Consider the following 85,621-nt stretch of genomic DNA (forward strand, 5'->3'; position numbering starts at 1 on the left):
ATTGGACGCCGATACCAACAAACGCATTGGCACACGCTCAATATCGCTGCCATTTTTGAACGTTTTCTCATTGACCACTGTCAGCAATGTATTCAGAATGGCGGGGCCCGCCTTCCAGATTTCATCTAAAAATACGACTTGTGCGGTTGGCAAATACCCTTTAGTTAAGCGAACATAACGACCGTTATCTTTGAGTTCTTGAATACTCAGTGGCCCAAAAACTTCTTCAGGTGTTGAGAATCGAGTCATCAGGTATTCAAAGTAACTGCTATTATCGAACGCTTGGATAAGTCGCTTGGCAATTAAGCTTTTTGCAATGCCAGGTGGGCCTAAAAGAAAAACACTTTCACCAGCAAGTGCCGCAAGGAGGCAGAGCTTGATGGTATGTTCGCGTTCATAAACGCCATCCGTTAACGCTTTAGCCAACTTGTTGATGCGTTCTGAGAGAAGCGCTTTTTCGGCATTTGAGGCAAATAAGTTTTGTGTCATACGTTCTCCGGCTGCTGAACTGGTATTGCGTTAACATTTTTATACACTTGTTATAACTTTGTTACAAATGTATTTTGTTGAATTCCCCTTATAGCAGATGCTTACCCCCTTCTTTAGCCAGCAATCAAAGTTTCCATTTATGAGATACAGCTCACTGAAAGTGCAAACGCTTTCGTCGTGTTGCAACATTTTTTGCTTTTGTTTCCCACCATTTGTGGTTAATGTCGAAAAACGTCAAAATGCGGTAACAGCTAGGGTTAATAACTGCATGAGCAAAATAATTCATAAATGGAAGCAAATTTCTCTGATTGAAGAAGAGGTTATGCTTCCTACAGGACAGGCAATTACGCACACCACAATCCATCATCCGGGCGCTGCGGTGATTCTCCCTATTACAACGGAAAGTGAGGTAGTTCTTGTCCATCAATTTCGCCCTTCACTTAATAAATGGCTTTTGGAGCTTCCTGCTGGTACAAGAGAAGGCAATGAAGACCCTCTCTGCTGCGCGAAAAGAGAACTAGAAGAAGAAACGGGCTATAGTGCAGAAAAATTCACTTCTCTCGGCCAAGTCACTCCCCTTGCCGGATTTTGTGATGAGATACAGTACCTATTTGTTGCTGAGAAGCTCAGCCAAACCAACCGTTACGAATGTGATGAAGATGAAGTGATTGAGGTTGTTACCTTGTCACTCCAACAACTCGAAGACAAGATTATTGATGGCACAATTACCGATGCCAAAACGATCGCTTGTTTAAGCAAAGCGCGCCTTTGCGGATATATTTAGGACTTTGACCAAGGAGACATTCATGGATTTTCGATCAGATACCGTTACACAGCCTACCCAAGCCATGCGAGAGGCCATGTTTAAGGCCCCCGTTGGGGATGATGTTTATGGTGATGACCCTACGGTCAATGAGCTTGAGGAGTTTGCCGCAGAGCTTGCAGGATTCGAGGCGGCTTTGTTTACCACTTCAGGCACGCAAGCCAATCTGCTCGGCCTAATGGCGCATTGTGAACGCGGAGATGAATATCTGTGTGGGCAGCAAGCACATAACTACAAGTACGAAGCTGGCGGCGCAGCAGTACTTGGATCAATTCAACCTCAACCAGTCGAAAATAACCCAGATGGCACACTCCCATTTGATAAACTGGCAGCGGCGATTAAGCCAGATGATTGTCACTTTGCTCGTACCAAGCTGCTCAGCTTAGAAAACACGATTAATGGTAAAGTATTACCTCTGTCTTATTTAGCAGAAGCACGTGACTTCGTGAATAAACATAACTTGCAGATGCATCTAGATGGCGCTCGCGTTTTTAATGCAGCCGCTGCGCTTGATGTTCCGGTAAAAGAAATCGGTCAGTATTTTGATTCAATGACGATTTGTCTGTCGAAAGGGTTGGCTGCCCCTGTTGGTTCGTTACTGCTTGGTAGCAAAGAGTACATCGCAAAAGCACGTCGCTTAAGAAAGATGGTCGGCGGTGGTATGCGTCAAGCGGGTATTCTTGCCGCAGCAGGCAAACTCGCCCTTACCGAACAAGTGGAACAGCTAAAACAAGATCATATCAACGCAAAAAATTTAGCAGAAGGTTTAGCAGAACTGCCTGGTTTTTCAGTCAACCCTGAATTTGTTCAAACGAATATCGTATTCGCGAAGCTTGATCCTCAAGTGGACATAGTAAATATCGCTGCGAAACTAAAGGAACAAAATATCACGATAACACCTGGAAACCCCATTCGTTTCGTGACTCATAAAGACATTTCAGCGCAAGATATCGACAATTTCTTATCAAGCATTAAATCTCTGCTTTAGTTTGATTTTGATCATTGAGCTTCCCCTAAGGGGAAGCTTTATTGTATCGATATGACTTTTTAGCGAATAGACAATCTTCATGTTCAGATTTGTACTTCTAACCTCTCTTATTTTCTCTTCCGCTAGCCATGCCGCGCCTTTTGGTGATGCTGATAAAGGTAAAAGCGTCTATTGTCATGGTGCCACAGGCGTCGCAGGAAATAATGCCTACCCAAATCTTGCAGGTCAAAATGCCCAGTATCTATACGATGCGATGAAGTCTTACCAAGCAGGCGAACGTAAAGGGCCGCTTGCCGAAATGATGGGCGCACAATTAAGAATGTTAAATGATGAGGATCTTCGTGATGTCGCTGCATTTTATGCAGAACAGACGCAAGACAAATGATTTGTTTATCTCGGCTCACAACAAGAGCTTGTGAGCCCTCGACCCGAGCCAAAACATTTAACCAAACTTTGCTTGTAAAATAATCACAATGACTTAACTTCAAATATTTGATGAATTTATAGTTCAATATTTCCATTAATATTGACTTTTTATTCTGGTTTATTGATATTTCATGCTTCATTGAATTTAACGTGAAGTAAGTTATGTCTCACACACATGCGCAACCAACGGACTCGGTTGCTACACCCAAATCATGGCAGATGCCAGATACCCTCATTTTGATCTTCATTGTTGGTATTCTCGCTGCGATTCTTACCTACTTAATTCCTGCTGGCCATTTTGACAGTCAGCAAGTGACTTATATGGTCGATGGTGCAGAAAAAACTCGCACGGTTATCGATCCATCTTCTTTCTCTTATGCAACCGACGAAAACGGTGAATTGGTTTACAACAAGGTTGGCCTGTTTGCTTCTGGTGGTGGCATTGGTTTAATGAACTTCCCATTCGAAGGGCTAGTTTCAGGCTCTAAATGGGGCAGCGCGATCGGCGTGATTATGTTCATGTTGGTTATCGGTGGTGCTTTCGGCGTTGTAATGCGAACAGGCACCATCGACAACGGTATCTTGCGCCTTATCGATAAGACCAAAGGTAACGAAGCGCTATTCATTCCAGTGCTATTTTTGCTGTTCTCTCTGGGCGGTGCGGTATTTGGTATGGGTGAAGAAGCCGTAGCATTTGCGATTATTATCGCTCCGCTTATGGTTCGCCTTGGTTACGATGGTATCACTACGGTAATGGTGACCTACGTGGCGACTCAAATTGGTTTCGCAACATCTTGGATGAACCCTTTCTCTGTTGCTATTGCACAAGGTATTGCGGGAGTACCTGTTTTATCCGGCATGACAATGCGCATGGGGTTATGGGCTGGCTTTACGTTAATCGGTATCGCCTTCACCATGATCTACGCCGCTCGCGTGAAGTCAAACCCAGAACTTTCTTACAGTCACCGCACAGACAAATACTTCCGTCAGCAAGATCTTGGCAATCAAGATTCTCGTTGGAATATCGGCGATACACTCGTTATTCTTACGGTTATTGCAACCACAGTATGGGTTGTTTGGGGCGTGGTCGCTAACGCATGGTACATCCCAGAAATCGCTTCTCAATTCTTCACTATGGGCTTTGTTGTCGCGATCATCGGTACGATTTTTCGCTTAAACGGTATGACGCTCAACTGCGCAGCCGATGCGTTTAAGGAGGGGGCGGCTATTATGCTTGCTCCTGCTCTATTGGTTGGTTGTGCGAAAGGTGTGTTACTTATCCTAGGTGGCGGTACGGCTGATGAAGCGAGTGTACTGAATTCTATTCTGAACAGTGCTGGCGGCGTGATCAGTGGGCTTCCTGACGTAGCTGCGGCATGGTTAATGTATGTATTCCAATCTATCTTCAACTTCTTCGTTACTTCCGGATCTGGACAAGCGGCACTGACGATGCCTTTATTAGCACCATTGGCGGATATTGCAGGTGTCACGCGCCAAGTTGCCGTTTTGTCATTCCAACTTGGAGATGGCTTTACCAACGTTATCGTCCCTACTTCCGCATCCTTGATGGCAACGCTTGGTGTTTGCCGCATCGACTGGGGTGATTGGGCAAAATTCTGCTGGCGATTTATCCTATTACTCTTTACCCTGTCGAGTGTCGTCGTTATCGCAGCTCATATGATGGGGTTTGCGTAAAACGAAATCAATTGGCACTAAGGCGAGACACGTTCTCGCCTTATTAATACTCTTCGTATGGCGACGTTAAGGTTTTAGATTGGCTTATGGTTTTGGAGTGGTAACTTTAATGGCAACACAACTTCTCGATGACATGATTCAAGGTCATCAAGTGATTCAATCTCTCAATGTAGCAGACCTAGGTCCGGGTGAGCATAAGTTTTGGTTCCGCATCGCGACCAACGCGCTCTCTCAGTGGCAACATCTTCCTGTTTTGGTATTCAAAGGTGAAAAACCTGGCAAGAAAATCATGATCACCGCAGGGGTTCATGGTGATGAATATAATGGTGTGTTAGCAGCGCAGAAGACCGCTAGAGAGCTCATTGGCACTGAAGTCGCTGGTACTGTCACTATTGTTCCAACCATTAACATGCCAGGTATGCTAAACCACAGCCGCGATTTCTATTCCGCAGACCCGGATGCGTCTCCTGCAAACTTAAACCGTTTTTTCCCTGGTGACCAAAACGGCAATGAGGCACAACGCTACTTATATGCATTGTGGAATGATCTGCTCAAGCCAAATGCTGATTTAGCCATTGACCTTCACACTCAAACCAGTGGTGCGGCCTATCCACTATACGTGTTTGCAGACTTCCGAATTGAGCAATCATTAGAAATGGCTCGTCTCATTAATCCTGATGCGATTTTAAATGATCCTGGAGATGCTGGCGTCCTTGAAACAGTTTGGAATAACCATGGTGTCCCAAGCATTACGGTTGAAGTGGGTATGGGGCGCTACACAGAGCAAAAACTCATTAGTCGAACCGTATCAGGCATTTTTAATGTGTTGAAGCAGCATAACGTCGTAGAAGGTGAGATAGAGCCTATCACTTCATGCTTGGAAGGAAACGAGATAGTCAGTGTGAAAGCGACACATGGCGGCTTTGTACTACCTCATGTTGGTTTGATGGATTTTGTCGAGCAAGGCCAACTGGTTGCGATTCAATACGACAGCTTTGGCACTGAAGTTGAGCGCTACACCGCCCCTACAAGTGGTACAGTGCTCAGCCACAATGTGGAATCTATTCGGGCGCCTGGCTCTCTGATCGTTCGTTTGATTAAGTAAACCATAACCGTTTGTCGATAGATCTACCTTTCGATGCTCACTCAAATTTATATAAGCCCCATCACGAGTAATCACAAATGATGGGGCTATATTTTTTTTACATGAGGTTACAAGGTAACAAAAATATTCCAAGCAAAACTCAAAACCGCTAGACAGAAACTTCGCTTCTGTTGATTTTAGAAGTCACATTGATGAACTTAAAACTGTCGTCCACTCTCTTGATCAACGAGAATTAGCTTATCTAACGCGAAACCTTTCTCTTTAGCAAGCTGCTTAAAACGCTCCAGGATTTTCTCATCAACGTTGGGGGTTCTAGACAATAGCCACAAGTAATCGTGGTTGTAACCGGAGACAAACGCATAGTCGTAGTTTTCACCTAGCTCAAACACAATGTAAGAAGAATAGATTGGCCCAAAAAAGGAGACTTTTAAGTGCCCAACCGTTTCGTCTTCAACAAAATAAGCTTTACCTTCAGCTTCGGACCACTGTTGATCTTCTTCTGAATATCCGCGGTTTGTCACCTTAACCCCACCATCCTCGCGAAGCCGATACTCGGCCGTAACGTTGGATAGACCACGCTCAAACGAATGATCGAGCCGTGCGATTTCGTACCACTTGCCTAGATAAGGCTCTAAATCAAAATTGTTAACTGGCTCCACCCCATCAGGTTTAGAGGTACAGCCAAATAAAGTAACAAGTGATAAAAGTAATAATGTTTTTAGCGATTTCATACAACACCTAAATTTGATTTAGTGATTGATTTTACTGTAGAAGGTAGCAAATCGATCACTAAGTCGCACTACTGTCCCAAAGGTACGTAGCTACACATCACAGTTCTTCATTATCAATAGCATTGCTGAACACCAAAACCTCGTTATGTCAGCAATTCCCTAACAATATTGTTCTATGTTTTACTTACAAGTTGGTCATACTTGTATATTTTGTCAGCATTTAACCGTATGCATATAGAAACTTTGCACAATATAGACATACGCTGTCATATCCCCCTCCTATAATACGTCGCGATATAGACAGAGGTTATTGTTATGAAATTAAAAACAGTGTCAGTTTGTGCACTTTTGGTATTGCTTGCAGGTTGCCAGCAGGAAAACCCAAGCCAAGCGACACAATTAACAACCTCGGCAGATGTATGTAATACACAAGGAAACATGCCAGGTGGGTGGAATGAGTTTAATGCTACCCCTGATGCACAAAAGGCAATGGCTTTTGTTTTGAAAAGAATGGACACAATAGCGTCGTTCAAACAAATACTGAACGTTCACGCGCAAATCGTTAGCGGCGTCAACTATGCCATTGAGTTTGAATTGGATGATGGCTCTATTTGGAATACAGTTGTTTATCGCAACCTAGATGGTGAGTATGCGATTACCCAGTCGCCAAAAGAAGGCCACTTTTGCGAACAGTAGCGATTAAGTAAGAAAGCCCCTAGATAGGGGCTTTGGGTTTTGTGATAGCAACTGAATTAGACAGCGAAGCTACATTGAGATTTGACCGATACTGTCGAACCGACTCTTGATGGTTCAACATCAATCCTCTGCGCCATTTGTTCTTTTAACTCAGAAACGTGAGAAATAACACCGATCATGCGTCCAGTCTGTTGTAAATCCACTAGCGTTTGAATCGCGAGATCCAAAGATTCTGGGTCTAAACTACCGAACCCCTCATCAATGAATAAAGTGTCTAAGCGGATACCACCACTATAGGATTGCACAACATCCGACAAGCCAAGCGCCAAAGCAAGCGCTGCCATAAACGATTCACCACCGGAAAGTGTCGCAACATCACGTGTTTTTCCTGTGTAACCATCTTCAACCATTAAATCTAAGCCGCGACCCGCAGCGCCTTTGAAGCCCTCTGTTTTTCGAGCAAGAATATAGCGCCCTTTACTCATGAGGCTTAAACGTTGAGAGGCCTGAATCAACACATCATCCAACAGTACACCAAGAACAAAGCGATGCAGGCTAACCCTGCTGCCTGTTTTACCGCTGGCAACGTCGTATAACGTACCAAACACTTTGTATTCTTCTTCTAACTTGCTATTTTTCTCATGCAGCGTAGCAATATCTTTACGAACTTTTTCAATTCGCTCAAAGGTTGAGCGCGTGGTATCGAGCTGATTCCTTACTTCAATATACTGCGCCTGCAGAGTGGTTAAGCTGTCGGTAAGCGAATCCAAGTCCGGTCTTTCAAGCGCTTTCAATGCATGGTTTAAATCATGTAGTGTTTGTTCAAGCTTGGTTTGTGTCTGTTTGAAGTTGTCTATTTCTTTCTGCCACGCTTGAAGCTCATCATCTGTCACTCTGCTATTTAGATAACTGCTTTCATCCTCAAATTTACTCGCCTGTAATGCCTCATTCCACGCTAATTCTGCTTGGCAAAGCTTTTGTTCTGACTCAGATAGCCACTGCTTGTTCGTCACTAACTGACTTTCAGCATTCGATTGCGCTAATACCGCTTGCTGCAAAGCGTTTTGCGCCTTTTCTAAACCTGTATTCAAGGTCAGAATTTGCTCTTTTGTGAGCGAAATGTCACGCTCAAGCGCATCAACGGAACTGTATTTCGGATCAATGGAAGCTTGTAATTGAGTCAATTGTTCTTGGTTTGCTTGAACGGTTGATTCATTTGCCGCCATTTGATTCTGCAGCTCATGAATTTTATTTTCACCCACTAAGCAGCGTTGATTAAGCTGTTCAACGTTCTTTTCTAGCTTTTCAATATCAATAGATTGTAGACGTAGAAGTTGATCATTAAGCGCCTGCAACTCAGTTTGAACCGTCGAGATCCCAGATGCTGCATGCTCACCAAGCTCTTCTTTCAACTGGTCGATTTGATTCTGATGCTGAATAATGACAACGTTATGTTGTTCTTGCTGATTACTTAGCTGGTTCAGTGAGGTTTGAGCTTCTCTTTCTTTCACTCTGGCAGCCTGAACTTGCTCTTTTGTAACGACTTCTTCAACAAACGTTGCAGGGTTAGGATGCGCTTGGCTGCCACATACCGGACATGCTTCACCTGCCTTTAGTCGCTGCGCTAATACTGCCGCTTGAGCATTATGCCACTTAAGCTCTATCGTATCAGCGGCGTGTTGACACTGCATATAGCGCTGACTGGCTTCCTGTAATGACTGCTGCTTGCTTACGGTTAACGCCGTGAGTTTAGAGAGCTCCAAAGTAAGACCATGCAGCTTTTGTAGATCCTGTAGTAGTCGTTGTTTTTGTTTTATTTCCGCATCGATGCTTCCAACAAGCGCAACATCTACTCGGGCTTGCTCTAGATCTTTCTGGCCCTGTTGCGCCTGAAACGCTAACTTGTCTTTCAGCTCTATGTACTGTTTTAACGTTGCTTCAAATTGTTGTTTTTGTTGATGACCAGCCGTTATTTTTCTTTCCAAGTTAGCTTTTTCAACCAACTTGTCTTTCATGCTTTCAAGTTGATACTGCAGTTGCGTTAACTGTGGGACTTTTGCCGCGGCTTCTTTTGCACTTTGCTGCAAGTTTTCTTTTTCTTTCGTAACAGCATTGGCTTTATCAAGACTCTCTTTCAAGGCAACTATTTTTTGTCTGAGCTCTTGAGTTTGAGTTTTTGCATTTTGTAATGAGACGTAGGGTAATTCTATCTTATTGGCATTTTTAGCATTTTCTAATTGCTGTTGACGAACTTTTATCGAGTCTGAGTGTTCTAGATGCAGCTTGAGTGCGTTTTCTGCTTGCTCTCGTTTCGAAAACTCTCCATTAATAGTTTCCGCTTTTTGTAATTCAGATTTAGCAACATTTAGCTTATCTAACGAAGCTTGTTCATTCTTTCTATCGACCTCTAGCTGCTCAGCTGCTTGTTCAAGCTGGTGTAATAATTCCTGCTCTGAACTCACTCCAGCAACTTGTAAAGCGCCTCGAATTTGATTATCAAATTCATCTTTCGCTTTACTGATTGCGCTCGCTTTATCCTTGAGGGCGTACTCAATTTTTTTATATATGTCCGTTTGAAAGAGCTGGCCAAAAATTTCTTCGCGCTCTTTAGAACTAGCAAGCAACAGCTCTCGGAACTTTCCTTGAGGCAATACCATTACTTGGCGAAATTGCGTTTCATTCAAACCAATAATATTGCTCACTTCAGTTTTAACCTGAGTCGTCTTGCTAGTGATGAGCTTTTCGGTCTCGCCGAGTTCATAAAGAGCCGCAGTGTGCTTTTTTACCGTCATCCCTTCACCACGCGCTTTGGGCGCTTCCTGCTCTGGAGATCGCACAACTCGGTATTGTTTGCCATGTAACGAAAATTCTAGAGCGACTTCGGTTGGTAAGTCTTGCGCCGATAAGTCACATCGCATCTGGATGCCTTGCCGCTCATTACCGGTAGTTTCACCGTAAAGGGCAAAGCAAATGGCATCTAAGATCGACGTTTTACCTGAGCCTGTAGGACCATTAATCAAAAACAGAGGGTTACGGCCAAGCTTTTCAAAGTCAATGACTTCGGTTTTTGCAAACGGACCAAAGGCTTGCATGGTAAGTTTGATTGGTTTCATCTTTGGTCCCTATTGCTGTGATAATTGCTTAATAATGTCAGTAACGGCTTGTTCTTGCTCTTGGGATAATTGACTATCTTGCGCCTCAATAAAAAAGTCTCTGAACATATCAATTTCGCTTCGTGCCAACTTTGCTTGCGCCATTTCCTGCTCTACCCCAATTAACATGCCCGGTTTCTCAAGATGTAAAACGTTTGGATAAACCGAACGAAGCTTTTCCATTGGATTTAAAATCGCATGTTTATCCATCAAACGAACTAACAAATAATCTTCATTTTTAGGATCAGTCTTGCCCTGCTCTATGACTTTATCTAGCTCTCCCTCAACAATGCGCATTTCATGAGGGGCAATTAGCTCAATATGTTTAGCAGAGACAAATCCTTTCTTGTCTAGTTCGACTAACGTGAAGCCTTTCTTCTGGTTCTGTTCACCAAAACTATACTTCATAAGTGAACCAGAATAACGGATATGCTCTGCGCCTTTCTTTTGAGGTTGATGTAAATGACCAAGTGCGACGTAGTCGAAATCTAAGAAATGCTCATGACTTACGCGGTCAGAGCCACCAATAGATAGTGGTCGTTCAGAGTCAGACTCAATAGCACCATCAACAAAACAGTGGCTAACGAGAACACGCCTTTGCTCTGAAATGAAATGCTCTCTTATTTGCTCTACAAGCAGTTGATGTGCCTCATCATGAGTTGATACCGAGGTTTTGTAGGCAAATCTGACCTGTTCAGGGTCGTTATAAGGCATGCCATAAAACGCTACCTCACCCGCAGAGTCCGTTTTTATGATGATGGGAGTTAGCATATCTTCAAAGTTACTAACAATATGAAGGCCTGCATTTTTCATTTGCTCTGAGCCAAAACCTAATCTTTCTGCACCATCATGGTTGCCAGATATCAATATCATCGGTGTTTTCAGTTCAGTACAAATACGCTTCACGACTCGATTTAGCAGTTCTATTGCAACCGTTGGTGGCACCGAACGGTCATAAATATCTCCCGCCACTACAACGGCATCAACGGGATTGTGTTCAATATAGTTAATCAGTTGTTCGAGTACTGCTTGTTGGTCTTCGAGTAGTGATACATTGTGGAATTGTCGACCAAGATGCCAATCTGAGGTGTGGATAAACTTCATTCGAATTCACTTTCCGCCAAATCTTTAAGCTAGGTTTGCTCTTGCAAGAATCCGAATTTCAGCCGTGTAAACATCAGAGTATTACGCGACTGGCTGAATCTGGCACAAACCAAAGCTCAATATATTTAATTTGGGTTAGGATATCTTGAGTCGAACAGCTTTTCATGTAGTTTATGTTCTATGGTTCACTATTTCACCGGAAAGCGAGAAGAACGTTGTATAAACACCTTTTAAGCAACATTAAGCGATGGTCTCGAATAAAAAAACCGTCACATTTAAACCATTAAAAACCAACGTTTAGAAGGGACAAACTAGCTCAAGAACTACTCGTTATGCCAATTGTATAGAACTCCCACCGTATAACCATCTGGCTCGATATCAGCTTGCAAAACGTGGAAGTCTGAGTTGAGGCTGCTTCTTTGATGCTCCTCAATCATTAACACTTTTAAAACACCTCCGCATGCGCCCAGCCCTCCTAGTTTAACATCAATAAATTGATACTGAGTTTGATCGGTCACCCAAGGAGACAAGAATTGCATAGCATTTAACCATCGAGGCTTATCTCCATCAATGGATAAATGCAACTCACTAAGTGAGTGATCACACCCTACTCCAAGTTGTTTAAACACTTTATCGACAGCAATGCTTTGTTGTTTGGTATCTAAATCAATTCGAACATCATCAGTAACAAGGCCGGACTGTTGAAAAAAGCACTTCGTCAAAATGATCGAGTTTTGAGATTTGGCATGCTCTTCTGCATCGCGAGCAATTTCTATAGCCAGTATCCAAGTTGCTTGTGTTTCGTTAACTTCACGGTTTATCCGATTTAGCGCCATCAAGAACGCCGCTTGACCATAAGGATAAAAATAAATTTCTCTATTGGCAGAGTTACCAAGGATAAGAGAAAACTCGTTTATCAATGCCTTAAGCAAGCTTTTATCTACCGAAGACGGTAAAAGAACGCAGATATTCCCTTTGATATCACTTTGCTCCAGTATCTCGCGCTTAGAGCGCACAAGATTTAATATCTGCTCATACAGTGATTGATCAGGATAGGATCTTGGTGTTTCTGCGGGCAATCTAAAACATTCGTTAGCTATCTCACGAACAGTGTATGGCCTGCCATTAATAGCAAGAAGATGAGTTTGAAATGCGAGTGGCATCTAGCCTCCGATTAAAACCGTAGGCATGCCAGACAGAATTTTACCACCATGAGACGTTGAATCCCCGACCCTTGCAGCTGGCTTACCGTTGATTGTAACGCTAGAAGAGCCTGCTGAGATGCTATCCGGAGGACCTATACATATAAGCTTATCTCCCTGCCTAGCCGCTGGAATGCCGCCAATTGTCACGTTTGGCGAGCCAACTACGACGGGGCCACCTACATGAGGAATTTTTCCTGTTTTTTTAGGACAAAGATGAAAGCTGCCCAATATCGCGGCTGGTTTACCCACTTTAAATCACCTTAGTTCAATGAAATTTGCCCAGCTTTAAGAGCGATAGCAGAACCGTTAATAGATATTTTATTGCCTTTGATGTTGATTTCTCCGGAACTAGACATCTGAATCGAAGCGCCACCGACTTTGATCTCGATACTCTTTCCTGCATTAAAAGACAACACTTCACCCGTTTCATTAGAAAAGTTTTTACCTACTTTCAAGGTCGCATTCTTGCCAATCTCTTGATTGACATCGTTCGTCACTTTTTCGGTTTTACTGTTTTCAACGGCAATATCAACACAGTCTTCAACTAGCATTTGGAAAAGTTTTTCGGCATGAAGATAGATGTGTTCTTCACCGGGTTTGTCATCAAAGCGCAACTCATTAAAATTAGATGTGCCTTTTTGTACAGAACGCGATTTATAACCACTTTGAGAGCTTTGCTCTGGTAACGTGTAGGGAGGGAGTTGACTACCATTGTACAGTGACCCCGTAACAATTGGCTGGTCAGGATCGCCATTGACAAACTCGACGATGACCTCTTGTCCTACTCTAGGATGAAACACCGAGCCCCATCCGTTACCCGCGATATTTTGCGCAACACGAATCCAACATGAGCTGTTTACATCGTATTTACCAACACGATCCCAGTGAAACTGAACTTTAATACGACCGTGTTTGTCTATGTAAATTTCGCCATCTTTGTTTCCCGTTACCACTGCGGTTTGCAAACCTTTCATCTGAGGTTTCGGATAGTTCACTGAAGGGCGAAGGATTGTTTTTGAGTCAACACAACTAAATGATACTTTAACACCTTGCGCAGCAGTGCCACCTTGACCAGTCTGATTATAAACAGCCGCAGATAAAAAAACGGAGGACAGTACGTATTCTTTGCCGACTCGAGACTTATCTTCATGCTTTTTAAACTTAAAGCACTTTCCCACACTGAACGTTCGACACGTTGCCTCGCCACGGCACAGATATGCGTTTTGCTGTAGTGCTTCTATAGCGTGCGTGTTTCTAAGTGCGTATTGGTCATCACTTTCCGTTTCACCCATGTATTCAAAATACTCGCTTTCAGGCACGGTAAAAAAATCACTTTCACCCTTGGCAGTATTTTTAGGATTAGACGAAGGCTTAAGCATGTTATAGCCAGACTTTTGGCTTGCTTTAGTCGTCAAAACTTGGGTTTCATGCCAAGAAGAAATATGGCTAGACTTAGCCGTACCTGTATCAAAATCGACTAAAAACTCTGTACCCGGCTTATAGAAACTGATGTCGTCAAAAATCTTAAGCGTGTGGACAGACTTAGTGTGTGTGAAACAGAACGATAGCCCTTCTTCTGACAATAAGCGTCGGACAAATTCAAGGTCTGACTCTTCATATTGCACTTTGTATGTGTATTTAGGGTACGACTTAGTTAACTCAAAACTAAAGGCGACACTATGCTCCGAGAGTACTTCGGATATAATTTCTTTTATATCTTTATGCTGAAATATTCTGCAATTTTTTCTATAATCGGCGAAACGTAATTTAGGCTCTATTAATAACTCTATATTTTTATAATTCTCACCATTATGAGCATTAGAAACTCGTTGCCCTTCCAATCTTGCAGCAGATACATAACCATGTATATAACGAGGTTTTGAAGAAACATCCTCACTATTTTCAAGGATAATTGTTACTTCTTTACCAATTATTTCGTTTAACTCACTTCGTTGATCATTAAAGTAAGCTTTAGCACGCAATGAAAAAAGTTCTGAGATCTCTTCTCTATACTCAAATGAGTTTAGTATGATGGCATCTTTTCCGAATGGAGAGGAAATTCGGATGAAATTGTTATCTTGAGTTGCTCTTTTCATTAAATACTTCTTTCAAAAAATGCGGGGGAATATCCCCCCGCATAAAAATTACATTTGTTGACCTTTAACACCGCTGTAGCCGTAAACCAATGGCGCAGAAGTGTTGTTTTTATCGTCAGTAGGAGTCACTGTCATCATCATTTCAGTGTAAGAAATAGTGATGGTTTCAACTGGACGATCATCCTGAATAGAAACTGAGTAGTTAGAAATCATCGCATCAGTCAGTTCGATCTTCATGATTTCTTCAACTTTCTCACCCTGCTTAGTAATATGGAAAACCGCAGGTTTACCTTTACCAATTGTCGCTTCTTTAAATAAGTCAGGAGAAGAACGGTCTTGAAGTTTAGTGATAGTCAAATCATATAGACGAGTAGCGCTCGCTTCACGGTCCATCGCTGTACCAGTGTATGATGAGATCTCACGACCTACACTCCAATCTACAGATAGTAGTGTAATCAAATCTTTATATTGCTCGGCAGTTGCCTCACCCTTAATATCTGCGTATTTAAGATACGTATTAGACTGCATGCTAATCTCCTATAGCATTATTAATTGACATATATCGTAGTAATTTAATTATCTGACGCTTGATGATAATTAGTGATTAATGTATCAAAAACTTCATTTTAAATACGCCCTGTTATATCTTTAAATAAGACTTAATTTAAGCGTTTTTTATAAAAAATAATAGTTAATATGAACCAACTCCCAATTATTATTGAGAGTGTAAAGGATGTTAAACTATTGAGACATCAAGTCCACTAGTTGTACCTTTAACAATAACTTCATCAAACGTCTTATCATTAAGAATTGCATGCAATATTTCATGAGAAATCTTGGGAAGTAATGTGTTTTCTATGGTTGTCTGTACCACACGTGCACCGCTCCCTGACTCATTACTATTGTCTACAATATCATTAATTAGTTCTTCATCAAAAAATAGGTCAGCGCCGTAATTTTTACGAATGCGATTCGTAACTTCGGCTAATTTTAATTTTGTTATTTCTATCAATATTTCTCTTGATAGAGGCAAATAAGGTAATACATTAACACGTCCTAAAAATGCAGGTTTAAAGTCAACCAACAAATCGTCACGCAAAGCATCTTTTAGTGCTGAAGGTTCTGGATACAAATCAGGATCAGAATACAAAGACATCGTCGTTTCGGTCCCTGTATTCGCGGTCATAATAATAATAGTGTTTTTAAAATCTATATCGCGACCTTCACCATCTTTAATTGAGCCTTTATCGAATACCTGATAAAAAATATCTTGAACTCCAGGGTGCGCTTTTTCCATTTCATCCAAAAGAATCACACTATAAGGTTTGCGTCTGACGGCTTCAGTAAGTACGCCACCTTCGCCATACCCAACATAACCTGGAGGCGAGCCTAATAATAAGGAAACTTTGTGCTCTTCTTTAAACTCGGACATATTGATAGTTGTGACATTCTCTTCACTGCCGTACACTTTCTCTGCAATAGCTAAAGCAGACTCAGTTTTACCCACTCCACTTGGTCCCGTGAGAAGAAATACACCATTTGGTCGTGTCTCATCCGTGAGCTGTGCACTGGCAGTTTTTATCACTTCAGACATGACTTCCAAAGCGTGATCCTGTCCGACAACTCGTTTACACAAACTATCTTTCAAACTCAGTACAGCTTGGATTTCATCATCCTGAAGTTTGCCCAGTGGTATCCCGGTCCAATCTGAAATTACTTCTGCAATAAGCGCTTCATTGACATGCGAAAATACTAATGGCTGCGAGTTAGCGGAGAGGCTACTTTCGAGCTCCTGTAACTTGTCCTTAGCAGTCTCAGAGCCCTCCTTGATTATTTGAGCTCTAAGTGACTTAGCTTCACTTACCCACTCTTTTTCTTTCTCCCACAGCATCTCTAGTTCAACTATTTCACTAGATAGAACATCAATCTCTTTTCTGACATCTTGCAACTGCATATCAAGAGGTGCACCTAGCTGACTTTCTTGGCTTAGGTGCTCATACTCAGCTTGCTTAGCTTTTAGTTTATTCCTTTTCGCATCTAGACCTCCCGGTGTAGACGATTGACTTAACGCGACTCGCGAGCAGGCTGTGTCTAAAACAGACACAGCCTTATCTGGCAGTTGTCGGCCATTAATGTATCGAGCTGAGAGTTGAACGGCAGCATTGAGGGCCTGGCTAGTGATGTGGACGTCATGGTGTTGTGCCATTACGTCAAGTAAACCACGTAACATCTCGATCGCTAGCTCCGGCGCTGGCTCGTCGACCTTCACTACTTGAAAGCGTCTGGTAAGAGCCGCGTCTTTTTCAAAATACTTTTTATATTCTGCCCAAGTTGTTGCTGCGATCGTCCTGAGTTCACCTCTCGCTAACGCTGGCTTTAGAATATTCGCTGCATCACCTTGTCCTGCTTGTCCCCCACCACCAATCAGACCATGTGCTTCATCGATAAACAAAATAATGGGTTGTGGTGCGTCGTTAACTTCTTTCACAAGGTTTTTAAGTCTGTTTTCAAACTCACCTTTCATGCCAGCACCAGCTTGCAATAACGCCAGATCCAAAGACTTAATCGCTACATTTTGTAGAGCAGGAGGTACATCGCCATCAATAATCTTTTGCGCCAAACCTTCAACAACGGCTGTTTTTCCAACGCCAGCTTCACCAGTTAGAATCGGGTTGTTTTGTCGACGTCTTAATAAGATGTCGATCATTAAACGGATTTCATTGTCTCTACCAATAACCGGATCTATCTTACCTTCCCTAGCCTGCTCAGTAAGATCTGTTGTAAATTGATTCAGCGCAGAATTCGCGTTTGATTTCCCTAGGTCATTCGATCCTGATTGACGCGTATTACTTTCTTTAAAGTTCAATAACCGAGATGGTTCTATCTTGTTTAACTCAGGGCTAATCGAACCAGCCATGTTGACTAACGTATCATCAGACAAGTAGGCAAATAAAAGATGAATGCAATCCAACTGCTCCTGATTGAACTCAATCGTTGCCGATAGCAAAGCATTTTGCATCACAGTCACTGTGTGAGCTGAAAGACCTGGGACCGATTGACATCCCGTTTTGTATTTTTCAAGTGTCTTTTGAAGATCAGTTTCAACCTTGATTTTATCGACATCAAATTCGTCGAAAACTTCTGAATAAATATCGGCAGGATGTTGAATAATCGTCATTAACCAGTGAGACATTTCAATACTGTGATGGGTTCGAGAGCTTGCCATCGCAGCTGCTTGTTCAAGTGTTTCCTTAGCCTGAGGAGACAATCTTTCGACCAACGCTGAAAGTGAGAGTGAAGCCATTATGTTTCCTTTAAATAGTAATTGTTATGGTTCGATCTTTTGTGCGTTTATGTTTTTTAAGTACAGAACCAACACCTAACTGACCATGTTTTTTTGATAAACAAACTTGAGGTAATAAACTATGTTTGGTGGTGAGCTGCCATTTCACTTGCTTATGCTTACCAATAAATTCATAAGCCGCACGTTTAATAATTTCTACATTTGGATGGTTAGGCAGTAATTTACTAACCAGATCTTTGTGCTTTGGCAGAAACTCGATCGTTGTTCCTGCGTTTATATTCCAAGCTTTCGAGCCTAAGGATGCTCCGGAACCAAGTTGAGCAAACTGCCCTTCTGGCATAGTTCGAGATGAAAGACGTGTTTGCTCTTCTTTTGCAAGATGTAGCCACTGCCCTTGAAACTCATGAATCTTTACTTGGCATCCAGATAAACATTCAAGAACACTTTTTAGTCCAGCTTTGCTTCTCGTCGGTGAAGCAAAAACACCACCATAATGCAGGGACAACGAACTACCCTGGCCAGTTAATGCCGACTTACAATCTTCTAAAGGTGAACGTAATCCCTGTGCATGAGCACGAGACTGAACGGTCAATTGACTCAGTTGCCAGCATCGATAGTAAAGAGACAGTAAACGATGGTTAAAAATATCGTAGAAGTCCACCATTGCCGTATCGCCTTCTTTTTGACGATGCAAAGCTAACTCGCTGTAGTGCTGAGGAAGCACCCCCTGCTCACCCGTTAGGCCTATTAAATTGGTTTCAAGTGCTAGCTTGTGGCTATCAATATGTTTTAGATCGCAAAGCTGCGCATTTTCAAAACCTAATGATGGATTGACCTTTAAGTTTAGTTTTTCATGCTTCGGTAGAGCATCTGTCCCTATTTGTGCCTCGGCTTGCAAGATCTCGTGTTCGATAAGGTGAATTGCTTCAAACAACGGATGTTGCTTTAGATCTCGATAAAATTGCTCCGCGATCATAGCAACACCTTATCGCCAGTTAATGCAGGCCATAAGTGGAAGGGCTTTCCCGTTGACTTAAGTCTTATTTCTAGCTGCGTAAAAATGTTAATTTCAGCATATTGTGCAAAGTAAACGGATAGCACACTACCTAGGAGGAAGATTTGCTCTTTAGGTAAAATTTGATCAGAAACCGTCAAAATGATTTTTATACCGTGCGCAAAACCAACTTTACCTTTCTGACTGACTCTGCCGGTAGTCGGCTCGAACTCTAACTTCGATAAAGCATCAATTACCGCTTTCGTTTCTGCGGTCCCAGAAAATGCATAGAGATTCAGAGTTTGCTTCAAAGTTGTTAATCCATCTTCTTCGGTAAAGTGGTTTAAAGTTAGAAGCTTAGTTAACTGCCATCGTGTACTTTCATCCATTTCTGGCCGGAGGGTTTCTGATATAGAAACTAAACAACGAACTGACTCGAAGTTGTCATTTACTTCCGGCAAAGAGACTTTTGGAAGACCACCTCCAAATGGAAGCTTCTGCGCTAAATTACGATTGCAGCACTCAGCTTCAACGTACATTAACCAGTTTTCTCGGCTCTCCGGACTGAACAATTGATGCCTTTTATCAACAAAAGAAATGTAAGTTTCCCTACCCGGCTCATCGTATCCACCAGCCCAATTTTTATCCTCACGTCTCATCAACCAATAAATTTCACTGGCGTTCATATAATGCGTGTGCTCACCAGCGTGATAACATGGCAGGTTGTGATACGTTTTGTTCCAGTTTCTCAACGTTACGTCAGAAATAGAGACAACCTCATTACTCTCGGCTTCCTGGTATTGCGGTGATAAGTGGTAATCGTACTCGGTTGGTAGAATACGCTTGGGCTCCATAACACTTTTAAATAAGTTGACGACTGGCACACAACCAACCATCAAGCTCTCTTCATCCACTTGCTTAGGAAGCCAATCATCATTGGTATCAAAGTAAAAATACAGTTCAGCTTGCTCTCCAAGAGCTAGCTCTGATAATCCGAGTTCAGTGATATCAAAGAACATGAACTTCTCAGGAAAGTGCAGATACTCAACAAGTAATCTTGCTCCCGAAAAGCTTCTCTTACTGTATGGAACAACCTTCTCATCTTCTGAAAATCCCACTTCAATAAGATGCCTTTTCGTTAAAGACCGAACTTCTTTGCCACCCGCAACGACAGATAAACCAATTAGATTTTGAAATAGCATTTGGTAAAGTTTAAACGTCAACTGAGATTGCCCGTTTAAATAAAAGCGCAACCGTTCTAATCCCATTTCACTCAGAGATGTCTCTTCATCTTGGGCGGTGAGCTGGATTTTCAGAACTGAATGAGCATGGCTTTCCCATTGGGAGCCCACCGATTTAAGCGGTGCGTTTTTGAAAGCGCCAGAGGTCACATCAACAGGGTACATTCTGACCGGATAACAGGTTCTAAACTCGCATTCGTGGTATCCAGGAGCACCGATAACGACTCGCTCACCTTCTTCTACGTCAAAAAAAGAGGAAGTGGAGCTAGAGCAGTTCATCTTAATGACGGACATTGATGGAATTGGTGCGTGAAAATCCGGATATAACTGCCCCATCAAAGATTCAGTAAACTGAGGATAACTATTGTCTAAACTTTGCCTAATCCTTGCCGTTAGAAATGCACAACCTTCTAGCAATCTTTCTACATGTGGATCGTCAACCTGCTCCTCACTGATACGGAGTCTCGCGGCGATCTTAGGATACTGCTCCCCAAACTCTTGTCCTTTGTGACGTAAATAAGCTAACTCGCGATTATAGTATTTGAGAAACTCTTCACTCATTTCGCTCTACTCAGTTTCATACCTAAATTTACCGGCTCTACTTCAGAATTGAATCGCACTTCATGAATGCTGTTATCAATTAAGCAAGTGGCGCTGATTTGTAACCTCAACACCCTATCAATAGCGTTTTTCTCGTCCGAAATCTGGACATAAGGATTCCTTAACCTAGGCTCGAACTCTTTAATTGCATCATGAACAATGTCACAAAGCTGATTCTGCCCCTCTTGGCTGCTATAAGGCATAGAGGAAAAGTCTGGCAGACCATAATTCAATATTGAATAGCGAACCTCTAAAAGATCATCAGGAATGTTTTTCCATCCGATACGACTATTTAACATAGACTCCAGATCTCTAAGCAAGCTGTTCAACATCTGTTGTTGGCTCGTAGGGAAGTCTTTTTCATCTCTAGTTGAAGGATCACTATCCATCAATTTGTCGAGCAGAGAAACGGTTAAAGACATGTTATTGTTACGCTATTTGTTTCGACTCTAACAATGTAGTCAAGTCACAGATTGGGAGGGCTGAATCACCAACTAGCCAACATTTTTGGCCTAAACCCACGAAGGATTCTTGCTCACCAAGCTGTTTCCAATCTGTTTCTCGACCTAGCTTTTGTGCGTCAGTTTCTGAGTCAACATAGGTCAATGGCATATGGCCTTCTCCTTCGCCAAGTCCGTCAATATCAAACTCTACAGGTCGCCAAATACTTTCTAATAAAGAGGTAGGTGCTTTTATTTCTAGTGCTTGAATGCTAGAAATTGGAACAAGAAAATAGTTACCCGCGGTGGAAAAAAGTTCAATGTAACCACCTAAACGATCATCAATATCCCTAGCATCTTCATAGTTTGTACCGTTTATGTTAAAGCCTTTAATAGTACGCTGCTCTTCAATGCTATGCGCTAAGTGTGACGCTTCTGCATAGTCTTGATTTTTGAGAGCGAGGTTAAAGCGAACAAGCTCTTTAGTGAATTCCTCGTCACCTAATACCTTGGCACTAGCCGCACCGTCGATAAAATCTTTTCTAGCCTGGGCCGATTTCACTAAATGTCGCAACTGACTTGCACCAGGTAGATACTCAGGAAACAATTTGATCGATTGCATAAGTTGCTCATCCGCACGCTCGAAGTCTCCATCAATGCAAAGCAGCTCAATGAACGAGCTTCTCAAGCTTGCATCTTTAGGCGCCGCTTTAATTTCATCAATTAATAGCTCTAGAGCTTGTTGCAATTGGCCTTGGGACAAAGCATTTTTCCATTGGGTCATTGTTATTTCCTTACACCAAGTGCTCTGGTGATAATTCAGTAATTAATTTAATGCTAGATACCATTTGATCGAGCTGGAAGTGCGGTCGCAAATGGATAACAGAGTAATAGTGTCCTGGAGTTTCTCTTTTCTCTCGAACCGTAATTTTCGCTTCATTTAAGGGGTACTTCGCCCTAAGTTCATCAGATGCTTCATCCGACGCGGTAGTGTACTGATGCAACCATCGTTGAAAGTCCCGCTCTAGGCTTTCTGCATCTTGATACCCACCAATCTTGTCACGCCCCATAACCTTGAGATAATGTGCGACTCGCGACACACACAACGTGTATTGCAACATCGACGTGAGCTTTGCATTCGTTGAAATGTGTTTTTCTGCATATTGCTTAGGCTTGTAGAGAGATACATTCGAGGTCATCCCTACCATATCGGTTTCAGGTACAGGAGAAATAGAAATGAAACCGCATTCAGACAACTCTTGTTCTTTTCTCTCAGAGATCTTTAAGTTTAAAGGGCATCTTTCACGGTCATTCTTGCCATTAACGCGCATTTTGTTCCTAGTAGGAGCGACGATAATACCCTGACTATAATCCCCTTGCTTAATGCCTCGCATGTGCGTAAACCACCCATGCTCCTGAAACGCTCTAATTGATACGGCCGCAAAACAATACGCGCTACTCCCCCATAGCAAATCGCGATTAGAGTCGTAGACATGCTCTTGAAAGTCGAACTGATCGTTGCGTGAACCATCACTTTTATATGGCTGACGGAATAAAACATTCGGCGCAGTCAGGCCAATAAATTTGGTATCATCGTTGTCTCTCAAACTGCGCCATTTTGCGTAATCTGCCTGTTCAAATTGGGCCGCAATATCTCTTATCGCAGAGAGCTGTGAAAAACTGTCAACACCAAACATCTCCGGCGATGCTGACATAATGAACGGGCTGAATGCTGCCGCTGCAGACTGAGAGATCTTGCTGAGCACAGACAGATCTCTATCAAAATAATTTTTACTCGCATCACAACGAAGTTGATAATCGCCAACTACCACGCCAAAGGGTTCTCCCCCGGCCATGCCATATTCATTTTGATAGAGCAGCTTAAATAGTGCTGATTGGTCAAACTCGATGGCTTTTAGTGCATCTTTACTAACTTCATTCCATGTTGCCGCCAACACCTTGACTTTGACGGAGTCTGATGAGCGAGTGTCGACCTGTTCGCATAAATACCTCACGCCGATCCAACCTCTTTCGAGTTGTTGAAACTCAGGATGATGTATTATTTCGTTTAATTGAGATTCTAATAGCTCATCAATTCGGTTTATCGTGTTCATCACACTATGACGAAAACTGTCCAAATCTCTTGAACGCGTACCTTCTAGCCAAATTCGAGCTGCCTCTACAAGATCAGAAGATTCATTGAATCGAGTCAACCACGGGCTATCAAGCTCAGCATAGCCCCCTGTGCTGAATTCATGCTTTAGCTTGCTGGGATCGCGAAAGTTAAGTGACACTGCTATTTCCATCTAGAACATAACGATTTGGTATGGCTGGCCTTACGACCAGCCAATTCATTTCTTATCCACCCGACTGAGGGATCTTTGCAACAAGTCGCAAAGATGTCGTCAATTCTTCCATTTGCAACCAAGGCTTAAGCCATGCTACAGCATTGTAAGAACCTGGTGCGCCAGGGATTTCCTTAACCTGGACACGAGCATCTGCTAGAGGGTATTTCGCTCGGATCTCTTGACCACCACCCTCTGAAGCATTTACATAGCCTAGAATCCAGCGGTTCAACCAAGACTCAACGTCTTCTGCTTCCATAAAGCTACCGATTTTATCTCGAGCCATTACCTTCAAATAATGCGCAAAACGAGATGTCGCCATCATGTAAGGTAGACGTGCTGAAATCGCCGCATTAGCCGTTGCTTCTGGAGATTCGTGGTTCGCCGGTTTTTGACAGGTTTGCGCACCAAAGAACACCGCATAGTTGGTGTTTTTGTAGTGACAAAGCGGTAAGAAACCAAGTTTACCCAGCTCTGCCTCACGTCGGTCGGTAATACCAATCTCTGTTGGACACTTCATATCAGGATCGCCATCATCACTCATGAAGAAATGTGTTGGCAAATTATCCACTCGACCACCACCTTCTGCACCACGGATAGCTGTACAGAATCCATATTTTGAGAAGGCGTCTGTTAACTTAACACCAAGAACATACGAAGAGTTCATCCAACAGTAGTCATTATGCTCAGCATTGACAGCAATACCTGACACTGGATCTACTTCGAACTCTTCAAATCCAAATTCCTCAACTGGAGCAGTGGCTTGTCCGTATGGCAAACGAGCCAGAACTTTCGGCATAGTCAGGCTAACAAAACGTGAATCAGCACTCTCACGGAACGAACGCCATTGAGCGTATTCCAGCGACTCAAAGACCTTATCTAGATCGCGTGGTTTTGACAGTTCAGTCCACTCATCAAAACCAAATAGTGCTGGTGAGGCCGCGGACAAGAATGGGGAGAAGCCTGAAGCGGCTACATTTGACATTAGGCGCAGCGACTCAATATCCTCTGGGTGGTTGGTAAACTCATAGTCACCAATTAATGCACCATAAGGTTCACCACCTGCACTGCCAAACTCAGACTCGTAAACTTTCTTAAAGATCTGGCTTTGGTCAAATTCAACCGCTTTACTCAAGTCTTTATGTAACTCTTTCTTGGTCATACTCATCATGCGAATTTTCAGAGTAGAGCTCGTCTCTGAGTTCATCACTAGATAATTTAAACCACGCCAAGAACCTTCAAGTTTCTGTAATTCAGGATGATGCATTACTTCAGACAACTGATCAGAAATCTGTTTATCAAGTAAATTAATTGCTTCACGAAAAGTTACCGTTAGGTTTTTGTTCCAAGTAACCGTCCCTTTCATCGCTTCTTCAGTGAGCGTTTTAATTAGCTCTTCAGCACGAGAGGCTTCTGTCTGCTTAGTTGCACCAATAGCTTGATCTAAAAATGAAGTTGTTTGTTCATTAACAGTTGGATCTAACTGCTTTTCAGCTTCAGTCGTCATTATTCAGCTCCTTCAGTACTGTCTGACTTCGCTTTCTTGCCAAGATCTAACTCGCCCGCAAGTTTTGCCAGATTGTCTGTGTTGTTCAAAACATCCTCTAAGATGTTTTCAAGCTCTTCAGAACGGTCAACTTTTGTCATCAAATCACGCAGTTTATTACGCGTTTCCATCAGTTGGCGCAGTGGATCAACTTGATTTACGATCGCAGCGGGCTCAAAGTCTTGCATTGATTTAAAGTTCAAATCCACCTCAAACTGTGAATCGTCGTTCGCAAGCTTGTTCGCAACTTTGAACTTAACCGATGGGTTCATCTTTTTGAGCACATCATCGAAGTTGTCTCGATCGATCTGAATAAAACGGCGGTCTTTCAAAGGCTTCAACGCTTCAGTGTTTTGACCAGCGAAGTCACCCATTACACCTACAACAAAAGGTAGCTCTTTCTTAAGAGTTGTACCTTCAGTTTCAACATCATAGGTAATGTGGACACGAGGCTTCCGTACTCGTGACAGTTTCGAGTGGATACTCGTCATACCATTCTCCCTTTATTAATTTTCATTTTGTTCTGCTATGCCAACCAAACGGAAGTAGCTTTTCTTTGCATCTCCGTCGGAGATAAGTTCCGCCAGTAACTCCGGCAGAGGCATTCCACACCAACGAATGATCTGTTCGATGGAGTAAGAAACTGGTGAGTGAGGCTCACTCTCTCTGAAGAAATCAGCCACTTGCTGCAATTGTCTAATCGCCTGCTCTCGTGATTTCATGTTTGTCGCTAATAGTGCATCAGAACTTTGTGAACTCACTTGTTGTTCCGAAGAAGTAGATTCATCCACCTCCTCCAGTTCTTCAAACACAGCTTGTGGTTGATTAAAACGCTCTCCAAGGAGATGCTTTAATGCCGAGTGTATTGATTCAAGCCTTTTTGATATATAAGAGCTAGGAGTAACATCACCTACCGCTTCATCTAATCGCTGACTGAATTCATTAAATGACTCTGTGGCGAACTCCAGATCAGCGATTAGCTCACGATAAAAGGAATCAGAGGTAGATTTAACTGTAGTTGTAATATCAGATAGCTCTGTAGCGCCAAGATCGACTCGATTTCGGCGCTTATCTTCATCTAAACGCTCCAACTCAATAGCTTGCTGATATTCCCAGTAGGCATACGCTTGCTCAACGCCTACGTCAGTAAGCGGGATACAAGCAATAGGGAAAATAAGTGTTCCTTCGCTATCGATACCATTGAGGCCAGTAATCGCCGATATTCTTGTTTCAATGCCATCCTCATCAGGCATTGGATAGAGATCATCCCAAAACTTCTCGATGAACTCAGTAGCGAGTTGGTACCCAACGCCCATACCGCGAAAACCATACAATCGAGTTAGAGCCTCTATAAGCCAAGCAACAAACTCTAAATCTTTAGATTGATTCGTAAGTATCTCTGGTACTTCTTCTATAAATACCCGCCATAAGTTACTGTGGGTATAAATACTTTCTTCTTCTATAAGTGCATTGCGCTCTGCATTTCGCGCAGCCATACGCTGATCTTTTAATCGGTAATAAGCAGACTGTGGCGATACATCTTCTCTAGGGTCAACACCTGTGGGATTCTCTTGAGATATAGGAGTCAACGCTTGTTCATACCAATCGAACATCTCACTATTCATAAGACCTCCCTCTAAGAAAAACGGGGATCGTCGCGTCTTCTCTCGTTACTGCTTCAAATTCCGTCTGCGCTTGGCGAACTTTGACTAACGCACAAGTAACGTTATCACTTGCACCTCTCACTAACGCCGAATGCATGAGTGCTAATCCTGCTTGATTTACTGAGTCCGCATACAATGTCCGGTGAATTTCATCACTCGTTAATTCTTTAGAAAGCCCATCACTACACAGAAGAAATTGATCTCCATCAGCCAACTGCCCTGAAACTTGATCAATAGTGATACTCTCATCTACCCCAACAGCTCTGGTAATAACATTTGCGAGAGGATGTGACTCAGCATCTTCAAATGCCAATAACCCTTGATCGACTAAATCCATAACTTGACTATGATCGCGTGTTTTTTGAGAAAAATGACCATTTCTAAGCTGGTAAATTCGGCTATCACCGACCCAAAGACAGTGGTAATACCCGTCCTGGATAAACAACAAAACGAGAGTTGTTCCCATCGTTTTACCGTCTAAGTGATTTTGTGCGTATTGATAAATTTCTAAATTCGCGGCTTGAACCACACTCCGGATATCATCGATATTGGTATTTGGGACATCCTGCATATGGCGCGCGATTCTATCCACTAGCATCTGGCTTGCTATGTCGCCAGCACTATGCCCACCCATTCCATCGGCTACAACCCAAATATGCTGCTCTGTCATATCTAAAAGCGCATCCTCGTTATAAGGGCGTACTTTTCCTGCGTGCGATTTAGCAAAGGTAAAATAGTTCCAATTCATTCTTCTATCCTACCAATTCCACTTTTTCCAACCGCCATCAAGCATGGCAGAAAATTGACCAATAGAAGGGAAACCGCTGGTCATAAACATACATGGTTCAACTAGAGTCGAGCCTTCAGTCCACCAAAAGCATGGCTTACTCAATTTTTCTTTAATGAGGTAATTCAAAAGTGCGCTTTTATCTGCTCCACCTTGATCATGAAAAATCGTAGATATTTGGCTTTGATAAAGAAACTTAAGAGGCCGCACTTCACTTTTTACATTCGCCACTAAATCGTTTTTTTCTTGCATGCTCTTATGCCAAACATCAAATACAAAGTCGTCCTCAAGTACTGCTAGGGCAAGAGATGCACTGTCCTCGGTCCAAGCTTTGTCCCCCCAATATTGCGCAGCTTCACCTTTTACGGCACGAGCTATAGTAAAGAAAAAGTATCTACCGCATGCATCTACACTAGGAATCATGCTACCAATGTATGTCGAGTCTTCTAAGTAACTAACATCCAGAGCAAAGTGCCACACAGGCGCGGTTAAAAAGTGCTCATTCCAACTTTCACCCAATTGTTCTCTGCTGACTGCAATAACAGCCTGCTGCCAGTCATGCCAGCGCTCTGAAAAATCTTGTGATAAGCCATCTTTCACAAAGTCTCCTTTTGCAGGCATTTTACCGATATAACCCCAGGCTGATGTTACAAGGTTCGTGGACATCTGAACCTCTCCATTTCATTTGACCAAAACGGATTAATAGCACTAGACGGAATAAGCTCTAGTTGCACCTTATTTCCCTTTAAATCAATCATAACTATGTTGTCTTTACGTGATTCTGGTCTTGCTTTAAGTGATTGATCTAAAAGCTTGAATATGCCCCACTCACCTTCATAGGTATGCGCAATTTCGCGTTTAGATTCTGGTGGTGTGAACACTATTCGAGTCTGGTCTTGACCCGCAGGCCAGCTCAAGGATTTAGCTCGTGCTGGTCCATGCTTATAAACCAAATCTTGCTTACCTAGCTCTAGAACAAACCGAGTAATGTGCTGATCCAGATACACTGGTTTCATACCGAACTCTACGCGCAATGAATTATCAGATTCAAAGAAAGACTGCCTGATACGCTTCGCTCTTTGAAAGACCATCAGCGTTTCTGGACGAACTCCAATTTCCTTTTCTAATCGCCAACGACTTTTCGACTTATCGACAAACGGTTCAAGATACTCTTGGAAGAATGAGTCAAGCGTACCTCCATAACCAAAGAAACGTTTGAAGTCCTTCAGCCTTACTTCTCTGCTCGCATTTGGCTCGAATGGGTATCTACCCGCAATCGTCCGCTGATAAGGGCGCACCACTTGCGTTACCCAAAGCTGATTTAGATGATCTTTCGACCCGCTCTCCGCAAACTTAACTGACTCTTGAGAAAGTTCACCTAGCCATTGATTAAATGGCCTAGGCAAAAGTTCTTTAGCGCGAGCAAAGGAAGCAGCCACATCTTGTGTAACGGTCCCATCTAAAATACTTTTGTAAGCAATTTTCTGATTATTACCTGAGCTTGATAAATCGCTTAAATACGAGCGCAAGTTAACCATAGCTTGTTGAATATCATCAAAGTCTTGTTCGCCGAGACGTAAGATCTCCGAAAAATGAGATTCGACTTCTTTACCTGGCAGTGCAACATTGAAACCATTTTCTTCAGGCAAGTACATGTCTAGTCTATCTGCCGTATTCGAAAATTTAACTTTGGCAACCTTACCTGCGACTTCAGAAGTGGCCTTCTGATTTTCTGACAATGATACTTTCGACAAACCAACTTCTTTTTGGATTGCCTTCAACAACGATTCGATTGGCCTTTCAACTCCAGATAGAACTCTAGCTTGTTCTGTTGCAAGCTCTAGGCTCGGAGCCTGCTTAAGTTGAATATCTTCGATCAGAGTTTTCCATTCATTCACATAATCTTGATAGTATCGAGATTGGACTCCTTGAATAGCGCTATCTTGATCAATTTCATGAGCCTTAAGATCGTCACCATAAACCCAGTTCTCTTCCATTAGGCTTTTTACTGTACGGTTGATCTGAATCTGAAAAATGCTATGAAAGCCATTGTACGTATAAAAGCCCGAAATGCCTTGTGATAACGGCTTTCCACTCGCTCGTTCAAACTGCTCAAGCCCTTTAGGTCCCAAGACATCAGTCAAACGAAATGAAGGAACATGACTCTTCGAAAATTGTATCTTCATTCGCTGATAAGCACGTTCTGGTAGAGACATTTGTGTCAAAACCTCGCGAGCATTAGTCACGGCAGCAGTATTATAAGAAAAGCCTTGTCCATTATTCTCTAATAAATTTTGAGTGTGCTGTAACAGACCTTTTCTTAAGTCTATATTTAGTTCACCCGGATATTGACGTTCAAAATAGAAGTTAAACCAAGCCAACACTTCATCTTGTTGGTATTTGTCTGGATTAAACAACATCAAATAAGTTTTCAACGTTTCATACAAATACTCTCGATGCTGTTGATTACTTTCCATTTCCGTCACCAAGCTATCAAGAAGCAAGGGAGCGTAATATTGAGTCAACGCATCAGAATATGCATTGTTTGCCGCCTGTGAGACTTTATCTCCTTGATAGAGACCAAACCTTTTTACGGAATCAGCATCGCCGTAGTTGCTTTGCTTTCCTAGAGGAAGCGTCATCAATCGGTCTAATGTCTCTACGGCTGAGATAATATCCGCCTCAAAATCTAGGCTCTCAGCACCAATCATTGCTTCAATATGGCCGGCTTGCTCATTGGTATCGACAATCAACTGAGAATTCCACTTGTAGCTCATAAGCCAAAGTGCAGACGCACCTAGCAGTAGAGAAGTACAGCCAATGTAAACACCTCGGCGCATCCACCCTGACTGCTTTTGATAGTGACGATTAACTGTTCCTAACAGTTGTTCCTTGAAAATAACCTTCTCAAACAAGTTCTTCACGAAATAACTATGAGACCCTGTGTGGCTCTTTGCTAGAGCGAGGCGATTTAGTCCAAGTCCATTGGTCGATTCATTCATTAACTTATCGACTGGTAAGCCTTCTTGGACCGAGCTCAACATAAACACACCACGAATCAAGGCTGGCTCTTCAAAACTATTTTGTGCAAATATTTCCGCTAAAAATTCATCGAGGTTAGCTTGCAATACCCTTAGCTGTTTAGGAAATTCAAAAATAAGTGCTCGCTTCTCTAAATCATCTTCAGTTTCAAGGATTCTCAGCATTCGAGCATCAAGGCGCTCTAACATGCCATGAAGTTCTTTATTGAATAAAGAAATAACCCCTCTTTCATCAGCCACTTCACGCGGAAACATGAAACCGAACAATTCCTCACGCTCTTCCTTACTTAGATCAGAGAAGAACTCATTGAAACCCGCAACTAAATCCATTTTGGTCAGTAGTACGTAAATAGGAAATTGCATCCCTAACTGATTCTTCAGTTCTTGAAGGCGCGACTTGATAGCTCGAGCATGAAGGCTTCGCTCGGTTCTTGTCTGCGACATCACACTGGCTAAACTGATCGTGACAATTGCACCATTAATTGGCCTTTGCGTTCTATATTTTTTCAACAACCCTAAGAAGCCGTGCCATGCTTTAGAGTCGACTTTTTCTTGACTGTCTTGTGTCGTGTACCGACCGGCCGTATCAATCAGAACGGCTTTATTTGCAAACCACCAATCACAATGACGAGTTCCACCGACACCAGCAATAGAGTCAGAACCAAGGCTATCCGCTAACGGAAACTCCAGCCCTGACTGCTTTAGCACTGTTGTTTTCCCTGTCCCTGGAGGGCCGATCAACACATACCAAGGCAAGTCATATAAGCTTCGCTTTCCTTTATGTGTTTTCGTTACTACTTTGACAGCTTGCTCAATACGCTCGCGCATTAAGTCAATTTCACTCGCCGCTTCTTTATCTGACTGACTATCAACCTCAAGTAACGTTTGAATACTTTCGTCTTCTTTGACTTTTTGCTTGTGCTGCTTAGTCACGTTGAATAAAGCCCACACAAACACCAGCACCAAAATCGTGACGAGTCGTTGGAAGTCGCTCTTTAGTGGCTCATATCCCGTTATCGTGATAAGTGGACCAACAACCCAAATAAAAATTGAACAAGCAGCGACACCGATAAGACCGAGAAACCACCTTTGAGTAAATATTCTGCCAATTTCTTTAATACGCATCTCTATCTACCTGTTATTAATTCGCGACAAGGAGGTCGATTTCAATTCGACGGTTAATAGCTCGGTTTTCGTCACTATTGTTTTCAACTAATGGTCTTGCATCACCCAGCCCTTCTGGTATGACTCGACCTTCTAGTGCGCTATTCGAGATAAGTTGTTCAGACATAGCAGTAGCTCGAGCTAATGATAGATGCCAGTTCGAAGGATATTTACTCGTGAAAATTGGCCTATCATCGGTATGACCTGTCACAATGATCTTGCCTTGGGTAGACTCCAACGTTCTAGCGAGTTTAGAAATTACGGGTTGGATATACGCGACAACATCAGCACTACCTGATTCAAATAGATCTTGCGACTTTAACGAAATTCTTACCCTGTCTTGCAACGGCTCGACATTGATTAGCCCCTTCCCGATCTCAGTTGCCAGATACATAGAGATCCTTTCTGCAATTGGCGCTGATTTTGATTCTGACGTTGTATCTTGGTTAAGCTGTTGCGGTTGAACCAAATTGACTAATTGAGAAAAGGTGCGGTTGGAAGCCTTGTTTAGCTCATAGCTAAAATACATAAATATACAAACCAATAATGCAGCCGTTACGGAGCACACAACCCAGAGAGGAGCTCTGTCGGAAGCCTTAGAGCCATTCAAAATGTGTTGTTCGATACTATTGCTTAGCTCTTGAGGTATCCCTCTTCCGTAAGACTTAAGAATAGCGATAATCTGCCTTCTCAGTTTTCGGTGAGACTCCAGTCCGTTTTTTTCCAAACGATATTGACCGAGAAACCCAAGCGATAGACACACGTACATCAATTCAAGCAAATCTAAATTTGTATCTGGTTGCGCCATGCACTTATCAAGGTACTTAAAGAACGCTTCCCCACCCTGGCTGCTGGCATAGAAAGAACTAAGCAATGAGTCATGGCTCCAAAATGAATGCCCCCCCCAATTAGTATTGAGCACCGCTTCATCTAACGAGCAACACAAACAGTAACGAGCCGTATCAATAGTGTCCAAATCAACGTCGTGGTGGCGTAGTCGGTTCTCATAATCTCTAAGTTTTTGTGCCAACGTCTCTTTTAGAAACAACGGGTCAGAATGAGTCGCTGTCGCTCGAATTTGACCAATAATGGATAAAAGACCATTCGCTTCTGCCAATAAAGGGTTGTTCCCATAAGCAACCACTGAATCGTTATTCACCAATTCAGGACTTTTTGAGATAACTACCGTATTATCTGCTGACTTTTCTGATTGTGGTTTCGGTGCGGGCGCTCTTCCACCCGGTGTTGGTTTTACGATCGTTTGTTCCATACTGAGCACACCTATTGACTAATACTCCACAGCTCAAGGTCAGCATTCGGAAAATGCCCCGATAAATGCAGCGCAATACCACCACTGTCTTTCAGCCTCATCCAAAACGGGCCTTTCTTGACTACTTCGAAGTAGACATAACCCGTTTGGTAAGGGATCTGCCTCGGTACTACACTCAATGGCGCTACGTTTATGCCATTAATCTGATTGTTGATCAGATCACGAATCTGCTCCGCTGGTCCAAACTTGAGCTGCGCCGGGACTAAACGTCTGATTTCATCTGTTGTCGTATCAGCTTTGACCGCAAGCACAAACTGGCATGATTCAAGTAAACGCTTATCTGGAAGTGGCGTCACTTGAATTCCATATTGTCGTGGCTCCAAAGGAAGTTTGCTTGCTGTTTGATCAAGGACAACGCTCAGATATTGACTCAGAACTTGATTCAATTCGCTATAAACACTTGATACATCTAAGTGATCGTATGCAAGTAAGCTTGGCATCCTCTTGGTTTTGTCAGAAAACGTAGCTAATTCACCAATATAACCTTTCAGGGTCGTAGCTAATTCCAATGGATGTAGCCTGTCTAGGTCACTAAAGTGCTTTAACATCGCCTCATACCTGTTCAACATTTGTAGCATGATGAAATCAACAGCAGATGCAGAGGCGGCTTTGCCCTTAATCAATCGCTGCGCAATAACGTCGGCACGCATCTTTGTCATCGCAATAACGTTACGCAAGTAAGCCGACATAACTTTGTCGCTAAGTAAATTGATAAGCGGTGGAACATACGAATCGTCTAGTATTACTTCGCCTTCTGCCGTTACCTCTTTTATTTTCAAAATCGGTAACTCAACATAACCCGCTAATTTGTCATTGCTGGCTTTCAGTTCCAGGTTTAGGGCTGCGACTTGAATCGTTTCTTCATCCTGCCCAGTGAGGTTATCTATAACGTCAACGTCTTTAAGTACATAACGAGAAACGATCGCCTCACTTACATCAGAAACATTTTTACCTTTGATATTTGAAAGGGGAAGAGTGATTTTTACTAACGTATTTTCTACGTCTTTATCAATAAATAAAGGCACAACCGAATCGCTGGCTGTTAAGGTATTAACCAGAGTCATATCTGGCAAAACTGCCTCAAAGTGATCTAATTCAATCAGACCATCTTTTAATGCATGTTCTTTTACTCGACATTTCCAAACCCCCCAATTATAAGCCCCACCAAACTGATGTAAGCCTTTGAATTCTAGAGAGGTTGCGCGTTCATGTTGTTGAAAGTGCTGGGGACGTAAAAACATCCCTTCGCACCAAGCCGTCTTGGAGTATTGCGTCATTTATAATTAGCCAACTAAACGTTATTTTACGACCAAAGACAGATCTTCTAACAGAATTTGATAGGTGTTGTAACCGGTCTTATCCACTTCAATGACTTGTCGCCAATTTGAATTTTCAATATCTCGAAACGCTACGACAATGCCTAAGTATTCAGTCTTTGGAGACATACTTGCCTGATATGTTTCTTTCTGACCTGGAGTTAGTGATATTTCATATTTATTCACTAAATCAGGGCCTAAGACTTTTTCACTTTCTTCATAAATTGAAAAAAAATCCTGACTTTCAAAAAGGGTATTTGATGTTAATTCAAAAACATACACGACTACAGGGGATGGCCTACCATTGGAGTCAGGGTTAATATTGTGATTTGCTGTTATTTCTAAATCTGAATATGGGTCAACAACTAAATTGGCTGCTGAGCATCCAAATAAAACCATTGAAATTAATAACAAAATGTACTGATAAACTCTTTTCATCACCCTATTTCCTAGCTTTTATTTTTTAATGCTAACTCATAGTGTTTAGCGAAATCTTCTAAATAAAATGGAGATTCTTTATTGACAATGTCATCGGATAGCTTTTCATGAATATCCTCAAACCGCTTCCAACTTTGAGCATATTTCCTTGCTGGAATAACCTTATTAATAACCGTGTCTTTAGCTAAAGCTTCTGAGTATATCGACGTAGGCTCAACAAGCGACATAACACTTGAAACCGTACCCTCAACACCTTTCATTAACGCTTGTTCATGACTTTCTATATCACTAAACGCTTCTTTAATGGCTGCACTTGGTTTTAGGAAACTTGCAGTTTGACGGTTATATAAGTTATGAATTGCATCTTCTAAATTCGCAGAGAACTTCAGAGGATTATTTTCTGACTTCCGAAACGCAGTATGACTAAGTCGATTTGTTTGTTTAAATACCGCTCGATTGTGCAGCGTTTCCATTAAACCAACTAACATCAAAGAAAATGATTCCCCCAGTTGTTCAAACCATTGCTCTCTGTTGTCGCTGGGAATCATCGTTGGATCAATACCCGCTCCTTTAATGAACGCCGCAAGCTCGCTCCCTTTACTATCAAATTTGGGAGTTGGTTGACGTTCTAGCTGTCGCGGGGTTTCCGGTACAGGTGTAGGATCTACACTCTGTTTTTCTGGTTTGGGGATATCAATGAAATCATCGACTAAGCCAATATCTAATTGAAAGTCAGAAGGAACACTCTCATTCAAAAGCTCACTGGCACTAAGGCCGAGGTCTACAAACTCTGCTTCAGATGAACTCGAGAATGCTTCAGGTTCTGAACTGGAACGAAAGTTATTTTCCTGATTATTGAATGCCTCAGTGCTAGTTTGAATACTTACTGAAATTTGGTAATCCCCTAAACTAACCGTATCGTCGTCACTTAGTGCAATCTCATTTCCTTGGCCCACAGGTGTCACAGCGTTATTAACAAACGTGCCATTAGTTGATAAGTCTTTTATCAAGTATTTATCACCAAACTTGATGAGCTCTCCGTGAGTTCCGGATACTACTCTTTCAGGGTCTGGCAGTGTCCAATCACATTGCTCAGACCGACCAAATGTAACTTTGGCATGCTCATCACTTGATTCAAACACAAACTCACTCTCAATCTCTGGAGTAAATTTGTGAAAACTTGTTATGGTTAAAACCAACTTCATGTAAACCTCGCCAAAGACCTGCTAAATATTATTTTTAATTTTATTATTAGTCACTTTCTTATTAACAGTAAGATTAATAAAAACCTTAAACCTGCCATTGAAAATCATGCACGGAATAATGAATCATTTTTTTATCAAAGCAATCACGTAATGTTCAACAATTTTAATTATCCAACCAAGTTCAAATTTTTGACACTTAGACTTTCATCAATAAAAAAACGAATGTTAGTTTGGCCGCGAAATTCTAACATAATGACTTTTCATTGAGCAGAAAGGTATATATTCCCCCATCATTTATACGGAGTTCTTGTGATGGAAGACAGTAATAAAAACAATTCTATAAATAATAAAGATAGCGGAGACAAAACTAAAATTGTAAAGACTCAAAAACGAGACAATGCAATCCAATCAAATAAAGTTGCTAGCATTGAAGGCTCCGTTCAAAATAAAAATGAAACAAATACAAAACTGTCTCAAAAAGAAAACACTCCGTTAGTTAATAAGAAAACAAACAATAAAAATAACACATCAAATAATGACAAAGATGTTATTAATGAGAATTTAATAGGCACAACTGTCAAAAATCGATATGAAATCGAGTCGGTTCTTGGCCATGGCGGACTTTGTGATGTTTATTTGGCAAAAGATAAGATATTAGAATCTTCAGGTTCAGAAGCCCCTTACGTAGCATTAAAGATTTTACAAAAAGAGTTTGCATCTCAACCAGAGACTGCACGCATGTTGATACGTGAAGCTCAGCAAACACAAAGATTAAGCCACCCTAATATTATTAGGGTTTTTGATTTTGGTGTTGATGGCGAAATATATTTCTTAGTGATGGAATATATTAACGGGGAAACATTAGAGAATTTAATACAACGATCTAGGCCGCATGGGCTGAAGTTTAACGCAACTTTATCGATTCTAAATCAGGTACTTGACGCGCTGTCTTACGCCCATTCACTTGGTGTCGTGCATGCCGATTTAAAGCCCGCTAACGTCATTTTAACGTCTGAAGGTAATGTTAAATTACTCGACTTTGGTGTATCTAAAACTCATCAATTAAAGCAAGATCAATACGCAGCTAAACGTAAATCCGAAAATGTGGAGACTCTTGGTTATACTCCAAACTACGCATCGCTCAACTTGTTGTCGGGTAAAGAGCCAAACTTAAGCGACGATATGTTTGCGCTATTTTGTATTGCTTACGAGTTATTGAGTTGCAAGCATCCTTATTCAAGAACTCCTGTTAATGAAGCTCTCAAAAAGAAAATGAAGGTCTCGAAACCTGCTAATATGCCAGCATCTAAGTGGCCTATCTTTGCACGCGTTTTTTCAACTGGCATCATCCCCAAAGACCTTACCCCAGAGCAGTTAAAACAAAAGTTGAACATGCGATATTGGCCTATCGTTAGCGGTGTAGCTGCAAGCGTACTATTGGTTACCGGAATCGTATTTGGCTATCAACAACAACAAGAAACCATCTCTGATTTAGAAATAGCTATTAACAAGCAAAATGATCAGATTAATGGGCAGGAATGGTTGCTTGATACACCGCCAGAAAAAAGCTTGTCACTGATTAATAGTGAGAAAAACTTACACCCGGTGATTAAAGCTGGCTTACTACGACAGCACAAGAGCTACCTTCTAAGTGAGTTTGAATCTGAGATTGATCAGGTTCTGAATTCTGATGCTAACAACTATCCAAATTATGATGAAATCGAGTCTGTACTAAACAAAGCAAAAGCCTACTACCCTGACTCACATAAAATTGAAGTTCTGGCGTTAGATATTCAATCAAGCAAGCACTCCACATTGCTTTCGATAGCCAGACAAATCAATAGCCAACTGGAAAAGTCTCGATACAGTAAAGAAGAAGGCAGTAAGTCCGTCTATGAACTGAAAGATGAGTTAAATCAAATTCATCAGGATTACCCATTTACACCAAGCTCATTATCTAGCGATGTTTTTGGTAAACACCTAACTGAAGCACTCAAAAATAAAGATGCTGCAGCACTTGTTGCGCTAATTAAGGTTGGGAATACTTTCTTCTCAAACGTTGAAGAGCATCAAAACAACTTAAAAATAAGCAACGCGATGAAAGATGCAGTCCTCGAGATGAAACTGTATGAGACCGCGCTAGACTCTAACGATCCTCTACCATTTCCAGATGAGGCTGCTCGAATTTTGTTCCAAGAGGAATTTGAAAACTTCTATTACCGCCTAGAAAAGGCAAGAACAACAACTCACCTCGATAACTTAGTGAAAGATGTTGATCAGTTTTCGAAGAACTTTCCTATCGGTTTTCAAGATATTAACGATTTGAGATTCAAAACTGCAGATAAATACCTGCGCTTCTCCGACATACTGCTCAATAAGAGAAGGACCACAAGCGCAAGGCGCGCAATGAAGAAAGCGAACGAATTAATGAGACAGGTAGAACAGGACTCCAAGCAAAGCTAATTGTACAAAAGGGGCTCAAGGCCCCTTTTTTGCGTCAAGCTACTTGCCATTATGCAACTAGGTTGCTAGTTTGTATTTGTACTCGATTAGGAGAGTTAACCTTGACTGAAGGAATAGTCAAAGTTGGCGAGCGCTTGGCTTACTTATTTGATGATTGCTTTAAACTAGGTAGACAAGATTGTTCCCAACCCAGCATTTTATTTGGAACCCACTATCACGTAACTTGTGTTGCCACGACACGAGTGCAAAATGCTTTGCACAAAAGATTAGATCATAGACACTTGTATATAAGTCAAAGTGTACCGAACAATAACTTTGTTTTTATGAGTCTAGCTCAAGTGATAAGCACACTGTTCAGCGCTCAACTCCCCCCACTTCAACATTCCTATCCGATACATTTTTCTACCTCGCGGTTAGTCAGAGGTAAACATGATTAATTTTGATGTTCTCAATAAATACATGGAGAACGACGTAGATCTTATCGTCACCGTTTTTTCCACATACTTAGAAGACCACGCCAATGACATACAGCGTATCAATGAGTTGTACGCAAACAAATGTTGGCCGGAACTCTACTTATTGGCTCACAGTCTAAAGGGCATTCTAGAGAGCTTTGGTGAAGAAACCGCTGTCATTGTTTTCACCAAAATAGAAGCAGAAACAAGAAACGATAACAAGCCAGATAGCTCAGATATAGCTATAGTTACTAAAGAGCTAGCTGCCATTAATCAACAAATTTTTGCTTACTTGAAGAATATGCAATAAAACAAATTAAGGCTTAACTGGGGGAAATATGGCAATGAACAATAGCAATTTCAAGGAGCTGATTGAGTCTCTCAAAGACTTAACGCCAACTCAAAAGAGGTACTTGCTTAGTCGTACAAAGATGGCGTTAGATGATGAGAGCAATATGCTAAACATCAGTGATATACTGACACCAGAAGAGTTGGAAGCATTATTGTCGCCTGCACCAACCACAAATACAAAATAACAATAATATACAACGTAACCGTCAGATTAACGCTAGGGACCAGGTGGGGTGAATAGATCTTGCTTGGTTGTTAGTTTTTCTCCGTTCTTCTTCACTAAAACAAACGTGTTTTTTCCAATCTCTTTTTCTAACTTGAACTGGTCAGATAATTGAGCGACTAACATCAGTCCACGACCTGAAGCAGACCAACTATCATCATCCATTAAGTTAGGAGCCTCAATCTGTTTATTTTTATGTTGGTTGAATGTCATTTCATTGATTGACGCTCCGTAGTCAGAAACCCTAAGTTCAATGAAATCTGACATTTGGTCAGATCTAATCCTACACTCCACGTCTATCGGCTTGCCTTCAATTTCGCTGTAAGAATGGATGTAAGCATTGTTCATAAGCTCAACAACACAAAGCTCCAATGACCGAGCCGTACTTAACGATACTTGATTATCCATTAAAAACTTAGCAACCTCTTTGCTCGCACTTCGAGAGCGAGTAAGGGATCCACCGTAAGTTCGTTTAAACTCGCTCTGGAACATTCTTTTCCTTTATCCCTAGGCTATCAGCCACGCCACCTTACTTGTAAAAGACTCGCATCATCATCAAACTCATCTTTGTTCTGCCAAGATTGTACTTGTTCAAAGACACATCTAGCCTGCACTTCTACTTCTAATTGCGAAGTACAAACAGCTTTTATACTTGATGCCAACCTTTGTACTGAAAACATCACCTCACCTCGCCTCGCTTCTATCAAACCATCCGAATAAAGCCATACTACATCCCCCTCACTCAGAATAATTTGATTACCAACGTACTCCATCGGCTGCAAAGCGCCAATCATAAAGTTGTCTTCACCCGCCAGCTCTGTAGTTTCGGTGCTCGCTCGCCAAACAATGAACTTAGGATGACCAGCAGTACAATAGCGAAGTTGTCCTGATTCTGTATTAAGAATGGCATAAACCATGGTGAAATAAAGCTGACTGTTCCTAGTTTGCTGATACCGTCGGTTTAGCCGATCAATAACGGCTGCTGGTTCACTGATACAGTAGTCACCATCTCTTAGCTCCATGGTTATCGAATCAGGTCCCAGATTTTGAGATAACGTCTGTTGGATAGAAAAAGCCATCAAAGCAGACGAAACACCATGACCTGAAACATCGAAAACATAAAATGCGACATGTTGTTCATCAAGCTCAAAATACCCCAACATGTCACCACCAATCTGGGAGCACGGTTTGTAGGCGTAACTAAATTGCATGTTCTGGATAGACGACTCCGCTGGGAGTAGTTGCTCCATCAGGTGACTAGCAGACTGTAAATCTTGATGGGTCATTCGATAGGCTGCATCTAACTCTTTATTTCTATCAACGAGTTTGTTGTGCAGCTGCAGAGTGCGAAAACCTGCTCGAATTCTCGCTTGAAGTTCTTCGACAGACGTTTTCTTATCCACAAAGTCATCTGCGCCAGCATCGATGCCTTTCACGATCGAGCTTTGGTCATTTCTAGAGGACAATAAAACAAAGAAAATGTAACGTTCGCTAACTTGCGATTTTAATTGCCGACACAGCTCAATACCATTAATGCCAGGCATCATTAAGTCACTAAGTACAAACTGAATATCTTTGCGATAAGTCAGCACTTCAAGTGCGGATTGTCCGTCTTCAACAGCAATAACTTCATATCCCTGCTTTTCTAATGCACTGCTGATATAAAGTAGTACTGTTTTACTGTCATCGACCAAAAGAATGGATTTCATTCGCCTCCTTAAGACGGTAGTCGGGCACGCTAACGTAGAACACTAGTCACTGATTGCTCATTTCTAAAACGACTATAATCTTCAGCTAATAACTGGTGTTGATATCGAGTGTAGGACAGCGCCTCATTGGAGATTAATATCTGATGTTCTTTCTCTATTAACTGACTTTGCAGTTTTTCAATCTGTTCATTCTGCTGTGTGTTATTGAGGTACAGCGCGACGAGACCAAAGACCGAAACCATTAAAAGAGCAATAAGAACATTATTGATAGTTTTAACTTGAATACGCATGACCTCTCCTTGTCTATTAATAGACTTCCCACTATGAAAAGAACGTCTACAGACTAAGAGCGCTAGGCTCTAAAACGCATTGAAGCCCATTGAGGTTGTTTTTCCAATTATAGGCGATAGGAGACAAAATAAGAAAAAAGCTGAAGAATTTGAATATCCTTGTGAATTCGAAAGGCAATAGCAGCGAGCAATGATCTACTCGCTGCTGGTACATCAACTTAGAAATGCAGGCCGAGCTGAAACTTGCTCATACCAACGCGCAATGTTTGGTGCAGTAGTAAACACATCGACTTCTAGGCCTTTAATTGCAAAACCAATCAAAATAAAGCCTGTAATATCGACGATAGTAAAATGGTCAGCGGCAATGAACTCGCTTTCACCAAGTCGCTTATCTAACAACGGTAAAAACTCTTGCACGCGTTGCTTGGACTCTTCGCCCCACTCTTTAACACAACGCTCTCTATCTTCATAGATAGCTGTGATGTTTCTAAATGCTTGAAAAGCAGCATACAGACCTTGAAACTCCACCACGCGATGCCACATTTCCACTTGCGCGCGCTCAAGTTGGTTTGCCCCAAACAGAGCTAAATTATTTTCAAACGCTTCATCCAGATAACGACAAATTGCGACGCTCTCACAAATCGTCGTGCCATCTTCAAGCTCAAGCAATGGCACTTTTCCATTGACGCTTTTTTGCTTGAAATCTTCCGTTAGATTTTCGCCGTCACGCACATTTAAAGCGATGCGTTCAACATCGCCACCAATTTCCTTTAAAAAAATGCTAACTCGCTTACAACTTGGAGTTATCGCGGTTTCGTAGAGCTTCATTTTATATCCTTTTTCTTTTTCTAACCGATTGGTTAGGATATACTGTATCCAGTTTATAAACGATCAGTCAAGAACTTCATTTCCCAGAAGTTGTTCAATAAGTTTAGGAGTGGTTTGAGAAAAACCGCTCAGGTAGGTACGCATATGGCAAGAAAAGCCAACTTCGATCGAGAAGAAAAACTATTAGTCGCTATGGACGTTTTTTGGCGCAAAGGTTTCGCTAATACATCCATTTCTGATCTCACCGACGAGTTGAACATCAACCGCTTCAGTCTTTACAACACCTACGGTGACAAGCAACAGCTCTACTACGAAGCGCTCGATACTTACTTGAAAAAAATCTCGCTACCCTCACTGAATGATTTGGAAAAAGACGATGCGTCTTTACCCGAGTTAGAATCGTTCCTTAAATCTTTTGCTGAGCTGCAACGCAAACGCAACTGTGGGTGTTTTATTCAAAATGCGTTGATTGAGCACGCTGGCGAAGACGATGACGTGCTGCGCAAAGGGCATTTTTTGTTTGACCATCTTATCGACATCATTGCGGACGCGCTGACCAACGCGCAAAAAGAAACCTTAGTGCCGAAAACACTGAAACCAGAAGAGCTCGCTCGTTTCGTTCTCAACAACATGCAAGGTATGCGCGTACTTGGCAAAGCCAAACGTTACGCAGACTTGGATACGGCGCTTTCCTGCTTGCTGGTTTTGATTAGGAAGTAATATGTCGATTGAAGTAATAGCAGTACGTCTTACCAAAGGCATGGACTTAAAGCTGAGCCTAGCGAAATTGGTCGAGAAGCACGGTATCAAAGCAGGCTCGATTGCCTCATGCGTTGGCTGTGTCTCTGTCCTCAATCTTCGTTTGGCAAGTGCAGAGCGTACGTTAACCAAACAAGAGCCATTTGAAATCGTCTCTGTGATGGGAACACTGACGCCTGAACATCAGCACGTTCATATCTCGGTGTCTGATCGTGATGGACGAGTCTGGGGCGGGCATTTAATGGAAGGCACGTTTATAGACACCACCGCAGAATTGATCATCCATTCTTATCCAGAACTTGAGTTTACCAGAGCGATGGACGGCTCGACTGGCTATACCGAGCTACAAGTGAATCATTCCAAATAGTAAAAGCTCCAGAGCCTCACCGTGTGGTCTCTGGAGCTTTATTCGCTTGTCTCTTACGCTAAGAATTCACTTATTCCAAGCCAAGTTGCAATATTCGGGGGTTATTCCTCGACTAAGTAGCAGACCTGATTATCATCAACCGTCACTTGCCACGTTTTTAGACAGTGCGCTTCGTCTTCCAAACATTGTCCATTCTTTAAACTGAAGTGTTGTTTGTATAGCGGTGATGCAACACACATCTCACCATCGATATCACCGACAATCCCTCGACTCATCACATAAGCCTTACCAATTGGGTCCCAATCTTGAACGGCGTAAACACCGCTATCTGGAATGTAGAATAACGCGACATGCTCGCCTTCAATCAACACCGTGGCACCGATGAACGGCATTAGGTCATCAAGCTGACACAATTTCACTTTGGTTAAAGCTGCCATTTACACCTCCTGTTTCACTGGAATACGCTGACCGCGCACACGTTGGTACGGCAAGACTTTGCTGCCCGACGTGCTATTCAAGAAAGGACGGAAGCGTTGCAATTTTTGAGGATTATCCAACGTACTCTTCCACTCACATTGATAGGTATCTACGACGCGCGCCATTTGTTCATCCAAAGAATCACATAGATTCAGAGAGTCATCCAAAATCACTTGTTTAAGGTAGTCTAAGCCCCCTTCCATGTTCTCCATCCACACTGACGTACGCTGCAAGCGATCAGCGGTGCTGACGTAGAACATCAATACTCGGTCAATCATGATGATCAACTCTGATTTGGATAAGTCGGATGCAAACAAATCAGCGTGTCGTGGTCTCATGCCGCCATTACCGCACACATATAAGTTCCAGCCGTTTTCAGTGGCGATCACCCCAATGTCTTTACTTTGCGCTTCTGCACACTCGCGAGTACAGCCCGATACGGCAAACTTAAGCTTATGGGGCGCTCGCAATCCTTTGTAGCGGTTCTCTAACTCAATGGCTAATCCGACCGAGTCATCAACACCATAGCGACACCACGTAGAACCGACGCAAGATTTCACGGTGCGCACCGATTTACCGTAGGCGTGCCCTGTTTCAAAACCAGCATCAATCAAGGTTTGCCAGATTTCAGGAAGCTGTTCTAACTGCGCACCAAATAAATCCACGCGCTGACCGCCTGTGATCTTGGTGTACAGATCGTATTGCTGAGCAACTTCGCCTAGCACGATAAGTTTGTCTGGCGTGATCTCACCGCCCGGAACACGAGGCACAATCGAGTAAGAGCCATCTTTTTGCAGGTTCGCCATAAAGGCATCGTTAGAATCTTGTAGAGACTGATGCTGTGGCTCCATGATGTGTTCATTCCACAAAGAAGCGAACACAGATGCCGCTGTCGGCTTACAGATATCACACCCATGCCCTTTGCCATGCAGTGCAATTAAGGTGTCGAAGTCTTTGATTTGTTCCACTTGGCAAATATGGAACATCTCTTGGCGACTGAGCTCAAAGTGCTCACAAAGGTGGTTGTTAACCTCTACCCCCATGGCTGCCAGTTGAGTATCCAATACCGACTTGACCATATTGCTACAGCCACCACAGCCAGTACCGGCTTTGGTGTTGGCTTTAAGGTCCGTTAGGTTGGTAGTACCGGCTTGAATCTCGGCAACTAAGTCACCTTTTGTGACGTTGTGACAAGAACAGATGATGGCGCTGTCTGGCATCTCTCCATCCAGCATTCCGGTATCAAACAGCAGGTTCGCTGCGTGGTCTGGCAGGACCGTTTTGTTCAAATAACACTGCAAAAGCGCATCGTAGTCACTGTTGTCACCAACGAGAATCGCACCAAGCAATTGGGTGCCGCTTGCATCAACCACCAGCTTTTTGTAGATGCCTGCGACCGCATCTTGCAAGACCATTTCTTGAGCACCTTCGGTTTGCATTTGTGCATCGCCGATAGACGCCACATCCACCCCAAGCAGCTTGAGTTTGGTACTCATGTCTGCACCTTTAAAACCATCGCTCGGCATCCCAGTCAAGACATCGGCAGTGGTTCTCGCCATGGTGTAACCGGGTGCGACTAAGCCAAAGATCTTTTGCTCCCAAAGGGCACATTCGCCAATCGCATAAATATTCTCATCGCTGGTTTGGCATTGGTTATTAATCACAATGCCGCCTCGCTCGCCTACTTCTAGCTCAGCCTGCCTTGCCAACTCATCTTGAGGGCGAATCCCTGCGGAAAAGACAATCACATCCACTTCGAGAGGATCTTTGTCTTTAAACACCATACGATGCTTAGCCGTTTCACCATCGCAGATTCGCTCCGTCCCCGTTGAGGTATGTACGGTTAGCCCTAGCGCTTCAATCTTCTCTTTTAGCACTAAGCCAGCACCATCGTCTAACTGCACGGGCATCAGGCGGGGTGCAAATTCAATAACGTGAGTTTCTAACCCCAATAGTTTGAGTGCGTTTGCCGCTTCTAAACCCAACAAGCCACCACCAATCACTGCGCCTGTTCTTGCGCCTTCGCATGCCTTTTTGATTTGTGAAAGGTCATCAAGCGTGCGGTAGACAAACACGTTGTCGCGGTCTTTACCTTCAATTGGCGGTACAAATGGGTACGAACCGGTCGCGAGCACGAGTTGGTCGTAACCCAGCACATCTTCAGCATCAAGCAGAATGAGCTTTTGCTCTCTGTCGATGCCTGTTACTTGGCTGCCAAGTACGAGTTGAATGCCATGCATGTCGTACCATTCTTGGTTACTCAGCATCAAATCATCATGAGACTTACCCGCAAATAAAGAAGAGAGTTGTACACGGTCATACGCGATAAAACGCTCTGCACCAATAACGGTAATTCGGTGCTCCAAATGCGCGTTTTTCTGCACTAATTGCTCGACGAGGTGTTGCCCGACCATACCGTTGCCTACCACAACGATGTGGCTCAATGCGTTCTTTACTGGAATCGTTAAAGGACTGTTCATCGCTGCCTCCTTATGCCGTTTGCGCTGCGGTTTTGGATTTGTCTTCTTTCGAAGCAGGAATCTCGACTTTGGATTGCTTCTCGTAAAGGAACTTCAGCACCGCTTGTCGACACTTTTGATACTGCGCATCATCCGCCAGTGCGACACGCTCGCGAGGGCGAGGTAGATTCACTTCTAACACTTCACCAATGGTTGCCGCCGGCCCGTTAGTCATCATCACGATTTTGTCGGATAGCAGCACCGCTTCATCCACGTCGTGGGTAATCATGATGACGGTGTTGTTTAGCTCGGCTTGAATCTTCATCAGTGCATCCTGTAAATGCGCGCGTGTTAGCGCATCCAACGCGCCAAATGGTTCATCCATCAATAAAACCTTTGGTTGAAGTGCCAGTGCTCTCGCGATGCCGACTCGCTGCTTCATACCACCAGAGATTTCATCCGGCTTTTTGTGCGCGGCATGCTGCATTTGAATCAACTCTAAATAGTGATTCACTTGTTCCTGAATCCACGCTTTGCCCTTTTTGCCGGCAATTTGTTTTACTGCGAGCTCAACATTTTGATACACGGTGAGCCAAGGCAATAGTGAATGGTTTTGGAACACAACCGCACGGTCAGGTCCCGGCCCTGCCACTTCTCGTCCATCGACGATCACGCCGCCGTCTGTTGGCATGTGCAGACCCGCAACTAAGTTCAATACCGTTGATTTTCCGCAACCAGAGTGGCCAATCAGCGATACAAACTCGCCTTTATTGATTTGCAAATCGACGTTCTTAAGCGCGATGAATTCGCCATCTGGCGTTGGGAATCGCATCCCTAAACGCGTTAGATCTAATAATGCTTTTTCCATGATCTTTTCCCTTATCTCAACGCTTGTTGTTTATTCCAAGACAGCCACTTTTGAAGTTGCAGCATGCCTCTATCGAGCATCAAACCAATAAAGCCGATAGTGATGACCGCCACCATGATGCGACCCAATGATGCCGAACTGCCGTTTTGGAACTCATCCCAAACAAACTTGCCTAACCCAGGGTTTTGCGCGAGCATTTCTGCCGCAATCAACACCATCCAAGCGATACCTAAAGAGAGACGTAAACCGGTGAAGATCATTGGTATGGCAGAAGGTAATACGATGGTGCGGATGTGCTGCCACCACGAAAGTTGAAGCACTTTACTCACGTTGATTAAGTCTTTATCAACGCTCGTTACACCCACTGCGGTATTAATCAGCGTCGGCCATAAGCTACACAGCGCCACTGTGATCAGAGAGTTAATGAACGACTTAGCAAACATCGGGTCATCACTCACATAAGTGGCACTCACCACCATGGTAACGATGGGTAGCCAAGCTAAAGGTGATACGGGCTTGAGCAGTTGAATGATTGGGTTAAAGGCTTGATACAGCCCTTGATTAAGACCAAGCACGATGCCAAGTGGAATCGCGATAACCGTCGCCAGCAAAAAGCCCGCTGTCACAGTCACTAAGCTCGTCACAATTTGGTCGAAGAACGTAGGCTTACCTGTGTAAGGACGAATCTTCACTTCCGCATCTGGATTCTTGGCTAACTTCGCAGCATTGCGCTTTTCCTGACGCTCGATAAACGCTTGTTCCTTCTCTCGCTCTTGCCAATGATCATCGACAAGGTTGCTGAACTGCTGAAAAGTTTGCACTGGTCCCGGTAGCGTACCTAATGAGGTTTGCACTTCTCTCGCCGCTAAGTGCCACATTGCCAAAAAGATCAGCAAACCAATGACGGGTAAAAGCACCAACCGACTTCGGTTCACTACCTGCTTAGCAGGAAAAAGGGAAATGACGTTACTAGACATACTCACTCCTAAGAAATTTACATCCTTGTTGCCACAAGCGAATCCCCTCGCCTGTGGCGTTTATCGTTATGGTTAAACCTTGTCTTTTCCTTTAAGCCCGATAGAGAACTTCTCTAGATATTTATTTGGCTCACGACCGTCATAAACGATGTTGTCGATAAAGTGTGTTTGTGGCGCACGGAAACCATCTTCAGCACTGAAATCTGGGAAGTCTTTTTTGCTCAACACACCATCTTCAATTAGCGCTTGAGCTGCTTGTTGGTAGATATCTGGACGGTAAACCTCTTTTGCCACATCCATGTACCAATCATCGGATTTCTCGCTTGAGATCTGTCCCCAGCGACGCATTTGGGTCAGGTACCAAATCGCATCGCTGTAATACGGATAAGTGGCGTTATGACGGAAGAACACGTTGAAGTCTGGCACGTCGCGTTTATCACCTTTCTCGTATTCAAATGTGCCGGTCATTGAGTTAGCGATAACTTCGGCATCGGCTCCCACATACTCGCTTTTTGATAGCATCTTCACTGCTTCTTGGCGGTTGGCATTGTCGTTTTCATCCAACCAATGTGCAGCTCGAATCAAGGCTTTCACTACGCGAATGTGTGTGTTTGGATACTTCTCAGCCCAAGCTTTAGAAACACCAAATACTTTCTCTGGGTTGTTCTTCCAGATCTCGTAATCGATCACTACTGGCGTACCAATGCCTTTGAACACAGCTTGTTGGTTCCATGGTTCGCCAACGCAGTAGCCTTTGATCGTGCCAGCTTCCATTGTGGCTGGCATTTGTGGTGGCGGTGTAACACTCAATAGGACGTCAGCATCCAACTGGCCACTGTTATCGCCTGATTCTGGGGCATAAAAGCCAGGATGAATCCCACCTGCCGCTAACCAGTATCGCAACTCATAGTTGTGCGTCGATACTGGGAACACCATGCCCATGTTGAACGGTTTGCCTTTATCCAGATAGCTGTCGACCACAGGCTTCAGTGCGTCCGCTTTGATTGGGTGAACAGGTTTGCCATCTGGTTGTTTTGGAATGTACTGCTTCATCTGTTCCCAAGTATCATTGGAAACCGTAATTGCGTTGCCGTTCAAATCCATACTGAACGCGGTAATCACTTCTGCTTTTGTGCCGACACCAATCGTTGCGCCCAATGGCTGACCAGCAAGCATGTGTGCGCCAGCAAGCTCACCATCGATGACTCGGTCTAATAGCACCTTCCAGTTTGCTTGCGCTTCTAAGGTGACGTACAAGCCTTCGTCTTCAAAAAAGCCTTTCTCATAAGCAACCGCCAGCGGTGCCATATCGGTTAACTTAATAAAACCAAACTTCAGGTCTTCAATTTCTGGCTCACCCAACTCTGCCTTTACGCTGACCGTGCTGAATACCGATAACGAAATTGCTGACACTTTCAGCATCGAACTCCATTTCATTGGTTTGCTCCCATAAAAAAGCGCCACTACTCCGAAGAGCAGTAGCGCCGTTGCTAAGTCTACAATTACCGCCGTTGATAATTGAGATAAGCGATTCAACAATAAACCCGTTTTAACTAATCCAAGTACTGTGCCAACTTATTTTCTACTTTAAATACAGCACATTAGAGTTTACCCCGATTACCAAACAACTGTTTTTGCTTGCTGTTAGTGCAACACGCACCACGTTAGAAAACACACTCTAACCCCAAAGTGGTAAGGCAACTAATCAAGTACCTCCAAAGTTATAATCAAATTCTTGGCAACTTGTGCGAGCGTTTGGCTCGATTGCATGGCTGAATTTCTAAGCGCTTTATAAGCTTGCTCTTCATCAACGCTGTGCATCTTCATCAGCAGACCTTTGGCTTTTTCCACCAGCTTGCGCTCTTCGATCTTATGGGTCAGCGATTCAATTTCCGATTGCATACTTTCGAATTTCGCTCTCACTAATGTCGCATGCTCAATCCAAGGTTGAAGTGCAAACTCGCTATCGTTCGGCATGAGAACATAATCCATTTTTTCAGATAAGCGATTGATATCATTAGATGATAGTTGCTTCAGCACGATAAGGAGTGGTGCCGATTTTCTGCGACAGAAATCGACAATCAAACGCAGTTCCGCCGTCGGCTGCTGCCATCCGACTACAACGCTTGCAGTGCTCTCTCTCTGCATCAGCGTTTCTAGTTGTGCCAATTGGCAGCCAACGATGTTGTCGTAATCTTTGCTCAACAAGCCGGACAGTCGAGCCTGCTCTTGAAGGCTATCACAGCACACTATGATGGGTGTTTTTGACGTTGATTGAGTCATGCACATTCCTTGTTTATATCTCACTCACTAAGAGAGACATAACAAGGACTGTGCCAATTAAAGTTGAAGCGTTTTAACTAGAGGCGAGATGTTCTTTGAAGAAACCTAGTGTGCGCTCCCACGCGAGCGCCGCTTCTTCTGGTGCGTAGCGTGCCGTTGAGTCGTTGTGGAAGCCATGATTGACGTTTTCATACATTAACGCCTGATATTGCGCATCGTTCGCGATCAATTGCTGCTCATAGGCAGGCCATGTGTCGTTGACGCGCTTATCGAGCCCTGCGAAGTGAATCATCAACGGCCCTTTGACCTGCTTTTGAATCTCTTGCGCCGCTGGTGTTCCGTAGAAAGGCACACCTGCATCCAGCTCTTCTGGCATTACCGCTGCAAGCATATTGACGATGTATCCACCGAAGCAGAACCCAACTGCGCCCAATTTACCGTTCCCACCCTCGTAGTGTTTAATGAAATTAGCAGCAGCAATAAAATCTTGTTCGATCTTGGCTCTGTCCATCTCTTTCTGCATGGCGCGACCTTCATCGTCGTTCCCCGGATAGCCACCGAGTGGATAAAGCGCGTCAGGAGCAAAAGCAATAAAGCCATCTTTCGCGAGTCGCCTGGCGACATCTTTGATGTATGGGTTTAGACCTCGATTTTCATGAATCACCAACACTGTCGGCGATTTTAAGGTCTTCTTCTGTGGCACAACCAAATAGCCGCTACCTTTCCCATGTCCATTGGGCGAGGCAAAGGTTTCATAGGTTGCTTTGATCTCAGGATCATTAAAGGAAACTTGCTCTGCAAGTGCATAATTTGGAGTCAGAGCATCAACCAGGGCCGTCATACTAAAACCTAAAACAGCGAGGCCACCAAGACGGTTGAGAAACTCTCGACGAGAGATTTTGCCATGTGCGTATTCGTCATACCAATCGAAAGCTTCTTGTGGAATGGGATGTGACGCCTTGTTGTTAGAATTTGAGTGCTTTAGAACCATTATCCTTGTCCTCATTTCTTATCGAAAAGTAAACTCATCAGGCCTCACTGATGTTTGCCCCAACCAGCTGTGAGACACTTCAAGTGATAAATACATCACTGACAAGCTTACACAAACAATAGATAAAGGATTCCGATCCAACAACGTTTCGCGGTTAGCTCGTCACAGGATTAACTGCCACAACAATAGTTTTCCCAATAAGTAAACGCACGTTCAAAGGCCTGTTCCCTATCATGCACTTGAGCAAAGAGCACAACTGTCATCGTTGCCAAAACCGTATTCGCCATTTGGTTCATGTCATCTTCTGACGTCCCAAACGGACAGTTCGTAGGCATTGGCACCTCAGACAGCATTTGCTCCGTCCAGTAGTGCGATGTCACGCCGCTTGTTTGGCTTAACCATACCGTTTGGCTTACTTTCGGGTTGTATTCTGATTCGCCCGATTGCCCTTTGAATGACACAACGGCGTGAGCGGTTTGACCGATTTCATATTCGACTTCTGCATGAAGTTGTTGGAATCCAGGATGGAAGCTACCACGAATACCAACCGTCGCCTGCCCCGGATTCAATGCACGAACCACGGTATTAATCGGCGTTCTAAGCCCATAACGATTCTTCCAACCGATCATGGTTTCTGCTTGTAGAGCAAACGCACTCAGCGGTAGATAAACGATGTTTTGTGTTTCTAACACACGCTTTGCTTCTTCTGCTGATTCCGCTTTATCGATAGCAAACTTATCCAGGTAATCTTCTGCGTGTAAACGTCCAGATTGATGGTCGTGATAGCCATGCATCAGCACTTTATGACCATTGTCGGCAAGGATCTTCGCTGCTAACAGGTGCCAAGGCTGACCTGCTGATTCTCGCTTACCGGCGTAACATGGCCAGTCAATGTCTGCACCAATGGCAGGCATGCGGGATTGGAATGCTTTCACAAAGCCAGCGATTTCTTGTTGAGTCTCATTTTGTACGCGGATAAGCATCAATAACATCGCCATCTGATCGTCGTCGCACTCACCGTTTAGGTATTCATCCATAACTCGAAACGCTTGGTCAAAGTTCAGTGGTTTTCTACCACGTTCGCCACGACCGACTGTTCTGATACACTCCAAAATGCTGCTCATATTCCCTCGTATTCCGTCACTGACTGTACGGTTTCTATTAGTTGTTCGCGCAGTTTGACAACTTCTCCCATCACAATCAATGCTGGGCTCACGCCTTTAAGTGTAATCGATAACTCATTGAGCTGATTGAGTTGGGTAACATGAACTTGTTGCTGAGGGCTGCAACCATGAGTGATGATCGCGACAGGGAAATCTTCTCTCAAACCAGCGTCGATTAAACCGATTTGTATGTCTGCCGATTTTTCTAATCCCATGTAGAACACCAATGTTTGTCCGCTTTGCATCAGTTGGCTCCACGCTTCAAATGCGCCTGTTACCACTTGCCCTGTAACAAAGGTAACGCTGCGAGCAACGCCACGATGAGTCAGCGGAATCAAGCTGTTTGCTGAACATCCAATCGCAGCAGTAATACCGGGGATGACTTCGTAAGCGATAGAGTGTTTGACGAGTGCTAATGCTTCTTCGCCTCCACGACCAAATACAAAAGGATCTCCCCCTTTTAAGCGCACAACTCGCTTTCCTTGTAGAGCGAGCGACACCAACAAATTACAGATTTCTTCCTGACCAATACTAGGTTGTCCGCATCGTTTGCCCACGTAAATCCAATCGGCTTGTGGCGAAGCCAACTCCAAAATATCTTTGTTAACCAAACGGTCGTATAGCAATACCTCTGCCGATATAATCGCTTTCACTGCCTTCACGGTTAACAAGTCTGGATCGTGCGGTCCTGCTCCGACAATCGAGACAAAACCTTTGTGGTTCGCATCTAGATCTGCGGAGTGATTTTCTAGAAGTTGGTTCAGTTTGCTTGCTTGGTCATGCTTAGAAAAGCAAGACGAGCGTTCTTGATTCTGACTCGCTTGTCCTTTCTTAAACCAAGACTTTTGATAAGGCGCTTCCATGTGCTTATCCTCTTTATGACTTACTTTATTTGCATCGCCAGACTTTGCTGGCTCGCTTGCTGTTTGCCCTTTTGATGCTGATGGCTGTCGACCATTTGTTTGATTTGAGAGACGCACGAGCCACAGTTGGTACCGCATTTGAGTTTGTTTTGAAGCTGGGTCAGTGACGTGCAATCTTGTTTCCCCATAGCATCATGTATTTGTTTATCGGTGACGCGGAAACAACTACAAACCAGTTTGGCACTGCTTTGCGATTGAGTGATGGTAAGCAGTTGCGATAGCTCCATCGGTTTGCCAATCAAGCCAGTAAAGTTGGTGTAGTCGGTTTGAATCGGTTCACTAGACACCACCAAAACAGAACGAATGATACGAACGTCTCCAACAAGGTCGTAATCCACTGCTAGCCAGCCTTGGGCAATATCTATCGTAATTCTTCGGCTCTTTTCCGTTCGACAAAAACTCTGCTTCTTTGGTCGCTTATCGTGTGCAAAGCGCCAAATGCCCAAATTGCTTTCTGCTTGAAATGGGCTGTAGAGAAATTTACCGGAATCAAACTGTGTACCGATGAACATACCGTAGGTTTTGACCGCTGCGTCTTGCACTTCAACATAAGACGACTTAAATGCAGGCTGCCCAGAAATAGGGTCTTTTGCGCTGTTTACTATCGCGTTAACGCTGCTTTCACCGCCATATCGACCCGCCCAGTGCATTGACATAAATAGCTCTTGAAAGCCCAAACCTTCATCAATGGCAACTTTGGCATAAATACTGGTGTTTGAAGTAGGCTGAAACAGCTTAGTGAGTTGTCCTGCTTTCAAGCGATTTTGAGTAGCAGAGAGTGTGTTCATGTACACGGTTGGTTCTAACTCAGAGGCGGCAAGGTGTGCGATATGACCTGTGCGCGTCATGGTATGCCATTGATCGCGTTGCCTGCCCGTATTGAGCCACCAGCCTTTTGTTCTTTCTAAACGCGTTGGAGATTCACTGGTCACGACAAAACGCGCTTTACCATCTGGGTGCGAATAGCCGCCATCAGCAAAAGGACGCTCTCCTCCCCATTGTGTCGGCACCCACTCTTCGTATTCTTGCTCAGTTAAGTTCGCGTATTCAGATAGGTTGAGCTTCAATGGCGAATCAGCATTCATGCCTGTCATCGCCGCATATTCCCTGAATACCGCCCGCTCAGAAGTAAACGCAAAGCCATTTTGTGTTTTTTCCAATGTACACAGAGCTTGCCCGACTTGGCTTATCGCCCACCAATCTGGTTTTACTTCACCAGGTGGTATTTGAAACTGACGTTGACGAGACATTCTACGTTCAGAGTTAGTCACCATGCCTTGCTTTTCACCCCAACCAGCCGCTGGCAATAAAACATCTGCATATTTAGCAACGTCCGACTCCGCGGTAATATCAGACACAATCACAAAAGGACAAGCCTCTAACGCGCGCTTAACCATCTGATTATCAGGCAAAGAAACCACGGGATTGGTTGCCATGATCCACAGAACTTTAATCTCACCACGTTCTACCGCCTCAAACAGCTCGACGGCTTTTAATCCAGGCTTAGTGGCAATTTCGGGTGAATCCCAAAACGCTTGGACTTGCTTTATAGAGTCTGCGTCAAAAGCGCGATGAACCGCTAGTTGGTTTGCCAAACCACCGACTTCTCGCCCACCCATCGCATTCGGCTGACCTGTAATAGAAAACGGCCCACAACCTGACTTAGCAATTTTACCTGTCGCCAAGTGTGCATTAATGATTGCATTGCCTTTATCGACACCATTTTCGGCTTGGTTAACCCCTTGGCAAAACAGCGTGATTGCGGTTGGGCTTTGTGCGAACCATTGGAAGAATGTCGTGAGTTTTTCTTCTGAAATACCAATGGAAGACGTTAAATTAGTGACATCGTAACGCAAATCAGAAACTTCTTCTGCAAGCGCATCAAACCCGTCGGTATGGGAATTTATGTATTCAGAATCAATACATTGCTGCTCGATAAGAAACTTGAGCAGCCCATTAAAAAGTGACACATCCCCATCGTTTTTAATCGGTAGATGCAAATCCGCTTGCTGCGCTGTGACCGTTTCACGCGGGTCAATGACCACCAGCTTGAGGTTAGGATTGTTTTCTCTCGCTTGTTGAATACGTCGAAATAGAACAGGGTGCGTCCAAGCGGTATTCGCACCGCAAATGATCAATAGTTCAGTATTATCAATGTCGTCGTAATTGACTGGAACGACATCTTCGCCAAATGCGCGCACGTGAGCCGCAACCGCAGAAGACATGCATAAACGGGAATTGGTATCGATGTTCGCGCTACCCACATAACCTTTCATGAGTTTGTTGGCGACGTAATAGTCTTCCGTCAACAACTGGCCTGACACGTACATAGCGACGGAATCCGGTCCAAACTCTGCTTTCGCTTGATGGATCTCTTGTGCAATTAAGTCTGTGATCACCTGCCATGACACTTCTTTTTCCCTTAGCTTGGGGTAAAGCAATCTTGAAGGCATTTGTAAGCTTTCTGCTAATGCGACACCCTTTACACACAGTGAACCGGAATTGGCCGGATGAAGCGCATCTCCAATAATCTTGTTATTGCTGATTTCAATTCCGCAGCCTACTCCGCAATACGGACAAGTTGTCTTTCTACACCCTTGTGACATAACGCCTCCTGCGCGACTAATCCTAAATTACAGGCAAAAAAAAAGCCTCTCCCGAATCGAGAGAGGCAGCAATGCCTTTAACGCTGTTAGTACATTTTCAAAAGTAATACCCTATCCCGCTCTCGCCTGCTATAGAGAGCGGCGCATCGAGTTAACGATGAACATTTATCTCAAAGCAAACGAGGTGCCAAGATTGAAAATCATTAATTTACAAAACGTTAGAATGTAAACAACTATTGCAAAGTAATACCGCGCACTGATTGAGTGCAAGTTTCGTTCATTATCGTGCAGGGTTACTTTACTAATTCCATGACCAATCTAGACTCTTCGTCACCGAAATAATGCGCTTCTTCTTTTAATACTTTGAAGCCAAGGGAGAGGTACAAAGACAATGCAGGCTGATTATTCGGATCGACCGTCAACTTCACACTTGAGCCCAACTTCAGCGGCGCGATGGCACTTTCAATCAGAGAACGCGCAATACCCTTACCACGATGTTGAGTATCGACAGCCAGTGACATGATCCAATATTGCTGCGCATTTGTGCTTGTCGTCAGCAAAATATACCCTGCGACTTGCTCCCCCTCTTTCGCCACTAGTAAGCTTTCCCCCCAACAATCAAAAGCTTGCCGAAAGAAAAATTGAGGATAGGCATGTTCTCCAAATAAAGTATTTTCAAGCGTATACACAGCCAATAAGTCGTCTTTATGTGCAGACAGAATGTCCATTCAATGATTCCTCCTTTAACATTTGTGGCGGCAGTATATACCTAAAGCTCATCTAAATGCAGGACTCATAGACCGGCCACTTGCTAGCCCTCCAATATGCACCATGGCTCAATGAGTAAGAGAACACTTCTTTAGCATATACATCCATGATTAAGTTTTAACCACGAAATCAAAAACCACCCATTAGTAAAAATTTGGAATATAACACCAATCAATTACTTAAATATCAGATTAAAATTCTAGTTTTTAAAAAAATTCATAGTTTGATAAGTTACACCCCCCCCTTATCTTCAGCATGATTCACCACACTTCCGATGTGATAACAAACACCAAAACCTATACCATTCTCCGCATTATTATTTTTATAAAAGCGAGTTTTAAGTGAAAGAATCTCGAAATACGTTAAATTCCAGTGAATTAAACACAACAACATCTTGGTCAAAACACGATACACATTGGGTCCTTAGTCTGTTTGGAACAGCCGTTGGTGCAGGCATTCTATTTCTGCCGATCAACCTTGGTATTGGCGGGTTTTGGCCGTTAGTCGCAATGGCTGTGCTTGCTTTCCCAATGACTTATCTTGCCCACCGTGGTTTAGCTCGCTTTGTACTGTCTTCCAAGATCAAAAATGCAGACTTTACTGATGTAGTGGAAGAGCACTTTGGCGCAAAAGCGGGTCGCTCTATTTCACTGCTGTATTTTCTTTCGATCTTCCCGATCCTGTTAATTTACGGTGTCGGTATTACCAATACCGTAGACAGTTTTATGGTTAACCAAGCTGATATGGCTTCTTTGCCTCGCCCTCTGCTTTCAGGTGCACTAGTGTTTGCATTAATTGCCATTATGATGGCGGGCGAAAAAGTCATGCTACGGGCTTTTGCCATTATGGTTTACCCATTAGTGGCTATTCTTGCCTTTCTTTCATTTTACTTGATACCAAACTGGACCATGCCAATCATGGACGCCCCTGAAGCGTCTGCTTTTGCTAGCACTATGTGGTTAGCGGTTCCTGTGGTTATTTTCTCGTTTAGTCACGCTGCTGCGATTTCAAGCTTTGCAAATGTGCAACGTCGCCATTATGGCGATCAAGCGGATGCGAAATCCGAAGTAATTCTTCGACGCACTAGCATCATGTTAATTGCGTTTGTGCTTATTTTTGTCTTTTCGTGTGTATTAGCGCTGTCACCAGAGCAATTGGCTCAAGCTAAAGAACAAAACGTGTCGGTGCTGTCTTATTTAGCCAATGCAACAGACAACCCATTTATCGCAACGCTTGGTCCTTTGGTAGCTTTTGTTGCTATCACTTCCTCTTTTCTTGGGCACTTTTTAGGTGCACGCGAAAGCTTAAATGGTTTAATTACTAAACACTCTAAACTGTCTGAAAAGCGAGTTGATCGTATCAGCGTTGCAGTACTTTTCTTTTCAATCTGGGCAGCAGCGATCATGAACCCAAGCATTCTTGGTATGATGGAAGCGTTGTCAGGGCCTGTTATCGCGATGATCTTATTTATTATGCCAATGTTAGCGGTATACAAAATCGATGCATTGAAACAATATCGTGGGAATGGCTCAACTTACTTTGTTTTAACTGCGGGCATTGTAGCGGTAAGTGCATTGATTTTTAGCTTCTTCAGCTAAAAAGTAGTTATTAGGTTGGATTTTCAGGGGAATACCTTATACGAGATTAAGGTGATTCCCTGAATTTTCTTACTCTTAAGCGGGTAGCCATCGTTACCATTGACTCTTAGATAAGAGCAAAAACGCCCGCAATCATAAGTACTGAAGCGATACAAGTGCGGCCAATAATACCGAAGTGTGAAGGTTGAATCATTTCATTATGCATAGTTAATCTCCTGTTTATTATAAAAGCCATTTTTTATTGGCTTAATAACACTATGTCTAATATCGAGTTTTTTAACAACCCATACAAACATTAAATATTTATGACAGAAAGATAATTTTTTAGCGAATCAGCCATCTTTCGAGATGCGAATCGCACCGACTAAATGATGAAACTTACACCACTAACAATGTTCGACACACTAGATTCTTCGCACTGTTTATCTTGTCGTTAAATCAATCTTTCCATTTTTGAACAGATTTATCATTATAAATCATAATATTAGCCTCACCTTTCGCGAAACTTTCTTCACAAGCCGTTTGTAACTCGGAATCCATCCGCACTTAGCCAATAAGAAGTGATAGACTTACCTAGTATTAGGGTTAAACGAGATCACATTTTATTAATAAGCTCATGCACTTTCCGATTAAAACGCTAACTTGCGCGCTGTTCTCAGTACTTGGATTCTTCTTCCATCCAACCCATGTACTTGCCAACACAGAAAAACAGAGCTATCTGGAAGAACACATTTCTCCTCAAAGCAGCTCCATGCTCAATCTCTATTTTCGTTCAATTGGTAAACCGCGCTCAATTGAAGAAGATGAATTAGTTGCGCCACAGAATGCGTCAGCGGAATCTCTTGCGCTTTATTACTTTGCGCGCCTTTACCTAAAGCGCTACGAAGGCGTTCCGCTGCCCAAAGATATGCCTGATTTAATTGAGTTTGGGACAGAGCATAATTTACCGTGGGTAGTCGCTGAAGCACAGCTTAATAAAGCGGTAAGCATGATTGAACTAGACGACAATTGGAATGCAGAACTTGTACTCCATGACATCATCGCTGAAGCCCGCGATCTCGGCTATTTAGCGCTAGAAGGAAGAGCATATCGCTGGCTAGGGAACTTAGAGGTTTCACGGAATCAACTACGTAGCGGACTCAAGTATTACCGAACCGCCTATGAGTTGTTAGAGAGAACCGTATTTGAAATGCAAGTTGCCATGACGCTGAATAACATCGGTACCGTCTATATCGATGCATCCGATTGGGCTCGCGCCAGTAGCTACCTTACGCAAGCACTCGATACCTATTTAAACAGCAAATATCAATATGACAACAGCCTTTTCATTGGGGTTATCTACGCAAACTTAAGTATTGTTCACTTAAGCAGTGGAGATAGCGAAAAGGCAGAATACTATTTTAATGAAGCGATACGACTCTCAATGCAAACGGGATCAGACGTCATCAAACATTATTCATTATCCAGCTTCTCACAAATGTTAAGTTCGATAGGGAAAATTGATGAAGCGTTGATGGTTGCACAGCGTTGCGTAGCTCTCCCTATCACGGGAAACGTAGAGGCGAAGAAAATGCCTTGTTATGAAGCATATGCAGAAGCATACCTCGCAGATGAACAATACGATAAAGCTATTTCGACAGCTATCAACGTACTTGAGCAAACTAAATCAACCGATGAGCTAGAAATACGACAGCGCATTGATATGCTGTCGGTCCTAGTAAACGCGAATCAAACCCTTAATAATTTTGAAGCGGCTTTTCGTTACCTAACTCAGTTAAGAGAGCTAGAAGCTGAATTTTCTCATCATATTCACGGCGAAGAGATGATTAACATTAAGTTTGACCTCGAAGCTAAGTTAGCTCAGAAGGAACTCAAGCTACTAGAAACGAAAAATGCGTTGCAAGCTTCAGAGCTGCGCTCACAACGCTATAGAGAAATGTTCTACTTTATCGCTATCGCAGCGATTGGTGTCGTTGGCTTTCGTTACGTACTGCGCGTTAGGCGTATTAATAAGGCACTCACTCAAGAAAATACTACCGATCCATTAACTCAACTGCACAACCGTCGCTACCTTCCCATTTGGCTGGATAAAATGGCTCGTAGAAGCCCAGATAGAACGTTTGCCTTAGCCGTATTAGATATCGATCATTTTAAAACGTTTAACGATGAATATGGGCATGATATTGGCGACAAGATGTTAATGCATATTGCCAGGTTATTTAATGAATCGACTCGCTCTGGTGACCTACTCATCCGTTGGGGTGGAGAGGAGTTTGTCTTATTATTTGAAGTAAACAGAACTGAAGATTGCGCTAAATTCTTGGATCGATTGAGATATATCGTGGAAAACACGCCACTAGTGGTTGACTCTAAGTCATTAAACGCGACAATTTCTCTCGGAGCTGTCGACAGACTGTCCGTAAAAACTATTCAACAAGAATGGGATCAATGGTTTTTCTTCGCAGATCAAGCTTTGTATGACGCAAAGCAAGCAGGAAGAAATCGCTTCGTTATTCACCCGACGTCATAAGAGCAAAATGAAAAAAATCCTAACCATCGCTATTTTTGCGCCTGCACTTCTCACTGCGTGTAGTAACCATCAAGCCTCTCAACTGGGAATGCGCAGTAGCAGTGTTAACGTATATGCCCAGCAAATGAGTAACACTCAGTTGTGCGAGACCCTCTACTACAACCGTGCAACCAACCAAACCAAAGTTGCGATTGGCGCTGAGTTTAACCGACGTGGTTTAAACAAGAAGTGGTGTGATAGTGAGTTCAATAAGCTATACATCAAAAAGTGGATTGATAACGTGTTACCCAAAGAAAAGGCCAAACCGAAGAAACCAATGGCGACAATTCAACCCGCTTCAACTAAGTAATCCTTCCTCTCAAAGCAGACAGTACGACCGTATTTTCTGCTTTTTACTTTTCATGCGTGCGCTATTCGACATTAAAAAGCCTTATAATTTCAGTGAATTAACACTGACTCATGTTGTTCGTCGAACTTTTTATGTAAACAAGTTGTAAATGGTTTTCGTCCTTATTCTTTGTCGTTAGCTTTGTTTATTCCTGTTAGAGGAATATGAAACAGGAGCTAAAAAATTCCAAACAAAGACATGAGGTCAAAAATGGAAATACGCATTAACCGCCTATTTGCTGCTATGTTGGCAGTAGGCATTGCACCAGCCGCCTCGGCGTTTGATCCACTCTATTCTGAACAATGGCACTTAGACAACACAGGGCAAACTGCTTTTGCAGCTACCCCAGCTGTCGCTGGGAACGACCTAAACACCAAGCTCACTCAAGCAATGGGTATTGCGGGTATTGGTGTAAAAGTCGCGGTCATTGATTCTGGAGTGCAGATCGATCACCCAGATCTTGCAGGTAATATAGTTACAGGTAGCAGAAACTTCGTCGAAGACTCTTCTTTCCCATTAAGTTATCCGGTTGACACCAATGGTCACGGCACTGCTGTCGCCGGTTTGATCAGCGCAGTCGGCAACAATGGTGAAGGTGGACGCGGTGTTGCTTCTCACTCTTCTCTTATTGGTTTTAACTGGTTAGCCAACCAGACATTAGAAGGCTGGCTAATCTCTCACGGCATGGACCCAGCCACACGCGATGTTCGTGTATTTAACCAAAGCTATGGTTTCAGCCCGATCAACCCAATAACTTTTGATGAAAGCGATCCTCAACTTAAACTTGAAATGGACGTGATAAAAAATGTCAGCGAGAGTAACTCATGGGGACGCGGTGCTGTATTTGTTAAGTCAGCCGGCAATGGTTATCGCTATTTCAATGCGGGAAGATTCTTCGTATTACCAAGTAACTTCTTTGCTGGTGGAGACAACCAAGGCTTGCCGATGCACAACTCCGCTCAGTCTTATGACAACGCCAACTACTTTAATTTAATCACCAGTGCACTACGTTCGGATGGCACGCGAGCGAGTTACTCATCGGTGGGGTCTAACGTGTGGGTTGCCGCACCAGCAGGTGAATATGGGCAAGACTTCCCTGCCATGGTCACCACCGATTTGATGGGTTGTGAAGAAGGGCAAAATACCAGCGACGGACTTGGTATCAATGGCTTACACGGCGGTACGGAGCTAGACCCGAACTGTAACTATACCAGTACAATGAACGGAACCTCGTCGGCTGCACCAAACACGTCCGGTGCCATCGCGGCAATCATGTCCACAAATCATGCACTTTCTGCTCGTGATGTACGTGCTTTACTAGCAGAAACAGCAAAAGTAACGGATAAAACGCATCCAGGCGTACAACTTGAATTTACTAACCACAAAGGTGAACAGGTTAGCTACGAGGCTATTTCTCCTTGGCAGAAAAACGCTGCAGGCGTAGATTTCCATACTTTTTATGGCTTCGGCGCTGTCGATTTGGATGAAGCAATGCAACGTGCTCGCATGACAAATCGTGTTTTACCGCCTCAAGTTATTACGCCTTGGGTTAATAATGCTAAAGAAGTCAGTGTACCCGATGCGAGTCTGGCTGGCGGTTCATCAAGTATAGCTATTGCCGATGATCTGAAGGTAGAATCCGTTCAAGTGAAATTGACATTAGACCACTCTCGCCTGCCCGACTTAGCTATCGAGCTCGTTTCGCCATCAGGGACTCGTTCCGTTTTGCAAACACCACGTAATGGTCTTGTTGGTCAATCTCTTGACCCAACGATTACTGGCTACAAAGACCAATTAATGTTGTCTAACCAGTTCTATGGCGAAGATGCAAAAGGCGAATGGACATTACGAGCAATAGATACGAATGGCGACGAAGTCTTTTCTTACATTGCATATTTTAACTCTTCAACCATCTATGATGTTCCGATGGCAAACAACACTCAGCCAGGTGTTATTAAGAACTGGTCGATGCGCATCTTTGGACACTAAGGAGTCAATTACATGAAATACATATCATTTTCTATGCTGGCTCTTTCTATGATGACAGCTAGCGCATACGCTGAGCAACAACTCTCTCAACAACCCGCACCTGAACTGTTCGTGCCTTCAGAAGCGGTTGAGATTAATGGCCAAGATTATCGCAAGGTGCAAACGGGTACAGCTAGGAGCCTATCCGAAGAAGTAAAACTTCAAGCCGGTGATGAAGTGTTTAAGAATGCGTTTAGCAATGTATCCAAGGCCACTGGACTGGTTTACATCACGGTAAACAACCCTAACGAAGCGAAATCGGTCGCCAAAGAGCTAAAGCTGGAAGTTGTCTTCGCAGAGGGAGAGTCTGCGGTGTTAAAAGCATCTCAAGATCAAGACCTACTGAGCATTAGCGACTATCTAAACGCAGACAGCCGGGTAAAAACGTCTAAAATTGAACTAAACAGCGGTAAGTACCGTGCACAATAATTCTCTAGCAAGAGAAGTTGGCTGATAAAACCATGCCTCAGCGATTGCTGAGGCATTTTTATAGGTGGGTATAGAGACCCTCTTTTTCTTTTGTAGATTACTACAGAACTAGCATGATATTTAGGGGAGCGTGTCCGGCTGCGCCTGTCATTTCTTAAATAAAATAACTTCGGTTCTTAGTTTATCCTGCGTGGTTTCTTGCGGATTATCTAAGTAGCGCTCAATCCCTAATGGACTGGTTTTGGCTTTCATACCACTCTGACGAACCAAGTTCATCGCTAAAGCCCATGCATTTCCCAAAAACTGATATTCCCCACGGTGCTCGACGACGAATGTTTCACTCTCATGTATGGTACCGGAAACCGCTCCCTCTGGGGCAGTTACTGCGTTATCAAGTGGCAAGCAAGTGATAAACTCAAACGTGCCTTTCTGCATATCCATCGACTGGTAATAACAAAATAACTCGCCGTTCACAGATAAGCCCTTGTCATCAACTATCTGCTTTAACTGTTGAACTTGTTCTTCTATTACCGGACCTAATTCTGGAATGGTGGCCTCGCCTTTTATTCCGATGTAGTGAACCAGAGGCTGGGTTCGATTACCAATTTCAACCAAGTCTGAGAGCACTTGTCCGGTTTCAAGTTTGCTTTTGAGCATGCGTAGCCCACGTTGATAATCCATCTCTATCATCGACTTAAACATACTTTTCAAAAAGAACAGATACCAAGGAACGCGTGATTGCATTTGCCATTCGACTAAACAACCACCTTGTGACGGCGTCACTATTAGAGTCACCTTTCCGTGACTCTTGATTGGGCGAAAGAAATGCAGCTCCATATCTAATCGATGCTCTTGAGTACTTTCCAGTACGATGGCACCAGTCCCAATACGCTGACCATTCCATTGGTAACCGGCTCCAACGTGACCTTGATTATCGCTGAATGTCAGCTCGCAGCTCGGTTCAAGAATGATCCAAGGTGACCAATCAGGCCAGTTATTAAAATCCTTCAGATAGCCAATAATCTCACTTTGATTCTTATTAATTTCAATACTTCTGCTGACCTGATAAGAAAGCATAACGGTTCCTCAAGTTTCCGCGTCACTAACTTCAGTCTAATTCAAATTCCAGTTTTTTCTTGTTTGACTGTGGGTTAGACGCACAAAGCTAGGAACGGAATTCCACTTTCGCACTAAATCGAACACCATCATCGTCCAGTATTAACGCCCATCCCATCCGTTCACATATGCGTTGTACGATAACAAGCCCACAACCGTAGCCGGCGTTGTACGTCTCGTTACCATCGTGACGATTCAGGATCTTAAGAGCATGACCTTTCAACTCAATTTCAATATCCCCTACACTATAGCTAAAGGCGTTTTTAATCAGATTGTTGATAACAATGGTCACAAAACTCTCTGGAGCCGTCACTACACCACTATGTTGTTCGTGCAAAGCGTAATTCGAATCTTGCTTGGCAAATAAAGGAGCTAGCTCTTCCAACTGTTTTTGTAAACAAGTGAGAAGCTGATGCTCTCCGTAATGCTGAGGCTCTATTTTCTCTTTACCGAGCAAGAGAAACGCTTCTGTTAGTACGCGCATGTCTTCACAAGCTGACTGCATTCTCGCGATGGCTTTTTGCGCGACTCGAGGTTGTTCTGGGATACGCGTTAGAATGTCTGTTGAGCCTTTGATCACCATGATTGGCGTTCTCAACTCATGCGATGCAAAACGACTAAATTCTTGTTCTCGTTTGAAATAGCCTGCGATATCGTTTTTATTATCCAGCAAAGTTTGCTCTATTTGGCGTGTCTCGCTGAACTTAGTTTCAACTTGGAAAGCGGGTTGATCCGGTGACATTTGGCTGATTTTGTCTTCGATTTGCGCTAGTGGTCGAGACAATATTCGCACCATATAAATGCCATACCCGACCATAACAAATGAAAATAAGCCACCGAGCAGTAGCGTAAACTGATGCAGCGAACTTTCGTATTCGTCGAGGTAATCATCGGAGTCATCTTGAAACACAATGTACATAAGCCCCTTCCCTGAGGGGTGTTTCAATACGACAAAGTGTTTGTCTTCTTCACCAAGCAGATATTCGTAAAAACCGGGCGAAGTAAAAGAGAGCAACCAATCCGGTGTCGGTGCTTCACTCCAATATGAGTTGAACTCCAATACGTTTGGCAATGGCGCATCCCAGCCCTGTTTCTCGAAATTCTCACTATAAAGCGCAGCTTCAGTATCAAGCCAGTGATGTAAACTCAGCACTTCGAGTTTGTTTTCTGCCACATAAATCAGCGACCAAAAAAGAGTAAACATCACAAGCGTCATTACCCCAAAACCCCAACGGATCTTGCGATAAATACTTGGATATTCGTTATGCTTTAAGTCGGTAACCTTGTCCATGAATAGTCTCTAATCGTGATTCTTCAAAACCTTTGTCTAACGCGGTTCTTAAACCATAAATATGGCTACGAAGTGCATCACTTCCGGGTGGTTCGTCTCCCCACACACTATCGATCACTTCTGTGCGCGAAACCGATGCTGGAGCACGTTGGAGAAGTAACTTTAAAATCTTGGTTTGAATTCGGCTCAGCTTAATTTCTTTGTCTTTTCTCGTCACTTTGCCTGTGCGCGCATCTAAACAAATGTCCGCAAACTTAAGCGTTCCAATATCTTGCCTTGGACCGCGATTAGCCAAAGCATGAACACGTAAACTAAGCTCTTCCATCGCAAATGGCTTCATTAAATAATCATCTCCTCCCGCTTTAAATGCCGCGATTTTGTCATCTAACGTATCTTTTGCGGTTAGGAAGAGGATTGGCGTTCCACAGAGCTGATCTTGTCGAAGTTTCTGTACCGTACTAATGCCATCGAGCTTAGGCATCATGATATCCATGATGATTACATCGTAATGATTATCCTCGATTAGCTTCAGTGCGGCCTCACCATGATACGCACAATCGATAATCATGCCTTCAAGCTCAAGATAGTCCGCAATCGTCTCCGAGACATTGTGGTTGTCATCTACAATTAAAATTTTCATAAAAATCACATTTCTTCACGATCTCTTCACGATATGCCCAATAAGATACAGGCAATTTCCTAAACTAGCTCATAAATTGAGGTTAATACAATGAAAAAACTCGCTCTTATTTCTGTAGTAAGTTTGGCATTGTCTGGTTGTGGTGGTTCAGGTGGTGGCAGCAATAGCGATAGCACGCCAACTCAACCAGTAGTGAAACCAAGTGTAACGATTGGCTCTGTTGAAGCAGTCAACGCTGAAGAAAACACGTTAACCGTCAATGGATATACATACCATGTGTCTGGGGTGGTTTATGGCGATACATCAATGCAATTGGCCGATGTAGAACCAAAAATGATGGTTCAAGTAGGGACAGGTGTTCGTAAAGCGTCTGACGATGGCTTCTTAGTAACACTTGAGCCAACCATTACCGGACGTGTTACAGCAATTGATTATGTGAAGAAAACATTTACGGTAAACGGCGTAGATCTGCAGTTTGACGGTTTAAGTGATGATATAGAGATCAACGACTGGGTGATGGTGTCATCCTTGCCGACTGCTGATGCGGGTTATCGAGTGTTGTCTGTGGTCGAAATCGACGTAGATAACGATTACCCAACTCTTGGAAGCTACTACGAACTGGAAGGTCGCATTACTAGTATCGATGAAAATGCTAGCACGTTTAAGCTTGGTACAAATATAACCGTATCTTACGACAACATTAGCCAACTTAGCATCGGCCAATGGGTGGAAGTAGAAGGTGAAATGCAAAACGGCATCTTCATGGCAAATGAGGTAGAAGTTGAAGGCTACGACGTCATAAGCAATGACAGCGATGTGGAAGGCATCGTGACTTGGGTTGCAAATGATTACAGTGAGTTTTCATTAAACTACCGAGGTGCATTCTTCATCGATAACGCAACACGATTTGAAGATGGCAGCAAAGCGAACCTAAAACAAGGCCAAGAAGTGGAAGTAACGTCTGTCATGAAAAATGGCAAACGCATCGCTACCGTTATTGAGTTTGAGCAACCAGACTTTGACGATAACAACCAATGGCAAGGTAAAGAATTTGAATGTGAAGGATACGTATCAAACTACGATGCTGAAGCAAGAACATTTGACATCGAGCGTTGCGAAAACGACGCAGATCAATTGCTAAACAACACTACCGTTGTGATTGATGCACAAACACGCTTCCAAGGCATCGAAGAACTTAACCTAAATGGTGCTCGTGTCGAAGTCGATGGTGTAATCATCAACGACCAAAATATTGCCCGTGAAGTGGAGTTGGACGTTTACGACAACTGATCCCTTCTACGCTAAAGAAAAAGTGTCACTTCGGTGGCACTTTTTTGTTTTTCTATTTTTAAATCCTCTCTCTTCTTTTGGCTCACTTTAATAGCGAAACCTTACAGTAAAAAAAGAGCGCCGATTGACGCTCTTTCCGATCTCTAATTGATAACCAATTATGCGGCCTCTGTCTGACCTATCCAATGATAATGGTGGTTGGCTTTTTTACCCACTAAACCGAGCTCTGCCAATTCATCAAACACCTTGTCTACCTCTTCCGCAGATAACCTAAATTGTTTGGCAACGGCTTTTTTTGTGCACGTAATTTGATGCGTTTTAAGTGCATCGCTCACTTGCTCTAACAGAGTTTTCGGTTCTTTTGGCTCTTCAGGCTCCGGCGTTACTGGTATTTCTTGCTCTTCTTCCTCTTTGATATGAGGAAGATACCCCGCTGGCTCTGGTTCTATATCGCGAACCGTTTTCAGTATCATGCCCTCATTTCGGCGGTAGAAATGTCGGAACCGTTGCTCTTCACCAATCAGGCCGACAAAAAATGCAGCAAAGAAATCCAACAGAATCGAAAGAAATACAACCAAGCCAAGCTGAGCTTGCTGAGAGGTGGTACCAAATGCGTTGGCTAGGCTATCAATCAAACCAATCACTGAGCCTTGCGTGACCGGTGGCAAACTATCACGTTCCATAGCCAAGCGTTGCTGCTCTTCGCGTAAGGTTTTGTTTTGCTCCTGAATGCGAGTTACACCAGTCGCGATACGCTCCATCTCGATGTATTTCTGCGCTGCCATATTGTTGAGCTCAATCTGTTTATCGATTGCCGCAATTTGGCGATTAAACGCTTCCACTTTCGCCTGCTCTACCGAAATATGACTTTGTGCGCTGTTTGTTGCACTGTTAATGCCACCAATACTACCGCCAATGGAGATCGCAGCTAAGACTAAATAAAACACGAGAGCGGTTGCCGCCCCTGTATAGTTGCGATGGGCTCGGCGCTCACCGTATTCATACCAAGCGTAGAACTTACCCGCTTCAAAAATAATCGCTAAACCACCAAATAAGGTTTGCATCATCGGGTTTTCGTCGATCGACAAAAACAGCAATAGAGAAAAAATAGTCGATGCTAAAATCGCAGCACCAGTGAATGCGTATACACTCACCATGGCAAATCGACCTTTAGGGTATCGATATCCAATCTGTTGTTCGTATTTCATTTGAGAAATTTCTTAAGATTAATCGCCCCTCCGACTAAGTAGGACGGACGTTCTGGCATGTACAAAGGAGTGCAGAATACCGTATCCTTTATTAAATTACCGTCATAATTCCGTTAATGGAAAACAAGTGAAGATTCGGTGTGCATTTTGAATCGATATCAGCCAAATCTAGCACGTAAAAACACCACTTCGGCACCCACTAACCGAAGTTTCAGTGACATATAAGAGAGATTAATTCAGTATCTTCAAAAGCGACTAGGCAAGACAGACAAGCTGAATTGGAGGTTATGAATGCAAGCCGAATCAAGACATGCCATCTGCCGTAACACGTTGCTTTAAATCGTAAAGAGCCAAGCTATTAAAGCGTTAAAAATAGGCAATAAAACAAATAATGCACACTTGCATCACCTTTTAGTAAACTGATAATTACATTGTTTGGTTAATTTGTTAGTATCCCGCGCCGAAGAAGATAAGCACTCAATTGTATGGAAAACTCTCTAATACAGCATAAACACCATCGCTTGCACGCTATTGCGGTTATTATCGCGGTGTTGTTTCAGTTGTATTTAGCGTCCACAGCGACTCTTAACCCAACACAAGTTCACAGCACAACCTGGCTTAACAAAGTTCAAAGTGAAAAGGTCTTACTGTGTACCGCAGATGGTTTCAAATGGGTGGATATCAATACGCTGATTGAAGCTAATGCTCAACCTTCTTCTACGCTCATTCAAGATCTTAATTTACATGAAGGCTTTCAGTTTGAATGTCCGCTTCTACAAGCGGTTCAATTCTTTCTTTTGGTTGCGATTGGGCTATACCTGACTACCATCCATTGGCAGCGCCGAGTCAAGAAAGCTCTGACGCCTTACCGATTTTCAAAATGCGATAAGCTCGTTTACAAACACATCGCGCCTAAGCACTCTCCGCCGAGTGTTTTTCCTGCCTAACAGGCATCTAATCATTAACAACTTTATTCAAAAATAACGATGACTCTGTTTGTTGTCCATTCAGAGAAGCTATTCATTCAAAAGGAAAAACACATGCTTAAATCATTTAAAACCGCCGCTATCGCGCTTATTGCTGTCATCGCTAGCCCACTGAGTTTAGCGCACGATTATGAAGCAGGAAAAATTCATATCGACCATCCATGGAGCCGCGAAGCGCCACCAAACGCACCTGTTATCGGTGGTTTTTTTCAATTAACCAACCACGGTGACAGTGAAGATGCATTGATCGCAGCAGAAAGCCCAATCGCAGGACATGTCGAAATTCACACGCATAAGAAAGAAGATGGTGTGATGAAAATGATTAAGATTGACGAAGTGCGCGTTCCAGCCAATGACTCAGTGTTGTTTAAGCCAGGCAGCTTCCATTTAATGATTTTCAATCCAACACAAGCGCTCAAAGAAGGTGACCGCTTCCCTATGACGTTAACATTCAAAAACGCGGGTAAGGTGGAAGTAGAAATGGCGGTTGAAAAACAAGGTCACATGGAAAAACACATGCACCATTAATGACGTAAACAAAAATGCCCGCTGATTTAGCGGGCATTTTTATTTCAGCTTAGTAAAATCATTATTCCGATAGGTCATAACCCGATTATTCAGAATAATGGCAGCTAGTAGCGCTTAGCGAGACGAAGTCATATACATAACAGCATGCTCGGACAATAGATTCTGAATCACGCTCGTCCCTCATTGTTCAGAATGACATTGAAAGATTTAAGAACCCTAACAAGGTTCCCTACTCGCATGAAACTCAATCTCTCAGCGAAGTCTTCCAACCATCATTTGATAAGACTAAGCGAAGTCATAAAATTTGGTAACAATGCCCATAGCGCAATTAGTTTTCTTTCTACTTGAAACAGACCTCAGCCCAACGAGCTAGGCCAGCAGTTACCGAGCCAAAATAATTTCCACTGACGACCGGAATATTTGGCAGTACGGTTTGCACCGCATCGCGCAAAATTGGCGAGCGTGCCGAACCACCAGTCATAAAGATAGCATCGGGTTTCACCCCAGCTTGCTCTACCGCTTCTGTCACCAACGCCGTCATTTTATTCTTCGGCGACTGAATCGCTTCGATCATTTCGTCTCGTTGCACATCGACTTCAATCAGTTCTGACAGTAAGTTGATGCCAGTTCGGTAAGATGCTTGCTCTGAAAGCACCACTTTCGCTTCTTCGGCACGGCGAACAATGTTGTAGCCTAAAGACTCATGATACACCTCTAGCAAACGAGCAAGCTTTTCTGGCTCTTGAGCCTGCTTTTGAAGCAACTTCAACGCGGATAGATTCTCTCGAGAATAGAAATCACTCTGCGCTTCTACATTGTTGATTGCTATCGGGTTCCAGAATTGGGTGGCCGGCATCACAATACCTGACTCCATTTTGCTTTCCATGCCAAACGGGAACATGAGCTGCTTAAATGCTAACGCGATATCAAGATCATTCCCGCCGACGCGCTGGCCACTATGAGCTAACAAGCTTGCGGTCCTATCCGCTTTGCCACGCCAAGACGGCCCCATTTGAATCAACGAGCAGTCCGTTGTACCACCGCCAATATCGACCACTAGAATGGTTTTGTCTTCGCTGAGTGTCGCTTCATACTCTAGGCCCGCCGCGACAGGCTCAAACTGAAACTCCACATTTTGGAAGCCCGCACGTTTCGCTGCCCGCAACAAAATGCGTTCAGCCTGAATGTTAGCCGTTTCACCGCCACGCCCATGGAAGTTAATTGGCCGGCCGATAACAGCATCGGTAATACTTTGCTGCGCATCGTTTTCGGCTTGCGACTTAATATTGTCCATCATCGCGCAGACAAGATCTTCGAAGAAAGCCAATTGCACGTCACGCAAGCCAGAAGCGCCAAGAAAAGACTTCGGCGACTTTACGTAATAGATATCACGAGGATCTTCCAAATAGAGATTAAGCGCCGCCTGACCAAATGCAATGTCGTCAGATTCGAGATCAATACTTTCTTCTCTGTTTAAATTGATTGCCCGGCGTAAAACCTGCTCACCAACTTGATCTAATGGTTTAATATCTCGATGGCGAAATAAGTGCTCGGATACCGATTCACGAGTCGGTGCAGCAAGGGTGGAAGGAATAAATGGACTGCTCCCTTCTAGGTTAAGCATTACTGGCTCACCCGATTCCATTTTTGCCACTGAACAGTTTGCAGTGCCATAGTCAAAGCCGATAAACATAGTTCCTCCCACTAATAAGGGCCTGTAGACCGTTAAAAAGCCGGCAATGCTAACTTAATGGCATAGGAATTACTATCCTAAAATCGTGTGTAATTTAACGTGGCAAGTCTATCTAAGGTTTATTGCTCTCTTTTTTCATAGATGGCAAAACAACCGCAACCAATAACGCTAATAATAAGAATACAGGAGTAAGCGTTAACCCGTGCCAGATCGAATAACCGTCATGGAACAACCAGAAAATACCAACTGTCAAGAGATACGCAAAGTAACTGCAAAACACTAAGCTAATCGCAACAAAGCGCGTTCGATTGATAATAAGAATCCGCACTAGATACTGACTAAGAATATCAGAACAGTGCATGGCAAGCTGCCAATTGATGATAAAGAAAGCAAGCGCAATAAACCCTGCAACCACTAGTGAATCGTGAGTATTTAAAATAAAGTAGCTACCAAATCGGCTTATGATGATCGGGTAATCCCCTTCATATACTGTTGACCAAGATATCGCGTTTGCTGCTGCAATATAATTCGCAAAATAAGCGATGGCGTAAAAAGTCGTTTGAGAACTGAACGGCTGAAATACATCCGTACAATATCCTCGCCATTCTTCTTTGTTGGCGGTAGGTCCAACCCAGTTACGTTTTTGATGAGCGACGCGCTCGGCGAATGCAGGTCCGTTGCGAAACAGCAACCAAAATATATACAGTGAAAGTATGACCAAGAGTATCGAAAACATACCCTTCCCCCTCAGAAATTATCGGCTCCACTGCCAATGGCGTTGGGGTCGTAAACTGCACTTCCCTGCTATACCTATTTCATTTATCTGAACTTATTATTTTATTGCTGCCAAAACTTATTTAACGACATGCTAAACAGAAACATGGTCTCACTTGATGCTTAAGCCCAAAAGCCTACTTGTAGGTTTAGCACACAAAAACAGGGCCTGCAGAATGGAGAAAAGGAAATCGCGACTTATTAACGAACATGAAAACGCTAACTTGCTACGGTGACCGCGATGAGCGGAGAAGCATTCAAAGCGGTCATACATGCGGGAGGAACAGCTATTTCTCTAGCTTCTCTTCAAATACACCAATCTCTCTACCCAGCCAAATCGCGCGTTCCGTATGATCGAGCAACTCTTCTTCACTCACAGGATGGATAAGCACAGAAAAATCACCTCGAATCGTATCGAGCCAAGCCAAAAACTCTTCACTCAATGACTCTAGGTGAATTTCAAACATCGGCATTTTATGTGGGCCAACCAATCTTCCAACCAAAGGAAACACACGCAGCACATCTTGACGCTCTTGACGGATGATCTCGTTCAAGGCTTGCGCTTTATCTTGTTCTCTTAAAGGAAAATAAACATGAGCGTGATACATAATTTCTCCATAATCACTTCGACTTGAGCACCATCTACTGTTGATAAGCTCAAGGACCGCCGAAGGTATACATTTGTAATGTCGTCACCCTACCCTGATTCCACTCTGTTGGGAAGAAGTTATGTATTCTCATAAGGCCGGAGTTTCGGGCACAACAAAAAATCTCAATACAACACATAACAACTACTTGAGTTGATTCATTAATAATGACTCACTTTGTCAAATTTTACAGCCAAATTTTGTTGCAAATATGTTTCATTCAATAGCAATTAAATTCGAGTTTAAAAATGCCAACAATTAAAAATTAGCATATTACTCTACAAAATCAGGGTGTAAGCAAAACTTTACTACTGGTCAAAAGTCAAAATGAAGCACAATTTAACAATTTGTTTACACTTATTGTATCTGGCTATACCACGATTTAGTTAGAGGGTTAGATGCAGAAAAAATGTTTCTCTGTGTCTTGCGATGAAATAGCCGCAGCGGTGTTATCGAAAAATAGTTTAAAGGACGTACAGATGCCTACAGCTATAGAAAACACAAGCAACCTTGGGTATGGCCTTTGCGCTGATATCAGAGTTTGAGTACCCATACAAACTCTGGTTTGATATGAACAGCTGCAGTCCAAAAGACACACAGCGTCAAAAGGAGCTTGAGATGAACGTTCAGGCATTACCCATGCATCGGTTTATCGACCATCATGGGGACCTCGTCGGCCAACTACCCAACTGGGCTGACACTGAAACTTTGGTCGGGTTTTACCGAGACATGGTATTAACTCGTACTTACGACAACAAAGCCGTTGCGTTGCAACGCACCGGCAAGTTAGGGACCTACCCTTCGCACCTAGGTGCTGAAGCCATCGGCATTGCGGTCGGTAGAGCGCTGAAAGCCGATGATGTATTTGTCCCTTACTATCGCGATATGCCTGCAATGTGGTGTCGTGGTATTGGCATGGAGAAGAATCTTCAATACTGGGGCGGTGATGAGCGCGGTAGTGATTTTGCTCGTGAGGGCAGCCCAGTTCCTAGCCGAGATCTTCCATTCTGTGTCCCCATTGCGACGCAATGTACGCACGCTGTCGGGGTGGCTTCCGCATTGAAAATTCAAGGTAACCATGAAGCTGCGCTAGTCATGTGCGGCGATGGCGGTACATCCAAAGGGGATTTTCTAGAGTCAATAAACTGTGCGGGGGCCTGGAATATTCCACTTGTTTTCGTTGTGAATAACAACCAGTGGGCAATTTCAGTGCCGCGTAGCCTTCAATGTGCTGCCGATTTCTTATCAGAAAAAGCGCAAGGCGCTGGTATACCGGGCATTACGGTAGATGGTAACGATGTCGTCGCCGTTTATGATGCAACTAAGACCGCACTTGAAAGAGCGAGAAAAGGGAAAGGCGCAACACTCATCGAAGCGGTCAGTTACCGATTAAGTGACCACACTACTGCCGATGATGCGACTCGTTATCGTAAAGAGGACGATGTTCAAACCGCATGGCAATACGAACCTATCGCACGTCTTAAAACGTATCTCCTTAATCAAGGAGCTTGGAGCGATGAACAAGAGCAACAATGGCTAGAATACTGCAAGGAACAAGTGGAACTGGCAGTTGAGCGCTACCTCAGCTTACCGTCACAAGCACCTGAAACTGGGTTCGATTATTTGTATGAATCGCTTCCCCAAGAGCTTCACGCTCAAAGAGATGAACTCATCAACAAAGCAATGCGAATGCAGGGAGGCAAACATGGCTGAGCTAACGTTAGTTGAAGCAGTAAACCTCGCTCTGCACCACGAAATGCAACAAGACCAAAATGTTGTCTTGTTAGGTGAGGACGTAGGTGATAATGGTGGCGTATTCCGTGCCACCGTAGGGCTCAAACAAGAGTTTGGTCTCAAACGAGTGATCGATACGCCACTCGCTGAAGCGTTAATCGGCGGTGTTGCGGTCGGCATGGCAACGCAAGGATTACGACCTGTCGCCGAATTTCAATTTCAAGGTTTTGTTTTTCCGGCAATGGAGCACTTAATGTGCCACGCGGCACGCATGCGTAACCGAACTCGCGGTCGCCTCACTTGCCCTGCGGTTTTTCGTGCGCCATTTGGTGGCGGTATTCACGCTCCAGAGCACCACTCAGAAAGTGTAGAAGCGCTATTTGCGCACACTGCTGGCTTTAAAGTAGTGATTCCTTCTTCACCTCAACGCGCATACGGCCTGCTTCTCGCCGCGATTCGAAGTAATGATCCTGTCATGTTCTTCGAACCGAAACGCATTTATCGAACCGTAAAATCTGAAGTCGTTGATAATGGCGAAGCACTTCCACTCGACACCTGCTTCACCTTACGTAAGGGGCGAGATATCACGCTTGTTACTTGGGGCGCATGCGTCGTAGAGTCACTTCAAGCCGCACAGACCTTATCTAGTCAAGGGATTGAAGTCGAGGTGATTGATTTGGCGAGTATTAAGCCAATTGATACCGCGACGATTTTCAGCTCACTAGAAAAAACCGGACGTTTACTCGTTGTTCATGAAGCGAGTAAAACTTGTGGTGTGGGCTCTGAGCTTTTAGCTCGAACAGCCGAACACGCCATGTGCTTACTAAAAGCCCCACCTAAACGAGTAACTGGAATGGACACCATTATGCCTTATTACCGTAACGAAGATTATTTCATGGTTCAGGAAGAAGACATTGTGACCGCAGCGCGCGAACTCGTGGAGGATTGGAAATGAAGACGTTTAACTTACCCGATCTCGGCGAAGGCCTCGCTGAATCAGAAATTGTAAAATGGCACGTTAATGTCGGTGACATGGTTAAGTTGGATCAAGTGATCTTAACTGTCGAGACAGCAAAAGCGACGGTCGACGTTCCCGCCCCCTACTCGGGCCGTGTAGTCAGCCGCCATGGGGAAGAAGGTGATATCGTCAATATTGGCGCATTGCTACTCGAAATTGACGAAACTGGCGCAGAGCGCGGGGCTACGGTAGAGAAAAAAGAGACCGCTGACGCCGCGACCGTTGTCGGCAATGTTTCTCATCAAGCGCATCACGTTAACGTCGATGACTTCTGGATTGGAGGCAATCACAACACGACTGAGAGTAATCTAGTTACTGCTCTACCGTCGGCTCGTCTATTGGCACAAAAACTTGGGGTAGATCTTAATCTCGTGTCAGGCAGTGGTCCAAACGGTCTTATCGTTGATGCCGACATTTACGACGAAGCCGGAAAACAGCGTCCGGGCACAGAAGTATTGAAAGGTGCTCGACGCACCATGGTGTCCTCGATGACTGAGTCACACGAGCACGTTGCTGCCGTGACCATTACAGAAGAAGCGTTGCTGGAAGACTGGCTGCCGAACGAAGACATCAGTATCCGCCTGGTTCAAGCGATTGTTCATGCGTGTCAGGAAGAGCCCGCTTTAAATGCTTGGTTTGATGCAGAAACCATGACGCGTTGCGTGCACAATACAGTTAACCTTGGTATTGCTGTAGATAGCCGTCATGGCTTGTATGTACCCGTATTGCGCCACGCAGATGAATACGAGCCACAAGATGTTCGTCGTTGGCTCGATCAAACTGTTGAAGGGATCAGAGAGAGAAAAATCGGTCGAGAGCAATTACAGCACGCGACGATTACGCTTTCCAACTTCGGAGCGATTGCCGGCATTTACGCGACACCTGTCGTCACACCTCCACAAGTCGCTATTGTTGGTGCTGGTCGAATACTCGACCGAGTGGTGATAAGAAATGGTCAAGCAATTTCGGTGAAAACAATGCCGCTATCCGTAACGTTTGATCATCGCGCTTGTACTGGTGGTGAAGCAGCAAGGTTTACTAAAGTGCTTGCAGAACACCTGCAACGCCCGAGCGAAAAGTAACTGGTAAAAACCAAATGATAAAGGCTTCCAGTTCGGAAGCCTTTTGTTTGAGAGAACAGATTATATCTACAGCTTCTCTAGCAACTCCGGCATCACCTCAAATAAATCGCCGACCAACCCATAGTCAGCGATGTCAAAGATAGGCGCATCGGGATCGCTGTTAATTGCGACAATCACCATTGAGTCTTTCATTCCCGCTAAATGTTGAATAGCACCAGAAATTCCTACGGCAATGTATAATTCAGGTTCAACAATTTTACCGGTTTGCCCGACTTGATGGTCATTAGACACATAACCCGCATCGACCGCCGCTCGGGACGCTCCTACCGCTCCACCTAGCTTGTCAGCCAATTGTTCGACTAAAGCAAACTTCTCTTTACTCCCGAATGCACGACCACCCGATACCACTACTCTAGCCGCTGGCAATTCTGGTCGCTCACTTTCTGGCGTTTGCTGCGAAATAAACTCACTAAGTTTGTTGATAATCACTGTATCGACTTGAGTAACCTTAGGGACAACTGGCGTGTCTGACAGCTCTAGAGCATCAAAAGCCGTACTTCGTATGGTCATCACTTTAAAGGGATCGTTCGACGTGACTGTAGCCAATGCATTCCCGGCATAAATTGGACGAATCACCGTATCGATAGACTCGATTGTCATCACGTCCGAAAGTTGCCCTACATCGAGCAACGCCGCCACGCGAGGCATCACATTCTTACCAAACGTGCTGGCAGGAGAAAGAATGTGTGAGTAATTTTTGGCTACTTGTGAGATCAAAGGCGCGATGTTTTCCGCTAACCCATGCTCATACTCCTTTGCGTCAACCCAAATAATTTCTGCAACGCCCTTAACACACTTCAACTCATCCAAAACCGATTGGCACTGATAACCAATAAGCAATACAGAAACAGGAAGCGATTTATCACCATCCTTGATATCAAATGCCGCTTTAATTGCACACAGCGTCCCTACAGCCAACGACTGGTTGTCATGTTCCGCAATGACAAGTGTTGCTAATGGTTGGTCGTCCATGGTCATGCCTCGTATAACACGTCAGATCCATTACTTGAGCTTAGTTCACTTCACGTTAACGTCAACTGAGCTATAGTTTTCTGTATAGAAACCAAAAACCTGTCACGCAGATGACGATAATAGAAAGGAAGCAGATAGATGGAACGAGAATGCATGGAGTTTGATGTCGTGATCGTGGGAGCCGGACCTGCGGGCTTAAGTGCCGCTTGTCGCCTAGCTCAACTCAACCAAGACAGTGAAGGTGACGCACTTTCAATTTGCGTTGTAGAAAAAGGCTCAGAAGTGGGTGCACATATTTTATCTGGCGCTGTTTTTGAAACTAGTGCCTTGGATGAACTTTTCCCCGATTGGAAAGAAATGGATGCCCCGCTATCAGCCTCAGTTCAGCAAGACCATTTCCTTTATCTTACTACTGAGCAAAACCATATTCGCGTCCCTCATTTCCTTACGCCACGTCCAATGATAAATGGCGAAAATAATTATGTAATTAGCCTTGCCAACCTTTGCCGTTGGCTCGCTAACCAAGCAGAAAGCCTTGGGGTGGAAGTTTTTCCTGGCTTTGCCGCTGCAAACATCAATTATGATCAGAGTGGCGCCGTTACAGGCATTAATACGAGCGATATGGGACTAGATAAGAACGGCCAAGCCAAACCTAACTTTGAGCCAGGTATCGAGCTAAAGGCAAAATACACCCTTTTTGCTGAAGGTTGTCGCGGACATCTGGGTAAAGAACTTATTCAAAGGTTCGACCTAGACGCAGGCAAGCAACCTCAGCACTACGCGCTTGGCTTAAAAGAGATATGGGAATTACCCTCTGACAGCAAGGATGTATCTGGCAGTGTTATCCACTCCGCTGGCTGGCCTTTGAGCGAGACAAATACCACTGGCGGCGGTTTTCTCTATCACATGGAGAACAACCAAATCGCGGTCGGTTTGATCGTAGATTTAAACTACAGTAACCCTTACTTAAGCCCGTTTGACGAGTTTCAACGCTTTAAGCATCATCCAGCTATCGAGCAACACCTAAAAGGTGCCCAACGTATCGCATATGGCGCAAGAGCCATTGCAAAAGGTGGACTTTCTTCTCTGCCGAAACAGCAATTCCCCGGCGGTTTATTGATTGGTTGTGATGCAGGAACTTTGAATGTCGCTAAAATTAAAGGCAGCCACACAGCCATGAAGTCCGGAATCATTGCAGCAGAAGCAGTACATACTGCCCTACAAACTGGGGCTTCTGAGCCAGACTACCAGTCATTGTTTGAATCATCATGGTTGTATGACGAGCTCGCCGAAACACGTAACTTTGGTGCGAACATCCACAAGTTTGGCAGCATACTGGGCGGTGCACTTTCGACCTTTGAGCATAACCTATGGCAACCACTGGTTAAGAAGCCGTTACCTTGGACTGTCAAGGACTATTCGTACGATCACGAACAGTTAAAACCTAAACAAGAGAGCCAACCAATTACATACCCAAAACCAGATGGTGAAATCAGTTTTGATAAGCCTTCATCGGTATTTTTGTCGGGAACACAGCACGAAGAGAACCAACCTTGCCACCTTGTTCTGACTTATCCTCACATTCCAATTGATATGAATTTGGGTATGTATGACGAGCCGAGCCAGCGCTATTGCCCCGCTGGGGTTTACGAAGTGGTGGAAGTTGAGAGTAAGTTGAAGTTTCAGATAAATGCCGCCAACTGCGTGCATTGCAAAACCTGTGACATCAAAGATCCTTCACAAAACATCACATGGAAAGCGCCAGAAGGTGGTGGCGGACCAAGCTATCAAAACATGTAACCAAAGAACCACTTAAAGTGCGAAGCAGTGCATTTACTACTGCCAATTTTTGAAGTGGTTAGGCAAAAAGTCGGTAACTAACAACAGCAGAAAAGAAAAACAGCACCTGATGATTAAATCAGGTGCTGTTTACTAAAATAACTTTATCTTCAGGTAATACTAATCCACGTTAAAAACTTGGTGATGGAACAGCTGATCAACAATTTCATGAGATGTCGCTGACGACCCTAGCTCCAACCCTGATAAGTCAAAGTTCTCTAATGCCACTGACATTGTGTTGCTGCCTTCTCCAGTAATCGTCAAATTCAGAGTATCTTGGGCACTATCGTAGTCTGCGCTTACGTGTTCCAACAAGTTATCCATATCCGTTGTGTCGTCACCGACAAACTCAAGAATGTCACTCAAATCCAACTTGTCTTCATCCAGCCTAAAGTCTTTAATCACATCTCTTGATGACGTCATGTCCAGTGATTCTTGAGTAAAGGTGAAGGTGTCAATACCCTCTCCACCTGTCAAGATGTCACTGCCTAGACCTCCCGTCAGGATATCGTTTCCAAGCCCACCAACCAGAATGTCATCGCCTGCGCCACCACTCAACGTATCTTCACCTGCTTGACCTAGCAAAATATCAATGCTTTCGCCACCAGTGATGCTATTCGCAAACTCATCTCCCACCGACGCATGGCGCTCAGTTTGCACAATATCGGTGCCAGAATCGTTCAATGTAAGTGTAAAGACGTTTTCACTTATGCCACCTTTACCATCAGACACTTTAAACAAGAAATGCAAATCCGCCTGCTGGTCTCCCTGTAGAGTAAGCTCATCGCTTTGAGTAAAGCTATAACTGCCATTGGATGACACTTCCAAAGTGCCGAACGCTGTCTGGATATGAAGCTGACCATCTACGTCACTGGATGAAGAAACTAACGGCTGATTTACGGTTACACCGTGCAGATCTGCGCCCAGCAGAGTGAAATCGCCTTCTGCCAAAGAGACGGTCATGCTATCACCATCAGCGTCCTGGCTTCCCGCCAGTAACTCACCGGCAATTGGATCGGGAGAGAACTGGTTTAGGTACTGCCCCAAGTCTTCACCTGAGTCGATAAACACCACTTTGTCGCTAAGCTCATCTAGAGCCTCTGCTGCTTTGACATTATCAGAGAGAGCAATACCAATCCCATATACTTTGGCGTCATGAGTCTGTTTGTAATCCTCCCAGCGCTCGGTTAGATCAGGAGAAGTAACAGCGCCCTCGCTAGGGTTGGGTTCGCCATCTGAGATAAAGAATATGGTGTCCTTACTCTCAGACGGTTTTTCTGGACCGAAATAATCCCAACCATCCTGCCAAGGGTAAACGGCATTACTTGCCTCACCAGGCTCCATTACAGCCTCTAAAGCTTTATCGTAATCCGTATTGGTACCGTATTCTACGTCACACCAGTTGCGCACATATTCTGAAACTTCATTTTGGAAACTTAAATCGTTTGGATCACGGCCATTCATCTCTGGTGGGCGTGTCATCAACTCAACTTCACTCAAGGTCAGCCAGCTATGTGTGGATGTATCTCCGTCGAAACGTACCAGGCGGATATAGGTGTTTGATTCTCCTCCATCGGCAATCATGTTTTCAACCATGGAATGTAACGCTGCTGCTGCTTTGTAAGCTCTCGATTCAGTTTTCGGTGCGGTTGCCTCACGACCCACGGTATTTTCACCGTCAAAGGTGCGGGTCATGCTGTTCGAGTGGTCGAACACTACCGTCACTTTATTGATCGGTAAGTCTTCCATCTGAGCAAAGCCCTGAACTGGAGATGAGGTTGGGGCATGGTTCTCAGTGACATTCAGGATAACCTGAGTTGTATCGGTATCCACACCATCGCTTGCAGACACTTCCAACTGATACGTTTGCTGAGTCGAGTGATCCAGTTTTACACCATCTTTCAGCCAAATCTCACCACTATTAGAGTCAACACGGAATAGATCAGCATCACCACCACTCAATTCATACTTTATGGTGTCACTGCCATCCGGATCAAACGCTTCCACCTGGCCGACTAATACCCCAACTTCTTGCTCAGCGACGTCAAAGCTTGCTGTATCTTCTGTTGGCATACCGTTGGCATCGGTGCCATGGGTTTGGTCTGTATCACCGACACTGATGAATTCTGGTGCGCGATCTCGGATATCAATGGTAACTTCACTATTTGTAGTATCACCGTCAGCATCGATAACCGTAACGTCAAGCTTCTCTTGTTGATGACCTACAACATTGCTCGCTTGATAGTCGTAGTGACCATTTTCAAAGTTAATGGTCAGCTTACCGTGATTGGTATCAATCTGCGCCAGAGAATGATCCGATATTTTCGTGCCATCGCTGGTAGTGACATCACCGTTTACTTTGTTGTAGTAATATATCTCGCCATCGATAGTGATGTGATCTACCCACTGAGCATCACCGCCATTGTCATCCAGAAGGTTGCCTTGCAACTGGCCTGAGACCGTTTTGCTAAGCAAATCCCCAATCTGAGAATCATCTACAACGACAATAGCACTACCTTTATCTGTCGCGATCGACTCCAGATGTTCCAGAGACGCACCATTACCGATACCGACAGACCAGATATTTTCAACATCCTGACCGCTACTGCTGATGCCATTTTCCATCGCATTTTGCAGAATGATGCCCTCTTCTTCAGAAGTAGGCTGAACCCGACCATTCACTATGTCCTGATAACGCTGTTCACTTTCAAAATCATCTGATGTTGACCACTTAATCAAGTTTTCACGGGTTTGAATTTCTCCCACGTTCGTTTGATTTGTCCAATAGGTAAAGTCGGAAGGTCGACCATCTGAGATAAAGTAAAGCTGGGTATCGGTATTACTAAGCAATGCGTCATCTTCTGGATCACTAAGTATTTCATTTATTTGGTCAACGGCCTGGTTATATGGCGTCGATGCATATGGATGTATACCAGAGATAAAGGCATCAATGGCCTCGGCAGAATCTAGCCACTCAGAAATCTGGCCAGATGGTTGTCCGCTGTAAGTTGCAATTCTAAAACTTACTGGACCCAAATCTTGGTATTGCTCAAACATTGACTTAATAGAGTCCTGAGCAAGTTGCCAGCGAGTAACATATTGTCCGTCTGCATCTGTTACCCAGTCGAGCATTGATTCTGACGCATCAAGTGCAATCACAACACTATTACTTTGTGAATCAACATCATTTATTTCGTAGTGAGCTGAAGACGATGACGGTAATGAATCCGTTACATTCAGATGCAAGGTGGCACTCTCAGACTGACCTCCGGCATCCACCTCTACGCTAGCGCGGATATCCAGCATGTCCGCCCCCTGCTCCGCATGATCAAGAGGCATATGTTGATCAACTGTGAAATGACCCGTTTTGCTATCTATGTTGGCTTGAACCACTTTGATGCGGTCGGCACCTGTTCCAGTATAACCAGTTAGAGTGCTCTGATCTGCACTCACTTCAAACACAACCTCTTTACCATCACTGGTGAAACCACCTAGGTTTTGATCGGCGTTGAAGTGATATTCAGCCTCCGCTGCAGAACCGAGGTTTGCGATAAAGTTGCCTTCAGCATGTACGCCAGTATCCGTATCAACTTGAGATTCATCCAATGCTGCGTGTGCATCACTGAGCGACATAGGCTCACCCATCACACTAACGGTAACTTCTGCTTTATCAGTCAGGCCGTCGTCATCACGGATGGTGTATTCGAAGGTATAATCTTTCACTTCACCCGTTTTCAGGGTTTGTTGATCAGCTGGCAGTGACTCTAGGTACTTGGCCGCATCAAAGACCAATTTACCATCTTGCAGACTGAGGAAACTTTCTGATGGATAGTCGATAATAGTCAGAGCGTCACCATCCGGGTCGCTGTCATTCGCCAGAACATCCAGCTCTAACGTGCCTGAGCCGTTGGTCTGGTAAGCGTCATCAAAGGTCGTCAGGTCCGCTGATACCTGAGTAATAAAGTACTCTGAGCCTTTAGGATCAATGACACCGTCTTTATAGCTGGTAGTAGACATTTCAATACTATCGAAGAAACGCCCATCTGCATTGATGTTGACTACTTGATTACCACCACGGGTACCTTCAAACACACCTGTCGCAACCAAGTCACCTTTGTAGTAAGCCTTCCAAACACCGCGCTCAATACCAGGCTCCCAGCTACCGTTCGAAGTGTCTGTCCATAGGTTTTTCACTTCAACTTCAGCATGATCGGCAACCTGACCATTAGCGAAGGAGAAGCGCATTGCTTCACTTTGTCCAGTTGCATCATCATATCGAATCTGACCATCTTGAACCCGGTCAGAGCCGCTGTCTAGCGCAGAACTAACGCCATATTTGTGGTCGCCGTCACCAACATAATCAGCTTTCGATGCATCAGAAACCTTGTTTCCAGATCGAGTATCAATCACATAGTAATCGACTGTGATATCAGTGCTATCATCCCAGTTGCTCTGGTCAATTGTCTTGGTTGTTTTTTCAATGCCCTTATCATCTTCAGCAATAGGGGCTTCATTAATATCGCGAACCAACACTTCTACCTGAGCGGTGTCTTTACCGCCAAACTGGTCACGAGCTTCCACTTCTAGCTGGTAGTTATCGATAGATTCATGGTCCAGATTTGCACCATTTTTGACACTGATCTCACCGGTAAGACTGTTGATTTCAAACAGTTCGCTATGGCCGTTTAAGTGATACGTAATCTGACTGTCCTGATCGACATCGAATGCATTTACTTTTCCAATTACACCCGATTGACTGTTTTCATCAACGCTAAACTGGTAACTATCGATGTCGGTTTTACCTTGGGCATCCAGACCAAAGTTGTCATTACTCCCACTAACAAATTCAGGAACATCATTAGTGCCCGTAATATCAATCACGATC

71 protein-coding genes (1 of these 71 running past the window's edge) are annotated in these 85,621 nt (G+C 43.7%); 23 read left to right on the plus strand and 48 right to left on the minus strand.

Going from position 1 to position 85,621, the window contains the following annotated elements; all coding sequences use genetic code 11:
* Nucleotides 1-489 carry the beginning of an ATPase RavA domain-containing protein gene (locus tag NB463_RS09925; protein ID WP_258431717.1) on the minus strand. It extends 1,173 nt beyond the left edge of the window, so the window shows 489 of its 1,662 coding nt (coding positions 1-489); its start codon is at nt 487-489; its stop codon lies beyond the left edge, outside the window.
* A 268-nt stretch (nt 490-757) separates the two neighbouring features.
* On the opposite strand from NB463_RS09925, the gene NB463_RS09930 reads away from it, so the two are divergent.
* The 5 genes from NB463_RS09930 to NB463_RS09950 all read left to right on the plus strand — a co-directional run bounded on the left by NB463_RS09930 (nt 758) and on the right by NB463_RS09950 (nt 5,526).
* The gene (locus tag NB463_RS09930) at nt 758-1,273 is read left to right on the plus strand and encodes an NUDIX hydrolase (protein WP_258431716.1); all 516 of its coding nucleotides are present in this window, start codon (nt 758-760) and stop codon (nt 1,271-1,273) included.
* Between the two features lie 22 nt (nt 1,274-1,295).
* Nucleotides 1,296-2,300: a low-specificity L-threonine aldolase gene (ltaE, locus tag NB463_RS09935; protein WP_046875375.1), complete on the plus strand. Its 1,005-nt coding sequence runs from the start codon at nt 1,296-1,298 to the stop codon at nt 2,298-2,300.
* Between the two features lie 79 nt (nt 2,301-2,379).
* A complete protein-coding gene (locus NB463_RS09940; RefSeq protein WP_258431715.1) occupies nt 2,380-2,685 on the plus strand; it encodes a c-type cytochrome in 306 nt (101 codons plus the stop codon).
* 203 nt (nt 2,686-2,888) lie between these two features.
* Nucleotides 2,889-4,421, plus strand: coding sequence for a putative basic amino acid antiporter YfcC (yfcC, locus tag NB463_RS09945; protein WP_258431714.1), 1,533 nt, complete (start codon nt 2,889-2,891; stop codon nt 4,419-4,421).
* A 109-nt stretch (nt 4,422-4,530) separates the two neighbouring features.
* Entirely contained in the window at nt 4,531-5,526 is a 996-nt protein-coding gene (locus tag NB463_RS09950; protein WP_145472990.1) for a succinylglutamate desuccinylase/aspartoacylase family protein, read from the plus strand.
* A 197-nt stretch (nt 5,527-5,723) separates the two neighbouring features.
* Here the strand turns inward: NB463_RS09950 and NB463_RS09955 are convergent, their stop codons facing one another.
* Nucleotides 5,724-6,257 (minus strand): lipocalin family protein, encoded by a 534-nt coding sequence (locus NB463_RS09955; RefSeq protein WP_258431713.1) that lies wholly within the window; start codon nt 6,255-6,257, stop codon nt 5,724-5,726.
* Between the two features lie 315 nt (nt 6,258-6,572).
* Here NB463_RS09955 and NB463_RS09960 point away from each other — a divergent pair, with 315 nt between their 5' ends.
* Nucleotides 6,573-6,953, plus strand: coding sequence for a cystatin family protein (locus NB463_RS09960; RefSeq protein WP_005396397.1), 381 nt, complete (start codon nt 6,573-6,575; stop codon nt 6,951-6,953).
* 56 nt (nt 6,954-7,009) lie between these two features.
* Here NB463_RS09960 and NB463_RS09965 read toward each other — a convergent pair whose 3' ends face one another.
* From NB463_RS09965 to tagH, 22 genes are all read right to left on the minus strand, one after another.
* Nucleotides 7,010-10,066 carry an AAA family ATPase gene (locus NB463_RS09965; RefSeq protein WP_258431712.1) on the minus strand — a complete coding sequence of 1,019 codons (3,057 nt, stop codon included), beginning with the start codon at nt 10,064-10,066 and terminating at the stop codon, nt 7,010-7,012.
* 9 nt (nt 10,067-10,075) lie between these two features.
* Nucleotides 10,076-11,209 (minus strand): exonuclease SbcCD subunit D, encoded by a 1,134-nt coding sequence (locus tag NB463_RS09970; RefSeq protein ID WP_012842192.1) that lies wholly within the window; start codon nt 11,207-11,209, stop codon nt 10,076-10,078.
* 323 nt (nt 11,210-11,532) lie between these two features.
* Nucleotides 11,533-12,372, minus strand: coding sequence for an NAD/NADP transhydrogenase subunit beta (locus NB463_RS09975; RefSeq protein WP_258431711.1), 840 nt, complete (start codon nt 12,370-12,372; stop codon nt 11,533-11,535).
* Nucleotides 12,373-12,663 (minus strand): PAAR domain-containing protein, encoded by a 291-nt coding sequence (locus NB463_RS09980; RefSeq protein ID WP_005375969.1) that lies wholly within the window; start codon nt 12,661-12,663, stop codon nt 12,373-12,375.
* Between the two features lie 11 nt (nt 12,664-12,674).
* Nucleotides 12,675-14,510 carry a type VI secretion system tip protein TssI/VgrG gene (gene tssI, locus NB463_RS09985; protein ID WP_104973741.1) on the minus strand — a complete coding sequence of 612 codons (1,836 nt, stop codon included), beginning with the start codon at nt 14,508-14,510 and terminating at the stop codon, nt 12,675-12,677.
* Between the two features lie 48 nt (nt 14,511-14,558).
* On the minus strand, nt 14,559-15,038 hold the full coding sequence (locus tag NB463_RS09990) for an Hcp family type VI secretion system effector (protein ID WP_005375967.1): 480 nt from the start codon (nt 15,036-15,038) through the stop codon (nt 14,559-14,561).
* 208 nt (nt 15,039-15,246) lie between these two features.
* Nucleotides 15,247-17,814: a type VI secretion system ATPase TssH gene (tssH, locus tag NB463_RS09995; RefSeq protein ID WP_258432388.1), complete on the minus strand. Its 2,568-nt coding sequence runs from the start codon at nt 17,812-17,814 to the stop codon at nt 15,247-15,249.
* A gap of 10 nt (nt 17,815-17,824) precedes the next feature.
* Nucleotides 17,825-18,790, minus strand: a complete 966-nt coding sequence (gene tssG, locus NB463_RS10000; protein ID WP_046875360.1) for a type VI secretion system baseplate subunit TssG — start codon at nt 18,788-18,790, stop codon at nt 17,825-17,827.
* Complete coding sequence (tssF, locus tag NB463_RS10005; protein ID WP_258432400.1) at nt 18,787-20,610, minus strand: type VI secretion system baseplate subunit TssF; 1,824 nt, start codon at nt 20,608-20,610, stop codon at nt 18,787-18,789. The genes tssG and tssF overlap by 4 nt, the downstream gene beginning before the upstream one ends.
* Nucleotides 20,607-21,071 carry a type VI secretion system baseplate subunit TssE gene (gene tssE / locus NB463_RS10010; protein WP_012842186.1) on the minus strand — a complete coding sequence of 155 codons (465 nt, stop codon included), beginning with the start codon at nt 21,069-21,071 and terminating at the stop codon, nt 20,607-20,609. Before tssE ends, tssF begins: the two co-directional genes overlap by 4 nt.
* 7 nt (nt 21,072-21,078) lie before the next feature.
* Nucleotides 21,079-21,873 carry a type VI secretion system accessory protein TagJ gene (locus NB463_RS10015; RefSeq protein WP_258432401.1) on the minus strand — a complete coding sequence of 265 codons (795 nt, stop codon included), beginning with the start codon at nt 21,871-21,873 and terminating at the stop codon, nt 21,079-21,081.
* A gap of 10 nt (nt 21,874-21,883) precedes the next feature.
* The gene (tssC, locus tag NB463_RS10020) at nt 21,884-23,395 is read right to left on the minus strand and encodes a type VI secretion system contractile sheath large subunit (protein WP_046875358.1); all 1,512 of its coding nucleotides are present in this window, start codon (nt 23,393-23,395) and stop codon (nt 21,884-21,886) included.
* A gap of 52 nt (nt 23,396-23,447) precedes the next feature.
* A complete protein-coding gene (gene tssC / locus NB463_RS10025; protein WP_005396386.1) occupies nt 23,448-24,941 on the minus strand; it encodes a type VI secretion system contractile sheath large subunit in 1,494 nt (497 codons plus the stop codon).
* On the minus strand, nt 24,941-25,471 hold the full coding sequence (gene tssB / locus NB463_RS10030; RefSeq protein ID WP_005396385.1) for a type VI secretion system contractile sheath small subunit: 531 nt from the start codon (nt 25,469-25,471) through the stop codon (nt 24,941-24,943). Before tssB ends, tssC (NB463_RS10025) begins: the two co-directional genes overlap by 1 nt.
* Before the next feature lie 15 nt (nt 25,472-25,486).
* On the minus strand, nt 25,487-26,605 hold the full coding sequence (tssA, locus tag NB463_RS10035) for a type VI secretion system protein TssA (protein WP_258432421.1): 1,119 nt from the start codon (nt 26,603-26,605) through the stop codon (nt 25,487-25,489).
* Nucleotides 26,598-27,392, minus strand: a complete 795-nt coding sequence (locus NB463_RS10040) for a PP2C family protein-serine/threonine phosphatase (RefSeq protein WP_005398381.1) — start codon at nt 27,390-27,392, stop codon at nt 26,598-26,600. Before NB463_RS10040 ends, tssA begins: the two co-directional genes overlap by 8 nt.
* Nucleotides 27,393-27,401: 9 nt before the next feature.
* Nucleotides 27,402-28,097, minus strand: coding sequence for a type VI secretion system-associated protein TagF (gene tagF / locus NB463_RS10045; RefSeq protein ID WP_005398383.1), 696 nt, complete (start codon nt 28,095-28,097; stop codon nt 27,402-27,404).
* On the minus strand, nt 28,079-31,597 hold the full coding sequence (tssM, locus tag NB463_RS10050; protein WP_258432422.1) for a type VI secretion system membrane subunit TssM: 3,519 nt from the start codon (nt 31,595-31,597) through the stop codon (nt 28,079-28,081). Before tssM ends, tagF begins: the two co-directional genes overlap by 19 nt.
* Before the next feature lie 16 nt (nt 31,598-31,613).
* A complete protein-coding gene (gene tssL, locus NB463_RS10055) occupies nt 31,614-32,906 on the minus strand; it encodes a type VI secretion system protein TssL, long form (protein WP_046875354.1) in 1,293 nt (430 codons plus the stop codon).
* A gap of 11 nt (nt 32,907-32,917) precedes the next feature.
* The gene (gene tssK, locus NB463_RS10060; RefSeq protein ID WP_258432423.1) at nt 32,918-34,243 is read right to left on the minus strand and encodes a type VI secretion system baseplate subunit TssK; all 1,326 of its coding nucleotides are present in this window, start codon (nt 34,241-34,243) and stop codon (nt 32,918-32,920) included.
* 21 nt (nt 34,244-34,264) lie between these two features.
* On the minus strand, nt 34,265-34,720 hold the full coding sequence (tssJ, locus tag NB463_RS10065; RefSeq protein ID WP_256894165.1) for a type VI secretion system lipoprotein TssJ: 456 nt from the start codon (nt 34,718-34,720) through the stop codon (nt 34,265-34,267).
* 11 nt (nt 34,721-34,731) lie between these two features.
* Nucleotides 34,732-35,925, minus strand: a complete 1,194-nt coding sequence (gene tagH / locus NB463_RS10070; RefSeq protein ID WP_237311102.1) for a type VI secretion system-associated FHA domain protein TagH — start codon at nt 35,923-35,925, stop codon at nt 34,732-34,734.
* 312 nt (nt 35,926-36,237) lie between these two features.
* On the opposite strand from tagH, the gene NB463_RS10075 reads away from it, so the two are divergent.
* From NB463_RS10075 to NB463_RS10085, 3 genes are all read left to right on the plus strand, one after another.
* On the plus strand, nt 36,238-38,388 hold the full coding sequence (locus NB463_RS10075) for a serine/threonine-protein kinase (RefSeq protein ID WP_258432169.1): 2,151 nt from the start codon (nt 36,238-36,240) through the stop codon (nt 38,386-38,388).
* Between the two features lie 429 nt (nt 38,389-38,817).
* Entirely contained in the window at nt 38,818-39,153 is a 336-nt protein-coding gene (locus NB463_RS10080; RefSeq protein WP_046875350.1) for an Hpt domain-containing protein, read from the plus strand.
* 34 nt (nt 39,154-39,187) lie between these two features.
* On the plus strand, nt 39,188-39,379 hold the full coding sequence (locus tag NB463_RS10085; RefSeq protein ID WP_012842175.1) for a hypothetical protein: 192 nt from the start codon (nt 39,188-39,190) through the stop codon (nt 39,377-39,379).
* A 32-nt stretch (nt 39,380-39,411) separates the two neighbouring features.
* On the opposite strand, the gene NB463_RS10090 is transcribed toward NB463_RS10085, so the two are convergent.
* From NB463_RS10090 to NB463_RS10105, 4 genes are all read right to left on the minus strand, one after another.
* Nucleotides 39,412-39,909, minus strand: coding sequence for an ATP-binding protein (locus NB463_RS10090; protein ID WP_258432170.1), 498 nt, complete (start codon nt 39,907-39,909; stop codon nt 39,412-39,414).
* A gap of 23 nt (nt 39,910-39,932) precedes the next feature.
* On the minus strand, nt 39,933-41,126 hold the full coding sequence (locus NB463_RS10095; protein WP_258432171.1) for a PP2C family protein-serine/threonine phosphatase: 1,194 nt from the start codon (nt 41,124-41,126) through the stop codon (nt 39,933-39,935).
* Between the two features lie 29 nt (nt 41,127-41,155).
* Entirely contained in the window at nt 41,156-41,416 is a 261-nt protein-coding gene (locus NB463_RS10100; RefSeq protein ID WP_005395662.1) for a hypothetical protein, read from the minus strand.
* Nucleotides 41,417-41,629: 213 nt separating this feature from the next.
* Nucleotides 41,630-42,244, minus strand: a complete 615-nt coding sequence (locus tag NB463_RS10105; protein WP_258432172.1) for a glutathione S-transferase — start codon at nt 42,242-42,244, stop codon at nt 41,630-41,632.
* Nucleotides 42,245-42,388: 144 nt separating this feature from the next.
* Here NB463_RS10105 and NB463_RS10110 point away from each other — a divergent pair, with 144 nt between their 5' ends.
* Both NB463_RS10110 and NB463_RS10115 read left to right on the plus strand, forming a co-directional pair.
* Nucleotides 42,389-42,964, plus strand: coding sequence for a TetR/AcrR family transcriptional regulator (locus NB463_RS10110; protein WP_012842171.1), 576 nt, complete (start codon nt 42,389-42,391; stop codon nt 42,962-42,964).
* A 1-nt stretch (nt 42,965) separates the two neighbouring features.
* On the plus strand, nt 42,966-43,370 hold the full coding sequence (locus tag NB463_RS10115; RefSeq protein WP_065646694.1) for a PPC domain-containing DNA-binding protein: 405 nt from the start codon (nt 42,966-42,968) through the stop codon (nt 43,368-43,370).
* Nucleotides 43,371-43,471: 101 nt separating this feature from the next.
* On the opposite strand, the gene nirD is transcribed toward NB463_RS10115, so the two are convergent.
* The 11 genes from nirD to NB463_RS10170 all read right to left on the minus strand — a co-directional run bounded on the left by nirD (nt 43,472) and on the right by NB463_RS10170 (nt 56,845).
* Nucleotides 43,472-43,807, minus strand: coding sequence for a nitrite reductase small subunit NirD (gene nirD, locus NB463_RS10120; protein WP_053808342.1), 336 nt, complete (start codon nt 43,805-43,807; stop codon nt 43,472-43,474).
* Nucleotides 43,808-46,327, minus strand: a complete 2,520-nt coding sequence (nirB, locus tag NB463_RS10125; protein WP_258432174.1) for a nitrite reductase large subunit NirB — start codon at nt 46,325-46,327, stop codon at nt 43,808-43,810. It lies immediately after the preceding gene.
* A 10-nt stretch (nt 46,328-46,337) separates the two neighbouring features.
* Entirely contained in the window at nt 46,338-47,174 is an 837-nt protein-coding gene (locus NB463_RS10130) for an ABC transporter ATP-binding protein (RefSeq protein ID WP_025539886.1), read from the minus strand.
* 11 nt (nt 47,175-47,185) lie between these two features.
* Nucleotides 47,186-48,151 (minus strand): ABC transporter permease, encoded by a 966-nt coding sequence (locus tag NB463_RS10135; RefSeq protein WP_012842517.1) that lies wholly within the window; start codon nt 48,149-48,151, stop codon nt 47,186-47,188.
* A gap of 72 nt (nt 48,152-48,223) precedes the next feature.
* The gene (locus NB463_RS10140) at nt 48,224-49,588 is read right to left on the minus strand and encodes a CmpA/NrtA family ABC transporter substrate-binding protein (protein ID WP_258432175.1); all 1,365 of its coding nucleotides are present in this window, start codon (nt 49,586-49,588) and stop codon (nt 48,224-48,226) included.
* A gap of 264 nt (nt 49,589-49,852) precedes the next feature.
* The gene (locus NB463_RS10145) at nt 49,853-50,434 is read right to left on the minus strand and encodes an ANTAR domain-containing response regulator (protein WP_048625124.1); all 582 of its coding nucleotides are present in this window, start codon (nt 50,432-50,434) and stop codon (nt 49,853-49,855) included.
* Between the two features lie 73 nt (nt 50,435-50,507).
* Nucleotides 50,508-51,425, minus strand: coding sequence for a dienelactone hydrolase family protein (locus tag NB463_RS10150; protein ID WP_256955936.1), 918 nt, complete (start codon nt 51,423-51,425; stop codon nt 50,508-50,510).
* 170 nt (nt 51,426-51,595) lie between these two features.
* Complete coding sequence (locus NB463_RS10155; RefSeq protein WP_258432176.1) at nt 51,596-52,549, minus strand: glycosyl transferase family protein; 954 nt, start codon at nt 52,547-52,549, stop codon at nt 51,596-51,598.
* Nucleotides 52,546-53,451 carry a uroporphyrinogen-III C-methyltransferase gene (cobA, locus tag NB463_RS10160; RefSeq protein WP_258432177.1) on the minus strand — a complete coding sequence of 302 codons (906 nt, stop codon included), beginning with the start codon at nt 53,449-53,451 and terminating at the stop codon, nt 52,546-52,548. Before cobA ends, NB463_RS10155 begins: the two co-directional genes overlap by 4 nt.
* A gap of 20 nt (nt 53,452-53,471) precedes the next feature.
* A complete protein-coding gene (locus NB463_RS10165; RefSeq protein WP_258432178.1) occupies nt 53,472-56,117 on the minus strand; it encodes a nitrate reductase in 2,646 nt (881 codons plus the stop codon).
* A 293-nt stretch (nt 56,118-56,410) separates the two neighbouring features.
* On the minus strand, nt 56,411-56,845 hold the full coding sequence (locus tag NB463_RS10170; protein WP_005395641.1) for a GNAT family N-acetyltransferase: 435 nt from the start codon (nt 56,843-56,845) through the stop codon (nt 56,411-56,413).
* Between the two features lie 381 nt (nt 56,846-57,226).
* Here NB463_RS10170 and NB463_RS10175 point away from each other — a divergent pair, with 381 nt between their 5' ends.
* The 5 genes from NB463_RS10175 (at nt 57,227) to NB463_RS10195 (ending at nt 63,858) form a co-directional block, all read left to right on the plus strand.
* Nucleotides 57,227-58,483 carry an aromatic amino acid transport family protein gene (locus tag NB463_RS10175; RefSeq protein ID WP_256951680.1) on the plus strand — a complete coding sequence of 419 codons (1,257 nt, stop codon included), beginning with the start codon at nt 57,227-57,229 and terminating at the stop codon, nt 58,481-58,483.
* A 616-nt stretch (nt 58,484-59,099) separates the two neighbouring features.
* Nucleotides 59,100-61,013, plus strand: a complete 1,914-nt coding sequence (locus NB463_RS10180) for a tetratricopeptide repeat-containing diguanylate cyclase (RefSeq protein WP_145472009.1) — start codon at nt 59,100-59,102, stop codon at nt 61,011-61,013.
* Nucleotides 61,014-61,020: 7 nt separating this feature from the next.
* Entirely contained in the window at nt 61,021-61,362 is a 342-nt protein-coding gene (locus NB463_RS10185) for a hypothetical protein (RefSeq protein WP_012842508.1), read from the plus strand.
* A 249-nt stretch (nt 61,363-61,611) separates the two neighbouring features.
* Nucleotides 61,612-63,390, plus strand: coding sequence for a S8 family peptidase (locus NB463_RS10190; RefSeq protein ID WP_258432179.1), 1,779 nt, complete (start codon nt 61,612-61,614; stop codon nt 63,388-63,390).
* Between the two features lie 12 nt (nt 63,391-63,402).
* Nucleotides 63,403-63,858 (plus strand): hypothetical protein, encoded by a 456-nt coding sequence (locus NB463_RS10195; RefSeq protein ID WP_258432181.1) that lies wholly within the window; start codon nt 63,403-63,405, stop codon nt 63,856-63,858.
* A 147-nt stretch (nt 63,859-64,005) separates the two neighbouring features.
* Here NB463_RS10195 and NB463_RS10200 read toward each other — a convergent pair whose 3' ends face one another.
* The 3 genes from NB463_RS10200 to NB463_RS10210 all read right to left on the minus strand — a co-directional run bounded on the left by NB463_RS10200 (nt 64,006) and on the right by NB463_RS10210 (nt 66,905).
* Complete coding sequence (locus NB463_RS10200; RefSeq protein ID WP_258432182.1) at nt 64,006-64,935, minus strand: SRPBCC family protein; 930 nt, start codon at nt 64,933-64,935, stop codon at nt 64,006-64,008.
* An 88-nt stretch (nt 64,936-65,023) separates the two neighbouring features.
* Nucleotides 65,024-66,265: a sensor histidine kinase gene (locus NB463_RS10205; RefSeq protein WP_065646685.1), complete on the minus strand. Its 1,242-nt coding sequence runs from the start codon at nt 66,263-66,265 to the stop codon at nt 65,024-65,026.
* Nucleotides 66,237-66,905 (minus strand): response regulator transcription factor, encoded by a 669-nt coding sequence (locus NB463_RS10210; protein WP_005395631.1) that lies wholly within the window; start codon nt 66,903-66,905, stop codon nt 66,237-66,239. The genes NB463_RS10205 and NB463_RS10210 overlap by 29 nt, the downstream gene beginning before the upstream one ends.
* Before the next feature lie 90 nt (nt 66,906-66,995).
* Here NB463_RS10210 and NB463_RS10215 point away from each other — a divergent pair, with 90 nt between their 5' ends.
* Nucleotides 66,996-68,195: a DUF5666 domain-containing protein gene (locus tag NB463_RS10215; RefSeq protein WP_258432183.1), complete on the plus strand. Its 1,200-nt coding sequence runs from the start codon at nt 66,996-66,998 to the stop codon at nt 68,193-68,195.
* A gap of 158 nt (nt 68,196-68,353) precedes the next feature.
* Here the strand turns inward: NB463_RS10215 and NB463_RS10220 are convergent, their stop codons facing one another.
* The gene (locus NB463_RS10220; protein ID WP_258432184.1) at nt 68,354-69,403 is read right to left on the minus strand and encodes a Preprotein translocase subunit SecY; all 1,050 of its coding nucleotides are present in this window, start codon (nt 69,401-69,403) and stop codon (nt 68,354-68,356) included.
* Nucleotides 69,404-69,888: 485 nt separating this feature from the next.
* Here NB463_RS10220 and NB463_RS10225 point away from each other — a divergent pair, with 485 nt between their 5' ends.
* Complete coding sequence (locus NB463_RS10225) at nt 69,889-70,350, plus strand: hypothetical protein (protein WP_258432185.1); 462 nt, start codon at nt 69,889-69,891, stop codon at nt 70,348-70,350.
* A 93-nt stretch (nt 70,351-70,443) separates the two neighbouring features.
* Nucleotides 70,444-70,917 carry a copper chaperone PCu(A)C gene (locus tag NB463_RS10230; protein WP_005395626.1) on the plus strand — a complete coding sequence of 158 codons (474 nt, stop codon included), beginning with the start codon at nt 70,444-70,446 and terminating at the stop codon, nt 70,915-70,917.
* A gap of 340 nt (nt 70,918-71,257) precedes the next feature.
* On the opposite strand, the gene yegD is transcribed toward NB463_RS10230, so the two are convergent.
* The 3 genes from yegD to NB463_RS10245 form a co-directional block, all read right to left on the minus strand.
* Nucleotides 71,258-72,610 carry a molecular chaperone gene (gene yegD, locus NB463_RS10235; protein WP_258432186.1) on the minus strand — a complete coding sequence of 451 codons (1,353 nt, stop codon included), beginning with the start codon at nt 72,608-72,610 and terminating at the stop codon, nt 71,258-71,260.
* A 112-nt stretch (nt 72,611-72,722) separates the two neighbouring features.
* On the minus strand, nt 72,723-73,346 hold the full coding sequence (locus tag NB463_RS10240) for a hypothetical protein (protein WP_258432187.1): 624 nt from the start codon (nt 73,344-73,346) through the stop codon (nt 72,723-72,725).
* A gap of 325 nt (nt 73,347-73,671) precedes the next feature.
* Complete coding sequence (locus NB463_RS10245) at nt 73,672-73,992, minus strand: DOPA 4,5-dioxygenase family protein (protein ID WP_005375836.1); 321 nt, start codon at nt 73,990-73,992, stop codon at nt 73,672-73,674.
* Nucleotides 73,993-74,649: 657 nt separating this feature from the next.
* On the opposite strand from NB463_RS10245, the gene pdhA reads away from it, so the two are divergent.
* Genes pdhA through NB463_RS10260 form a run of 3 tightly spaced genes read left to right on the plus strand, consistent with a single transcriptional unit; the run spans nt 74,650 to nt 77,865 of the window.
* Nucleotides 74,650-75,744 (plus strand): pyruvate dehydrogenase (acetyl-transferring) E1 component subunit alpha, encoded by a 1,095-nt coding sequence (gene pdhA, locus NB463_RS10250; RefSeq protein ID WP_258432188.1) that lies wholly within the window; start codon nt 74,650-74,652, stop codon nt 75,742-75,744.
* On the plus strand, nt 75,737-76,720 hold the full coding sequence (locus tag NB463_RS10255; protein WP_145535255.1) for an alpha-ketoacid dehydrogenase subunit beta: 984 nt from the start codon (nt 75,737-75,739) through the stop codon (nt 76,718-76,720). The genes pdhA and NB463_RS10255 overlap by 8 nt, the downstream gene beginning before the upstream one ends.
* A complete protein-coding gene (locus NB463_RS10260; protein WP_186437939.1) occupies nt 76,717-77,865 on the plus strand; it encodes a dihydrolipoamide acetyltransferase family protein in 1,149 nt (382 codons plus the stop codon). Before NB463_RS10255 ends, NB463_RS10260 begins: the two co-directional genes overlap by 4 nt.
* A 66-nt stretch (nt 77,866-77,931) precedes the next feature.
* Here NB463_RS10260 and NB463_RS10265 read toward each other — a convergent pair whose 3' ends face one another.
* Nucleotides 77,932-78,897 (minus strand): electron transfer flavoprotein subunit alpha/FixB family protein, encoded by a 966-nt coding sequence (locus tag NB463_RS10265; protein ID WP_258432189.1) that lies wholly within the window; start codon nt 78,895-78,897, stop codon nt 77,932-77,934.
* Between the two features lie 138 nt (nt 78,898-79,035).
* Between NB463_RS10265 and NB463_RS10270 the strand changes: the two genes are divergently transcribed.
* The gene (locus NB463_RS10270) at nt 79,036-80,697 is read left to right on the plus strand and encodes an electron transfer flavoprotein-ubiquinone oxidoreductase (RefSeq protein ID WP_258432190.1); all 1,662 of its coding nucleotides are present in this window, start codon (nt 79,036-79,038) and stop codon (nt 80,695-80,697) included.
* Between the two features lie 159 nt (nt 80,698-80,856).
* On the opposite strand, the gene NB463_RS23920 is transcribed toward NB463_RS10270, so the two are convergent.
* Nucleotides 80,857-85,621 (minus strand): cadherin domain-containing protein (locus NB463_RS23920; RefSeq protein ID WP_309303563.1); only part of this gene is annotated, 4,765 nt, incomplete at its 5' end.

Source organism: Vibrio sp. RM-41-2B (assembly GCF_024744415.1).
Classification (GTDB): Bacteria; Pseudomonadota; Gammaproteobacteria; order Enterobacterales; family Vibrionaceae; genus Vibrio; species Vibrio diabolicus.

Coding starts and splice junctions, on each gene's coding strand:
- NB463_RS09930 (WP_258431716.1), top strand. CDS start 758: ATGAGCAAAATAATTCATAAATGGAAGCAAATTTCTCTGATTGAAGAA.
- ltaE (WP_046875375.1), top strand. CDS start 1,296: ATGGATTTTCGATCAGATACCGTTACACAGCCTACCCAAGCCATGCGA.
- NB463_RS09940 (WP_258431715.1), top strand. CDS start 2,380: ATGTTCAGATTTGTACTTCTAACCTCTCTTATTTTCTCTTCCGCTAGC.
- yfcC (WP_258431714.1), top strand. CDS start 2,889: ATGTCTCACACACATGCGCAACCAACGGACTCGGTTGCTACACCCAAA.
- NB463_RS09950 (WP_145472990.1), top strand. CDS start 4,531: ATGGCAACACAACTTCTCGATGACATGATTCAAGGTCATCAAGTGATT.
- NB463_RS09955 (WP_258431713.1), bottom strand. CDS start 6,257: ATGAAATCGCTAAAAACATTATTACTTTTATCACTTGTTACTTTATTT.
- NB463_RS09960 (WP_005396397.1), top strand. CDS start 6,573: ATGAAATTAAAAACAGTGTCAGTTTGTGCACTTTTGGTATTGCTTGCA.
- NB463_RS09965 (WP_258431712.1), bottom strand. CDS start 10,066: ATGAAACCAATCAAACTTACCATGCAAGCCTTTGGTCCGTTTGCAAAA.
- NB463_RS09970 (WP_012842192.1), bottom strand. CDS start 11,209: ATGAAGTTTATCCACACCTCAGATTGGCATCTTGGTCGACAATTCCAC.
- NB463_RS09975 (WP_258431711.1), bottom strand. CDS start 12,372: ATGCCACTCGCATTTCAAACTCATCTTCTTGCTATTAATGGCAGGCCA.
- tssI (WP_104973741.1), bottom strand. CDS start 14,510: ATGAAAAGAGCAACTCAAGATAACAATTTCATCCGAATTTCCTCTCCA.
- NB463_RS09990 (WP_005375967.1), bottom strand. CDS start 15,038: ATGCAGTCTAATACGTATCTTAAATACGCAGATATTAAGGGTGAGGCA.
- tssH (WP_258432388.1), bottom strand. CDS start 17,814: ATGGCTTCACTCTCACTTTCAGCGTTGGTCGAAAGATTGTCTCCTCAG.
- tssG (WP_046875360.1), bottom strand. CDS start 18,790: ATGATCGCGGAGCAATTTTATCGAGATCTAAAGCAACATCCGTTGTTT.
- tssF (WP_258432400.1), bottom strand. CDS start 20,610: ATGAGTGAAGAGTTTCTCAAATACTATAATCGCGAGTTAGCTTATTTA.
- tssE (WP_012842186.1), bottom strand. CDS start 21,071: ATGTCTTTAACCGTTTCTCTGCTCGACAAATTGATGGATAGTGATCCT.
- NB463_RS10015 (WP_258432401.1), bottom strand. CDS start 21,873: ATGACCCAATGGAAAAATGCTTTGTCCCAAGGCCAATTGCAACAAGCT.
- tssC (WP_046875358.1), bottom strand. CDS start 23,395: ATGGAAATAGCAGTGTCACTTAACTTTCGCGATCCCAGCAAGCTAAAG.
- tssC (WP_005396386.1), bottom strand. CDS start 24,941: ATGACGACTGAAGCTGAAAAGCAGTTAGATCCAACTGTTAATGAACAA.
- tssB (WP_005396385.1), bottom strand. CDS start 25,471: ATGACGAGTATCCACTCGAAACTGTCACGAGTACGGAAGCCTCGTGTC.
- tssA (WP_258432421.1), bottom strand. CDS start 26,605: ATGAATAGTGAGATGTTCGATTGGTATGAACAAGCGTTGACTCCTATA.
- NB463_RS10040 (WP_005398381.1), bottom strand. CDS start 27,392: ATGAATTGGAACTATTTTACCTTTGCTAAATCGCACGCAGGAAAAGTA.
- tagF (WP_005398383.1), bottom strand. CDS start 28,097: ATGTCCACGAACCTTGTAACATCAGCCTGGGGTTATATCGGTAAAATG.
- tssM (WP_258432422.1), bottom strand. CDS start 31,597: ATGCGTATTAAAGAAATTGGCAGAATATTTACTCAAAGGTGGTTTCTC.
- tssL (WP_046875354.1), bottom strand. CDS start 32,906: ATGGAACAAACGATCGTAAAACCAACACCGGGTGGAAGAGCGCCCGCA.
- tssK (WP_258432423.1), bottom strand. CDS start 34,243: ATGACGCAATACTCCAAGACGGCTTGGTGCGAAGGGATGTTTTTACGT.
- tssJ (WP_256894165.1), bottom strand. CDS start 34,720: ATGAAAAGAGTTTATCAGTACATTTTGTTATTAATTTCAATGGTTTTA.
- tagH (WP_237311102.1), bottom strand. CDS start 35,925: ATGAAGTTGGTTTTAACCATAACAAGTTTTCACAAATTTACTCCAGAG.
- NB463_RS10075 (WP_258432169.1), top strand. CDS start 36,238: ATGGAAGACAGTAATAAAAACAATTCTATAAATAATAAAGATAGCGGA.
- NB463_RS10080 (WP_046875350.1), top strand. CDS start 38,818: ATGATTAATTTTGATGTTCTCAATAAATACATGGAGAACGACGTAGAT.
- NB463_RS10085 (WP_012842175.1), top strand. CDS start 39,188: ATGAACAATAGCAATTTCAAGGAGCTGATTGAGTCTCTCAAAGACTTA.
- NB463_RS10090 (WP_258432170.1), bottom strand. CDS start 39,909: ATGTTCCAGAGCGAGTTTAAACGAACTTACGGTGGATCCCTTACTCGC.
- NB463_RS10095 (WP_258432171.1), bottom strand. CDS start 41,126: ATGAAATCCATTCTTTTGGTCGATGACAGTAAAACAGTACTACTTTAT.
- NB463_RS10100 (WP_005395662.1), bottom strand. CDS start 41,416: ATGCGTATTCAAGTTAAAACTATCAATAATGTTCTTATTGCTCTTTTA.
- NB463_RS10105 (WP_258432172.1), bottom strand. CDS start 42,244: ATGAAGCTCTACGAAACCGCGATAACTCCAAGTTGTAAGCGAGTTAGC.
- NB463_RS10110 (WP_012842171.1), top strand. CDS start 42,389: ATGGCAAGAAAAGCCAACTTCGATCGAGAAGAAAAACTATTAGTCGCT.
- NB463_RS10115 (WP_065646694.1), top strand. CDS start 42,966: ATGTCGATTGAAGTAATAGCAGTACGTCTTACCAAAGGCATGGACTTA.
- nirD (WP_053808342.1), bottom strand. CDS start 43,807: ATGGCAGCTTTAACCAAAGTGAAATTGTGTCAGCTTGATGACCTAATG.
- nirB (WP_258432174.1), bottom strand. CDS start 46,327: ATGAACAGTCCTTTAACGATTCCAGTAAAGAACGCATTGAGCCACATC.
- NB463_RS10130 (WP_025539886.1), bottom strand. CDS start 47,174: ATGGAAAAAGCATTATTAGATCTAACGCGTTTAGGGATGCGATTCCCA.
- NB463_RS10135 (WP_012842517.1), bottom strand. CDS start 48,151: ATGTCTAGTAACGTCATTTCCCTTTTTCCTGCTAAGCAGGTAGTGAAC.
- NB463_RS10140 (WP_258432175.1), bottom strand. CDS start 49,588: ATGAAATGGAGTTCGATGCTGAAAGTGTCAGCAATTTCGTTATCGGTA.
- NB463_RS10145 (WP_048625124.1), bottom strand. CDS start 50,434: ATGACTCAATCAACGTCAAAAACACCCATCATAGTGTGCTGTGATAGC.
- NB463_RS10150 (WP_256955936.1), bottom strand. CDS start 51,425: ATGGTTCTAAAGCACTCAAATTCTAACAACAAGGCGTCACATCCCATT.
- NB463_RS10155 (WP_258432176.1), bottom strand. CDS start 52,549: ATGAGCAGCATTTTGGAGTGTATCAGAACAGTCGGTCGTGGCGAACGT.
- cobA (WP_258432177.1), bottom strand. CDS start 53,451: ATGGAAGCGCCTTATCAAAAGTCTTGGTTTAAGAAAGGACAAGCGAGT.
- NB463_RS10165 (WP_258432178.1), bottom strand. CDS start 56,117: ATGTCACAAGGGTGTAGAAAGACAACTTGTCCGTATTGCGGAGTAGGC.
- NB463_RS10170 (WP_005395641.1), bottom strand. CDS start 56,845: ATGGACATTCTGTCTGCACATAAAGACGACTTATTGGCTGTGTATACG.
- NB463_RS10180 (WP_145472009.1), top strand. CDS start 59,100: ATGCACTTTCCGATTAAAACGCTAACTTGCGCGCTGTTCTCAGTACTT.
- NB463_RS10185 (WP_012842508.1), top strand. CDS start 61,021: ATGAAAAAAATCCTAACCATCGCTATTTTTGCGCCTGCACTTCTCACT.
- NB463_RS10190 (WP_258432179.1), top strand. CDS start 61,612: ATGGAAATACGCATTAACCGCCTATTTGCTGCTATGTTGGCAGTAGGC.
- NB463_RS10195 (WP_258432181.1), top strand. CDS start 63,403: ATGAAATACATATCATTTTCTATGCTGGCTCTTTCTATGATGACAGCT.
- NB463_RS10200 (WP_258432182.1), bottom strand. CDS start 64,935: ATGCTTTCTTATCAGGTCAGCAGAAGTATTGAAATTAATAAGAATCAA.
- NB463_RS10205 (WP_065646685.1), bottom strand. CDS start 66,265: ATGGACAAGGTTACCGACTTAAAGCATAACGAATATCCAAGTATTTAT.
- NB463_RS10210 (WP_005395631.1), bottom strand. CDS start 66,905: ATGAAAATTTTAATTGTAGATGACAACCACAATGTCTCGGAGACGATT.
- NB463_RS10215 (WP_258432183.1), top strand. CDS start 66,996: ATGAAAAAACTCGCTCTTATTTCTGTAGTAAGTTTGGCATTGTCTGGT.
- NB463_RS10220 (WP_258432184.1), bottom strand. CDS start 69,403: ATGAAATACGAACAACAGATTGGATATCGATACCCTAAAGGTCGATTT.
- NB463_RS10225 (WP_258432185.1), top strand. CDS start 69,889: ATGGAAAACTCTCTAATACAGCATAAACACCATCGCTTGCACGCTATT.
- NB463_RS10230 (WP_005395626.1), top strand. CDS start 70,444: ATGCTTAAATCATTTAAAACCGCCGCTATCGCGCTTATTGCTGTCATC.
- yegD (WP_258432186.1), bottom strand. CDS start 72,610: ATGTTTATCGGCTTTGACTATGGCACTGCAAACTGTTCAGTGGCAAAA.
- NB463_RS10240 (WP_258432187.1), bottom strand. CDS start 73,346: ATGTTTTCGATACTCTTGGTCATACTTTCACTGTATATATTTTGGTTG.
- NB463_RS10245 (WP_005375836.1), bottom strand. CDS start 73,992: ATGTATCACGCTCATGTTTATTTTCCTTTAAGAGAACAAGATAAAGCG.
- pdhA (WP_258432188.1), top strand. CDS start 74,650: ATGAACGTTCAGGCATTACCCATGCATCGGTTTATCGACCATCATGGG.
- NB463_RS10255 (WP_145535255.1), top strand. CDS start 75,737: ATGGCTGAGCTAACGTTAGTTGAAGCAGTAAACCTCGCTCTGCACCAC.
- NB463_RS10260 (WP_186437939.1), top strand. CDS start 76,717: ATGAAGACGTTTAACTTACCCGATCTCGGCGAAGGCCTCGCTGAATCA.
- NB463_RS10265 (WP_258432189.1), bottom strand. CDS start 78,897: ATGGACGACCAACCATTAGCAACACTTGTCATTGCGGAACATGACAAC.
- NB463_RS10270 (WP_258432190.1), top strand. CDS start 79,036: ATGGAACGAGAATGCATGGAGTTTGATGTCGTGATCGTGGGAGCCGGA.